The sequence below is a fragment of the Streptomyces sp. NPDC048142 genome (assembly GCF_043202835.1).
In the GTDB taxonomy this organism is placed as follows: Bacteria; Actinomycetota; Actinomycetes; order Streptomycetales; family Streptomycetaceae; genus Streptomyces.
This window is the reverse complement of record NZ_JBIDBC010000002.1, coordinates 1-113,087: the sequence shown is the minus strand read 5'-3', so window position 1 is coordinate 113,087 and position 113,087 is coordinate 1. Positions and strand designations below refer to the sequence as shown.

General features: G+C 69.6%; 101 protein-coding genes, 1 tRNA gene and 5 pseudogenes. 58 read left to right on the top strand and 49 right to left on the bottom strand.

Annotated features, from left to right (window positions below; genetic code table 11):
* Window positions 1-484: 484 nt before the first annotated feature.
* On the bottom strand, window positions 485-1,645 hold the full coding sequence (locus ACGF2Y_RS03060) for a GNAT family N-acetyltransferase (RefSeq protein ID WP_392942760.1): 1,161 nt from the start codon (window positions 1,643-1,645) through the stop codon (window positions 485-487).
* A 110-nt stretch (window positions 1,646-1,755) separates the two neighbouring features.
* On the opposite strand from ACGF2Y_RS03060, the gene ACGF2Y_RS03055 reads away from it, so the two are divergent.
* Complete coding sequence (locus ACGF2Y_RS03055; RefSeq protein WP_392942758.1) at window positions 1,756-1,920, top strand: hypothetical protein; 165 nt, start codon at window positions 1,756-1,758, stop codon at window positions 1,918-1,920.
* A gap of 1 nt (window position 1,921) precedes the next feature.
* Here the strand turns inward: ACGF2Y_RS03055 and ACGF2Y_RS03050 are convergent, their stop codons facing one another.
* From ACGF2Y_RS03050 to ACGF2Y_RS03035, 4 genes are all read right to left on the bottom strand, one after another.
* Complete coding sequence (locus tag ACGF2Y_RS03050) at window positions 1,922-3,130, bottom strand: acetyl-CoA carboxylase biotin carboxylase subunit family protein (protein ID WP_392942756.1); 1,209 nt, start codon at window positions 3,128-3,130, stop codon at window positions 1,922-1,924.
* A gap of 1 nt (window position 3,131) precedes the next feature.
* Window positions 3,132-4,442: an MFS transporter gene (locus tag ACGF2Y_RS03045; protein ID WP_392942754.1), complete on the bottom strand. Its 1,311-nt coding sequence runs from the start codon at window positions 4,440-4,442 to the stop codon at window positions 3,132-3,134.
* Window positions 4,443-4,884: 442 nt separating this feature from the next.
* The gene (locus ACGF2Y_RS03040; protein ID WP_392942752.1) at window positions 4,885-5,244 is read right to left on the bottom strand and encodes a transposase; all 360 of its coding nucleotides are present in this window, start codon (window positions 5,242-5,244) and stop codon (window positions 4,885-4,887) included.
* Window positions 5,245-5,316: 72 nt separating this feature from the next.
* Window positions 5,317-5,880, bottom strand: coding sequence for a GNAT family N-acetyltransferase (locus ACGF2Y_RS03035; protein WP_392942750.1), 564 nt, complete (start codon window positions 5,878-5,880; stop codon window positions 5,317-5,319).
* Window positions 5,881-6,801: 921 nt separating this feature from the next.
* On the opposite strand from ACGF2Y_RS03035, the gene eno reads away from it, so the two are divergent.
* The 14 genes and pseudogenes from eno to ACGF2Y_RS02965 form a co-directional block, all read left to right on the top strand.
* Entirely contained in the window at window positions 6,802-8,088 is a 1,287-nt protein-coding gene (gene eno / locus ACGF2Y_RS03030; RefSeq protein WP_392942748.1) for a phosphopyruvate hydratase, read from the top strand.
* Window positions 8,089-8,108: 20 nt separating this feature from the next.
* Window positions 8,109-9,383 (top strand): ATP-grasp domain-containing protein, encoded by a 1,275-nt coding sequence (locus ACGF2Y_RS03025; RefSeq protein ID WP_392942747.1) that lies wholly within the window; start codon window positions 8,109-8,111, stop codon window positions 9,381-9,383.
* Window positions 9,384-9,414: 31 nt separating this feature from the next.
* Window positions 9,415-10,410 carry an SGNH/GDSL hydrolase family protein gene (locus tag ACGF2Y_RS03020; RefSeq protein ID WP_392942746.1) on the top strand — a complete coding sequence of 332 codons (996 nt, stop codon included), beginning with the start codon at window positions 9,415-9,417 and terminating at the stop codon, window positions 10,408-10,410.
* A gap of 130 nt (window positions 10,411-10,540) precedes the next feature.
* Window positions 10,541-12,697 carry an iron-containing redox enzyme family protein gene (locus ACGF2Y_RS03015; protein WP_392942745.1) on the top strand — a complete coding sequence of 719 codons (2,157 nt, stop codon included), beginning with the start codon at window positions 10,541-10,543 and terminating at the stop codon, window positions 12,695-12,697.
* Window positions 12,697-14,535: a carbamoyltransferase gene (locus ACGF2Y_RS03010; RefSeq protein WP_392943291.1), complete on the top strand. Its 1,839-nt coding sequence runs from the start codon at window positions 12,697-12,699 to the stop codon at window positions 14,533-14,535. Before ACGF2Y_RS03015 ends, ACGF2Y_RS03010 begins: the two co-directional genes overlap by 1 nt.
* Window positions 14,536-14,550: 15 nt before the next feature.
* Window positions 14,551-14,697, top strand: coding sequence for a hypothetical protein (locus ACGF2Y_RS03005; RefSeq protein WP_384645183.1), 147 nt, complete (start codon window positions 14,551-14,553; stop codon window positions 14,695-14,697).
* 48 nt (window positions 14,698-14,745) lie between these two features.
* Window positions 14,746-15,156, top strand: coding sequence for a DUF6917 domain-containing protein (locus ACGF2Y_RS03000; RefSeq protein ID WP_392942743.1), 411 nt, complete (start codon window positions 14,746-14,748; stop codon window positions 15,154-15,156).
* Window positions 15,156-16,364, top strand: coding sequence for a pyridoxal-phosphate dependent enzyme (locus tag ACGF2Y_RS02995; RefSeq protein WP_392942741.1), 1,209 nt, complete (start codon window positions 15,156-15,158; stop codon window positions 16,362-16,364). Before ACGF2Y_RS03000 ends, ACGF2Y_RS02995 begins: the two co-directional genes overlap by 1 nt.
* Window positions 16,361-17,995, top strand: a complete 1,635-nt coding sequence (locus ACGF2Y_RS02990) for a thiamine pyrophosphate-binding protein (RefSeq protein ID WP_392942739.1) — start codon at window positions 16,361-16,363, stop codon at window positions 17,993-17,995. Before ACGF2Y_RS02995 ends, ACGF2Y_RS02990 begins: the two co-directional genes overlap by 4 nt.
* A 2-nt stretch (window positions 17,996-17,997) precedes the next feature.
* Complete coding sequence (locus tag ACGF2Y_RS02985; protein WP_392942737.1) at window positions 17,998-19,260, top strand: ATP-grasp domain-containing protein; 1,263 nt, start codon at window positions 17,998-18,000, stop codon at window positions 19,258-19,260.
* A gap of 64 nt (window positions 19,261-19,324) precedes the next feature.
* Complete coding sequence (locus tag ACGF2Y_RS02980) at window positions 19,325-20,317, top strand: asparaginase (protein WP_392942735.1); 993 nt, start codon at window positions 19,325-19,327, stop codon at window positions 20,315-20,317.
* A gap of 183 nt (window positions 20,318-20,500) precedes the next feature.
* Window positions 20,501-21,760 carry an ATP-grasp domain-containing protein gene (locus ACGF2Y_RS02975; RefSeq protein ID WP_392942733.1) on the top strand — a complete coding sequence of 420 codons (1,260 nt, stop codon included), beginning with the start codon at window positions 20,501-20,503 and terminating at the stop codon, window positions 21,758-21,760.
* Window positions 21,757-22,773 (top strand): HAD family hydrolase, encoded by a 1,017-nt coding sequence (locus ACGF2Y_RS02970; RefSeq protein ID WP_392942732.1) that lies wholly within the window; start codon window positions 21,757-21,759, stop codon window positions 22,771-22,773. The genes ACGF2Y_RS02975 and ACGF2Y_RS02970 overlap by 4 nt, the downstream gene beginning before the upstream one ends.
* Before the next feature lie 35 nt (window positions 22,774-22,808).
* Window positions 22,809-22,957, top strand: a pseudogene (locus ACGF2Y_RS02965) (ATP-binding protein); the annotation flags it as partial.
* 153 nt (window positions 22,958-23,110) lie between these two features.
* On the opposite strand, the gene ACGF2Y_RS02960 reads toward ACGF2Y_RS02965, so the two are convergent.
* Window positions 23,111-23,398 carry a hypothetical protein gene (locus tag ACGF2Y_RS02960; RefSeq protein ID WP_392942730.1) on the bottom strand — a complete coding sequence of 96 codons (288 nt, stop codon included), beginning with the start codon at window positions 23,396-23,398 and terminating at the stop codon, window positions 23,111-23,113.
* Window positions 23,395-24,072, bottom strand: a complete 678-nt coding sequence (locus ACGF2Y_RS02955) for an HNH endonuclease family protein (protein ID WP_392943290.1) — start codon at window positions 24,070-24,072, stop codon at window positions 23,395-23,397. Before ACGF2Y_RS02955 ends, ACGF2Y_RS02960 begins: the two co-directional genes overlap by 4 nt.
* A gap of 445 nt (window positions 24,073-24,517) precedes the next feature.
* Here ACGF2Y_RS02955 and ACGF2Y_RS02950 point away from each other — a divergent pair, with 445 nt between their 5' ends.
* Together ACGF2Y_RS02950 and ACGF2Y_RS02945 are read left to right on the top strand one after the other, a co-directional pair.
* Window positions 24,518-25,204 (top strand): polysaccharide deacetylase family protein, encoded by a 687-nt coding sequence (locus ACGF2Y_RS02950; protein ID WP_392942728.1) that lies wholly within the window; start codon window positions 24,518-24,520, stop codon window positions 25,202-25,204.
* Window positions 25,205-25,425: 221 nt separating this feature from the next.
* Entirely contained in the window at window positions 25,426-26,145 is a 720-nt protein-coding gene (locus ACGF2Y_RS02945; RefSeq protein WP_392942726.1) for a hypothetical protein, read from the top strand.
* Between the two features lie 43 nt (window positions 26,146-26,188).
* Here ACGF2Y_RS02945 and ACGF2Y_RS02940 read toward each other — a convergent pair whose 3' ends face one another.
* The 3 genes and pseudogenes from ACGF2Y_RS02940 to ACGF2Y_RS02930 all read right to left on the bottom strand — a co-directional run bounded on the left by ACGF2Y_RS02940 (window position 26,189) and on the right by ACGF2Y_RS02930 (window position 27,918).
* Window positions 26,189-27,277 carry a TauD/TfdA family dioxygenase gene (locus ACGF2Y_RS02940; RefSeq protein WP_392942725.1) on the bottom strand — a complete coding sequence of 363 codons (1,089 nt, stop codon included), beginning with the start codon at window positions 27,275-27,277 and terminating at the stop codon, window positions 26,189-26,191.
* A gap of 104 nt (window positions 27,278-27,381) precedes the next feature.
* Window positions 27,382-27,525: pseudogene (locus tag ACGF2Y_RS02935) on the bottom strand (TauD/TfdA family dioxygenase); the annotation flags it as partial.
* Window positions 27,526-27,654: 129 nt separating this feature from the next.
* Window positions 27,655-27,918 carry an aminotransferase class I/II-fold pyridoxal phosphate-dependent enzyme gene (locus ACGF2Y_RS02930; protein WP_392942723.1) on the bottom strand — a complete coding sequence of 88 codons (264 nt, stop codon included), beginning with the start codon at window positions 27,916-27,918 and terminating at the stop codon, window positions 27,655-27,657.
* Between the two features lie 577 nt (window positions 27,919-28,495).
* Between ACGF2Y_RS02930 and ACGF2Y_RS02925 the strand changes: the two genes are divergently transcribed.
* Window positions 28,496-29,080, top strand: coding sequence for a TerD family protein (locus ACGF2Y_RS02925; protein ID WP_392942721.1), 585 nt, complete (start codon window positions 28,496-28,498; stop codon window positions 29,078-29,080).
* 350 nt (window positions 29,081-29,430) lie between these two features.
* Here ACGF2Y_RS02925 and ACGF2Y_RS02920 read toward each other — a convergent pair whose 3' ends face one another.
* Window positions 29,431-30,156, bottom strand: coding sequence for a DUF5324 family protein (locus tag ACGF2Y_RS02920; RefSeq protein WP_392943289.1), 726 nt, complete (start codon window positions 30,154-30,156; stop codon window positions 29,431-29,433).
* Between the two features lie 281 nt (window positions 30,157-30,437).
* Between ACGF2Y_RS02920 and ACGF2Y_RS02915 the strand changes: the two genes are divergently transcribed.
* Both ACGF2Y_RS02915 and ACGF2Y_RS02910 read left to right on the top strand, forming a co-directional pair.
* Entirely contained in the window at window positions 30,438-30,965 is a 528-nt protein-coding gene (locus tag ACGF2Y_RS02915; protein WP_392942719.1) for a peptidylprolyl isomerase, read from the top strand.
* Between the two features lie 190 nt (window positions 30,966-31,155).
* On the top strand, window positions 31,156-32,055 hold the full coding sequence (locus ACGF2Y_RS02910; protein ID WP_392942717.1) for a rhomboid family intramembrane serine protease: 900 nt from the start codon (window positions 31,156-31,158) through the stop codon (window positions 32,053-32,055).
* Between the two features lie 306 nt (window positions 32,056-32,361).
* Here the strand turns inward: ACGF2Y_RS02910 and crgA are convergent, their stop codons facing one another.
* The gene (crgA, locus tag ACGF2Y_RS02905; protein WP_392942715.1) at window positions 32,362-32,616 is read right to left on the bottom strand and encodes a cell division protein CrgA; all 255 of its coding nucleotides are present in this window, start codon (window positions 32,614-32,616) and stop codon (window positions 32,362-32,364) included.
* Between the two features lie 141 nt (window positions 32,617-32,757).
* Here crgA and ACGF2Y_RS02900 point away from each other — a divergent pair, with 141 nt between their 5' ends.
* From ACGF2Y_RS02900 to ACGF2Y_RS02875, 6 genes are all read left to right on the top strand, one after another.
* A complete protein-coding gene (locus ACGF2Y_RS02900; RefSeq protein WP_392942713.1) occupies window positions 32,758-33,525 on the top strand; it encodes a DUF881 domain-containing protein in 768 nt (255 codons plus the stop codon).
* A gap of 30 nt (window positions 33,526-33,555) precedes the next feature.
* Window positions 33,556-34,254 carry a class E sortase gene (locus tag ACGF2Y_RS02895; RefSeq protein ID WP_392942711.1) on the top strand — a complete coding sequence of 233 codons (699 nt, stop codon included), beginning with the start codon at window positions 33,556-33,558 and terminating at the stop codon, window positions 34,252-34,254.
* Between the two features lie 88 nt (window positions 34,255-34,342).
* The gene (locus tag ACGF2Y_RS02890) at window positions 34,343-34,531 is read left to right on the top strand and encodes a hypothetical protein (protein ID WP_392942709.1); all 189 of its coding nucleotides are present in this window, start codon (window positions 34,343-34,345) and stop codon (window positions 34,529-34,531) included.
* Window positions 34,528-35,166, top strand: coding sequence for an aminodeoxychorismate/anthranilate synthase component II (locus tag ACGF2Y_RS02885; RefSeq protein WP_392942707.1), 639 nt, complete (start codon window positions 34,528-34,530; stop codon window positions 35,164-35,166). The genes ACGF2Y_RS02890 and ACGF2Y_RS02885 overlap by 4 nt, the downstream gene beginning before the upstream one ends.
* Window positions 35,163-36,611 carry a class E sortase gene (locus ACGF2Y_RS02880; protein ID WP_392942706.1) on the top strand — a complete coding sequence of 483 codons (1,449 nt, stop codon included), beginning with the start codon at window positions 35,163-35,165 and terminating at the stop codon, window positions 36,609-36,611. Before ACGF2Y_RS02885 ends, ACGF2Y_RS02880 begins: the two co-directional genes overlap by 4 nt.
* A gap of 25 nt (window positions 36,612-36,636) precedes the next feature.
* On the top strand, window positions 36,637-37,371 hold the full coding sequence (locus tag ACGF2Y_RS02875) for a class E sortase (RefSeq protein WP_392942704.1): 735 nt from the start codon (window positions 36,637-36,639) through the stop codon (window positions 37,369-37,371).
* A 191-nt stretch (window positions 37,372-37,562) separates the two neighbouring features.
* On the opposite strand, the gene ACGF2Y_RS02870 is transcribed toward ACGF2Y_RS02875, so the two are convergent.
* From ACGF2Y_RS02870 to ACGF2Y_RS02840, 7 genes are all read right to left on the bottom strand, one after another.
* Window positions 37,563-38,003, bottom strand: coding sequence for a VOC family protein (locus ACGF2Y_RS02870; protein ID WP_392942703.1), 441 nt, complete (start codon window positions 38,001-38,003; stop codon window positions 37,563-37,565).
* A 401-nt stretch (window positions 38,004-38,404) separates the two neighbouring features.
* Complete coding sequence (gene pknB / locus ACGF2Y_RS02865) at window positions 38,405-40,390, bottom strand: Stk1 family PASTA domain-containing Ser/Thr kinase (protein WP_392942701.1); 1,986 nt, start codon at window positions 40,388-40,390, stop codon at window positions 38,405-38,407.
* A 172-nt stretch (window positions 40,391-40,562) separates the two neighbouring features.
* A complete protein-coding gene (locus ACGF2Y_RS02860) occupies window positions 40,563-42,020 on the bottom strand; it encodes a peptidoglycan D,D-transpeptidase FtsI family protein (protein WP_392942699.1) in 1,458 nt (485 codons plus the stop codon).
* Complete coding sequence (locus ACGF2Y_RS02855; protein WP_392942697.1) at window positions 42,017-43,417, bottom strand: FtsW/RodA/SpoVE family cell cycle protein; 1,401 nt, start codon at window positions 43,415-43,417, stop codon at window positions 42,017-42,019. Before ACGF2Y_RS02855 ends, ACGF2Y_RS02860 begins: the two co-directional genes overlap by 4 nt.
* A 22-nt stretch (window positions 43,418-43,439) precedes the next feature.
* Complete coding sequence (locus tag ACGF2Y_RS02850) at window positions 43,440-44,939, bottom strand: PP2C family protein-serine/threonine phosphatase (RefSeq protein WP_392943288.1); 1,500 nt, start codon at window positions 44,937-44,939, stop codon at window positions 43,440-43,442.
* Window positions 44,940-45,068: 129 nt separating this feature from the next.
* Window positions 45,069-45,584, bottom strand: coding sequence for an FHA domain-containing protein (locus tag ACGF2Y_RS02845; protein ID WP_392942695.1), 516 nt, complete (start codon window positions 45,582-45,584; stop codon window positions 45,069-45,071).
* Window positions 45,585-45,594: 10 nt separating this feature from the next.
* Complete coding sequence (locus tag ACGF2Y_RS02840) at window positions 45,595-46,449, bottom strand: FhaA domain-containing protein (protein WP_392942693.1); 855 nt, start codon at window positions 46,447-46,449, stop codon at window positions 45,595-45,597.
* Window positions 46,450-46,761: 312 nt separating this feature from the next.
* Between ACGF2Y_RS02840 and ACGF2Y_RS02835 the strand changes: the two genes are divergently transcribed.
* Window positions 46,762-46,844: transfer RNA gene (locus ACGF2Y_RS02835), tRNA-Leu, on the top strand.
* A gap of 300 nt (window positions 46,845-47,144) precedes the next feature.
* Window positions 47,145-47,966: a ScbR family autoregulator-binding transcription factor gene (locus ACGF2Y_RS02830; RefSeq protein WP_392942691.1), complete on the top strand. Its 822-nt coding sequence runs from the start codon at window positions 47,145-47,147 to the stop codon at window positions 47,964-47,966.
* A gap of 139 nt (window positions 47,967-48,105) precedes the next feature.
* Here ACGF2Y_RS02830 and ACGF2Y_RS02825 read toward each other — a convergent pair.
* Window positions 48,106-48,240: pseudogene (locus ACGF2Y_RS02825) on the bottom strand (FMN-dependent NADH-azoreductase); the annotation flags it as partial.
* 97 nt (window positions 48,241-48,337) lie between these two features.
* Between ACGF2Y_RS02825 and ACGF2Y_RS02820 the strand changes: the two are divergent.
* The 4 genes from ACGF2Y_RS02820 (at window position 48,338) to ACGF2Y_RS02805 (ending at window position 51,833) form a co-directional block, all read left to right on the top strand.
* Window positions 48,338-48,691, top strand: a complete 354-nt coding sequence (locus ACGF2Y_RS02820) for a winged helix-turn-helix transcriptional regulator (RefSeq protein WP_392942689.1) — start codon at window positions 48,338-48,340, stop codon at window positions 48,689-48,691.
* A 225-nt stretch (window positions 48,692-48,916) separates the two neighbouring features.
* Window positions 48,917-50,377, top strand: coding sequence for a DUF2252 domain-containing protein (locus ACGF2Y_RS02815; RefSeq protein ID WP_392942687.1), 1,461 nt, complete (start codon window positions 48,917-48,919; stop codon window positions 50,375-50,377).
* Window positions 50,378-50,458: 81 nt separating this feature from the next.
* On the top strand, window positions 50,459-51,442 hold the full coding sequence (locus tag ACGF2Y_RS02810) for a J domain-containing protein (RefSeq protein ID WP_392942685.1): 984 nt from the start codon (window positions 50,459-50,461) through the stop codon (window positions 51,440-51,442).
* A 46-nt stretch (window positions 51,443-51,488) separates the two neighbouring features.
* Complete coding sequence (locus tag ACGF2Y_RS02805; RefSeq protein WP_392942683.1) at window positions 51,489-51,833, top strand: rhodanese-like domain-containing protein; 345 nt, start codon at window positions 51,489-51,491, stop codon at window positions 51,831-51,833.
* 83 nt (window positions 51,834-51,916) lie between these two features.
* Here ACGF2Y_RS02805 and ACGF2Y_RS02800 read toward each other — a convergent pair whose 3' ends face one another.
* The 6 genes from ACGF2Y_RS02800 to paaA all read right to left on the bottom strand — a co-directional run bounded on the left by ACGF2Y_RS02800 (window position 51,917) and on the right by paaA (window position 56,819).
* Entirely contained in the window at window positions 51,917-53,086 is a 1,170-nt protein-coding gene (locus ACGF2Y_RS02800) for an acyl-CoA dehydrogenase family protein (RefSeq protein ID WP_392942681.1), read from the bottom strand.
* A 94-nt stretch (window positions 53,087-53,180) separates the two neighbouring features.
* On the bottom strand, window positions 53,181-54,239 hold the full coding sequence (locus ACGF2Y_RS02795; protein WP_392942680.1) for a 2Fe-2S iron-sulfur cluster-binding protein: 1,059 nt from the start codon (window positions 54,237-54,239) through the stop codon (window positions 53,181-53,183).
* On the bottom strand, window positions 54,240-54,737 hold the full coding sequence (gene paaD / locus ACGF2Y_RS02790; protein WP_392942678.1) for a 1,2-phenylacetyl-CoA epoxidase subunit PaaD: 498 nt from the start codon (window positions 54,735-54,737) through the stop codon (window positions 54,240-54,242).
* Window positions 54,731-55,447: a 1,2-phenylacetyl-CoA epoxidase subunit PaaC gene (paaC, locus tag ACGF2Y_RS02785; RefSeq protein ID WP_392942676.1), complete on the bottom strand. Its 717-nt coding sequence runs from the start codon at window positions 55,445-55,447 to the stop codon at window positions 54,731-54,733. The genes paaD and paaC overlap by 7 nt, the downstream gene beginning before the upstream one ends.
* Window positions 55,444-55,734, bottom strand: coding sequence for a 1,2-phenylacetyl-CoA epoxidase subunit PaaB (gene paaB, locus ACGF2Y_RS02780; protein ID WP_007447213.1), 291 nt, complete (start codon window positions 55,732-55,734; stop codon window positions 55,444-55,446). The genes paaC and paaB overlap by 4 nt, the downstream gene beginning before the upstream one ends.
* Window positions 55,731-56,819, bottom strand: a complete 1,089-nt coding sequence (paaA, locus tag ACGF2Y_RS02775; protein WP_392942674.1) for a 1,2-phenylacetyl-CoA epoxidase subunit PaaA — start codon at window positions 56,817-56,819, stop codon at window positions 55,731-55,733. The genes paaB and paaA overlap by 4 nt, the downstream gene beginning before the upstream one ends.
* 115 nt (window positions 56,820-56,934) lie before the next feature.
* On the opposite strand from paaA, the gene ACGF2Y_RS02770 reads away from it, so the two are divergent.
* From ACGF2Y_RS02770 to ACGF2Y_RS02760, 3 genes are read left to right on the top strand one after another with little or no spacing between them, the layout of a single operon-like run.
* Complete coding sequence (locus ACGF2Y_RS02770; protein WP_392942672.1) at window positions 56,935-57,768, top strand: DUF5819 family protein; 834 nt, start codon at window positions 56,935-56,937, stop codon at window positions 57,766-57,768.
* Window positions 57,765-59,198, top strand: a complete 1,434-nt coding sequence (locus tag ACGF2Y_RS02765; protein WP_392942670.1) for an HTTM domain-containing protein — start codon at window positions 57,765-57,767, stop codon at window positions 59,196-59,198. The genes ACGF2Y_RS02770 and ACGF2Y_RS02765 overlap by 4 nt, the downstream gene beginning before the upstream one ends.
* Window positions 59,195-59,956, top strand: a complete 762-nt coding sequence (locus ACGF2Y_RS02760) for a TrmH family RNA methyltransferase (protein ID WP_392942668.1) — start codon at window positions 59,195-59,197, stop codon at window positions 59,954-59,956. The genes ACGF2Y_RS02765 and ACGF2Y_RS02760 overlap by 4 nt, the downstream gene beginning before the upstream one ends.
* Here ACGF2Y_RS02760 and paaN read toward each other — a convergent pair.
* Window positions 59,953-61,653 (bottom strand): phenylacetic acid degradation protein PaaN, encoded by a 1,701-nt coding sequence (gene paaN / locus ACGF2Y_RS02755; protein ID WP_392942666.1) that lies wholly within the window; start codon window positions 61,651-61,653, stop codon window positions 59,953-59,955. The genes ACGF2Y_RS02760 and paaN overlap by 4 nt on opposite strands.
* Before the next feature lie 123 nt (window positions 61,654-61,776).
* Here paaN and ACGF2Y_RS02750 point away from each other — a divergent pair, with 123 nt between their 5' ends.
* The gene (locus ACGF2Y_RS02750; protein WP_032790269.1) at window positions 61,777-62,373 is read left to right on the top strand and encodes a TetR/AcrR family transcriptional regulator; all 597 of its coding nucleotides are present in this window, start codon (window positions 61,777-61,779) and stop codon (window positions 62,371-62,373) included.
* A 131-nt stretch (window positions 62,374-62,504) separates the two neighbouring features.
* Window positions 62,505-63,347 carry an IS5 family transposase gene (locus tag ACGF2Y_RS02745; protein ID WP_392942664.1) on the top strand — a complete coding sequence of 281 codons (843 nt, stop codon included), beginning with the start codon at window positions 62,505-62,507 and terminating at the stop codon, window positions 63,345-63,347.
* 19 nt (window positions 63,348-63,366) lie between these two features.
* On the opposite strand, the gene ACGF2Y_RS02740 is transcribed toward ACGF2Y_RS02745, so the two are convergent.
* The gene (locus tag ACGF2Y_RS02740; RefSeq protein WP_392942662.1) at window positions 63,367-63,957 is read right to left on the bottom strand and encodes an Lrp/AsnC family transcriptional regulator; all 591 of its coding nucleotides are present in this window, start codon (window positions 63,955-63,957) and stop codon (window positions 63,367-63,369) included.
* Window positions 63,958-64,182: 225 nt separating this feature from the next.
* Here ACGF2Y_RS02740 and pdhA (ACGF2Y_RS02735) point away from each other — a divergent pair, with 225 nt between their 5' ends.
* The 7 genes from pdhA (ACGF2Y_RS02735) to ACGF2Y_RS02705 all read left to right on the top strand — a co-directional run bounded on the left by pdhA (ACGF2Y_RS02735) (window position 64,183) and on the right by ACGF2Y_RS02705 (window position 72,934).
* Window positions 64,183-65,343, top strand: a complete 1,161-nt coding sequence (gene pdhA / locus ACGF2Y_RS02735) for a pyruvate dehydrogenase (acetyl-transferring) E1 component subunit alpha (RefSeq protein ID WP_392942661.1) — start codon at window positions 64,183-64,185, stop codon at window positions 65,341-65,343.
* On the top strand, window positions 65,340-66,371 hold the full coding sequence (locus tag ACGF2Y_RS02730) for an alpha-ketoacid dehydrogenase subunit beta (RefSeq protein ID WP_392942659.1): 1,032 nt from the start codon (window positions 65,340-65,342) through the stop codon (window positions 66,369-66,371). The genes pdhA (ACGF2Y_RS02735) and ACGF2Y_RS02730 overlap by 4 nt, the downstream gene beginning before the upstream one ends.
* Complete coding sequence (locus tag ACGF2Y_RS02725) at window positions 66,371-67,897, top strand: dihydrolipoamide acetyltransferase family protein (RefSeq protein ID WP_392942658.1); 1,527 nt, start codon at window positions 66,371-66,373, stop codon at window positions 67,895-67,897. Before ACGF2Y_RS02730 ends, ACGF2Y_RS02725 begins: the two co-directional genes overlap by 1 nt.
* Window positions 67,898-67,997: 100 nt before the next feature.
* Window positions 67,998-68,936, top strand: coding sequence for a DUF6457 domain-containing protein (locus tag ACGF2Y_RS02720; RefSeq protein ID WP_392942656.1), 939 nt, complete (start codon window positions 67,998-68,000; stop codon window positions 68,934-68,936).
* Window positions 68,933-70,816, top strand: a complete 1,884-nt coding sequence (locus tag ACGF2Y_RS02715) for a molybdopterin-binding protein (RefSeq protein WP_392942654.1) — start codon at window positions 68,933-68,935, stop codon at window positions 70,814-70,816. Before ACGF2Y_RS02720 ends, ACGF2Y_RS02715 begins: the two co-directional genes overlap by 4 nt.
* On the top strand, window positions 70,774-71,910 hold the full coding sequence (locus tag ACGF2Y_RS02710) for a potassium channel family protein (protein WP_392942652.1): 1,137 nt from the start codon (window positions 70,774-70,776) through the stop codon (window positions 71,908-71,910). Before ACGF2Y_RS02715 ends, ACGF2Y_RS02710 begins: the two co-directional genes overlap by 43 nt.
* A 31-nt stretch (window positions 71,911-71,941) precedes the next feature.
* Complete coding sequence (locus ACGF2Y_RS02705; RefSeq protein ID WP_392942650.1) at window positions 71,942-72,934, top strand: NAD(P)H-quinone oxidoreductase; 993 nt, start codon at window positions 71,942-71,944, stop codon at window positions 72,932-72,934.
* 148 nt (window positions 72,935-73,082) lie between these two features.
* On the opposite strand, the gene ACGF2Y_RS02700 is transcribed toward ACGF2Y_RS02705, so the two are convergent.
* The 6 genes from ACGF2Y_RS02700 to ACGF2Y_RS02675 all read right to left on the bottom strand — a co-directional run bounded on the left by ACGF2Y_RS02700 (window position 73,083) and on the right by ACGF2Y_RS02675 (window position 80,921).
* A complete protein-coding gene (locus ACGF2Y_RS02700) occupies window positions 73,083-73,631 on the bottom strand; it encodes a bacterial proteasome activator family protein (RefSeq protein WP_392942648.1) in 549 nt (182 codons plus the stop codon).
* 110 nt (window positions 73,632-73,741) lie between these two features.
* Window positions 73,742-76,597, bottom strand: a complete 2,856-nt coding sequence (locus ACGF2Y_RS02695; protein ID WP_392942646.1) for an FtsX-like permease family protein — start codon at window positions 76,595-76,597, stop codon at window positions 73,742-73,744.
* A complete protein-coding gene (locus tag ACGF2Y_RS02690) occupies window positions 76,594-77,376 on the bottom strand; it encodes an ABC transporter ATP-binding protein (RefSeq protein ID WP_392942644.1) in 783 nt (260 codons plus the stop codon). The genes ACGF2Y_RS02695 and ACGF2Y_RS02690 overlap by 4 nt, the downstream gene beginning before the upstream one ends.
* Before the next feature lie 261 nt (window positions 77,377-77,637).
* Window positions 77,638-78,261, bottom strand: coding sequence for a PadR family transcriptional regulator (locus ACGF2Y_RS02685; RefSeq protein WP_392942642.1), 624 nt, complete (start codon window positions 78,259-78,261; stop codon window positions 77,638-77,640).
* A 106-nt stretch (window positions 78,262-78,367) separates the two neighbouring features.
* Window positions 78,368-79,114: a hypothetical protein gene (locus tag ACGF2Y_RS02680; protein WP_392942640.1), complete on the bottom strand. Its 747-nt coding sequence runs from the start codon at window positions 79,112-79,114 to the stop codon at window positions 78,368-78,370.
* A gap of 163 nt (window positions 79,115-79,277) precedes the next feature.
* Window positions 79,278-80,921: a protein kinase gene (locus tag ACGF2Y_RS02675; RefSeq protein ID WP_392942638.1), complete on the bottom strand. Its 1,644-nt coding sequence runs from the start codon at window positions 80,919-80,921 to the stop codon at window positions 79,278-79,280.
* A gap of 351 nt (window positions 80,922-81,272) precedes the next feature.
* On the opposite strand from ACGF2Y_RS02675, the gene ACGF2Y_RS02670 reads away from it, so the two are divergent.
* Window positions 81,273-82,853 carry a protein kinase gene (locus ACGF2Y_RS02670; RefSeq protein ID WP_392942636.1) on the top strand — a complete coding sequence of 527 codons (1,581 nt, stop codon included), beginning with the start codon at window positions 81,273-81,275 and terminating at the stop codon, window positions 82,851-82,853.
* 111 nt (window positions 82,854-82,964) lie between these two features.
* Here ACGF2Y_RS02670 and ACGF2Y_RS02665 read toward each other — a convergent pair whose 3' ends face one another.
* From ACGF2Y_RS02665 to ACGF2Y_RS02655, 3 genes are all read right to left on the bottom strand, one after another.
* Window positions 82,965-83,996 carry a phosphotransferase gene (locus tag ACGF2Y_RS02665; RefSeq protein ID WP_392943287.1) on the bottom strand — a complete coding sequence of 344 codons (1,032 nt, stop codon included), beginning with the start codon at window positions 83,994-83,996 and terminating at the stop codon, window positions 82,965-82,967.
* Window positions 83,997-84,179: 183 nt separating this feature from the next.
* Window positions 84,180-84,629, bottom strand: a complete 450-nt coding sequence (locus tag ACGF2Y_RS02660) for a pyridoxamine 5'-phosphate oxidase family protein (protein WP_392942634.1) — start codon at window positions 84,627-84,629, stop codon at window positions 84,180-84,182.
* 95 nt (window positions 84,630-84,724) lie between these two features.
* Window positions 84,725-85,378 carry a response regulator gene (locus tag ACGF2Y_RS02655; protein WP_392942632.1) on the bottom strand — a complete coding sequence of 218 codons (654 nt, stop codon included), beginning with the start codon at window positions 85,376-85,378 and terminating at the stop codon, window positions 84,725-84,727.
* A 348-nt stretch (window positions 85,379-85,726) separates the two neighbouring features.
* Here ACGF2Y_RS02655 and pdhA (ACGF2Y_RS02650) point away from each other — a divergent pair, with 348 nt between their 5' ends.
* The 3 genes from pdhA (ACGF2Y_RS02650) to ACGF2Y_RS02640 are packed head-to-tail and all read left to right on the top strand — an operon-like array spanning window position 85,727 to window position 89,351.
* The gene (pdhA, locus tag ACGF2Y_RS02650; protein WP_392942630.1) at window positions 85,727-86,887 is read left to right on the top strand and encodes a pyruvate dehydrogenase (acetyl-transferring) E1 component subunit alpha; all 1,161 of its coding nucleotides are present in this window, start codon (window positions 85,727-85,729) and stop codon (window positions 86,885-86,887) included.
* Between the two features lie 2 nt (window positions 86,888-86,889).
* Window positions 86,890-87,870 (top strand): alpha-ketoacid dehydrogenase subunit beta, encoded by a 981-nt coding sequence (locus ACGF2Y_RS02645; RefSeq protein WP_392942628.1) that lies wholly within the window; start codon window positions 86,890-86,892, stop codon window positions 87,868-87,870.
* A gap of 11 nt (window positions 87,871-87,881) precedes the next feature.
* A complete protein-coding gene (locus tag ACGF2Y_RS02640; protein WP_392942626.1) occupies window positions 87,882-89,351 on the top strand; it encodes a dihydrolipoamide acetyltransferase family protein in 1,470 nt (489 codons plus the stop codon).
* Between the two features lie 56 nt (window positions 89,352-89,407).
* Here the strand turns inward: ACGF2Y_RS02640 and ACGF2Y_RS02635 are convergent, their stop codons facing one another.
* Complete coding sequence (locus ACGF2Y_RS02635; RefSeq protein ID WP_392942624.1) at window positions 89,408-89,836, bottom strand: ATP-binding protein; 429 nt, start codon at window positions 89,834-89,836, stop codon at window positions 89,408-89,410.
* A gap of 196 nt (window positions 89,837-90,032) precedes the next feature.
* Between ACGF2Y_RS02635 and ACGF2Y_RS02630 the strand changes: the two genes are divergently transcribed.
* Together ACGF2Y_RS02630 and ACGF2Y_RS02625 are read left to right on the top strand one after the other, a co-directional pair.
* Complete coding sequence (locus ACGF2Y_RS02630; RefSeq protein ID WP_392942622.1) at window positions 90,033-90,920, top strand: helix-turn-helix domain-containing protein; 888 nt, start codon at window positions 90,033-90,035, stop codon at window positions 90,918-90,920.
* The gene (locus tag ACGF2Y_RS02625) at window positions 90,917-91,102 is read left to right on the top strand and encodes a DUF397 domain-containing protein (RefSeq protein WP_392942620.1); all 186 of its coding nucleotides are present in this window, start codon (window positions 90,917-90,919) and stop codon (window positions 91,100-91,102) included. The genes ACGF2Y_RS02630 and ACGF2Y_RS02625 overlap by 4 nt, the downstream gene beginning before the upstream one ends.
* A gap of 78 nt (window positions 91,103-91,180) precedes the next feature.
* Here the strand turns inward: ACGF2Y_RS02625 and ACGF2Y_RS02620 are convergent, their stop codons facing one another.
* From ACGF2Y_RS02620 to ACGF2Y_RS02605, 4 genes and pseudogenes are all read right to left on the bottom strand, one after another.
* Window positions 91,181-92,080 (bottom strand): D-alanyl-D-alanine carboxypeptidase family protein, encoded by a 900-nt coding sequence (locus ACGF2Y_RS02620; protein WP_392942618.1) that lies wholly within the window; start codon window positions 92,078-92,080, stop codon window positions 91,181-91,183.
* A gap of 510 nt (window positions 92,081-92,590) precedes the next feature.
* Window positions 92,591-93,832 (bottom strand): VanZ family protein, encoded by a 1,242-nt coding sequence (locus ACGF2Y_RS02615; RefSeq protein ID WP_392942616.1) that lies wholly within the window; start codon window positions 93,830-93,832, stop codon window positions 92,591-92,593.
* Between the two features lie 196 nt (window positions 93,833-94,028).
* Complete coding sequence (locus ACGF2Y_RS02610) at window positions 94,029-94,430, bottom strand: hypothetical protein (protein WP_392942614.1); 402 nt, start codon at window positions 94,428-94,430, stop codon at window positions 94,029-94,031.
* 547 nt (window positions 94,431-94,977) lie between these two features.
* Window positions 94,978-95,365 (bottom strand): annotated as a pseudogene (locus ACGF2Y_RS02605) (transposase); the annotation flags it as partial.
* Window positions 95,366-95,781: 416 nt separating this feature from the next.
* On the opposite strand from ACGF2Y_RS02605, the gene ACGF2Y_RS02600 reads away from it, so the two are divergent.
* Together ACGF2Y_RS02600 and ACGF2Y_RS02595 are read left to right on the top strand one after the other, a co-directional pair.
* Window positions 95,782-96,465 carry a GntR family transcriptional regulator gene (locus ACGF2Y_RS02600; protein ID WP_392942612.1) on the top strand — a complete coding sequence of 228 codons (684 nt, stop codon included), beginning with the start codon at window positions 95,782-95,784 and terminating at the stop codon, window positions 96,463-96,465.
* Entirely contained in the window at window positions 96,462-97,769 is a 1,308-nt protein-coding gene (locus tag ACGF2Y_RS02595; RefSeq protein WP_392942610.1) for a nitrate/nitrite transporter, read from the top strand. Before ACGF2Y_RS02600 ends, ACGF2Y_RS02595 begins: the two co-directional genes overlap by 4 nt.
* A gap of 36 nt (window positions 97,770-97,805) precedes the next feature.
* On the opposite strand, the gene ACGF2Y_RS02590 is transcribed toward ACGF2Y_RS02595, so the two are convergent.
* Window positions 97,806-98,630, bottom strand: coding sequence for a maleylpyruvate isomerase family mycothiol-dependent enzyme (locus ACGF2Y_RS02590; RefSeq protein WP_392942608.1), 825 nt, complete (start codon window positions 98,628-98,630; stop codon window positions 97,806-97,808).
* A gap of 220 nt (window positions 98,631-98,850) precedes the next feature.
* Between ACGF2Y_RS02590 and ACGF2Y_RS02585 the strand changes: the two genes are divergently transcribed.
* The gene (locus tag ACGF2Y_RS02585; RefSeq protein WP_392942606.1) at window positions 98,851-99,651 is read left to right on the top strand and encodes a carbon-nitrogen family hydrolase; all 801 of its coding nucleotides are present in this window, start codon (window positions 98,851-98,853) and stop codon (window positions 99,649-99,651) included.
* Window positions 99,652-99,765: 114 nt separating this feature from the next.
* On the opposite strand, the gene ACGF2Y_RS02580 is transcribed toward ACGF2Y_RS02585, so the two are convergent.
* Window positions 99,766-100,257 (bottom strand): LURP-one-related/scramblase family protein, encoded by a 492-nt coding sequence (locus tag ACGF2Y_RS02580; RefSeq protein WP_392942604.1) that lies wholly within the window; start codon window positions 100,255-100,257, stop codon window positions 99,766-99,768.
* On the opposite strand from ACGF2Y_RS02580, the pseudogene ACGF2Y_RS02575 reads away from it, so the two are divergent.
* Together ACGF2Y_RS02575 and ACGF2Y_RS02570 are read left to right on the top strand one after the other, a co-directional pair.
* A pseudogene (locus ACGF2Y_RS02575) lies at window positions 100,256-100,444 on the top strand (alkyl hydroperoxide reductase); the annotation flags it as partial. The gene ACGF2Y_RS02580 and the pseudogene ACGF2Y_RS02575 sit on opposite strands and share 2 nt — an antisense overlap.
* Before the next feature lie 72 nt (window positions 100,445-100,516).
* Window positions 100,517-102,052, top strand: a complete 1,536-nt coding sequence (locus tag ACGF2Y_RS02570) for a recombinase family protein (protein ID WP_392942602.1) — start codon at window positions 100,517-100,519, stop codon at window positions 102,050-102,052.
* Window positions 102,053-102,254: 202 nt separating this feature from the next.
* Here the strand turns inward: ACGF2Y_RS02570 and ACGF2Y_RS02565 are convergent, their stop codons facing one another.
* Complete coding sequence (locus tag ACGF2Y_RS02565; RefSeq protein WP_392942600.1) at window positions 102,255-103,034, bottom strand: helix-turn-helix domain-containing protein; 780 nt, start codon at window positions 103,032-103,034, stop codon at window positions 102,255-102,257.
* Window positions 103,035-103,371: 337 nt separating this feature from the next.
* On the opposite strand from ACGF2Y_RS02565, the gene ACGF2Y_RS02560 reads away from it, so the two are divergent.
* The 3 genes from ACGF2Y_RS02560 to ACGF2Y_RS02550 all read left to right on the top strand — a co-directional run bounded on the left by ACGF2Y_RS02560 (window position 103,372) and on the right by ACGF2Y_RS02550 (window position 106,566).
* Window positions 103,372-103,830 carry a glycine-rich domain-containing protein gene (locus tag ACGF2Y_RS02560; RefSeq protein WP_392275625.1) on the top strand — a complete coding sequence of 153 codons (459 nt, stop codon included), beginning with the start codon at window positions 103,372-103,374 and terminating at the stop codon, window positions 103,828-103,830.
* Window positions 103,831-103,922: 92 nt separating this feature from the next.
* On the top strand, window positions 103,923-104,600 hold the full coding sequence (locus ACGF2Y_RS02555) for a class I SAM-dependent methyltransferase (protein WP_392942597.1): 678 nt from the start codon (window positions 103,923-103,925) through the stop codon (window positions 104,598-104,600).
* 109 nt (window positions 104,601-104,709) lie between these two features.
* Complete coding sequence (locus tag ACGF2Y_RS02550; RefSeq protein ID WP_392942595.1) at window positions 104,710-106,566, top strand: NHL domain-containing thioredoxin family protein; 1,857 nt, start codon at window positions 104,710-104,712, stop codon at window positions 106,564-106,566.
* Window positions 106,567-106,619: 53 nt separating this feature from the next.
* Here ACGF2Y_RS02550 and ACGF2Y_RS02545 read toward each other — a convergent pair whose 3' ends face one another.
* From ACGF2Y_RS02545 to ACGF2Y_RS02530, 4 genes are all read right to left on the bottom strand, one after another.
* Entirely contained in the window at window positions 106,620-107,348 is a 729-nt protein-coding gene (locus ACGF2Y_RS02545) for a DUF4232 domain-containing protein (RefSeq protein WP_392942593.1), read from the bottom strand.
* Between the two features lie 299 nt (window positions 107,349-107,647).
* Entirely contained in the window at window positions 107,648-110,533 is a 2,886-nt protein-coding gene (locus tag ACGF2Y_RS02540; protein WP_392942591.1) for a BTAD domain-containing putative transcriptional regulator, read from the bottom strand.
* A gap of 352 nt (window positions 110,534-110,885) precedes the next feature.
* Window positions 110,886-112,184, bottom strand: coding sequence for a M18 family aminopeptidase (locus tag ACGF2Y_RS02535; protein ID WP_392942589.1), 1,299 nt, complete (start codon window positions 112,182-112,184; stop codon window positions 110,886-110,888).
* A 73-nt stretch (window positions 112,185-112,257) separates the two neighbouring features.
* Complete coding sequence (locus tag ACGF2Y_RS02530; RefSeq protein ID WP_392942587.1) at window positions 112,258-112,881, bottom strand: Uma2 family endonuclease; 624 nt, start codon at window positions 112,879-112,881, stop codon at window positions 112,258-112,260.
* Window positions 112,882-113,087: the final 206 nt, after the last annotated feature.

Sequence of the window (113,087 nt, the reverse complement as noted above, 5' to 3'; positions counted from 1 at the left end):
TCGCTTCTGCGCAGCAGGACCGAGCAGGACGTAGCGGGATGGAAACGGGGTAGAAAGTCCGTTTCCATGATAACGGTCAGGTAAAATCGCAGGTCAGAGACCTGCCCGCCTCGGGTTCGAATCTCCTAGGCTCCACATCAATAGAGGTCCCCTGACCTGCGGAAACGCAGGTCAGGGGACCTCTCTGTGTTGATCACGTCAGCACCGTGTCAGCACCGGTCTGATCGTCCGGACGATGGTCCAGGACGGGGTCAACGACCTCGGCGCCGGACGCCTCGCTCCGCGCTCGGCCCGCTCCTCGACCGAGGAGCGGGCCGCTGTGCTCGGTGGACGGGCCCGTCACCAGAGGCTCAGTGGACGACCCTCGATGACGGCCGTCCGGCGGCGGGTGCGGGGACGGCTCGGGCAGCGGGAAGAGCCTTCGGTCTCGCAGATCGGCCGGAGGAGAGGGGGCACTGTCCGCAATGGGCCACTATGATCCCCCTCAGCAGAACCCGAGCCACGTCTCACGATCACTCACACGTGACGCAGTCCGCCGGTCGGCCGTCAGGCGGTCCAGAGCTGCGGCGTTGTGTGCCCGGATCTCCGCAGCGTGGCCGTGCAGCACACTCTGCGGGGAGAGATCCACGAACCACAGGGGCCGCAGTGCTGCTCCGCGCAACGCCTTGGCCTCGGGCGCCTTGATCCCAGCGTGCAGATTCCGTACTCCGAGCTCAGGCGCACGCATGATCTGGCCGTAGATCACCAGGTTGAAGTATTCGGCTGCCCCGACAAGACGCTCGTAGTCGAATCCGGCAGCGCGCAGATAGAGCGTGTCTCCCCACACGTAGTAGAGGCAGAAGCCGACGGCCTCGCCGGTGGGCAAGCGGCACACGGCAACTGTTGCGTTGTCCCCCATCACGGCCGCGTGGCGCTGGAAGGCGGCCAGTTCCTTTTCCTCGGAGCCGCTGTGTCCGTACTTGCTCTGCGTCACGGCGGCAAGCCTGGCGATGGTTTCGCAGCATTCGGCCAGCGGCAGGTGTTCCACGGTGTAGCCGGCCTCGGCAAAGCGGCGTACCTCGGCGCGTATGGCGACCCGCCGCTTGTAGCTGTGGTTCTCCAAGTACTCCTCCCACCCCCCCTCCGGAATCTCCCACCAGCCTTCCGTCTCCAGGAATACCGGGGGCGGGCAGTCGATGCTGTCGGAAATCGCCCGCGCCGTGTCCGTGGACAGGTACATCCCGACAAGAGCCTGCTGGTCCGCGCCGGGCAGCGCCTGGTGACGGACGGCCAGCTCGGCGGTCAGTGCCTCGGCAGCCTTGGCGCGATCCACCCCCGGCCCGTACAGGAAGTCACTCCGGTACCCCTGGTCAGAGCCGATCATCAGGCCGGTGGCCGGTGGTTGCGGCAGCCCATGCCCGGCCATCAACTCATTCCACCGGTAGAAGGCCGAGGGCAGTCCCTCGACGACGGTTACTGGTGCGGCGGCCAGCACGCGGGCGCCGTCCTCCTTGGCCACGACGACACCGGTGGATGTCGCGCCCGGAGTCGTCGCGCACAGGCGCAGCCAAGAGCTGGAAGAGTAGAACCGGTCGGCGGCCAGAGCGTCCCACGTGTTCGGCGACAGCTCTCCGAGGTCCAGAGGGGATGCGTCAGCGACTCTCATACTGTTGACTTTCTGGTCAGGCGTGGTGGAAGCGGTATGTGTCAAGCCCGATGAGACGTTTACTTGCCTGTGAGGCTTGTGACTGGAGTTCCTTGTGCCTGGCGGGATCGGTGGTCCATGGTCTGTTCGGTGATCTCGGGCGGTCGGAGCTCGCGGCTGAAGCGTTCGGGGCAGGCGGCGTAGGCGTTGTCGAAGGTGACGGCGCGGTGGCCGAGGACGAGATCGCCGGTAACGACAACTCGGGCGCAATGTCGACCGGTTGCCACGATGAATGATTCAGGCTTGGTTCTCGTCGGCACCGCCACCAGGGGGAGTGCCGGGTTCGACACCTATGGAAGAGAAGGCCTCACGGAGGAAACGATCGAGTTCGGCTGAGCCTGCGGGGCCGACGATGCCGGCCAGAGGGACGTCGGTGTCCACATAGCTGAGCGTTGTCTTGACCGGATCGCTCTCGGATCGCTGGATCCACCGGTGAACGAGTGGGCTCTCGCGGAATGCTCTTTCCCCCTCGATCCGGCAGAACTCGCTGCCGAGTCGATGGCCGGGCCAGATGAACCACCCGTAGTGGGGCTCGTCGCCGTCGGGCCAGGTGTAGCTGCCGGCTTCCAGGCCGTCGGTGATCAACTGCAGATAGCGGGACGGCAGATGTACGCCGGTGGCGAGCTCGAAAGTGTCCACCACGTCCGCGCCGCCGAAGCGGGCGCCGACCTCAAGGAACACCGGCCCGTCCGCCGTTTCGATGCCTTCGAGGTGGAAGAGACTCGTGGTGATGCCGACGGCGGCGAGGCACTCGGTGGTCCACTGGTGCAGTTCCGGGGTCAGATCGATCTGCACCGAGCCGAGCGGCGTTCCGTCCGCGTACCCCAGGCAAGTACCGATGTAGCGACTGGCCTTGACGACCGCCGGCTTGCCGTCGGCCACCAGACCGTCCACATGGATGATGGGGCCGGTGATGAACTCCTCGACCTCGAAACCGCTCTGCTCGGTGCCTTCGGGGAGCCCAGCCTCCCGCACCACGGCCAGCGCTTCGGCCAGCGTCGGGTAGACGTGGACGTTGAGGCTCGCCGCACCATCGAGTGGCTTCAGCACCGTCTCATGTGCCCAGGGCAGTTCGTCGTGCTCCGCATCGAGTGCCTCGGACAGGGACATAAACCGGGGGACTCGCAGACCTGCCGCAGCGACTGCGGACTTCATGACCACCTTGTCGCGCCAGGGCAGGATGTCTGCCTCCTGGTCACCGGGCACACCGAGGGCGGTCCGCACCTGGGCAGCGGCGATCAGGTCGAACTCGGCGAGGGAGATCACCGAATCGAAGGGAGGCAGCCCGGCGACAGCCGCCAGTACCTCCGTTGCGGTATCGCCGGTGCCGGGGCGCTCGATGCGCGTGCAGCGGAGGTCGGCCGGAAGGGTCGTCAGCCGGTCCGCAGGCCCGACGTAGGTGACATCGTGTGCTTCGTGGTCAATTCCGCTTGCGTAGCGGATCATTTTATCCGTGACTCGATGGAGGATGAGAAGGCGCATGGGGATTCCTCAGATGGGCGATAAGTGGACTGAAGAGAATGGCGGCGCAGACGGAACCGATCACGGAGCCCAGAACGACATTTTGAGGGCTGTAAGAAACGGCGAACAGGGCCACCACGAATCCGGCCGCCGGCAAGGACAGCTGGTTGAGCAGTGCGATGATGCCAATCGTTTTCGCGAAGTGCTCGCTCGGTATTCTTCTGACTCGTTCCGTACGCATGATGACGTTAAAGAATCCGACGGTTCCAAGCAGAATCGCATAGCTCACCGCATACTCCGTGAACGTGTTCGCCAATCCGACCCCGACGCCGCCCAGGCAGATGAGCGAATAAGACGCCATCAGGGCGGCGAAAGGTTTCAGCCGCTTCGCCACCTTCGGGACGATGAAGAACGCCAGGATGCCGACCACTCCGACTCCGGAACTCAGGATCCCGTAGTACTTGTCCGGCTTGTGAAAAATGCCACTGGTGGTAGCTGCGCTTGTAGCCATGCCGACACCGACCATGAGATTGACCGTCATGGCGAGGCCGACCAGACCCAGGATCGCGGGCAGTTTACGCAGGATTGATATACCTTCACCTATACCGGTGATCACCAGGCGGACGGTGAGCAGCTCTTCCGCCCCCTCAGTAGGCTTCTCGGTCCGCAGCCATCGGCGCAGGGACAGGGTGTTGAGCGTGGTCAGCGCATATACCGCCCCGATCACCACAAGCAGACTGGTGGTCGGCAGTGCCGAAGCGAGCAACGCTGCCAGCGCGGGGCCGGCCACCCAACTGCTCTGCTCTGTTCCCTGGATGATCGACTGTGCCCGGATCATCTGGTTCATCGGGACGAACCGGGGAAGTGTGGCCTCCAGGGCGATGTGGGACTGCGCGCCCCCCAGTGACATGCCGGCAGCCAGCACGCACAGCGTGATCAGATTCCCGGCGGGCATCAGATACATCAGAGCGAACGAGGCGATGGCCAGCCCGGAGCGGATGAAATCCGAGTAGACATACAGGGTGTATCCACGGATGCGGCTTGCGAGTACCCCGGCCACGGGTAGGAAAATCACTCGGGGAAGCCATTCGACAAGAAAGATCAGGCCGGTCTGCGACGCACTGCCCGTCAACTTGTAGGCAAGCAGGGGGATGGCAAACAGGAGGAACTGGTCGCCGAGCGCAGCGATCCCGCGGCCCGTGACGAAACGCGCCATCTGGGCAGCCGGCATGTATGCCTGTCGCGGTGCTGCCGCATCGTCACCACCGAGTTCCCCACTGTTCTCGGTCGTCTTCATCGAGTTCTCACTCGGGTTGCGGTTCATAGTCCCCTGGAGTTCATTTCACCAAGCCACTTGAGCATGTCGTCGATGCTCATTGCTCGTCGCAGGCCCCAACACTGCGACCAATGCTGCTCGATTAGCGGTGGTACGCAGCACGCCATAGGCGGAGTGTCCACAGCTCAGCAGCCCGCATCCTGGAGTCAGCAGAGCGACGTTGCTCTTGCGGCTGTGTCCACATTCCGATATAGCGGCGCTGCGAAACCGCAGGGCAGCGCCAGAGAGACATGCTGAAGAGGCAGAGGCTTCGGAGTGGCGAGCGAATTATAAGCACTTGAAGAGGAGAATTGCACGGTAATCCTGGCAGGGTGGACTCTTGCAGGCCGTCTCACGTGGTGATGCTTGCGAGTCCCTTGTAGCAGGTCAGGGCAGCTGCCCCGGTCGGCTGCGTTCGGGCCGGTCAGCGAGCTCCTTTCTTCGCGCGCACGCCCGCCGCGTCCACGATGGCCGAGGTCCAGTCGAGTTCCCCTCGCGCGCCGAGCTCGTCCAGCACCGCGCGGTGCAGCCGCCGCCACACCCCCGCCTCGGTCCAGGCGGTGAACCGGCGGTGCGCGGTGGCCGGTGAGGCCCCGAAGTCCCCCGGCAGCACCTGCCAGGCGCACCCGCTGGTCAGCACGTACACCACGGCGGTGAACACCGCGCGCTCGTCCACCGGAGCCGTACCACCGCCCTGCGGCCGGGACGTGAACTCCGGCAGCAACGGAGCGACCAGCTCCCACAACACGTCCGGCACCAGCCGGCTCGAAAGATCAGCACCCACAAGCCGACATCATGCCGCACCGCTCTCACGCCACGTGAGATAGCCACTTGATGTGGGATGAGGGGATTGTGACTATTTTTCATGCACCCCTGCACAGGAGTGGCTCAGCCCCCACGTCTCAAAAGCGAACGATCTCCCCTTCTCTTCCCCTTCGATCAGCTCCACATCGAGCCGTCGGAACCCCGCCCGGACGGCCACGGCCACACTCGGGGCATTCTCGGCCTCCAGTTTCAGAATCACCTGCTCCGCTCCCAGCTTCTCGAACGCGTAGCGGGCCATCACCCGTACCGCACGGGAGGCCAGCCCTTGTCCCCGGTGCGCCGGCCCGACCGCGTAGCCGATCTCCGTTCCCTCCGGCGCCCGCCGCAACGTCGCCTCTCCGAGCGCAGTCCCCCCGTCCACGGTGATCGCGAGCAGGGCGGCCGTTCCCTCGGCCCGTAACTGCCGGGCCCGGTCGAGGCGTATCTGCGCAGCCGCCGCGTCGAAGGGCGAGACGAGCGGTGTCCAGTACGCGACATCCGAGTGATCGAAGAGTCCCGGCATCGTGGCCAGGTCCCGCTCCGCCCAGTCGCGCAGGACGAGTCCCTCCCCCACGAGTTCGAGCCGTCCAGGAAGGAACGGCGTGGTGCTGGTCATGGCGAAGAACCTCCGTGGCGTGTTCCAGGGTCTCGGTACGTCCATGGGGCGGGACAGGCAACGTGACGGTATGTGATGGCGGGGCGGGGTGCGCAAGAGGGCGCAGCCCCGCGGTGCAGGACCATTTGCGCCCCGAAGCCCGGCATGCGCGCGAAAGACCCAAGTAGCTCCGCTACGAGGGTGTTTCTGCCGCACTGCGCCCGCACGCAGCACCGACCGCCGCTCTTTTCCTCCTTGGATGCGCGCCCAGGTCGTGAGACAGTCGGCGCGGCATGGGTGGCTCTGCGCACACCTCGGAATCGCTGGGCGGGCTCGCACCGTGAGCGTTGGACGGAGGGCCGGCGTCTCGAATGCTGAGCACGCACCCCGCTCGTGCTCCGGTGTGCGCCTTGACGTTCCGCGTGCCAGTTGTACTTTTGCCTGGCTGTGGCTGCCGTAGCTATTGACGGGGGTATGCCGCACGGATACTTTTTTGTCTAGCTCCGGGATCAGTGGCACGCGGACGAAACTTAGCGTTCTTCATGCCTGAAAATGGACATGGCGGCGCATTAGTGGCGAGGCGTACGAAGCGGGTCGTAGGGGTTCGCCTTGAAGTATCGGAGATGGGAAGTCTCCGCCTCCCCACTCGGGGAGATCTAGTTGTATTGCAGCTGCGCGGCCGGTCAGAACCGTCACATGGGGAAGGCTGGGGCGATTCCCTTCAGTGTGGAAGGTGAAATTTTTCTCCCGTTCGGCTACCTTCCTTTTGCTGTGGCATGCGCAGAGGTGCCGGAAGACATTCACATTCAATGTTGACTGTGGATGCCTGAGTTCCTTCGCTAATCGACCAAGGCGACGGCACCCAGGGCCTCTCCTTGTGTGTTGCGGTAGCAATGCTGTGGGCGGCTCATCCGGCATCAGAGTTCGATATTTAGGGGAGAAATGTCTGACATTGCCGGCGTGTTCGCACGTGAAATTGTTGATAGTCGTGGCAATCCCACGGTAGAGGTGGACGTTCGCCTCGCCGACGGCTCTCTGGGTAGGGCTGCGGTGCCCTCCGGAGCTTCGACCGGTACTCGGGAAGCGGTCGAACTCCGCGATTCCGACCCCGCCCGTTTCCGGGGAAAGGGGGTCACTCGCGCAGTCGCTGCAGTGAACGGGGAAATCGCGCAGGCGGTACGGGGACTTCCCGCTGAAGCACAGTCCACCGTCGACCGGCTGATGATTGAGCTCGACGGGACTGAGAACAAGGCACGGCTCGGGGCCAACGCGACGCTGGGTGTGTCGCTCGCGGTAGCCAAGGCCGCGGCTGCATCGCGAGAAATGCCCCTGTACCGCTATGTCGGCGGCACTTTCGCCCACGTTCTCCCGACCCCGATGATCAACATCATCAACGGTGGTGCCCACGCCGACAATGCACTCGATTTCCAGGAGTTCATGGTCGCGCCGGTGGGTGCGGCCTCGATGGCCGAGGCCGTCCGTATCGGCTCGGAAGTCTTCCATACACTGCGGGACCTTCTCCGAGCCGCGGGGCACAACACCAACGTCGGCGATGAGGGTGGATTCGCGCCCGACCTGGCCACGGCGGACGAGGCGCTCGAGTTCATTGTCAAGGCTATCGAGAAGAGCGGTTTCCAGCCGGGCCGCGACGTGGCGCTGCTGTTGGACCCCGCCTCCTCGGAGTTCTATCGCGATGGGGCCTACCACTACGCGGGCGAGAACCGAGTCCGATCGGTGACAGAGCATGCCGACTACCTTGCCGACCTGACGTCCCGATTCCCGATCGTGTCGATCGAGGACGGCATGGCTCAGGACGACTTCGAAGGCTGGAAGTACCTCACCGACGCCATCGGCTCCACCTGCCAGCTGGTCGGTGACGACGTCTTCTGCACCAACGTTCGTTTGCTGCAGGACGGCATAGATCAAGGAATTGCGAACTCGATTCTGGTCAAGGTCAATCAGATCGGCACCCTGACCGAAATGCTGGACACCACGAATACGGCTTTCCGTGCCGGCTACTCCGCGGTGATGTCGCACCGCTCGGGTGAGACCGAGGACACGACCATTGCCGATCTCGCAGTGGCCCTCAACTGTGGCCAGATCAAGACGGGTTCGCTGTCGCGGGCCGACCGGACGGCCAAGTACAACCAGCTGATCCGGATCGAGGAAGAGCTGGGAGCCGAGTCGGTCTACGGCGGAGTGAAGTTCTTCAACGGCATCAGTAGCTGAACCCGGGGAGACACGACCCGATGAGCATCATCGTGCTCCACAAGGGCAACGCCAGCCGGCGCAGTCACCTGGAAAAAGCCGCAGAGTACGCGAAGAAGAACGGGGACCGGCTTCTTCTCGTCATGAAGGATCCGACCTGGGAGAAGGAGTTCGCCGACGCCCTGGCGTCGGTGGACACCTCGGACGTCGAGGCCACAGTCGCTGCGGTGCGCGCACTGGCAGCGGCCGAGACGGAACCCGTCCGGGCCGTCGCGGCGTTCGTCGGGCACACGGTGCCCGCCGCTGCCGCGGTCGCTGCCGACTTGGGCCTTCGATTCGTCAGCGAGCAGGTGGCGCGCAAGGTACGTGACAAGTACGCCATGCGCGAGGCGTTCACCTCGGGGAACGTGCCGCAGCCGGTCTACGGGCTGGCCCGGACGCTTGAGGAGGCCGCGACGCAGTCCGCCCGCATCGGTTTCCCTCTGGTGCTCAAGCCGCTCATCGACAACGACACCGGGTACTTCCGGCGCGTGGACAGCATGGCTGAACTCACCGAGCACTTTCCGGTGGTTCAGCGCGGCGCCTGGTCCGGGATCGCGCACAACCCGCTGTACGCCTGGATGGCAGAAACGTATGACTCGGCCATCCTGCTGGAAGAGTACCTACCGGGCGCGGAAGTCAGCGTCGAGTCGATTGTCGTTGATGGCCGGGCCCACGTGGTCGCTATCCATGACAAGCCGGTCCCCATGGAGGGCCCCTATTTCGTCGATGTCCACTATGCGACCCCCAGCCGGCTGTCGGCAGAGGTGCAGGAGCGGATCGTCGACCTCACGGCAGCCTCGCATCGGGCCGTTGGCATTGACACCGGCGCTGTGCACACGGAATTCCGGATCCAGAGCGATGGCACTCCGAAGATCCTTGAGACGGCGGCGCGACTTGGCGGTGGTCCGGTCTATCAGTCGGTTCTGTTGAGCACAGGCGTTGACATGGTTGCGGCAGTGCTCGATGTGGCGTCCGGCCGGACACCGGATCTCCTTCCCAAACCTACACCCACGCCTGCCGGTTTCTATTTGTTCTTCGCAGAGAAGGCCGGGCGGATCAGCGAGATCAGAGGGGTGGAAGAAGCCGGCCGCAACCCCTGTGTACATGAGCTTTCGCTCTACCGAAAGGTGGGCGAATCTGTCGATGTCCCGCCGCACGTCTGGCAGTCGCACGGCCATGTGATCTTTACCGCTGACAGCGACAACGGATTTGTTGAGACATTCGACAAGCTTGTGAATTCCATCAGGATCGAGATCGAACAATGTCCTCGATGAGGATTCGGGTGTACCGTCTGAGGAGTTATCAGTGAAGATCAGGAACGAGCTGGCACCGTATCTTGCGGGGTACGAAGAGAAGTTCACGAGCAAGGGCGATATTCGCTGGCTTCCGCATCTGCTCTTCTTCCACCCGCAGTCGCATCGTTCGGAAGTAGTGAACACGGACTCGATCGGTTTCCGATACGCCACGGACAACGGCCGCAGCTGTTCGGTGGCCGATCTCGGAGATACCGATTCGGTACGGCTCCTGGCCGGCAGTTCCACGGTCTTCGGTATCGGTGCAAGCTCCGACGCCTGGACGCTTCCCTCGCGACTGAACGCCCGCGATGCCAGGCCCGGCACCTGGCTAAATTTCGGCGGTCGCAGCTTCAATTCGACTCAGGAACTTCTTCTGCTCACGCTCTACCGCCACATGCTGCCGAAGGTGGATGAGATTGTTCTGTTCTCCGGGTTCAACAACCTGAGCTTGGCCCGCATGCCGCAGATGCGGGAGGAGGACCACGGCACCTTCTTCCAGTACACGACGTACCAGGACATCTTCGCGCAACACGGGAAGGCGAAGTCGTCGATGCGCGGCCTGCTGCGCAGGGAAAAGGAAGTACCCGTGCCGGCCGCGCCGAGTATCGACGAGCAGATCGCCTACGCCGCCGACCTCACGCTGCGTCACCTGAGCGGTTGGAAGGCTCTGGCCTCCACCTGGGACGCGAAGATCACGTACATGCTTCAGCCGCTGTCGGGCTGGGTGCGTGACAAGGGAAGTCGGGAAGAAGAGATGATCTTCGACGAGCTTGAGCAGCACGGAGGTTTCGCCGCGATGTACGGCGACATCCTGAGCCGCGAGGTGAATATCGAATACGCGGCGATGCTGGAGCGGGGTGCGAAGGAAATGGGCATTGATTTCGTCAATTTCAGCCCCGTCCTGGCCGAGTCCGCCCAGCCGGATCAGTGGCTATTCATCGACCGGATCCACCTGACGGACCATGGTCATGATTTTGTTGCCGGCAAGATCCTGGAAAATATCTAACCTGGAGTCCTGTATGTCGTTCATCAAATCCTTGGTCGCTCGCATTTTCCGTAGGAAGAAGCCAAAGAAGCCGGATGCGTCCATTTACCCAATGTTCTGACGCTGTTCGAGCACAGCAAGAAAGCATCCAATGTGGCGTGAGACGTATCGCCGGTGTGTCGATCCAGAGATATTCCTGGATACCACCGCAATCCAGACGTTCATGGCCGAGGTCGCGTCCGTCGATCCCGAGGCCGATCCTCCGAACCTGTCCGTCACCCTCGACGAAGCCTCTTCGTGGCAGTACGAACAGCGCGGTGTCTACCGAGAGTTGACGGACGCTGCCGAACGGAGCGAGTCATCGGAGACCCTGGCGCACGCGCTGCTCCGCCAGTCCGGGCCCCTTGCCTCGACGCTTGGGACTTGGCTGCAGGGCATGAGTGCACCTGGCGTCTTCGAGGACGAGGCCCACCTGAGGATCCTGGCCCTGTTCGCCGACGACATCGGCGTCGGCGGGCCGCGCTCGTCGCGCTATGACGCGTTCAAGATCCTTGCGGCGCAGTACGGCCGTCCTGAACTGGCTGTGGACGCCGACGAACTGGCTGCTGAGCGGAGAGTTCGGGACCACATGTTCGCGCTGCCCGCGACGCTGTTCGCGATCAGCCGGCGCAGCGACGAGTTCGCTCCTCTGATCGTCGGCATCGATGTGGTGTTGCGCTCCATCGGCGTGCTTCCTTGCTGGGCGGCGCTCCGCGCGGGTGACGGCGCCCCGGCTGAGTGGACGCGTCTGGACTTGGCGCGGTCCACCGGGGCCACCGACATCGTGTCCCCCCTGGACACCTCGCGTGAGCTGGCCGAGAAGTTCTGCGCGACGGGCGCGGCCGCGCGCCGCCAGGTCGCGTTCGGCGCGGCCTGGATGCTCAACGCCCTGCGGTCGTGGGATGAGCTGTTGCTGGAGGAGGTCCGAGCCGCGCTGCACCCGCAGCGCGCGATGGAACAGCTCATCCGCGAGCGGGCCCGGGAGGGGGCCGTCTACCACCAGAACTTTCGGATGGGCGGTGGAGAGACTCTCTCCGAGCTGATGGAGCGGGCGAGGACCGACCCTGGTCCGCTGCTGAAGGAGCTGGCCGCGACCCGCATGGTCAAGCCGGGCAACGCCGGGCGCAGCTCGTTGGTCAACGGCTTGATCGGCCCGAAGGGCCCGATGTTCCGTATCTTCTCGGCTGACGATGTCGAGGTGATCTCGAAGTGGATCGATTCGCTGGCCGACCTCGACCACGAGCTTGAGCCCCCACCGTCGGCCGCACGGGTCCCCGTCGCGCCGAGTCCCGGCCTCCTCGACCGGACGGCTGAGGAAGGTGTGGTACCGGCCGACATCCGGGAGGCGTATTTCGTGCTGCAGGGGCGCGTATTGGCCCCTGGCACCCGTGATTTCGCCCTCCGGTTCGTGAACCGCTGGTTGGCCAGGGCGAAACGGTCGCTGGGCCGCACGGACCGTTCACTGCCCGCGCAGTGGACTTCCGCCGGATTGCGTCCCTGGCTGCTCGACATGCACGACAAACATGGTGTCGAGTTCGAGACCGGCAGGTCCGGCAGCATGCCCACCCGCGAGCAGGTCGTCGACGAGACCTTGCAGCTGGCACCGCTGACGCTGATCGACGGTTCGTGGCTGCAGGGTTTCACCGACGCGAGGCTCGCCACCACCCGGTACGGATTCCCGCTGTTCGAGACGTACTGGGACGAGCTGGGCAACGGTGACATCGAGCTCAACCATCCTAAGATCTACCGTGACGTGCTGCGGGAGATGGGCATCGTGCTCGCACCCACCGGCAGTCGGGAGTTCGCCTACGACCCCCGGTTCCGCGAGGAGTCACTGGAGCGACCGGTCTACTGGCTGTGCCTGGGCAAGCTGCCGCAGACCTTCATGCCCGAGATCCTCGGAATGAACCTGGCGATGGAGCTCTCCGGCGTCGGCGGCAGTTATCGCACCGCTCGGCGCTTCCTGAAGCATTACGGCTTCTCCACGCACTTCGTTGATCTGCACAACACGATCGACAACGTGTCCACCGGCCACTCGGCCTGGGCTGCCGATGCCATCGACACCCACATGCGCACGGTGTCGAATCTGTCGACCCCGGCGGAGTTCGCCGCCGAATGGGAGCGGGTCCGCATCGGCTACGAGTCGCTGGCCCCGCTGCCGTCGTCCACCATCGCTGACCGGATCGGCGATCGATTCCGAAAAACTCCGTGGAAATCTCGATCGCAAGGCGGATCGCTGTTCCACCACGCACCGGTGGAGGTGTCCTGATGTCCCATTATACGCTGGGAATTTCGGCCTACTATCACGACAGCGCGGCCGCGTTGGTCCGCGACGGCGTCGTGGTTGCCGCTGCGCAGCAGGAGAGGTTCAGCAGGGTCCGGCACGATTCGGCGTTCCCGACGGACGCGGTCAGGTACTGCCTGGACCACGCGGGGATATCTCTGGCGGAACTCGACGCCGTCGTCTACTACGAGGATCCGGGCCTGAAGTACGGGCGAGTGCTGTCGTCGTTCGCCAGTGCGGGTCCGCGGGGCCTTCAGCCGTTCTCGTCCGTCCTGCCGGAATGGCTGCGCTGGAAGCGTGACGTCCTGAAGCGTGTGGACGCCGAGCTCGCGGCGATGGGGCGCGGGAAGGCCACGCGAGCGGTCGCCTCGCAGCACCACCGCTCGCACGCCGCATCGGCGTTCTTCCCCTCGCCGTTCGAGAACGCGGCGGTGCTGACGATTGACGGCGTCGGCGAATGGCAGACGACCACGATCTGGCACGGCCGAGGAAACTCCCTGGAACTGGTCAACTCTGTCTCGTATCCGCACTCGGTGGGAATGCTCTACTCGGCGTTCACCTACTACTGCGGATTCAAGGTCGACTCCGGCGAGTACAAGCTGATGGGTCTGGCGCCCTATGGCGAGCCGCGGTACGCGGACGTCATCCGCCGGGAGTTGGTGAACGTCCGGCCCGATGGCTCGTTCACGCTGAACATGAAGTACTTCGAGTTCCAGCAGGGCCGTCGCATGGTCGGGCGTGCGTTCGAGGAGTTGTTCGGCGCGCCGATCCGGGACGGGGAGAGCGAACTGGAGCAGCGCCACTGTGACCTGGCGGCCTCTGTGCAAGTGGTCACCGAGGAGATCGTGCTCGGTCTGGCGCGGGCGGCGGTCGAGCAGACCGGCGAACGTGCATTGGTCATGGCTGGTGGCGTCGCGCTGAACTGTGTCGCCAATGGCGTACTCAGTCGCTCCGGCATCGTCGACGACCTGTGGATCCAGCCGGCGGCCGGCGACGCGGGCTGTGCGTTGGGCGCCGCGCTCGACCACTCGGTTCCGGCACATGGCCGGCCGCACCTGGCCGACGGTGGCGACGGCATGTCCGGCGCGCTGCTCGGGCCGAGCTTCTCCGACGGCGAGGTCGAGAGGTTCTTGCAGGAGAACGGTTACGTCTTCACCACGCTCTCCCAGGACAAGCTGTACGACGAGGTCGCCGGCCGGTTGGCCGACGGGGCCGTGGTGGGCTGGTTCCAGGGACGTATGGAGTTCGGCCCCCGCGCCCTGGGCGCCCGCTCGATCATCGGCGACCCGCGTGACCAGTCCATGCAGAAGCGGATGAACCTCAAGATCAAGTTCCGTGAGTCGTTCCGGCCGTTCGCGCCGGCGGTTCTCGCCGAGGACGCCAAGGACTACTTCGGGCTGGTCGGCGACAGCCCGTACATGCTCGTGGTCGCCGAGGTCGCGGACCGGATCAAGACCGAAGCCTCGCGGATGCCCGGGGGGCCGAGCCGCGGCTTGGGCAGTATCAACGAAGCTCGTTCGGAGCTGCCCGCCATCACACATGTGGACCTCTCCGCACGGGTGCAGACCGTCGCCGAGCGCGACAACGCCCCTTACGCCCGGCTCCTGAGCGCCTTCAAGGCGGCGACCGGCTGCCCGGTCCTGGTGAACACGTCGTTCAACGTGCGTGGCGAGCCCATCGTGCATACGCCCGAGGACGCCTACCGCTGTTTCATGCGCACAGGGATGGACGTGCTCGTCCTCGGCGGTCACGTACTGCTCAAGGACGATCAGCCGCCGTTCGCCGAATCTGTCGACTGGCGCGACGAGATCCCGCTCGACTGACAAGGAATGATCTCCATGCGTTTTGCAGCATCCGTGGTGTTCGTCGTGGTGTTCGTGCCGATCTCGCTGTACCGGCGGCTGAGCGGGGCGAGCCGTTTCGGTCCGCGATTCCACCAGGGTTCCTCGGCCTGGGACCTGCCGTACGCGACGAATCCGCGCTGATGACACTCACTCACGGAATTTTCCGCAGAACTTCTCGATAAACAGGGAATGATGTTTACCAGTAGAGAACCGTTGCGGCTGCGCTGGGCCGCAGTCATGGACCACACGCGGCGCGACCGCGCCATCGAGCCGTCGGCCTGGCAGACCCGGTGCATTCGCGCGGGTGAGGTCCACGAGTTCATCAACGTGGGCCCCAGCCCTCGATACCCCGTCGACCACGTCGAATACTACGGATTCGCCACTTTCGAGACATCGGGGGTCCTGGCGGTAGGAGACATCCTGGTCGGTGAGGGCGGCTCGCTCGGCACAGTCAGCGGCTTCGACGAAACTCATATGCCGAACCACTACAACATTCTCGTCGAGAGCGCGGACCTCCGAAACGGCCACGGACTCGGACTGAAGGCTGGAACGGCCGTCACCACGTGCCCGCGCGAAGACAAGGATCCCGGGGGGGCCTGATGTTTGACTACGAGAAGCTCTATACGAACCGGATGCCGGCCGACCAGCCCGTCCGCATCTGTCTCGCCTGCGAGACCACGACGGACGACAAGACGCACCGGTGCCCCTCCTGCAAGGGCGCGATCGATGTCCTGTACCCGCTGGACCGGGTGGAGCTCGGTGCGTTCGACTCGAACCCCAACCCACTCCGGCGTTACCAGGGCGTCCTGCCCATCGCCGAAGAGGAGCACATCACCTGGCTGGGCGAGGGAAACACCCCCTGTACCGACGTGCCCGCGCTGGCCCGTCTTCTCGGCGTCCGCTCGGTCTACATCAAGGACGAGACGCGCAACCCCACGCGCTCGACCAAGGACCGCATCGCGTCGGCGACCCTGAGCCGCTTCAAGGGCCTCGGCGTCCGCGAGTTCGTCGTGGCCTCGACGGGAAACAGCTCCATGGCCTACGCGAACTCGATGAGCCTCGTCCGCGGCTTCAAGCTTCACGTCTTCGTGGGCGAGCAGTTCGCGTACCGCCTCAACTACGCGGACCACCCCCAGATCAGCACGCACGCTGTGGCCGGCACCTTCGTCGGAGCGGGCGCGATCGCCCAGAAGTTCGCCGAGGACAACGGGTACTTCTGGGAGGGCGGCTTCTTCAACTACGCCCGCCGCGAAGGCCTCAAGATGTCCTACATCGAGGCCTATCAGCAGATGCCGTCGGCCCCGACCCATGTCTTCCAGGCCATCAGCAGCGGCATGGGCCTGCTCGGCGGTTACAAGGGCGCGGTGGAGATGAACCGTCTCGGTCTCCTGGAAAGCGTGCCGGCCTTCGTCGGCGTGCAGGAGGACAGTTGCGCCCCCATGGTCAGCGCGTGGAACGCGGGCCGCGCCGAGATCTCGGAGGAGGACATCGTCGAGAACCCCGAGGGACTGGCCCATGCCATCCAGCGGGGAGACCCGACGAACACGTACCCCTACCTGCGCGCGATGGCCCAGAACACGGGCGGTTCCCTGGTGGCCGCCAGGACGCACGACATGCACCTGGCCAAGGGGATGCTGAAGTCGCTGGGCTTCGACGCCTGCTACGCGGCCGCCGCGTGCCTCGCGGGCGCGATGGGGATGGCGCAGGAGGGCTCTCTCGAAAAGGACAGCGACCTGCTCATCATTCTCACCGGTGCGGAGAGGCCCATGCTGCCCACGGCGACGAACATTCTGGCCGTGGCCTCATGATCACGGTCGCGGACGAGATCGCCCGCAGGCTGGCCGAGCGCGGTGTCTCCCAGGTCTTCGGGTATCCCGGCGAGACTTCACTCTCGCTGTACGCCGCCCTCCAGCGGTCCACCGAGCTCACTCACGTCGTCGGCCGGTGCCCGCGGGGAGCGGCATACGCGGCCGAGGCGTACGCCCGGGTGACCGGGGGCGTCGCGGTGTGCGACGCCCCGGGAGGAATCGGTTCTCCCTACGCCACCCCGGCTCTCCTGGAGGCATACAACAGCAGCACGCCGCTGGTGCTGATCACCTCTGGGCCCAGCAAGAGCACTCCGCGGCCGTGGGCGACAGGACAGGTCGAGCACGAGCGGCTCTTCGCGAGTGTCGCGAAGCACGTCTACGTGGTCCGTGAGCAGCGGGGCGTGCTGAGTGTCATCGACGCCGCGCTCGCCCTCGCGGAGCGGCCACGCCGCGGCCCGGTTGTCGTCGAGATCGCCCCCGATGTGCTGGAGGCGGAGGCGGAGCCGGCGCTGCTGGACGCGCCGTCCGCCTCGGGTGGTGCGACCGTCCCCTCGGGTGCGCCCTCCACGGCGGACGGCGTGGTCGCGCGTGCCGTCGAAGAGGTCAGGAGGGGATCGAGTGTCGCCCTGATCGCCGGTGGTGGCTGCCACACGGCAGGCGCCGCCGAGGCCCTCCAGGAATTCGTTGACCGGTTCGGCATCCCGGTGTTCACCACACTCAATGGCAAAGGCGCCCTTTCCGAGGTCGGCAGCGACCTTCCTCGAGTGGTCGGGGCGAAGGGGGACACGCCGGCCAACGCGTACATCAGCGGCTGCGACGTCGTCTTCTACGCGGGCTCCAAGATGGGCGACAAGTCGACCAACCAGTATGCGTGGCCGTCGCCCGACCAGTTCCTCGTCCGGATAGACGACGACCCGGCGATCGAGGATGCCGACCCCGCGCGCGGTTGCCTGCTGCGTGAGGGTATCGCCGAGGGCCTCAAGCTACTCACCGATGAGCTGGGGGAGTGGTCCTACAGCGGCCCCCGCCCATCGACCGCCGAGGTCGGCACCTGGTCGAAGGCCGGGACCGCCTCCCTGGTGGCGACGGTCAACGCGGAGCTGTCCGACCGGGACGTCTGCGTCGGCGAGGCCAGCGTTGCCAGCGGCTGGTTCGGCGCGCTCCTGCGGCTCAAGCCGCCGCAGCGGCTCATCACCCCGCGCGGGACCGGAAGCCTTGGCTACGCGATCCCCGCGTCCATCGGTGCGGCCGTCGCACGTCCCGACGCGACGGTGTGGACCCTGGTCGGCGACGGCGGGCTCACCATGTCCATCGGTGAGTTGGAGACCATCGCGCGCCTCGGTCTCAACGTGAAGATCACCGTCCTTGACAACGGACGGCTCAATCTGATCGACCAGCACGCCATCCACCGTCACGATGCCGCCGCCGTCAGCGGTGCATTCCAGCGGATCGACTGGCCCACCATCTGTGCGGCGATCGGACTGCCGGTGATGGCTTGCGACGCCCCGGACCGCGACGCGGCGGAGATCGAATCCTTCTTCTCCCGACAGGGACCGGCTGTCCTCGTGCTTGACACCTCGGTGGATGAAGTCTCACCGGACATGGCAATCGCAATTCGAAAGGTGCACTGAAAATGACTCTGATGATCCTGCACACCCGCAACGCAAGCCGCCGCAAGCACCTTGCCAAAGCTGCGGAGACCGCTCATGCGCTGGGCCATCGGGCGATCGTCGTGGTGGAGCAGCCCAGCTGGGAACACGAGTACGTCGACGCGGTCTACGCCGCGCCCACCGGCGACCTCGAGGCCACCGTCGCCCGGTGTGTCGAGATCGCGAAGGAAGAGCCCGAGCCCATAGCGGGCGTGATCGCGTTCGTGGAGCACAGCGTGCCGGCCGCGGCCGCGGTCGCCGCGGAACTCGGCCTTCCGTACATCTCTCCTGAGACGGCCGCGACGAGCCGTGACAAGCTGAGCATGCGCAACGCCTTTGCGACCGTGGGTATCTCGCAGCCACGCTTCGCGCTCGCGACCTCGGTCGAGGAGGCGCAGGAGGCCGCCAAGTCCATCAAGTACCCCCTGGTCATGAAGCCGATCATCGGGGGCGGCAGCATGTTCGTCCGCCGGGTCGACAGCCCGGAGGAGCTGGCCGAGCATTTCGAGGAGATCCGGCAGGGCGCTTGGGCCGGGTTCGACTACGACCCACTGTTTTTCCTGAAGTCTCAGTACTCGGAAGGGATTCTGCTCGAAGAGTTCCTCGTCGGTGATGAGATCAGCGTCGAAAGTTATGTGCAGAACGGCGAGACGACCGTTGTCACCGTTCACGACAAGCCGACGCCGATGGACGGTCCTTTCTTCGAGGAGACGTTCTACGCGACTCCGACCGTGCTGACGGGCGAGACGCTGGAGAAGGTGAAGAAGTTCACGACGCTGGCCCATGAGGGGCTCGGCATCACCCAAGGCGCCACGCACACCGAGTTCCGGGTCTCGCCGGAAGGCGAGCCCTACATCCTGGAGACCGGCGCACGTCTGGGTGGCGGCCCGATCTACCAGAGTGTGCTGCTGTCGACCGGCGTCGACATGGTCGAGGTTCTGACCAAGGTGTCGCTGGGCTCGGATGCGGATGTGGTCGTGAACAGCGAGAACTTCCAGCACGTCGGCTTCTCGCTGCATTTCGCGGAGGAGCCGGGCGAACTCGTCGCTGTTGACGGAGTCGAGGCGCTGGAAGCCGACGACAGCGTCTCGGAGGTCATGATCTACCGCCGGCTCGGCGAGCAGGTCGATGTGCCGCCGCGGGTCTGGCAGGCGCACGGACACGTGATCTTCACGGGCGACTCCCGTGAAGACATTCTTGAGAAGCAGCAGAACATCAATCAGACCCTCCGTTTCCGTGTCCGGTAACTGATATGCAAGATTCATTTGTTTACCGTAAAGCCATCACGCTGATTGACAAGGAGTTCCGCGGATGAGCGGAAGAACCTCCGTAGCCGAATACCGCGGCGGTGACAACGTCGCCGAGCTCGTCCGCTCCGGTTTTGTCGAGAGTTTCCACCGCGGCTCTGTCGCGGTGGTCGACTCCTCGGGCGTACTGGTCAAGTCGGTCGGTGATGTGGCCGCTCCGGTTTTCCCGCGGTCGGCCGTCAAGCCGGTTCTCGCTGTCGCGATGCTGCGCGCGGGATGGCTGCCCCGCAGCGCCGCCGAACTCGCGGTCGCCGCGGCGAGCCACCGAGGCGAGCCGATGCATGTGGCGAGGGTCAAGGAGATCCTGTCGGGCGCCGGGCTCGGCGAAGACGCGCTCCAGTGCCCGGCGGACTTCCCCGCCGACCCAGCCGCTCACCGGGCGCTGATCGCCGCCGGAGCCGAGGCGCGGCAGGTGTACATGGCCTGTTCGGGCAAGCACGCGGCGATGCTCGCGGCATGTGAGGCCAACGGCTGGGACACCGAGACCTATCGGGAGCTCGATCACCCGCTGCAGAAGCTGGCCGCGTCCGTGGTCGAGGAACTGTCAGGCGACCCGGTCACCGCGACCGGCGTCGACGGATGCGGAGTACCGATCTTCGCCGCGAGTCTGACCGGTCTGGCGCGCGCGATGACCCGGCTGGTCGAGGCGCCCGAGGGCACCCATGAGCGGGAGGTCGCCGACGCGATGCGTGCCCACCCGCAGTTGGTCGAGGGCACCGGCCAGATGGACACCCGGGCGATGACGGCTGTCCCGGGCCTGCTGGTGAAACTGGGGGCCGAGGGCTTGCACTTGCTGGCCGCGCCGGGATCCGGGGCGGTGGCGGTGAAGATCGATGACGGCGCGAGCCGCGCCTCGATGCCCGTGGCGCTGCGCGCGTTCACCGAGTTCGGTGGACTGGTGGTGCCCGAAGCGGCCAGGGCCACCGTCGAGGAGCTTCTCTCACCGCAGCTGTGGGGTGGCGGCCGGCCGGTCGCCCACCTGCGCACGCTGCTGTAAGGGATCACCGTCGCCGGATAGTCGTCGCCGGATGGCGGACGCCGCTGTCCGGCAGGATGTCCCGGGTGCGATGCGCGGGCCCGCGGCGTGCTGATGTCCTGCTGTGTCCGTCCCGCACGCCGAGTCGCCCACTGAGCCGCCCCTGCTTTCCCGCTCACTCTCTGAAGAAGGAACCGAAGCGCCATGAGTGTCCTGATCCTGCACACCAGCACTCCCAACCGTAAGCCGCACTTCGCCCGCGCCCGGCAGCACGGTGAGCGGCTGTTGCTGATCGTCAACGGCCCCACGTGGGAGCCGGAGTTCGTGGACCGCGTGGTGGACGCGGACACCAGCAGCATCGCGGAGACGGTGGCCGCGGCCCGGGAGCTGGCAGCATCGGAGAGCGAGCCCGTCGAGGCAGTCGTCTCCTTCGTCGAGCACAGCGTGCCTGCCGCCGCGGCGGTCGCCGCCGCGCTCGATCTGCCGTTCATCTCCGAACAGACCGCGCATATCGCCCGTAACAAGTTCGAGATGCGTACCGAGTTCGCCCGGCACGGCTCCGTCCCCGGACCGGGGTTCGGCCTTGCGCACACCCTCGACGAGGCCCGTGAACTGGGGGAGGACATCGGCTATCCGCTCGTGATGAAGCCACTCATCGGCGGCGGCAGTATGTTCGTGCGCCGCGTTGACAGCAGGGCCGAACTCGACGAGCACTTCGACATGATCCGCGGCGGGGCCTGGGACGGCTTCGACTATGACCCGCTGCACCAGGCGGACCGTGCCAAGTACGGCGCGGCGCTGCTGTTGGAAGGCTACGTGGAGGGCAGTGAGGTCAGTGTCGAGTCTGTCGTACGCGACGGAGAGACTCAGGTCGTGGCGATCCATGACAAGCCGCTGCCGATGGAGGGCCCCTACTTCCAGGAGGTCTTCTTCCGTACGCCCTCCCAGCTCTCCCCTGAGGTCCAGGCCCGCATCGTGGAGCTGACAGCCCATGCGCACGAAGCACTGGGCATCCGCACCGGTGTCACGCACACCGAGTTCCGTATCCCTGCGAACGGCGAGCCGGTCATACTCGAGACCGCTGCCCGGCTCGGCGGGCTCCAGGTCTACACCTCGGTGCTCACCAGCACCGGCGTCGACATGGTGGACGTCATCCTGGACGTCGCGCTGAACCGTGAGCCCGACCTGAAGGGGACCGGTGCCGCGCGTCCGACCGGCTTCTTCGGCTTCTCCGCCGAGCAGGCCGGCGTGATCACTGCCATCCACGGTGTCGAGGAGGCCCGCGTGATGGAGGGCGTCGTGGAGGTGAAGGTGTACAAGGCCGTGGGCGACACCATCCAGGAGTCCTCGCATGTCGGGCAGGCGCACGGGCACGTGGTCTTCACCGCTGACGACCCCGCGAGCCTCGACGCCCGCTTCAACGAACTGCGCGCCATGCTGCGGATGGAGGCGGCGGCTCAGTGAACGCGTGGGCCGCCACCGGGCTGTCGCGACCGCTCCGGGCGCTGCGGTACACGCCGGCTCGTGGTTGCCCCGCCGACCCGTTCTCTCCGTCCGGCGGCATGACCGACGCCGAGCGGACCGCGGGGATCGGCGCACGCCCGTACGCTGTCCTCCGCCCGGTGCGCACCGATCTCCTCACATCGGATGAGGCCGAGGACTCGTTGCCCGAGGGGTTGCCCGACGGGAACCTGGAGCAGGACCGTGCTCCGTCGCCGTATGCCATGGAGCGGCGCACCGCCGATGGCATACATACGGCGGCCAGGTCAGTCACCCGTTCCAGCACCGCCCGGCTGCCTGATCGAACCGCCGGACCTGCCGGGGTTCTGCTGGACATGGACGACACTCTCGTCGACTTCAGCAGGGCGAGTCCGGCGGCTCTGGCTGAAGTGTTGGGCCCCGAGGGTCATTTCGCGACATGGATGGCACTGACCGACCATTGGTATCCGCAATTCACCTCCGGAAAACTGAGCTATCAGGAGCTGGAGCGGAACCGTCTCGCCGACATGCTCACCGTGCTGGGCCGCCCTGTTCCCGGCACCGCCGATCTCGACGCGCTCGATGCGCGACGCAAACGGGCCGTGGAATCTCGTCTTCGGCTCTATCCCGACGTCCTTCCTTTCCTTCGGCGGGTGCGCGCCGCTGGATACCGGATCGGAATCCTGTCCAACTCGGACGGGATCCAGCAGCGGCGCCGAATCGCCCAGTTGGGCCTGGAGCCGTGGCTTGACGCGATCACCGTCTCATCCGAGTCAGGCCTGGCGAAACCCTCACCGGAATCCTTCGCCCTGGCCTGTGGCCGGCTTGGCACGCCACCGGAGCGTACGGTGCACATCGGCGACAGCCTGGAAAACGACGCTCTCGGCGCGCAACAGGCCGGCTTGGCGGCGGTCTGGCTGTGCAGGAACGCCCTCGACGGAGTACCTGCCCTCGAGGGCATTACGGCGGTCGAGAGCTTGGACGCTGTCTTTCGGTAGATCTCGACCGAACGTGATCGTTCGGTGTGCGCCCGCCAGGGATTACGGGACTGCTCCAGCAGCTCTACGACGAGCGCCGGCGCGGCCCGGGGCCGGGCCGGGTCCGCGGTTGGTTCTGTGCGGTTCCACGACGAGTGTCATGTACGAGCTGCTGTCGGGGACGAAGCCGCTGCGGGGCCGGGCGGGGACGGTGGTTGGCGACGACGAGGCGGCGAAGGCCGGTTCCGCGTGGGCCGGGCGGTCACCGCGCCCTCGCCGTCCGGATCGTCGCGCCATTCCATCTCAACCAGCCAACGCCGCCACGGCGGTGTGGTGGCGGTGACGGACGCGGTGGGAATCAGGGCGCCTTGGCTTCCTGCCCTTGGCGGATCCGGTCGAGGACGTCGGCGTGGAGTGCGGCCGGCCCGCCGGGTGGGAGCGCGACCGGGCCGCCGGTCAGGGTGTACCACTCCTCCGCGCCGGTGTACTGGACCAGGATGCTCGCCCGTCCGTCCGGGAGGGCCCTCGTGGCGACGGTCAGATCTCCGGTGATCACGCCGACCTCGTCGGTCATGGCGCCGCCGGGTCCTGCCGTCACCGTGTCCTCGTACCGCTGTGGCGCGGGCGGGGTGTTGTCGTCGGTCATGACATGCAAGTGTCCAGCATCTGTTCCAGCATGCTCTTCTCCGACTCGGTCACCGACAGCTCGTACGTGGACTTCACCGAGGTCCACGCCCGCCCATAGGCGCACCAGTACGTCTTGGTCGGCGGCTGCCACTCATCGGGGCCCTGGTCGCCCTTGGAGCGGTTGGAGGAGGCCGACACGGCCAGCAGCTGGGGGCGCGTCAGGTCGTTGGCGAACTCCTTCCGCTTCTCCTGGGGCCAGGTGTCGGCGCCGGAGCGCCAGGCGTTGGCCAGCGGCACGGTGTGGTCGATGTCGAGCTCCGAGGCGTCCGTGAACTTCTCGTCGTCGTAGAGGCTGACCCAGGTACCGGACGTCGCTCGGCATGCGTCGTTCTGTCGTACGTCCGTGCCGTCGCGTTCCAGTACCGTCTCGCGAGTGTCGCAGCCTTCGCCCTGCTGAGCCCAGTGCGGGAACTTGGAGCGGCTGTAGCCGCTCATCGATCCGTGCGGTGCGACCTTCAGTTCGGCCAGCAGCGCACGGGCCTGCTCGGTGGCCGGCATGCCCGGCAAGGGTCCGTCGCCGTCGTTCTCCGCGCCGCCGGCCCCGTCGGCGGAGGCGGAGGCGGACGGCTTGCCGTCGGTGGGATCGGGTGCGGCACGGTCGTCGGTGGCCGTACAGCCGACCGCCGCCAGCATGACGACCATCGTCAAAATGCTTCCGGACCACCACTGCTGACGCCTCATGAACTGATGCATTCCCCTCGCCCCATGTCGATAGGCGCGCAGCTTATCTGTTCGATTGAGAGGGCCTCGTACGAGCATCGCTGCTGGGGAGGTGAGGTGAATGTGCGGCTCACGACCCTGCGTCTGCCGGGCCTGCGCGGAGGATCTGCTGTGGGTGAACGAGGGGCCAACTACCCCAGCACCGTGCTCCCTCCGTGCTCCCGCCTCGCTTCCCCCGTGCTCCCGCCTCGCTCCCGCCCGGCTCTCTTCGCGGTGGTCTCCGGGCTCTCTTCGTGCTCTCGTCACCGTCCCGGCGGGCCGGGGTGAGGTCCGCTGCGGCGGTCCATCGGCCGGGCCGCGCGCTCTTCTTCCGTCACGAGTCTTGACTCCCTCAATGGTCTGAACCAATGCTGCGCACATGTCAAAGATCTACAAGGCGGCCCTCGCCGCCTTCGCAGCGATGTCGACATTCCTGGCTCTCGCCGAGCCCGCGCAGGCCGCCCGGACGTCCTCGTGGCCGGAGCCGGTCCCGGTTCTCACGCATATCGACACCCAGGACCCCGTCGTCTTCATCACGCTCGACGACGGCTGGAACCACGACCCGGCGGCCCAGCGCCTTCTGCTGGAGCGCCGGATACCGGCATCGCTCTTCATCAACCCGGTGAACTACTCCTGGGACAAGAGGTACTACCAGGACCTGCTCAGCCACGGGCCGTCCCGGATGGAGAACCACGCCGTCAACCACGTCGACCTGCCGGGGCTCAGCCCGGCGGAACAGCGGGCGGAGATCTGCGGCGCACGCGACCGGCAGCTTGCCGTGTTCGGTGACAGCCCCCGGCTGTTCCGGCCCCCCTCGGGCCTGTACGACGAGGAGACCCGCCGCGCCGCTCGGGCCTGCGGTGCGAAAGCGCTGGTCACCTGGACGTACGACGCCACGGACGCGCCCTGGAACCCGGACCCGGAACTGCCGGAGCTCAAGCGCGGCGACATCATCCTGCTGCACCTGGGTGACACGGCGGAAGCGGATCTGCGACGCGTCCTGGACGCGGTCGACGCGTCGGGACTACGGCCCGCGCAACTCCGCGACTACGCCCCTGACTCCTGAGCAGTGATCCGGGCCTCTGCGGGGTCACCGCTCCCGGCGGCCTCCGGCTCCGCCGGGAGGCCGCCGGGGCAGCCACGTCTCGACCCCCCCGGCGCGCGCGGCTGTGACCAGCCGCGGTCCGTCCGCAAAGCGTTACTCCCCCTCGGCCTCCCCGTGTCTTCCCGTCGCTACCTTTACCCCCGCAACCGCACAACCGCACCACCATCAACAGGGGGACCAACATGCGCCGTACCCGTGCGCTCATCGTCGGCACGGTGGGTGCCGCGCTGCTGGCGGCCGGTACTGGCTGCGGCCCCGAAGCCGATCCGCAGGACAAGGCGGCGGCCTCCCGGACCTCGGCCCCGGCTGCCACCCCCACGCCCTCGGCGAGCCCTTCACCGACGCCCACACCCACGCCGACGCCCACACGCACACTCGCGCCCACTCCCACTCCCAAGGCGAGCGTGACCACCCGCCCCGCATCGCGCACCCCGGCGCCGCCGCCGAAGAGCGCGACCAGGCCGCCGGTGCCGACGTACCTCGCGATGCACGTGGGCGCGCCGGGCGGCCGGCTCACCCTGGAGCCCGGCAGCGCCGCACGGGAATTCACCGTCACCCTCCGCAACGGCAACACCCGCGCCTACCGGCACCTGCTGCTCGCCTTCCAGATGGAGTCCATGCCGGGCGGTTCGGTCTACCCCGGTTACACCCTGGAGCGCCGGGACCGTGCGTCCGGGGCCTGGCGCCCGGCCACGCTGCGCATCGCCAACGACGCCTATCCGTACACGCTCTACACCGGCGGCAGCTCGCTGGCCAAGAACGCGGTCGCCACCCACCGGTACCGCCTCCGCGCTCTCGACGGCGCCCCGCCCGGACCCAACCCGATCATGATCAGCCTGATCGACACGGACGCGGACACCCGGGCGGGCTACAGCTCACTGCCCCAGACCACGCTCGGATAGGTGACCGTCGGGCGTACTGCTCGGTGACGTACGGCCGCCGCCGCTACGGAAGCGCGGCAGCCGGATCCCGGAGCCGCGCAGGGCCCGCTTCATCAGGATCTTGTCCCGCACCAGCCGGACCTGTTCGGCGGAGGGGCCGGGGAGCCCCCAGGTGCCGCCGTACCCGGGTGGCTTCGAGGATCCCGAACTCGGACAGGGCCAGCACCTTGTCGTAGCCGTCGGCCGGGCCGGTGCGCGCGGTGATCCCGGCGACCAGGTCCTCCTCGTCGCCCAGCACGAGGCGCTCGCACCGCAGGGTGCCGGGGAGGTTCTCCATCGCCGTGGCCGCGTCACCGAAGTTGAACAGGCTCTTGGACGCCGGATCGGCGTAGTCCACCATCGTGCTGAGGCGGTCCCCGACCAGCACCAGCGCGTACTCCTCGGGCCCCAGCGCCGGGTTCTGGGCGGCCAGCCACACGGCCGCCGCCCCCGCGTCGCAGAAGTTCGCCACCTCGAAGTAGTGCGCCTCGCCGATGCCCAAGTGGTCGGCCACCTTGGCGGCCGGCGACCAGAAGGGCCGGTCCCACACCCCGGCCCCCGCGTAGATGACCTGACGGACGCGGTGCGGCGGGGTGCCCGTACGGGCGGCCCGTGCCGCCAGCTCCCAGGCCGGCTCGCCGTGGCCCAGCACCGGGAAGCGGTCGTCGGTGGTCCAGCGGTGGGTGTAGACCCGGTCGGGGTCCTGGATGAGCCCGTCCAGCAGCGCGAAGAACTCCGCGTTCTCGTTGACGTCGAACCCGACGACGGAGTCCATGTACTCCGGGGCGCCGTAGAGGTACTGGCGTCCGCTGGCCGGGTCGCGCTTCACGAGCGGGTGCTCGACCTTCGGGTACTCCTGGTCGACCAGGGCCCGGAACTCGGCGATGGACAGCCCGACATGCTCGCTGCCGATGCGCTGCCGCTTGGTCACCGTGTGCAGGGCCGTGCGGTCGGCGATCCGCTGCTTCCACGCCTCGGGCAGCCGGTCGTACACGTCGCAGGCGTTGGCGTACAGCGTGTGTCCGCTGGTGCTGGGCACCTGCACCCCGTGCAGCATCGTGTACGGTGCCGGGTCCTGCTGGTACGTGGAGTCCTGGTGCCAGAAGTTGCCCACGCGGGCCACGCCGATCGGCTGTCGGCACGGGTCGCGTTGGAGAAGATCATGATCTCCGGGAATTCGGGATGGTGGTACCTCGCCATCAGGAAGGGCTTCGGCCTGCCCAGCCGGCCCGCGAGGGCGACCTGCTGTTCGGGGGTGATGCGCAGGCCCCGCACCACCACCAGCTCACGCTGGTGGAGGATGTCGACCAGGGTCTGCCACACGTCGTCCCGACCCAGGTCGTCGTAGGTGACGCCGAGCATCATCGAGCCCATGAACGGGGTGAGCTGCTCGACCTGTACAGGGGTCGTCGTAACCATGGTGAAGGTGTTCCTCTCCTCGGTTCCTCGGTTCTCGGAACGGTGTCGCCGCCACCGCGTGCCGTTCTCCGGTCACGCGGAGGCGAGGCAGGTGTGCAGCGCTTCGGCGAAGCCCTCGATCTGCTCGGGGGTCCGGAAGGGCTGCACCGTGATCCGGAAGCGTTCGCTTGCCTTCGCCACGGAGGGGTAGTTGACGGGCTGGACGTAGATGCCGAACTCGTCCAGGAGGCGCTGGGAGGCCTGCTTGACCCGCTCGCCGCCCGGCACGGTGACGGGCACGAGATGGGACGGGGCCGCGATGAAGTCGATGCCCGCCCGCGCCAGTTCGCCACGCATGCGTTCCGCGTTCTCCCGCAGCGTCCCCGCAGCGTCCCCGCAGCAGCCGGCCGGTGTCGCCGCGGATGAGCTCCAGGCTGCGTACGGTGGCGTCGAGGCTGGACCGCGGGATGGTGGTGGTGAAGATGCTGCGGCGGCCTTCGTGCATGGCGTGCCCGCGGTCCTGGGCGATGCAGGAGCAGGGGGTGAACTCCCGGTAGAGGCCGGAGCTCTTGAGGTTCTCGAGCTCGGTGCCGAGTCCGTCGAAGGCGGCCGGGGAGCGTGCGACGAGCGATGACGCGGTCATGGTTTCCCTTCGCTGTTCCTCCCGGGGCTGTCGCCCGGGGCGTGAAAGCAGCGTGCAGGGGCCTGTTCCCGCCTCGGTCCCGTCCGCGTCCCCCGCCTTTCCTCCGCCGGTACCGCGGCCGCGAGGCCGTCACGTCATCCTTGAACCGTGAGCTGCTGTCCGCACTCCGGCGCACGCCTATGGGCACGGCCCGGCGGCGCGGCCCGAAGAATGTCGTATCCGGCGGGCCCGGAGCCGAGGACACCAGGCACACTTCATGGATAAACAGCCGCACCACAGAAGGACTCAGGCATGATCACGCTGAAGAAGGAAGACGGCCCGGCGGATCTCGGCGGGGTGACCCACCTGTCGATCGGGGCGTCCTGGGACCCCACCGTCGGGAGCAGCGGCGGGCTGATGGGCAAGATGCGGCAGAAGGCCGGTACGGACCTCGACCTGATCGCCATCGCGATGCAGGGCGACGACCCGGTACGGCTGGCCGGTCTGGACTCCCTGGACCCGCTGGGCAACGGCTCGCTGGTGCACAGCGGCGACAACCAGACCGGGCACGGTGACGGCGACGACGAGACGGTGACCGTCGAGTTCGCCCGGGTGCCGTCGAACATCACGGCCATCGTGTTCGTCGCCGCCGCGTACAAGAAGCGCAGCGCCTTCAAGAACGCGCGCAACATCAGCTTCAAGGTGTACGACGCGACGGGCGGCAGCACGCAGCAGGTCGCCGACATCTGGCCGAGCCTGCTCACCCAGGACAACGGGTGCGCCGTGGCGAAGGCGATGCGGGTCGGCACGGACTGGAAGCTCCAGGTGATCAACGAGACCGGGAAGATCAAGCAGGGCGACGAGCAGTCCCTGATGCGCTTCGCCGTGAGCAAGTAGCGGACGCGCTGACCCCGCTGCCCTGTGCGGCGCGGGTCGACGGACGCGGCTGTGGACACCGTTGAGGTGGACGCGGCCGCGTTCGTCGTATCCGGGGCGGCTGGGACGGCGTCCGTCGTGTCCGGGGCGCCGGCGGGGTGCTTGGGGCGGCAGCGGGGCGGCTGAGGCGGCAAAGGTCGGCTGCCGCGTTTCCGCTCGCGGGGGGCAGGGGGCGACGGCATGGCTCCGGGGCGCCGCGGGACCTCTCGGTCCGCGGCGCCCCGGGTGGTCGTGCGGGTGCCTTTGTACGGGAAACGGGCCGGGCGGCCGCGGTCATCGGGGCCGGTCGCCCCGGTCGGGGCCGGCCCGGGTCAGGGCCGGTCGTCGGGGCGGGGGGTGTCCCCGTCGCCCGGCTCGGCCTCGGCCTCGGACTGCTTGGCCCGGACCTCCGGGTCGAGGCCGGCCCGGTCGCTGCCGTCGACCGAGCCCGTCGGCGAACGCTCGTCGCCGACCTCGGTGGCGACGGGCGGCTCGACCAGCCAGTCCGGATTGGCCTGCTTGTCCCACCAGCGCCAGGCGGCGTAGGCGCCGCCCGCCAGGGCGCCCAGCACCAGGAAGCCCTTCGCGGCCCGGCCCGCCCTGGCCCGCCGCTGATGCTTCCTGGCCAGCTTCTGGATCTCCTTGGCGGTCACCTGGGTGCGCAGCGCCGCCAGGGCGGCCGCGCTGCGGGCGGACGCCTGCTCGGCGACGGGCAGGGCCACCGCCCGCGCGTGCTCGACGCGGGGCGCGGTGTAGTCGGCGGCGGTCCGGGCGGCCTTCCGGGTGGACGCCGCCGCGCGCTGTGCGGCCTCGTCGACCCTGGGCGGCACATGCGTACGGGCCTGTTCGAGACGCGGTGCGAGATGGGAGCCGTACTGGACACGTGCCTGCTCGGCCGCCTTCGTCACCTTGGGCGCGAGCCGTACGCGGGTCTCGTGCGCGTACTGGACCGCCTGCTCCTTGGCTGTGCCGGCGTAGGGCGCCACCACTTCCGCGGCGTGCCGCGCGCTGCACTTCGCCGAGTCGGTTGCGGCGCGCACGCTGTCGATGCGGGTCACGGGATCCTCCTCCTTGGTGGCGGGTAGGTACTCCGCCTGTCCGCCCAGTTCGAAATCATGGCTGCTGCGGCCATGCCCGGCATGCGGGGCGGGCATCCGGGTCATGATCGCCATTCGCGGTCAAAACGGTTCATGTGAAGTGTGCCGACGACAATGCCATGGTTCGGTGGCGAACGCGCCGTTTCGCCCGGCATCCGGCCGTACGTTTCCCGGTCCGTGGGAGGATCTGCGGACGTCAGCGAAGGATTTGACGGCAGGCGAAGGATGAAGGAAGGCAGATCGTGGCCGAGCAGCTTTACGCCACCTTGAAGACCAATCGGGGCGACATCGAGATCCGGCTTCTGCCGAACCACGCCCCCAAGACGGTCAGGAACTTCGTCGAGCTGGCCACCGGGCAGCGCGAGTGGGTCAACCCGGAGACCGGCGAGAAGTCCACGGACCGGCTGTACGACGGCACTGTCTTCCACCGGGTCATCAGCGGCTTCATGATCCAGGGCGGCGATCCGCTGGGCAACGGCACCGGCGGCCCCGGCTATCAGTTCGCCGACGAGTTCCACCCGGAGCTGGGCTTCACCCAGCCGTATCTGCTGGCCATGGCGAACGCGGGCCCGGGGACGAACGGCTCGCAGTTCTTCCTGACCGTGTCCCCCACCGCCTGGCTGACCGGCAAGCACACCATCTTCGGCGAGGTGGCCGACGAGGCGGGCCGCAAGGTCGTCGACGCCATCGCGGCCACCCCGACCAATCCGCGCACCGACCGTCCGCTGCAGGACGTGGTGATCGAGTCCGTGGTCGTCGAGACCCGCTGACGGGCCGGTCCCCGGGGGCCTGGCCGGAGACCTCGCGGAGACCGCGCCGGTACCCCTCGCGGGAACCAACCGCCCTGCCCGTCCGTATGTGTTAACGAGACTTGTTGCCGAGATGTGTTACGAGCGGACCAGCGGGGCGGCCCTGTCCGCGCCGCCCGTGCGACGAGGACCGAGAGGCAGGCCGGGACCGATGGAACAGCAGCCGCCGGGGGACCGCGCCGCGGGAAGCGGTGCGCCGACGCCGAGGTGCTACCGCCATCCCGACCGCGAGACCGGCATCAGCTGCACGCGCTGCGCGCGGCCGATCTGCCCGGAGTGCATGGTCAGCGCCTCGGTCGGCTTCCAGTGCCCCGACTGCGTACGCCAGGGCTCGGGCACGGGGCACCACCCGGCCGCCGCCCGGCCGCGGACGCTGGCGGGCGGCACGGTGGCCGCCGATCCGCGCCTGGTCACCAAGATCCTGCTCGGCATCAATCTCACCGTCTTCCTCCTGGTCAGCATCCGTCCCGAGCTGGTGAACGACCTGACGCTGCTCGGGCGGGCCTGGGACCCGAGCCCACCGCCGGGATCCATCGAAGGCGTCGCCGAGGGCCAGTGGTACCGCCTGGTGACCTCGATGTTCCTGCACCAGGAAGTGGTGCACATCGGGTTCAACATGCTGGGGCTGTGGTGGCTCGGCGGACAGCTGGAGGCCGCGCTCGGCCGGTCCCGCTATCTCGCGCTTTATCTGCTGTCCGGCCTCGCGGGCAGCGCCCTGACGTATCTGATCGCCGAGCCCCACCAGGGCTCGCTCGGCGCGTCCGGCGCCGTCTACGGCCTGTTCGGCGCCACCGCCGTCCTGATGCGCCGGATGAACTACGACATGCGTCCGGTGCTCGTGCTGCTGGCGATCAACCTGTATTTCACCTTCACCTGGGACGGCATCGCCTGGGAGGCGCACGTCGGCGGTCTGATCGCGGGCGTCGCCATCGCCGTCGCCATGGTCCACGCCCCGCGCGAACGGCGTACGGCGGTGCAGGCCGGCACCTGTGCGCTGGTCCTGCTGGCGACCGCCGGGATCGTCATCGCCCGGACGATGGTGCTCACCTGAGCCGGATCACGAGCCGGGTCCTGAGCCGGATCCCGAGCGGAATGAAACCCTCCACCCCCAGGCGGACCGAAGTTGTCCACAGTGTGCGCAGATTCTTGTGCATGGCAAGAGGAACAGGTGTTCCTCTTGTCGCTGAGCTGGGTATTTCCGTCCGGACAACGGGGTGCAGCCCCCCTCGACGAGGGAGGCTGCGGTCACACCGGCGTCAACTTGAGTGGAGGTTATCCACAGACCGTCTGACCTTTTCCCCCAGCTGTGGATAACTCTGTGGGTAACTCAGGGCAGGGCTTGTGCGGAGGTGGTCCGTCACTTCCACTGCGTCGACACGGCGAAACCGCCGGCGATGAAGCCGAAGCCGACCACGATGTTCCAGTTGCCCAGGGCGTCGACCGGCAGATCACCCTCGGTCACGTAGAACACCACGATCCAGGCCAGCCCGATGAGGAACAGGGCCAGCATCACCGGAGCGACCCAATTGCGGTTGGTCAGCTTGATGGACGTTGCCTGCTTCGCCGAGGGCGGCGTGAAGTCGGCCTTCTTGCGGATACGTGACTTCGGCACGAGGGACTCTCCTGTCGATGCGCTGCGTGACCGCGCAGGGATCTGTGGCGGGCGCCGGGGTGGGATGCCAGGGGGAATGCTGCTTTCCCCGAGCGTCCGTTAGCGTAGTGCTTCTCTGGCGCCTGATGAGATAAGGGTACGTTGAGCAATCCCGCCGACTCCCCCGAAGGCCCGGCCCGGCGCACCTCCGCGTGGGTGGTCCGGGGGCTCACCGCTGCGGTGTTCGCCCTGGCCGGACTCATCTTCGTCACCAGCGCCAACACCGCCAAGGGCACCAATCTGCGCAGTGACTCCTCCCTGCTCAAGCTCTCCGACCTGATCAGGGAGCGCAGCGAGAAGAACGGCGAGCTGAACGATTCGGTCGCCGGCGCCCGCGCGGACGTCGACGCGCTCGCCCAGCGCGACGACGGCTCGACCAAGGCCGAGGACGCCCGGCTGAAGGCCCTGGAGAAGGCGGCCGGCACCACGGAGATCACCGGCGACTCCGTCAGCGTGACCCTCGACGACGCGCCCCCCGACGCCACCGCCAACCCCGGCTACCCCGAGCCGCAGCCCAACGACCTGGTCATCCACCAGCAGGATCTCCAGGCCGTGGTGAACGCGCTGTGGCAGGGCGGGGCGCGCGGAATCCAGGTGATGGACCAGCGGCTGATCTCCACCAGCGCGGTCCGCTGCGTGGGCAACACGCTGATCCTCCAGGGCCGCGTCTACTCCCCGCCGTACAAGGTCACCGCGGTCGGCGACCCGGGCAAGCTCAAGAAGGCGATCGACGGCTCCACCGCGATCCAGAACTACCTGCTGTACGTGAAGGCGTACGGGCTGGGCTGGAAAGTCGACGAGAACGAGGCGGTGACTCTTCCCGGGTACTCGGGCACAGTGGATCTCCACTACGCACAGCCTGCGGAGTGAGCCCGAGCCGATCCCCGGGGAGGCCGTGCGGTGTCGGTGCGACTCGTCGTCAGGACCTTCAGCGAGCTGTGCATCACCGTGGGCGCGCTGATCATCCTGTTCGTCGTCTATTTCCTGTTCTGGACGGGCGTGAAAGCGGCCGACGCGGCCGAGGGCGAGATCGACACGCTCCACGGTCAGTGGGCCCGGCAGCCCGTGGCGCCGGCCCCGCCGCCTGCCTCCGCCGAGCCCTCCGCCCCGGCGGCCCCGGTCCCGTACCGCGACGGAAAACCCTTCGCGGTGCTGCACATCCCCCGTTTCGGGGCCGGCTGGGAGTGGCCCGTCCTGGAGAACACCGAGGTCGGAACCTTGCAGAAGGGGCTCGGGCACTACAGCGGAACCGCCCGTCCCGGTGACACGGGAAATTTCGCGGTGGCCGGGCACCGGCGGACGTACGGAGACCCCTTCAAGGACTTTCCGAAGCTGCGCCCCGGGGACGCGGTGGTCGTCAACGACGGCACGACCTGGTTCACGTACCGCATCGCGAAGAAGCCGTACCGGACCGTGCCCACCGACACCGCCGTCGTCGACCCGGTGCCCCGCGGCTCCGGCTTCGAGGGCGCCGGACGCTATCTGACGCTGACCACGTGCGAGCCGGAATGGGGCAGCAGCCACCGGCTGATCGCCTGGGCGCATCTGGACGCGACGCGGCCGGTGAGCGAGGGGAAGCCGCCGGAGCTTACCGGCTGACCCGGGTCCGGCCGAGGTTTTCCACAGGCTGACCCACTCCCCGGCCGCGGCCCTCTAGTCTGGTGCGGTACCGAATGGAGGGGTCAGCATGTACGGCTGGATCTGGCGGCATCTGCCGGGCAACGCATGGGTGCGGAGCGTCATCTCGCTCGTGCTGGTTCTGGCGGTCGTCTACGCGCTGTTCCAGTACGTGTTCCCGTGGGCGGAACCGCTGCTTCCGTTCGGTGATGTGACCGTCGACGGCGCCAGCGCCGGTGAAGCAGGAGCCGGCCAGTGAGCGCACGCATCCTCGTCGTGGACAACTACGACAGCTTCGTCTTCAATCTCGTCCAGTACCTCTACCAGCTCGGCGCCGAGTGCGAGGTGCTGCGCAACGACGAGGTGACCACCGCCCACGCCCAGGACGGCTTCGACGGCGTCCTGCTCTCGCCGGGCCCCGGCACGCCCGAGCAGGCCGGGGTCTGCGTCGAGATGGTGCGCCACTGCGCGGACACCGGCGTTCCGGTCTTCGGTGTCTGCCTGGGGATGCAGTCGATGGCGGTCGCGTACGGCGGCGTCGTCGACCGGGCGCCCGAGCTGCTGCACGGCAAGACCTCCCCCGTGACCCACGAGGGCAAGGGCGTCTTCGCCGGACTGCCGTCGCCCTTCACCGCGACCCGCTACCACTCGCTCGCCGCCGAACCCGGCGCGCTGCCCCCGGAGCTGGAGGTCACCGCCCGCACGGCGGACGGCATCATCATGGGGGTGCGCCACCGCGACCGGGCGGTGGAGGGCGTGCAGTTCCACCCCGAGTCGGTGCTCACCGAGCACGGCCACCTGATGCTCGCCAACTGGCTGGAGCAGTGCGGGGACCAGGGGGCCGTCGCGCGGTCGGCGGGGCTCGCGCCGGTGGTGGGCAAGGCCGCCGCGTGACCGCAGGCCGCCCAGGGCCCGCCGCCGCACCGGAGGGCCCTGACACTCAAGGTGCGTACGGGGCCGACGGCGCGTTCGTGGCGGCGGTGGACGGCCTCGCGGATCCGCTCAACGATCCACTGCCCGGCGGGCATGCCTCGCCGTGGTTCCGGGTGGAGAACATCCCGCCGGGCGGGCCGGGGACGGACGGCCCGGGTCCCGGCCCGGGCCTCGATCCCGGGTACGCGCCCCAGCAGGGGCCTCAGCAGCCCCGGGGGGCCCCGAACGAGTGGTACGACCCGGCCGGGTACCAACGCGACTGGTACGGCCCGCAGGAGCCGTCTGCGCGAATAGCTCCGGCGGCCTCAGCAGCGCCGGTATCTCCGGTAGCCCCTGCGGATCCGGCGACCTCAGCAGCCTCACTGGCCCCGGCTGGGGAGCGCTTCCCGGCTCCGGGCCTTCCCGCCGAGCCCCGTACCGAGGTCATGGGCGCTGTCGCCGGGGGGCTTGCGGAACCCCGTACCGAGGTCATGGGCGCTGTCGCCGGGGGGCCCGCGGAACCCCGCACCGAAGTCATCGCCCGCATCCCGGCCGAGTCCGCCCCCGAGCCCGCCCACGGGCCCGAGCGCCCCTTCGAGCCCGCCCCCGTGCCCCCCTCCGGCGGGCGGGCCGAACGACGGCGGGCGGCCAAGGGGCGCGGCCGACGGCGTCCGGCGCCGGCCGTGGCGCAGGCTGCCCCGGCGGCCGCCCCGATGTCCCGGGTGGAGGCCCGGCGCGCGGCGAAGGCGGCGAAGGACAGCCCGGCGGTCGTCGCCAGCCGGGTGGCCGGCGAGGTGTTCATCTCGCTGGGCGTCCTGATGCTGCTGTTCGTCACCTACCAGCTCTGGTGGACCAACATCCGCGCCGAGCAGATCGCCGGCAAGGAGACGGACCGGATCCAGGACGAATGGGCCAGCGGAGACCGCAAGCCCGGGGTGTTCGCGCCCGGCCAGGGTTTCGCGATCATGCACATCCCCAAGCTGGACGTCGTCGCCCCGATCGCCGAGGGCATCGACAAGGAGAAGGTCCTCGACCGGGGGATGATCGGCCACTACGGCGAGGGCAGGCTCAAGACGGCGATGCCCTCCGACAAGCAGGGCAACTTCTCCGTGGCCGGTCACCGCAACACCCACGGCGAACCGTTCCGCTACATCAACAAGCTCAGCCCCGGCGACCCGATCGTGGTCGAGACGCAGGACGCGTACTACACGTACGAGATGGCCAGCATCCTGCCGCAGACCTCGCCGTCCAACATCTCGGTGATCGAGCCGGTGCCGGCCGGTTCCGGGTTCGAGGGGCCGGGCAGGTACCTCACGCTGACGACCTGTACGCCGGAATTCACGAGTACCTACCGGCTGATCGTCTGGGGCAAGATGGTCGACGAACGGCCGCGCAGCGAGGGAAAGCCCGACGCGCTCGTCGGCTGAACATCCTCAGGACAGGGACGGTGCGGTGGCAGCGAGGACCGAGCACGACGAGCGGACCGACACGTCCGCGTCCCCGCCCCCGGCACGCCGGCGCGGCCGTCACCCCGTCGCGACGGCCGTCAGCGTCTTCGGCGAACTGCTGATCACCGCGGGCCTGGTGCTCGCGCTGTTCGTCGCGTACTCCCTGTGGTGGACCAACGTGCTCGCCGACCGCGAGGCCGACCGGCAGGGTGACACGGTCCGCAGCAAGTGGGCGGACGGGCCGGGCGCCCTGGACACCAAGGACGGCATCGGCTTCCTGCACGTACCCGCCATGAAGAACGGCGAGGTGCTGGTCAAGAAGGGCACCGACCCCAAGACCCTCAACAACGGCATCGCGGGCTACTACACGGACCCCGTCGAGTCGGGCCTCCCCTGGGACGACGAGGGCAACTTCACCCTGGCCGCGCACCGCGACGGGCACGGCGCGAAGTTCCACAACATCCACAAGCTGAAGAACGGTGATCCGGTCGTCTTCGAGACCAAGGACACCTGGTACGTCTACAAGGTCTACAAGACGCTCCCCGAGACGTCGAAGTTCAACGTCGACGTGATCCAGCCGGTCCCGGAGGAGTCGGGCGTCGAGGAGCCGGGCCGCTACATCACGCTGACGACCTGCACCCCGGTCTACACCTCGAAGTACCGGTACATCGTGTGGGGCGAGCTGGAGCGTACGGAGAAGGTCGACAAGGACCGCACGATCCCGGCCGAGCTGCGCTGAGCCACCGCGCCGAGCGCACGCGGATGTCCTGTGCCACTGAACCTTGAGCGTGTGTCATCGAAGTTTGAGTGGCATGGGTACCTGGTCGTCAGGGGTGCCGTGGGGAGCTCACGGGTGTGTCCGCGACCGTTGGCGTAGCTCCCAGGACGGGCGCCCGGATGATTCTGTGTGCGCGTTCCCTCCTGGGGCTTTCAGCCGAGCTGCTCGGCCAGTCCGACGATGATGCCCTCCGGGCCGCGGAGGTAGCAGAGTAGATAGCTGTCCTCGAACCGGGCGATTTTGCCGACGACTTCGGCGCCGTGAGAGCGCAGGCGAGCAACGGTGTCCTCGATGTCGTCGACGGCGAACATGACGCGGTGCGTGCCCAGAATGTTGTGCGGCCGGTTGCGCGGTTCGGCGCTGATCGCCGCGGGGCTGAGGTACTTCGCCAGCTCGAGCCGGCTGTGACCGTCCGGGGTCCGGACCATCGCGATGTCACAGCGGACGCCGTCGAGTCCGGTGCACTGGTCGGCGACGAGGCCCTCGACCTTCGCCCTGCCCTCCAGCTCCATACCGAGTTCCACGAAGAACGCGATGGCGGCATCCATGTCCTCGACGACGATGCCGACGTTGTCCATCCGCTGAATCGCCATGCTGGTTTCTCCTTCTTCTTCGTGCGGCCGGTGGTGACCGCTGACGCCCCTGGGACGGAACCGCCAGGCCGTTCTCGACACCCCTGCCACGTCTTCTTTGAAAATCTCTTGACGCAACAGTGCCCGTCACACGCCAGTCGTACCGCTTCAGAGAAACGCCGCAGGTCAGAGGCCACCTCGCTATTCTGCGGACCAACACTGACTCTCAGCCAGGCCGACTGAACACTCAGCGAGCGACCTGAACCGCTCAAGCTTCGATGGCACACGCTCAACCTTCAGTGGCACAGGACAGCGGAAGCGGACGCTGCCGAGCACAGGCAGACGCCACGCCCACGGGAAGGGCCCCGGTCACCATCGCGGTGACCGGGGCCCATCGTCGTACGGGGCGGGTGTGCGGGGGCTCAGTCGCCCCGGCCTCCGAGGAAGCCGCCTCCGTCGTTGCCGCGGCCCTCGATGGTCACGAGGAGGACGGTGCTGCCCTTCTCCGCCTGAGTGGTCGGCGCCGGGCTGCTGGTGATCACCTGGGCGTTCGGCTTGTCGACCGAGTTCGGGGCGAGCTGGACCACGAAGCCGAGCGCTTCCAGCCGGCCCTTCACCTCCTGGTACGGCTTGCCGCCGATGTCACCGGGGATCTGGACCTGCTCCGGCTGCTCCGGCCCCTTGGAGACCTTCAGGACGATCTGCACGTCCTTGGCCTGCTTGCTCGGGCCCGCGGGGGTCTGCTCGACCACCTCGCCGGCCGGCTTCTCCGAGTCCACGTCGGCCCGTGAGACGTTGGTGAAGCCGAGCTGACTGAGCTGGGCGACGGCGGCGTCGTACTGCCGGGTGCGCACGTCGGGCATCGGGTCGGTCGTCTTCTTGGCCACGGTGATGGTGACCTCGGCCCCGTCCTCGGCCTTCGCGCCGCCCTTGGGGTCCTGCTTGATCACGGTTCCCTCGGTCTCCTCGGACTCCTCCGTGGTGACGTTGACCGTGAAACCCTTGTCCTCCAGGACCTGGCGGGCGCCGTCCTCGGACTTCTCCAGGATGTTGGGGACCTCGGTCTTCGGCGCTCCGGTGGAGACGACGACCGTGACGGTGCCTTCCTTGTCCATCATCGCGTCGGCCGACGGCTCCTGCGAGCAGATCTCGCCCTTCTCCTGCTCCTCGCACGGCTCCTCGGCGCCGACCTTCAGGGTGACGCCGGCGTTCTCCGCGAGTCTCTCCGCGCCCTCGACCGTGGAGCCCACCAGGTTCGGGGCCTTGATCCGGCCGTCGTCGCTGGTCGGGGTGAAGACCACCCGGCCGATCAGGATCGCGCCGATGAGCACCAGAATGCCCGCGACGACCAGCAGGACCGTCGAGGTGCTGCTCTTCTTCTGCTGGCGGCGGCGACCCTGGCGGTCGTCGTAGCCGTAGCCGCCGTCATCCGGGTTGACCGGCGGCAGCATCGAGGTCTGCGCGTTGTTCTGGTCGGCCGGGCGCAGGGCGGTGGTGGGCTGGTCGTTGTTGTAGCCGTCGTAGCCCCCGTACCCCGCGGCGCCCATCGCCGCCGTGGCCGCGACCGGCCGGCCGTCGAGGCAGGCCTCGATGTCGGCCCGCATCTCGTCGGCGGACTGGTAGCGGTAGTCCGGGTCCTTGGTCAGCGCCTTGAGGACGATCGCGTCCATCTCGGGCGTGATCTCCGGGTCGAAGTTGCTCGGCGGCTGCGGCTCCTCCCGGACGTGCTGGTAGGCCACCGCGACGGGCGAGTCCCCGACGAACGGGGGCCGCACGGCGAGCAGCTCGTACAGCAGGCAGCCGGTGGAGTACAGGTCGGAGCGCGCGTCGACCTGCTCGCCCTTGGCCTGCTCCGGGGAGAGGTACTGGGCGGTGCCGATGACCGCGGCGGTCTGCGTCATCGTCATCCCGGAGTCGCCCATGGCACGGGCGATGCCGAAGTCCATGACCTTGACCTGGCCGGTGCGCGTCAGCATGACGTTCGCCGGCTTGATGTCACGGTGGACGATCTGGGCGCGGTGCGAGTACTCCAGGGCCTGGAGGATGCCGACCGTCATCTCCAGCGTGCGCTCGGGGAGCAGCCGGCGACCGGAGTGCAGCAGTTCCCTCAGCGTCGACCCGTCGACGTACTCCATCACGATGTACGGGATGGAGACCCCGTCGACGTAGTCCTCGCCGGTGTCGTACACGGCGACGATCGCGGGGTGGTTGAGCGAGGCGGCCGACTGGGCCTCACGGCGGAACCGGGCCTGGAAGGACGGGTCGCGGGCCAGATCGGCCCGGAGCGTCTTCACAGCTACGGTGCGGCCGAGCCGGGTGTCGTGCGCGAGGTAGACCTCGGCCATGCCACCACGGCCGAGCACCGAGCCCAGCTCGTACCGGCCGCCGAGGCGACGCGGCTCTTCCATAACTGTTCCAGCCCTCTCCGTCAGTCCCGACCGCACCCGTGTGTGGTCCGCGGCGGTGCGCTGTTCGCGCATACGCTACCGGGCACGGGTGACGTGATCAGCCCGCATCCGTCAGCCGATATCCGACCGGTATCCGATGTCCGGTATGGACGGGCGGCCGCCGTGACAGGTCTCACTTCCCGCTGTCGATGACTGCCTTCATCACGTCGCGCGCGATGGGGGCGGCCAGACCGCCACCGGAGATGTCGTCCCGGTTGGCGTTGCCGTCCTCGACCACGACGGCGACGGCGACCGGGGAGCCGTTGTCGGTCTTCGCGTACGAGATGAACCAGGCGTACGGCTTCTCGCTGTTGTTCAGACCGTGCTGTGCGGTACCGGTCTTGCCGCCCACTGTGACGCCGGGGATCTGCGCGTTGGTTCCCGTGCCGTCCTTGACGACGGTCTCCATCATCTGCTGGATCTTCTGGGCGTTCTCACCGGAGAGCGCGCGGCCGATCTCTTCGGGCTCGTGGGTGAAGACCGGGTCCAGGTTGGGCGCCTGGCGCTCGGCGACCATGTACGGCTGCATCAGCTTGCCGTCGTTGGCGATCGCGGAGGCCACCATGGCCATCTGGAGCGGGGTGGTCCGGTTGGACGCCTGGCCGATGCCGGCCATCGCGTTCTGCGGCCGGTTGTCCTCGGGGTAGATGCTCGCGTCGGCGCGGACGGGCGTGAAGACTTCCTCGTTGAAGCCGAACTTTTCCGTCTGCTCGATCATCTTCTTGTTGCCGAGGTCGTCGCTCATCTTCCCGAAGACGGTGTTGCACGACACCCGCAGGGCCTCGCGCAGCGTGGCGTTCTCGCAGGGGATGTTGCCCTCGTTCTTGAGCTGCGTGGTGGACTGCGGCAGCGTCCAGGGCAGCGGCGAGTCCGTCTTGGCGTCGATGTCGTCGTAGAGCCCGTTCTCCAGGGCGGCGGCGGCGGTGACGACCTTGAAGGTGGAGCCCGGGGGGTAGGTCTCGCGCAATGCCCGGTTGAGCATCGGCTTGTCCTCGTCGTTCAGGAGCTTCTGCCGGTTGTCCGAGTCCTTGAGCGAGTTCCCGGCGAAGACCGAGGGGTCGTAGGACGGAGTGCTGGCGAGGGCGAGGATGGCGCCGCTCTTCGGGTCGAGGGCGACCACCGCGCCCTTCTTCTCGCCGAGCCCCTTGAAGGCGGCCTTCTGGGCGTCACCGTTCAGCGTGGTGACGACGTTGCCGCCGCGCTTCTCGTCGCCGGTGAACATCGACAGCGTCCGGTCGAAGAACAGCTGGTCGCTGTTGCCGGTGAGGATGCCGTCCTCCAGGTTCTCCAGCTGCGAGGAGCCGAAGGCCTGCGAGGAATAGCCGGTCACGGGGGCCCACAGGGGCCCGTTCTTCCAGATCCGCTTGTACGTGAAGTCGCTGTCCTCGGTCTCGGCGGAGCCGGTGATCGCCTTGCCGTCGACGATGATGTCGCCGCGCTCGTGGGCGTACCGCTCGATCTCGACGCGGCGGTTGTACTTGTGGCTGTTCAGCTCGTCGGCACGGACGTACTGGAGCCAGTTGTCCCGGATGAGGAGCGAGAGGACGAGGATCCCGCAGAAGATCGCGATCCGGCGCAGGGGCTTGTTCACGGCCGTACCACCTGGGTCATCTCGGCGTCGGTGGACGGGGAGGGAGCAGGTGCCGGGCGGCGGGCGGTGTCGCTGATTCTGATGAGAATGGCGATCAGGGCCCAGTTGGCGAGCACGGAGGAACCACCTGCCGCCAGGAACGGCATCGTCATACCGGTGAGCGGGATGAGGCCCATCACACCGCCGGCGACGACGAACACCTGGATGGCGAACGAGCCGGAGAGGCCGATCGCGAGCAGCTTGCCGAACGGGTCGCGGGCCGCCAGGGCGGTGCGCACTCCGCGCTCGACGATCAGGCCGTAGACGAGGAGCACGGCCATCATCCCGGCGAGCCCGAGCTCCTCGCCGACCGTGGCGAGGATGAAGTCGGAGTTGGCGGCGAAGCCGATCAGGTCGGAGTTGCCCTGGCCGAGCCCGGTCCCGAGGGTGCCTCCGGAGCCGAAGGCCATCAGGGATTTCGCCATCTGCTCGCTGGCGTTCACCTTGCCCCAGCCCGCGAACGGGTCGAGCCAGGCGGTGATGCGCTGCTGGACGTGCGGTTCGAACGAGGCGACGCCGACCGCTCCGACCGCGGACATCAGCAGGCCGAAGACGATCCAGCTGGTGCGCTCGGTGGCGACGTACAGCATCACGACGAACATGCCGAAGAAGAGCAGCGAGGAACCGAGGTCGGTCTCGAAGACCAGGATCAGGATCGAGAACGCCCAGACCATCAGGATCGGGCCCAGGTCACGGCCGCGGGGGAGATACAGGCCCATGAACCGGCGGCTGGCCAGGGCCAGCGCGTCCCGCTTGACCATCAGATAGCCCGCGAAGAACACGGTGATGATGATCTTGGCGAACTCGCCGGGCTGGAGCGTTCCGACTCCCGGGATCTTGATCCAGATCTTGGCGCCGTTCACGGCGGGGAAGAACATCGGCAGGATCAGCAGGAACAGCGCCACGACCATGGAGATGTACGTGTAGCGCTGCAGGATGCGGTGATCCTTCAGGACCGCCAGGACCACGACCAGCGTCCCCACGCCGATGGCGGAGAACAGCAGCTGCTTCGAGGCGGCGGGGGCGAAGGTGTCCAGGGCCTGGAAGCGCTCGGACTGGTCCAGCCGCCAGATGAGCGCCAGCCCGAGCCCGTTGAGCAGGGTCGCCAGGGGCAGCAGCAGCGGGTCGGCGTACGGCGCGAATCTGCGCACCGCGAGGTGGGCGACCCCGCCGAGCAGCGCGAGTCCCGCCCCGTAGCCGAGCATCCCCGAGGGGAGTTCGCCGTTGAGGGCGAGGCCCACGTTGGCGTAGGCGAACACCGAGATGGCGACGGCGAAGACGACGAGCACCAGCTCGGTGTTGCGGCGGCTCGGTGCGTCGATCGCGCCGATGGTGGTCGTATTGGTGACAACGCTCATGGTGTTGAAGGCCCCCTACGGCTTACTGCTTACCGCACTGCGGGACCAGCTTCTTCTCTTCCTCCGAGAGGCTGGGGCCGGGAGTGGGAGCGGTGGTCGGCTTGGTCGCCTTGGCAACGGACGTGGCGGAAGTCCTGGTGGCGGGGGCCCCGGCGGTGCCGCCGGCCTCGCCCTCGCCCGTACGGGCCCGGTTCTCGGCGTCGGCCGCGCGGCGCTGCGCGTCCTTCTTGCAGGCGGAGGCCTGCGCGGCGAGCTCGGCGACCTTCTCGCGGGCGTCGGTGATGCTGCCCTCGGCGATGGTCGACTCGACCTGCTTGCGCTGGTACGGCGGCAGGTACTTGAGCTCGATCTCGGGGTGGTTCTTCTCGATCTTCGAGAGCGAGACCCATGCGAGGTCCTGGCTGATGCCCTGGAACAGCGCGACGTTCCCGTCCTTCGCGCCGACGTAGTACTGCGTCTGCGTCCAGCGGTAGCCGCCGTACAGACCGCCGCCGATCACGGCCAGCGCGAGCACGATGTAGACGGATCGCTTCAGCCACTTACGGCCGCCACGCGGCTGGTCGAAGTCGTCGTCGGTGTAGGCGTCGTAGGAGCCGTCCGGCATGCCGTCGTAGCCGACGTCGCCACTGCCGGGCGGGCCGAAGCCGCCGGCGGGCGGGGGCACGGGGCGGCCGAGGCCGGCGGCGCGTCCGGCGGGCGTCTGCATGGCCCCGCCGTCGCCCAGCTGGGCCTGGTTCTCCGCGACCGCGCCGACGACGACCGGCGTGTCGTTGAGCTGCCCGGCCAGGGTGTCGTTGCTGTCGACGTCCAGGACGTCGGCCACGATGCAGGTGATGTTGTCCGGGCCGCCGCCGCGCAGGGCGAGCTGGATCAGCTCCTGGATGGTCTCCTGCGGGCCCTGATAGCTGGCGAGGGTCTCTTCCATCGTCTGGTGCGAGACCACGCCGGAGAGGCCGTCCGAGCAGATCAGATAGCGGTCGCCGGCGCGGACTTCGCGGATGGAGAGGTCCGGCTCGACATGGTCGCCGCTGCCCAGCGCCCGCATCAGCAGGGAGCGCTGCGGGTGGGTGGTGGCCTCTTCCTCGGTGATCCGGCCCTCGTCGACGAGGCGCTGCACCCAGGTGTGGTCCTGGGTGATCTGCGTCAGGACGCCGTCGCGCAGCAGGTACGCACGGGAGTCGCCGACGTGCACCAGGCCCAGGCGCTGACCGGTCCAGAGCAGGGCGGTGAGCGTGGTGCCCATGCCCTCCAGCTGGGGGTCCTCCTCGACCATGACGCGCAACTGGTCGTTCGCCTGCTGCACGGCCGTGCCGAGCGAGGTCAGGAGATCGGATCCCGGTACGTCGTCGTCGAGCGGGACGAGCGTGGAGATCACCTCGGAGCTGGCGACCTCACCGGCCGCCTGACCGCCCATGCCGTCGGCGATGGCGAGGAGCCGGGGACCGGCATAGCCGGAGTCCTCGTTGCCCTCCCGGATCATGCCCTTGTGCGACCCGGCGGCGAAGCGCAGCGACAGACTCATGCGCACCTCGCCCGTCGGCTCGGGGTACAGCCTGTCTCGAGCCACACTGCCCACCCTCCGGTCGGGAACCGGGCAGCGTCCGCCGTCGGGACCGCCGCGGCTCGCTCGCTCCGCTCGCTCATTGTCGTACTACTTCCGCAGCTCGATGACGGTCTTGCCGATACGGATCGGCGCGCCCAGCGGAACTGGTGTCGGGGTGGTGAGCCGGGTCCGTTCCAGATACGTGCCGTTGGTGGACCCGAGATCCTCGACGATCCACTGGCCGTCACGGTCCGGGTAGATCCTGGCATGCCTGCTGGACGCGTAGTCGTCGTCCAGCACGATCGTTGAGTCGTGGGCCCGGCCCAGGGTGATGGTCTGGCCCTGGAGCGCGACCGTGGTGCCCGTGAGCGTGCCCTCGGACACCACCAGCTTTGTGGGTGCCCCGCGGCGCTGCCGGCCGGGCTGCTGGCGCTGCTGGGGCGGCGCCGCTTGTTGTTGGCGACCCTGTTGCGGGCGCGGGTCGGCGGCAGTGCGGCGTGAGCCGCGCTGCGTGACGCGCGTTCCGAACAGGTCGCTGCGGATGACCTGTACGGCCACGATGACGAACAGCCACAGAACAGCCAGGAAACCTAGCCGCATGACCGTCAGGGTCAGCTCTGACATTGCCCCCGCTTCACCCTTCGGCTTGCCGGTAAACGATGGTGGTGCTGCCCACGACGATCCGCGAGCCGTCGCGGAGCGTAGCGCGGGTGGTGTGCTGCCCGTCCACCACGATGCCGTTGGTAGACCCGAGATCCTGGATCGTCGAGGGCGTTCCGGTCCGGATCTCACAGTGCCGGCGGGATACGCCGGGGTCGTCGATCCGCACGTCGGCGTCGGTGGATCGTCCCATCACCAACGTCGGGCGGGAAATCTGATGGCGAGTGCCGTTGATCTCGATCCAGCGCCGCGTCCGGGCGTCCGGCAGGGAGCCGGGCGCGGCCGGCGGGCGCCGGTCGTTCGTGGGGGCCGAGGGCCGCCCGGCGCCGGGCGGCGGGGCCGCGGGCATCGGCGGAGCGGCGCTCGGGGGGTAGCCGTAGCCGCCGGGGGCCTGCGGGGCGGCGGGCCGCCCGGCCGCGGGCTGGGGCGGGGCCGACGGGTCCTGCTGTGACGTACTCGACGCGAGCGTGCGGCTGCGGACCCGGTAGAGCCCGGTGTCGAGGTCGTCGGCCTTCTCCAGGTGGACCTTGATCGGCCCCATGAAGGTGTAGCGCTGCTGCTTGGCGTAGTCGCGCACCAGGCCCGAGAGTTCGTCACCCAGCTGACCGGAGTACGGGCTGAGCCGCTCGTAGTCGGGTGTGCTGAGTTCGACGATGAAGTCGTTGGGGACGACGGTCCGCTCGCGGTTCCAGATCGTCGCGTTGTTGTCGCACTCGCGCTGGAGGGCGCCGGCGATCTCGACGGGCTGCACCTCGGACTTGAAGACCTTGGCGAAGGTGCCGTTGACCAGCCCCTCGAGGCGCTGCTCGAAACGCTTCATGACCCCCATGGGGCACCTCCTCCGTTGTCATCGTCCCTGTACTGCTTACTGATCGTATCCACGCGGCGGGAAATCGGCTGGTTCCCCTTGTCCGGCCTGTGGATGAGTGTCACCCCTCACACGGATCGTAGAGGTGGCTTCCTCACAGTGTCCCGCACTCGGGACGCACTCTGGAGGAGTGGGGGCGACGGTTCGGGGTTCCCGCTTTCCCTCCCGGAGCCGGCGGAACAACGGATGTGAATCCACCCTGTCCACCGTGCTAATCTTCCGTTTGTCGCCAGGCGCTCACCCCACACGGTGAGAGTATGGAACACCACTTATGCGCGAGTGGCGGAACGGCAGACGCGCTGGCTTCAGGTGCCAGTGTCCTTCGGGACGTGGGGGTTCAAATCCCCCCTCGCGCACAACGGCAGTTGCTTGCAGCAGTTGAAGTTGATTCGGGAGAACCCCCGCTTCGGAGAGATCCGGAGCGGGGGTTCTTCGTGTTGTTCCGTGTTTTTGACGGACGGGCGGGGTACGGACAGGCGGGTAAGGGGGAGGCGGCAGCGGTGTCCGCAGCCGGTGATCCACCGGGTACGGGCGCGGTTTCCGGACAGACCGATGGCCAGTGCAACGGCGCACTTGCATACGCTGGCCGCAGAGGTTGGATCGACGGCGGCTCGGCGGTGAAGGGCTGAGCGCACAGAACGTCCCGGAGGCAGGAAATGGCGAAGCAGGCTCGCGCGGTCCAGACGTGGCGGTCGATCGTGGACGCTGCGGCGAGTGTCTTCGACGACTACGGCTACGAGCGTGCCGCCATCTCGGAGATCCTCCGCCGCGCCAAGGTCACCAAGGGGGCCTTGTACTTCCACTTCGCCTCCAAGGAGGCCATCGCGCAGGCGATCATGGACGAGCAGACCTCCACGATCGAGTTCGAGCAGGAGGGGTCACCGCTCCAGTCCCTGGTGGACGGTGGCCAGCAGTTCGCTTTCGCCCTGCGCCACAACGCGATGGCCCGTGCCGGTACGAGGCTCTCCATCGAGGGCGTCTTCCTCGGAGGACCGCATCCGTGGGGTGACTGGATCGACGCGACGGCCCGGATGCTGGAGCTGGGCCAGGAGCGCGGTGAGGTGTTCCCGCAGATCGACCCGATGGTGTCGGCCAAAATCATCGTCGCTTCGTTCACCGGTATTCAGCTGGTCTCGGAGGCCGACTCCGGTCGCGCCGACCTGCGCGAGCAGGTGGCGGAGATGTGGCGCCACATCCTGCCGTCGATCGCTCATCCCGGTGTCATCGCCCACATCAAGCCGGAGGGCCGGGTGGATCTGGCGGCTCAGGCGCGCGAGAAGGCGGAGCGGGAGGAGCGGGAGGGGCGGGAGGCCAGGAATGCCGCAGAGGCCGCAGAGGCCAAGGACGCGGCCTCCCGGCCGGGCGAGTCAGGCCCGCGGGACGGTGGATCCGGCCGCGGTACGAGGTTCGGGCAGGCCGCCGACGAGGCCGACGAGGAGCCGGCGGGTGCGGTGGTGGCGGCCGGAGGGGCTGCCTGAACCGGGCCTGGGGCCTGCCTGCTTCACTAGCGTGTCTACGGCGCGTGTTTGAGGGGCGTCTTTACCGGGCGTGTTTGCGGGGCGTGCCATGTTTCACGTGAAACACCCGATTCGTCAGCGACATCATGATCATCGTGCGCAGCTTCTCCAAGTAGTTCTGGACAAATTCGAAGCTCTCGCGAGGGGTGCCCGGAGCGCACGAACAGCCCCGGCCGGCGACGACGGTCATCGGGGTCCCTGCGGCTGGGGAGTCCGGTCCCGTGTTGTGTCCGACGCGGACGGCCATGACGGATCCATTCCGTCCCTGACTGCTCATGGCATAGCTACTTATCTTTAGTAAGCCGCTTGTGGTGGCGCAGTACTCTAGGGGTATGGCGGATCACAGTGAACAGGCCTGTCGACGGGTCGACGGGGGGATCAGCCGCGTCTTCGAGTTGTTCGGCAAGCGCTGGACCGGCCCTATCGTCTCGGTGCTGCTGCAGCGCCCGGTGCACTTCGCCGAACTGCGCCGGGCGATTCCCGGAATCAGTGAGCGCATGCTCTCGGACCGGCTGACCGAACTCGGCGCGGCCGGTCTGGTGATCCGCGAGGTCGACGAGGGGCCGCCGCTGCGCGTCGCGTACCGGCTCACCGAGGCCGGCGCCGCGATGGAACCCGCGCTCAAGGAGCTCGGGCGGTGGGCGGACACCTATCTGGCGCGGGACGAAGGAGCAACTGGCTGCTGACGGCGTCCCGCCGGACCGGCGGGATGGCGGAACCGGCCGTTGACGCGTCCCACCGCACCGGGGCGCTCCGCGGTTGTCCACAGGGGCTGGCGGGTGTCTGTCCACAGGCCCCGGCGAGGACCGGGAATCGGCGGTACCGTCGTGCTCGGCCGCTGCTGGACACGGCCGCTGGCCGGTCGGACAGCCGGGCAGCCGGAGCGGTACGAAGGTGGGGGGCGACGCTCCATGGGCGGAACCGAGGCGACGATGCCTGAGCAGCGGACTGAGGGTGCGACCGGAGCTGCGGGAACCGAGGGATCGGGCCTGCGCATTCCGGTTGTGCCCGGGTTCGCCCGGCGTGGGGCCGCACATTCACCGAAGACGGCGGGCAAGGCGCTCCGCGACCGGGTCCCGCGGTCCTCGCACGCTTCGCTGGTGCTGCCGCCGGGACGGCCGGACGCGGTGCGGGCGGTCGAGGAGTCGAACCGGGGCCGGGTGCCGGGCCTGACGCCGATACGGGTGGGCCGGATGGCCGCCACGCCGTTCGCCTTCCTGCGGGGTGCGGCCGGTCTGATGGCCCACGACCTGACGGGCAGCCCGGTCACCGGTGTGGGCGCCCAGCTCTGCGGCGACGCGCACGCGGCCAACTTCGGCCTCTACGGCGATGCCCGGGGCAGCCTGGTCATCGATCTGAACGACTTCGACGAGACCGTCTTCGGGCCGTGGGAGTGGGACCTCAAACGGCTCGCCGCCTCGCTGGTGCTCGCGGGCCGGGCCGCCGGAGCCGACGAGGACACCTGCCGCCGGGGCGCGTACGACGCCGTCGGCGCCTACCGGCGCACGATGCGGCTGCTGGCCCGGCTGCCCGCCCTCGACGCCTGGAACGCGATCGCGGACGAGGAGCTCGTCTCGCACACGGACGCGCGTGACCTGGTCGGCACCCTGGAGCGGGTCTCGGAGAAGGCCCGTAACAACACCAGCGCCCGCTTCGCCGCCCGGTCCACGGAGGAGTGCCCCGACGGCGGCCGGCGCTTCGTCGACGCCCGGCCCGTGCTGCGCCGGGTGCCGGACGCGGAGGCCGCGGTCGTGGCCGCCGGGCTCGGCGGCTATCTCTCCACCGTCTCCGAGGACCGGGTGCCGCTGCTGGCCCGGTACGCGATCCACGACGTGGCGTTCCGGGTGGTCGGCACCGGCAGCGTGGGGACCCGGTCGTATGTGGTGCTGCTGCTCGACCACCGGGGTGAGCCGTTGGTCCTCCAGGTGAAGGAGGCGCGTCCTTCGGTGCTTGCCCCCTATCTGCCCGCGGTCGGTTTCGACGTGCCGGAGGTGGCGCACGAGGGCCGCAGGGTGGTGCTCGGACAGAAGCGGATGCAGGTCGTCAGTGACATTCTGCTCGGCTGGGCGGACGTCGACGGCAGGCAGTTCCAGGTCCGGCAGTTCCGGAACCGCAAGGGCAGCGTGGACCCCGCCGCGCTCGCCGCCGACCAGGTGGACGACTACGGGCGGATGACCGGCGCGCTGCTCGCGCGGGCGCACGCGCACAGCGCCGATCCCCGCCTGCTGGCGGGCTACTGCGGCAAGAACGACGAACTCGACGGGGCGGTGGCCGCCTTCGCGGTGACGTACGCCGACCGTACGGAAGCGGACCACGCCGAGCTGGTGCGGGCGATCAAGGCGGGCAGGCTGGCCGCCGAGTTCGGTGTATGACGGGTCCGTGAGGCGGTGGGCCCCGGGGCCGGGGCCCACCGTGTGTGCTGTGCCGCCGGGCCGTGGCCATACGCTGGACGGGTGACCCACGAAGCCGCCGGGGTGCCGACCACCCGGAACGATGAAGACCGGCAGGACAACGACCGGCCGGACGAGCCCCGGCCCGCCCCGGCAGCGCGGGATGCCTCCGGTGCACCGGACGCCCCGGAGGCACCGGGCGCCCCGGATGCTTCCGGGGCCACGGACGCGGACGCCGCTGCCGGGGAGTCCGTCGGTCCCGAGGACGCCGCGCCGCGCCCCGAGGCGCGGCTGGCCAGGGCGGTGCAGGTCGCCGAGCAGGCGTTGATCGAGTTCGAGATCGCGGTGGAGACCTTCCGGGTGGAGGTGGAGAACTTCTCTCGGCTGCACCACCAGAAGCTCGGCCCGATGTACACCCGCCTCGACGAACTGGACGCGCTGATCGCGGAGGCGCGGGCCGCCCGGACCGGGGACCCGGAGGACGAGCGCAAGGCGCGGGAGGCGCGGGCGGTCGTCATGCCGATGCCCGGGGTCGACGAGCTGTTCCACGACTGGATGGACACCGACGGGCTGTCGCCCGAGGCCGCGGCCATGCTCACCGAGCAGCCGGTCCGGCCGCCGAAGCGGGTCAGGCCGAGCGAGGAGGCCCGCAAGCTCTACCGGGAGCTGGCCCGCAAGGCGCACCCGGACCTCGCCCAGGACGAGCCGGAGCGGCAGCGCCGGGACGAGTTCATCGCCCGGGTGAACGCCGCCTACGGGCGCGGTGACGTCGAGCTGCTCAAGGAACTCGTGGCGGAGTGGGCGGCCGGTCCGGCGCAGCAGCCGGCCCCGCTGAGCGAGAGCGAGGGGCTCTACGCCCGGCTGGAGTGGCTCAGCCGGCGCAAGGAGCTGCTGACGGTGCTCGCCAAGGAGCTGGAGGAGGGTGCGATCGGCTCGATGCTGCGGATGGCCCCGGACGACCCGGACCAGCTGCTGGAGGACATCGCGGAGCAACTGCTGGGCGAGGTGTCCCGGCGCGAGGCCGAGCTGGCGGAGCTGGTGCAGTAGCGTTCCGGTTGACTCTGCCGTGTATGTACGAGAGAAGGCATGACCCATGAATTTCGCCCCGCTGCCCTCGGTGGCCGCCGCGGCGGTGCCGTCGGACGGCTTCGTCCTGGATGTCCGTGAGAACGACGAGTGGGCAGCCGGTCACGTCGAGGGTGCGCTGCATATCCCGATGAGCGACTTCGTGGGCCGGTTCGGCGAGCTGACGGAAGCCGCCGAGGACGGCCGGCGCGTGCATGTGATGTGCCGGGTCGGCGGCCGGTCGGCCCAGGTCACCCAGTACCTGGTCCAGCAGGGCGTCGACGCGGTGAACATCGACGGCGGTATGCAGGCCTGGGACGGCGCCGGACGCCCGATGGTCACGGACAACGGGACGCCCGCCTTCGTCCTCTGAGCCCGGTGGGCGTCGACTGAGCCCGGTGGGCGTCGACGCCCTCGTCCTCCGCGTCCCGCCGGGCCGGGTTCGGGGGGCGGTCGTCAGCCGAGCGGGTGGGCGGCCAGCAGGTCGCCCAGGGCCTCCTCATGGGCAGCGGCCGGGCCGAGGGAGAGCTCGATCTGCTTCGCCCAGGCGTGGAAGCGGTGCAGTGGGTAGTCGGTGTCCGCGCCGAATCCGCCGTGCAGGTGCTGGGCTGTCTGCACGACGCGGCGGACGCCGTCGGAGGCCCAGATCTTCGCCACGGCGACATCGCCCGCCACGGGCAGCGGGCCCCCGGCGTCGGTGGAGATCCGCCAGGCGGCCTGCCAGAGGGTGGCCTCCATCGCCCGCAGGTCGATGTAGCGGTCGGCCGCCTGCACCGCCACCGCCTGGAACGTGGCGACCGGGAACCCGAACTGTTCGCGCTTGCCGGTGTATTCGGCGGTCATCGCGAGTACCCGCTCGCCCAGCCCGAGCGCGAGCGCGCAGGTTCCCGTGGTGAGCAGGGACCGCAGCCATTCCCAGCAGCGGGCCGCGTCGATCAGCTCGTGGGCCGCCACGCGCACGGCGTCGAGCCGGACCTCTGCCAGGCGTTCTCCGCTGGTGGAGACCTGGTCGGCCAGGGTGACGCCGTCGCGGGTACGAGGCACCAGGGCCAGGACCGGCCGACCCTCGGCGGTGTGCGCGGGGACGGCGATCCAGTCGGCCACCTGCGCCCAGGGAACCGCGGACTGGACCCCGTCGAGCACCCAGCCGGAGCCCCCGGCCCGGCCGTCGGCCTCCCGGTCGCCCTCCCCGTACGGCCGTGCTGTGACGGCGAGTTCGGCGGGATCGTGGCCGCTGCGTCCGTTGGCCCCGACCGTCAGGATCAGTTCGCCCCGGCCGGCCCGGGGCAGCAGCTCCGCCGCGAGGGAACGTTCGCCGTAGCGCTGGACCGCCATGGCGACCGCGCAGCTCTCCAGCAACGGGACCCTGGCCAGCACCCTGGCCGACTCCCGCAGGACCAGGCAGAGCGCGATCGGGTCGAGGCCCGCGCCCCCGTGGTCCGGCGACAGCGTGAGCCCGAGCAGGTCCGTGCGCGCCAGCTCGTTCCACAGCTGCCGGTCGATGTCCTCCGCCACGGCGCCCGGGGTCAGGGCGGGGCTGGGCGCGCGGTCGGGTGCGACATCCGAGAAGACGGCCCTGGCCGCCTCGACGGCCGCCTGCTGTTCCTCGGTGAAGGTGAAGTCCACTGTCCCGGCCTCCCGCTGCCGTTGACTACCTGACGGGTCGTCAAGATAGAACAGGTTCTATGGGAAGGGAACAGTGCGGCGGCGTACGCGCGCCTCAGCGGTCGAAGTCCAGCTCCACCTCCGGGGTGAGCGGATGCGACTGGCAGGCCAGCACGAAGCCCGCCCCGGTCTCCTCCGGTTCCAGCGCGAAGTTACGGTCCATCCGGACCTCGCCCGATACGAGGAAGGCCCGGCACGTCCCGCACACCCCGCCCTTGCAGGCGTACGGAGCGTCCGAACGGCTCCGCAGCACCGTCTCCAGCAGGGATTCGGTGTCCTGCACGGGCCAACTGCCCGAGCGGCCGTGGAGGGTGGCCGTCAGCACGGCGTCGGACGGGGCGGCGACCTTGACCCCCGTCACGTCGGCGGGGCCTTCGTCGACGTGGAAGATCTCCTGGTGGACCCGGGAGCGGTCGACGCCGAGCGCCCGCAGGGCCTTCTCCGCGCTCCGGACGAGGCCGAGTGGTCCGCACAGGAACCAGCCGTCCACCTCCGGCACCGGAAGCACGGCGGGCAGCAGGCCGGTGAGCCGCTCGGCGTCCAGCCGTCCGGAGGGGAGCCCGGCCGACTGCTCCTCCCGGGAGAGCGCGGTGACCAGCTGGAAGCGGTCCGGATACCGGTCCTTGAGGTCGGCCACCTCGTCGAGGAACATCGTCGAGGCCGCCGTGCGGTCACTGCGGAGCAGGCAGAACCGGGCCGTGGGCTCCCGGTCGAGCAGGGTGGCCGCCATCGACAGCACCGGGGTGATGCCGCTGCCGCCGACCACCGCCGCGAACAGACCCGGGCGCGGCTTCAGGACGAAGCGGCCCATCGGAGGCATGGCCTCCACCTGGTCCCCGACGGCCAGTTCCTTCAGGGCGTACGTGGAGAAGGCCCCGCCCTCGACCATGCGAATGCCCACCCGCAGCACCGGTTCGCCGGGCTGTTCGGTGGCGGGTGCGCAGATCGAGTACGAGCGGCGGATCTCCTGGCCGTCCACGGTGTAGCGCACGTTCAGATGCTGGCCGGGGGTGTGGCGGAAGGTCTCGCGCAGCTCGGCCGGCACGGCGAAGGTCACGGCCACCGCGTCGTCCGTGATCCGTTCGATCGCGCTGACCCGGAGCGGATGGAACATCTACAACTCCTTGAAGTGGTCGAACGGTTCACGGCAGGCGACGCAGCGGCGCAGGGCCTTGCACGCCGTGGAGGAGAACCGGCTGAGCAGCTCCGTGTCCGTGGAGCCGCAGTGCGGGCAGCGCACCGAGAGCGTCAGCGGCACGGGGCCCCCGTCGGCGCTGTGGGCGCGCGGCGGGGCGATGCCGAACTCGGCGAGCTTGCGGCGCCCCTCGGCGCTGATGTCGTCCGTCGACCAGGCCGGCGCCAGGACCGTGACCACGGAGACGTCCCCGACGCCGTGGTCGTGCAGCACCCGCTCGATGTCGGCGGACATCGCCTCGATCGCCGGGCAGCCGGTGTAGGTCGGGGTGAGCTGCACGGTCACCCGGCCCGGACCGTCCACCCGCACGTCCCGCAGGACGCCGAGCTCCGCCAGGGTCAGCACCGGAAGCTCGGGGTCGGGCACGGAGCCGGCGAGGTCGCGCAGCTCCGCCTCCAGCCTTGTGTCGGTCACCATGACGCCCCCGGATGACTGCGGTGCAGGTGCTGCATCTCGGCGATCATGCGGCCGAACGGCTCGGTGTGCAGGCCCTGCCGGCCCGCGCCCGCCGCCCAGCCCCCGGACTGCGGGCCCGCCGGGAGGGTCAGACCGGCCCGCTCGACGACATCGGTGACGGCGGCGAGCCAACTGCTGTGCAGCGCCTGCCAGTCGACACCGGAGTCCGGGGAGTCGAGTCCTTCGACCGGCTGGAACATCTCGCCGGTGAACCGCCACAGCGCGTCCAGGCCGCTCTGCATCCGGCGGTGGCTCTCCTCGGTGCCGTCGCCGAGTCTCAGGGCCCATTGCTCGGCGTGGTCGCGGTGGTAGGCCACTTCCTTGACGGCCTTGGCCGCCAGACCGGCGAACTCGCCGTCGCCGGTCGCCAGCCGCTCGTACAGCAGGTGCTGGTACACCGAGAAGTAGAGCTGCCTGGCGATGGTGTGGGCGAAGTCGCCGTTCGGCTGCTCCACCAGCTGGAGGTTGCGGAAGGCGCGCTCCTCGCGGAGGTAGGCGAGCTCGTCCTCGTCGCCGACGAGCGAGAGCAGCACCCGCGCCTGTCCCAGCAGGTCCAGGGCGATGTTGGCGAGAGCCAGCTCCTCCTCCAGGACGGGGGCGTGGCCGGCCCACTCCCCCAGCCGGTGCGAGAGCACCAGCGCGTCGTCGCCGAGGGCGAGTGCGGCGCTCACAGGTGCTTCACTCCGTCCGGGATCTCGTAGAACGTCGGGTGGCGGTAGGGCTTGTCGCCGGCCGGCTCGAAGAAGGAGTCCTTCTCGTCGGGGGAGGAGGCCGTGATCCCGGTGGACGGGACCACCCAGATCGAGACGCCCTCCGAGCGGCGGGTGTAGAGGTCGCGGGCGTTGCGCAGGGCCATCTCGGCGTCCGGCGCGTGCAGGCTGCCCGCATGGGTGTGGGACAGTCCGCGCCGCGAGCGCACGAACACCTCCCACAGGGGCCAGTCGGTCGAGCTGCTCATGCTGTCTCCTCCACCTGCCGCGCGGGCGCGCTGTTCTGTGCTGATGTCGTGGTCGCCACCTGTGCCGATGGCTGGGGCGATGACGGTGCCGGGGCGTGCTTGGCGGCGTACGCGGCTGCCGCGTCCCGGACCCAGGCGCCCTCCTCGTGGGCCGTGCGCCGCTGGGTGATCCGCTGGTCGTTGCAGGGGCCGTTGCCCTTGAGGACCGCCTGGAACTCGGCCCAGTCGATCGCGCCGAAGTCGTGCCGGCCGAGCTCCTCGTTCCACCGGATGTCGGGATCCGGGAGCTCCAGGCCCAGCGCTTCGGCCTGGGGCACGCAGATGTCCACGAAGCGTCGGCGCAGCTCGTCGTTGGAGTGCCGCTTGATCTTCCACGCCATGGACTGCTCGGAGTGCGACGAGGCGTCGTCGGGCGGGCCGAACATCATCAGGGAGGGCCACCACCAGCGGTTCACCGCGTCCTGGGCCATGGCGTGCTGGGCCTCGGTGCCGCGGCTGAGGGCGAGCAGCAGCTCGTACCCCTGGCGCTGGTGGAAGGACTCCTCCTTGCAGATGCGGACCATCGCGCGGGCGTAGGGGCCGTAGGAGCAGCGGCAGAGCGGCACCTGGTTGGTGATCGCCGCTCCGTCCACCAGCCAGCCGATCGCGCCGACGTCGGCCCAGGTCAGCGTGGGGTAGTTGAAGATCGATGAATAGCGCTGGCGGCCCGCGTGGAGCTTGTCGAGCAGCTCCTCGCGGCTGGTGCCCAGGGTCTCGGCGGCGCTGTAGAGATACAGGCCGTGGCCTGCCTCGTCCTGCACCTTGGCCATGAGGATCGCCTTGCGGCGCAGCGAAGGCGCCCGGGTGATCCAGTTGGCCTCGGGCTGCATGCCGATGATCTCCGAGTGGGCGTGCTGGGCCATCTGGCGGACCAGCGTCGCCCGGTAGGCGTCGGGCATCCAGTCGCGCGGCTCGATCCGCTCGTCCGCCGCGACGGCCGCGTCGAAGGCCGCGATGCGGTCCGCGCCCGCCGCGTCCACCACATCCGCCGCATCCGTCGTGCCGAGCGTCTTCTGCGTCGTCTGGTCCGCAGTCACTGCCGCCATCCCGGGCTCCCTACCGACCGATCGTTCGGTTCCTTGACTTCAATGGTGAGTCGGAGGCCCGTAGGGTGTCAACCCTGTGGATAACTGAGTGGTGATCGACGGTGAGCGGGGCGGGATGGATTCGGACCACGACAGGAGCTCTGCGGGCGGGGGGAAGGACGCCTGGCCGCAGGCCTTGAACCGGCCGGCACAGTCGCAGGACATCCCCGAAGCCATACCGCCGACGCCCTCGGCACCGGCGGCGGATCCCTCGGCCACCGGCCGGGGCATAGCCGGGCTCTCCTTTCCCTACCAGGTGGTCGCGGCCCTGGCGCTGTCCCTGATCGGGCTGCTCGCCTGCACGCAGGTGGCCATGGTGTTCCTGCACGTCGCCCCGTCCAACACGCTGACCAAACAGCACGGGAAGACGATCGACCGCTGGATCTATCCGGAGTTCGAGCAGAACTGGAAGCTCTTCGCGCCCAACCCGCTCCAGCAGAACGTCGCCGTCCACGTGCGGGCCGATGTGGTGGGGGCTGACGGCCGCCGCACCACGAGGTGGATGAACCTGACCCACGAGGACGGCAAAGGGATACGCGGCAACTTCTTCCCCAGCCATGTGGACCAGAACGAACTCCGCCGGGGCTGGGACTTCTACGTCAACTCCCACGACAGCGAGAACCGCCCCAACGGCCTGCGCGGGGACCTCTCCGAGCGCTACGTGCGGCGCATCGCGATGCTGAGGCTGAGCGAGCGTGACTACGGCGGCACGATCGAGCGCATCCAGCTCCGCTCCGCCACCAGCTCCATCGCCCCGCCCTCGTGGAGCGACGAGAAGATCAGTACCCGGCCCGTCTACCGCGTACTCCCCTGGTGGACCGTGACCCCGGACGATCTTCCCGCGCGTGACGCGGAGCAGCGGGACGAGGAACAGCGGGACAAGGCGCACGGCGTGGAGGAGAATCAGTGACCATCCCCTCGCCCGCCGGCCCGCGGAACACCGACCCGCAGCCCGGCGGCCCGCAGTCCGGCGGCCCCGGAGACCCGCAGTCCGGCGGCCCCCGCCCGGACGAGAGCCGCCCCGGAGGCCCCGGCGGCGGCCCAGCAGGTCCCGGCGACGGCCTGGGCCGCGCCCTTCACCGCGTCACGGCTTCGGCCCTCGGCCCGTACCAGAGTGCCGTCGTCCGGATCGGCTTCGCCGCCACCTACCTCTTCTTCCTGCTGCGCGAGCTGCCGCACCGCCACGAGCTGTACGGACCCGACAGCCCATGGCACTGGGACCTGGCCCGCCGGCTCACGGACGGCAACGAGGCCTTCTCCGTCCTGATGTGGACCGACAGCACGGTCTGGTTCGAGGCCGTGTACGTCCTCACGCTGCTGTCCGCCGCGGCGATGCTGCTCGGGTGGCGGACCCGGACCATGTCCGTCCTCTTCATGGTCGGCGTGCTCTCGGTGCAGAACCGCAGCATCTTCATGGGCGACGGCGGCGACAACGTCGTCCACCTCATGGCGATCTACCTGGTGCTGACGCGTTGCGCCCAGGTCTGGTCGCTGGACGCCCGGCGTGCGGCGCGCGACGCGCAGCGTGCCGCGGCGGGCCTGCCGCCGCTGCGGGACATCGTGGGTCCGGTGCTCTGGATGCTCCTCGGCTCCGTCCTCGTGGCGGCCACGCTGATGGGCGGGCTCGGCGGCACCTGGTGGCTCCCGACCCTGTTGTGGACGATCTGGCTCTCCGCCGCCGCCTGGTGGGCCGTGAACCGGTACCTGCCGCACGGCGAACCCCGCACCCTGCTCGACGTGCTGGCCAACCTCGCGCACAACGCCACCCTCGCCGTGATCATGGCCGAGGTCTGCCTGATCTACGCGACCGCCGGCTGGTACAAGATCCAGGGGTCGCGCTGGCAGGACGGCACCGCGCTCCACTACCCGCTGAACCTCGACTACTTCACCCCGTGGCCCGCCCTGTCGGACATCCTGGGCGCCAGCGGGCTGATGGTGATGGTGCTGACGTACGGCACGGTCATCGTCCAGGTCGCCTTTCCGTTCACGCTGTTCAACCGGCGGGTCAAGAACGTCCTGCTGGTCGCGATGATCTGCGAGCACGCGGGGATCGCCCTGCTGCTCGGGCTGCCGTTCTTCTCCATGGCGATGATCGCGGCCGACGCGGTGTTCCTTCCGACGGCCTTCCTCGTGTGGCTGGGCGCCCGGGTCACGACCGGCGGGCGGCGGCTGGTCTCCGGGCTGCCCGGCAGGTCACGTACGCCGGGGAAGCCCGGGACGCCAGGCATCACGCACGGGCCCGCGGACCCCCCGGAGGCCGGACCGGCGAAGGACGGCCACAGCGGTAGGGAGGAGCCCCGGCTCCAGGGCGGCGGTGGGGGCCATACGCTCGTCGGGTGAGCAGTGAGACCGGCAGTACCCAACAGCCCCCGGCCGCGGCCGAACCCTCCCGGGCCGCAACCGTCCAGGAGGGACCGCTCCCGCAGGAGGAACCCCTTCCGCAGGAGGAACCCCTCCAGTACGACGACGGCTACGGCCAGACGATCGGCGTCGGGCCGCACCCGCTGCCCTGGCCCGAGGGCGAGCGCTACGACCCCGAGCTGCTGGCCGACGGCGACCGGCGCAACGTCGGTGACGCGTACCGCTACTGGACGCGGGAGGCGATCGTCGCCGATCTCGACCTGCGGCGGCACGACTTCCACGTGGCCGTCGAGAACTGGGGCCACGACTTCAACATCGGCTCGGTGGTGCGGACCGCCAACGCCTTCCTGGCCAAGGAGATCCACATCGTGGGCCGACGGCGCTGGAACCGGCGCGGCGCCATGGTCACCGACCGCTACCAGCATGTGCGCCACCACCCCGACACGGCGGACCTGACCGCGTGGGCGGCGGCCGAGGGGCTGCCGATCATCGGGATCGACAACCTCCCCGGCGCGGTGCCGCTGGAGCGCACCGAGCTGCCGCGCCGGTGCGTCCTGCTGTTCGGGCAGGAGGGGCCCGGCCTGACGGAGGAAGCGCGTGAGCACGCCACGATGGTGTGCTCGATCGCGCAGTTCGGCTCGACCCGGTCCATCAACGCCGGCGCCGCCGCGGCCATCGCGATGCACGCGTGGGTGCAGCGCTACGCCGACGTCCCGGACCCGCGAGACGCTCTTTAGGCCTGGCGGCGCACCTCCACCACGCGGAAGCGGTTGGCGACGAAGGCTCCGTCGCACAGCGCCGCGTTCGCGGCGGGGTTGCCACCGGAGCCGTGGAAGTCGGAGAAGGCCGCGGTCTGGTTGACGTAGACCCCTCCGGTGAGGTTCAGCGAGAGCTGGGCCGACTCCTCCAGGCAGACGTCCTCGATGGCGCGCTCCACCTCGGGGGACGTGGTGTAGGCGCCGACCGTCATCGCCCCCTTGTCGCGGATCGTGCGGCGGAGCAGCTCCAGGGCGGCGGACGTCGACTCGACGGCGACGGCGAACGACACCGGCCCGAAGCACTCCGAGAGGTAGGCCGCGCCGTCGTCGGTCTTGGTGCCGTCGAGCTTCACGACGACCGGCGTACGGACGACCGCGTCGGGGAATTCGGCGTTCGCGACCGTCCGCGAGTCCAGCGCCACCTCGCCGAGCTCTCCGGCTGCCTCCACCCGGGCCCTGACGTCCGGGTTGACCAGTGCGCCGAGCAGGGAGGTCGCGCGGGCGTCGTCCCCGAGCAGCCCGGTGACGGCGGCCGCGAGGTCGGCCACCACGTCGTCGTAGGACTTGGCGCCGTCGTCGGTGGCGATGCCGTCCCGGGGAATCAGCAGGTTCTGCGGGGTGGTGCACATCTGGCCGCTGTACAGCGAGAGCGAGAACGCCAGGTTGGCGAGCATGCCCCGGTAGTCGTCGGTGGAGTCGACGACGATCGTGTTGACGCCGGCCTTCTCCGTGTAGACCTGGGCCTGGCGGGCGTTCTCCTCCAGCCAGTCGCCGAAGGCGGTGGAGCCGGTGTAGTCGATGATCCGGATCTCGGGACGGACCGCGAGGGTCTTGGCGATGCCCTCGCCGGGCCGCTCGGCGGCCAGCGCGACCAGATTCGGGTCGAAGCCCGCCTCGCTCAGCACCTCGCGGGCGATGGACACCGTGAGGGCCAGCGGGAGCACGGCGCGCGGGTGCGGCTTGACCAGCACCGGGTTGCCCGTGGCGAGGGAGGCGAAGAGGCCGGGGTAGCCGTTCCACGTGGGGAAGGTGTTGCAGCCGATGAGCAGCGCGACGCCGCGGCCCGACGTGATGAACGACTTGTGCAGCTTCAGCGGATCGCGCTTGCCCTGCGGCTTGGACCAGTCGGCGGTCTCCGGGGTACGGACCTGCTCGCGGTAGGCGTACGCCACGGCCTCCAGGCCGCGGTCCTGGGCGTGCGGGCCGCCCGCCTGGAACGCCATCATGAAGGCCTGGCCGCTCGTGTGCATCACCGCGTGGGCCAGCTCGTGGGTGCGGCCGCTGACCCGCGACAGGATCTCCAGACAGACCAGGGCCCGGATCTCCGGACCGGCCGCCCGCCAGGCGCCCGTGCCGGCCTTCATCGCCGGAAGCAGGACGTCCAGGTCGGCGTGCGGATACTCGACGCCGAGCTCCGGCCCGTACGGCGAGACCTCGCCGCCGGTCCAGCCGTCGGTGCCCGGCTGCCCGAGGTCGAGACGGGTGTTCAGGACGGCGTCGAACGCGGCCTTGCCCTCGGCGGCTCCCAGACTGCCCGGGGCGCCGCCCTCTCCGTAGGCCTTCGGGTGCTCGGGGTGCGGCGACCAGTACGCGCGGGTACTGATCACGTCGAGGGCCTGGTCGAGCGTGGGCCGGTGGGTCTCGGACAGCTGCTGGGGGGTGAGCGCGGCGGCCATGGCGGACCAACTCCTCATCGAGCCGGGCGGGGACGTACGGACGGAGTTAGAGTAACCGAACGATCGGTCGGGACAAGGGGCCCCAGGGAACCTGTGGATAACTCATGGGGGAGGATCGCGGACATGACCACGGCCAAGCGGGACACGTACACACCGGAGACCCTGCTCACCGTCGCCGTGCGTGTCTTCAACGAGCGCGGCTACGACGGCACGTCCATGGAGCATCTCTCCCGGGCGGCGGGCATCTCGAAATCCTCCATCTACCACCATGTGGCGGGCAAGGAGGAGCTGCTGCGCCGGGCCGTGAGCCGGGCGCTCGACGGTCTCTTCGCCATCCTCGACGAGCCGGGGGCGCTGCGCGGGCGCGCGGTCGAGCGGGTCGAGTACGTCACGCGCCGGACCGTTGACGTGCTGATGGCCGAGGTCCCCTACGTCACCCTGCTGCTGCGCGTGCGCGGCAACACGAAGACGGAGCGCTGGGCGCTGGAGCGGCGCCGCGAGTTCGACCAGCGGGTGTCGGAGCTGCTCCAGGCCGCGGTCGCCGAGGGCGACCTCCGGGCGGACGTGGACATACGGCTGGCGACCCGGCTGCTGTTCGGCATGGTGAACTCGCTGGTCGAGTGGTACCGGCCGCAGCCGGGCGGGTTCCCGGGGGAGGAGCAGCTCGCGGACACGGTCGTCCAGCTGGCCTTCGAGGGGATGCGGGCGAACGGCCGCTGAGCCCGCCCGGCGCGGTTTAGAGGGCCCGGCAGTAGGCGTGCTGAGTGGTCCATCGGACGCCCCGGAGGCAGTGCAGGCACGAGCCCGAGTGATCATGGAGTTCTCTACGCTCAGTGATCACCGGAGGGCCCGTGCCTGTCCTGCCATCATGCCTGCTCGAACCCCTGTGGGACCAGTTCGCGGCGCTGCTGCCCGAGCATGTCGACACGCACCCGCTCGGCTGCCATAACCCGCGCATCCCGGACCGGACCGTCTTCGAGCACGTGATTGCCGCGCTGGTCCACGGCTCCGGCTACGAGCGCGTCGCCGGCCCCGGTTGTTCCGACCGCACGATCCGACGTCGCGTCAAGTACTGGTCCCAGCTCGGTATATCCGAACAGGTACACGCCCTGGCGCTGCAGGCGTACGACCGCGTACTCGGCCTGGAACTCGACGAGCTGTCCGTGGACGGCTGCATCACCAAGGCCCCATGCGGCGGGGAGGCCGCCGGACGCTCGCCCGTGGACCGGGGCAAGCAGGGACTGAAGCGCTCAATGGCCACCGAAGCCACCGGCGTCCCGCTCGGTATCGTCTCGGCCGGGGCCAACCGCTACGACTCCCCGCTCCTCGTGCCCACCCTGGAGGCCGTCAAGGACCAGGTCGGCGCGCTGCCCGCGCAGGTCAACGTGAACCTGGACCGCGGCTACGACAGCGACAAGACCCGTTCCGCGCTGGCGGAGTTGGCCTTCACCGGCGAGATCGCCCGGAAGGGAGTGCCCGCCCCGATCCAGGCCGGCAAGAGGTGGGTGGTGGAGCGGAGCCACGCGTGGATGAACGGCTTCGGCAAGCTGCGGCGCTGCACGGAGAAGCGCAGCCGTGTCGTGGACTTCTACCTCTACCTGTCCGCAGCGATCGTCACGCTGCGTATGCTCATCCGCCGCGCGACCCCGCGCTACCGCTGGGACGGCCGCCCCACCACCAAGCGCCTGAAGTGACGCCTACTGCCGGGCGCTCTTAGGCGAGTTCGGCCGGACGGTCCGGGCGCGGGCCGAGGTCCGTCTCCTCGAACACCAGCAGGGTGCGTGTCGAGAGCACCTCGGGGATGGACTGGATCCGGGTGAGGACCAGCTCGCGCAGCGCCCGGTTGTCCGGCGTGTGCACCAGGAGCAGTACGTCGAAGTCACCGCTGACCAGGGCGATGTGCGTGGCCCCGGGCAGCGCCTGAAGCTGCTCGCGCACGGTGCGCCAGGAGTTCTGCACGATCTTGAGCGTGATGTACGCGGACGCTCCCTGGCCCGCCCGCTCGTGATCGACCCGGGCGCCGAAGCCGCGGATCACGCCGTCCTCGACGAGCCGGTTGATACGGGCGTAGGCGTTGGCGCGTGAGACGTGGACCCGTTCGGCCACGGACCGTATCGAGGCGCGGCCGTCGGTCTGGAGGATGCGCAGGATGTCGCGGTCGATGGCGTCCAGCGGCCGCGCGGGCGGAACCGGGGGCTCCGCCGCCGGGCCCGTGGGGACGGCCGGCGGTACGGCTCCGGGTGTGGCCGTGGGAGTCACCTGGCCCGGCTCCTTGCCCCTGTCGGCCATTTGTTCAGCTGCCATCTGTCCGCGCCTCCCTGCTGTGGACGACCTGCCCCTATCCCAGGCTGTGGAGAACCGTTTGTCCACAGGCTGGCGGTGCCTGTAGCCAAAATGCGCTCGCGACCGAACAATCGGTAGGTGAGGCACACCACATCCGTGCCTCACCCATCCCCTCGACATCTCGCTTCATATCGACACCCCCGATCGACACCCCTCGATCTCCCTCGATGCCAGGAGGTGCTTCTCATGACGGTCCAAGAGCTGCCCGGCGCGGCCGCCTACCGGCCCACGCCGCCCCCGGCCTGGAAGCCGATCACCGACCCCGCCCCGCTGCTCCCGGACCCGGAGCCCTACCGGGTGCTCGGTACGGACGCGGTCGCCGATGTCGATCCCGAGCTGTTGCTGCGGCTCCATGCCGAGCTGGTCCGCGGGCGCCGCTACAACGCCCAGGCCACCGCGCTGACGAAGCAGGGCCGGCTGGCGGTCTACCCGTCGAGCACCGGCCAGGAGGCGTGCGAGATCGCCGCCGCCCTGGTCCTGGAGGAGCGCGACTGGCTCTTTCCCAGCTACCGCGACACGCTGGCGGCCGTCGCGCGCGGCCTGGACCCGGTCGAGGCGCTGACCCTGCTGCGTGGCGACCGGCACACCGGCTACGACCCGCGCGAGCACCGCATCGCCCCGCTGTGCACGCCCCTGGCCACCCAGCTCCCGCACGCCGTGGGCCTGGCGCACGCCGCCCGGCTCAAGGGCGACGACGTGGTGGCGCTCGCCATGGTCGGCGACGGCGGCACCAGCGAGGGCGACTTCCACGAGGCGCTGAACTTCGCGGCCGTCTGGAAGGCCCCGGTCGTCTTCTTCGTCCAGAACAACGGCTTCGCGATCTCCGTGCCGCTGGCCAAGCAGACCGCCGCCCCCTCCTTCGCCCACAAGGCCGTCGGATACGGGATGCCGGGCCGCCTCGTCGACGGCAACGACGCCGCCGCCGTGCACCAGGTGCTGAGCGAGGCCGTGGCACGGGCCCGGCGCGGCGAGGGCCCGACCCTGGTCGAGGCGGTCACCTATCGCATGGAAGCCCACACCAACGCCGACGACGCCACCCGCTACCGGGTCGACAGCGAGGTCGAGGCCTGGCGGGCGCACGACCCGGTGCGGCTGCTGGAGCGTGAGCTGACGGGACGCGGGCTGCTGGACGACGAGGGCATCGAGCGGGCGAAGGAGGCCGCCGAACGCATGGCCGCCGCCCTGCGCGACCGGATGAACGCGGATCCGGAGCTGGCCCCGATGGACCTGTTCACCCATGTCTACGCCGAGCAGACCGGCCAGCTGCGGGAGCAGGCCGCCGCTCTGCGCGCCGAGCTGGACGCCGAGCAGGAGCACGACGAGCACGGCGCGGAGGCAGGACGATGACCACCGCGGCAGCGACGGCCGGCGGACGTACGGCGAAGGCGAAACCGGCCACGATGGCGCAGGCCCTGGGAAGGGCGCTGCGTGACTCGATGGCCGAGGACCCCACCGTCCATGTGCTTGGTGAGGACGTGGGCACGCTCGGTGGGGTCTTCCGGATCACCGACGGGCTGGCGAAGGAGTTCGGCGACGACCGCTGCACCGACACCCCGCTGGCCGAGGCGGGCATCCTCGGCGCGGCCGTCGGCATGGCGATGTACGGGCTGCGGCCCGTGGTGGAGATGCAGTTCGACGCGTTCGCCTACCCGGCGTTCGAGCAGCTGATGAGCCACGTCGCCAAGATGCGCAACCGCACCGGCGGGGCCATGCCGCTGCCCATCACCGTGCGGGTGCCGTACGGCGGTGGGATCGGCGGGGTCGAGCACCACAGCGACTCCTCCGAGGCGTACTACATGGCCACCCCCGGTCTGCACGTCGTCACGCCGGCCACGGTCGACGACGCGTACGGGCTGCTGCGGGAGTCGATCGCCTCGGACGACCCGGTGATCTTCCTGGAGCCGAAGCGGCTCTACTGGTCGAAGGCCGACTGGTCGCCCGCGGCCCCCGCCGAGGTCGAGCCGATCGGCAAGGCCGTGGTGCGCCGTTCCGGGCGCAGCGCCACGCTGATCACGTACGGGCCCTCCCTGCCGGTCTGCATGGAGGCCGCCGAAGCGGCGGTCGCCGAGGGCTGGGATCTCGAAGTGGTGGACCTGCGTTCGCTGGTGCCGTTCGACGACGAGACGGTGGCCGCGTCGGTGCGGCGCACCGGGCGCGCGGTCGTCGTCCATGAATCCCCAGGATTCGGCGGGCCCGGCGGTGAGATCGCGGCCCGGGTCACCGAGCGGTGCTTCCACCATCTGGAGGCTCCGGTGCTGCGGGTGGCCGGGTTCGACATCCCCTACCCGCCGCCCATGCTGGAGCGGCACCATCTGCCGGGAGTGGACCGGGTGCTCGACGCGGTGGCCCGGTTGCAGTGGGAGGCGGACAGCTGATGGCCCAGGTGCTCGAATTCAAACTGCCGGACCTCGGTGAGGGGCTGACCGAGGCGGAGATCGTCCGCTGGCTGGTGGAGGTCGGCGATGTCGTCGCCATCGACCAGCCCGTCGTCGAGGTCGAGACGGCCAAGGCCATGGTGGAGGTGCCCTGCCCCTACGGGGGTGTGGTGACCGCACGGTTCGGCGAGGAGGGCACGGAACTTCCCGTCGGCGCACCGCTGCTGACGGTCGCCGTCGGAGCACCGGAGGGGCCGGCTCTCTCCGGCGCGTCCCCGCCGCCCTCCGGTTCCGCTGCCTCGTCCGGCTCCGGCACGGAGTCCTCGGGCGGGTCGGGGAACGTGCTCGTGGGGTACGGGACCGGCGCACCGGCCGCACGGCGTCGGCGCATCCGGCCGGGCCGGCTCGACCGGGTGGTGGCCGATGGCGCCGCGACCGCCCCGGATACGGCGTTGGTTGCGGCTCACGTGACTGCGACTGTGACTGCGGGTGCGACTGCTCCGGTGCCTGTGGTGAACGGGCAGGGGCCCGTGCCGGTGGTCTCTCCGCTGGTACGCCGGCTGGCCCGGCAGCACGGCATCGATCTGCGACGGCTGGCGGGTTCGGGCCCCGACGGGCTGATCCTGCGCGCCGACGTCGACCGTGCGATCCGGACAGCGGAGGAGACTGCGACGGCGGAGGAGACCGAGACGACCGCGACGGCGGAGGGGACAGCTACGGCGACGGCACGTGCGGCGCAGGCGCCCGCGCCTGCGGCAACCGCAGCCCGGACCGGCGGTCCCGCTGCGCCTGCTCTCGCGGGGGCGAGCGCCTCCGCCGCTCCGGCCGCCGAACGGATTCCGCTGCGTGGGGTGCGCGGTGCGGTCGCCGACAAGCTGTCGCGCAGCCGGACCGAGATCCCGGACGCCACCTGCTGGGTCGACGCCGACGCCACCGAACTGATGGCGGTCAGGGCCGCGATGAACGCCGCCACGGGCCCGTCCGCCGGGCCGAAGGTGTCGGTCCTGGCCCTGCTGGCGAGGATCTGCACGGCGGCGCTGGCCCGGTTCCCCGAGCTCAACTCCACCGTGGACACACAGGCCCGGGAGATCGTCCGGCTGCCCGGCGTGCACCTCGGGTTCGCGGCTCAGACCGAGCGGGGCCTCGTCGTTCCGGTCGTCAGGGACGCGCACACCCGTAACGCCGAGTCGATCGGGGCCGAGGTCGGCCGGCTGACCGAGCTGGCCAGGACCGGGAAGCTCAGCCCGGCCCAGCTGACCGGGGGCACGTTCACGCTGAACAACTACGGGGTGTTCGGGGTCGATGGTTCGACGCCGATCATCAACCATCCGGAAGCGGCGATGCTCGGCGTCGGCCGGATCATGCCCAAGCCCTGGGTGCACCAAGGCGAACTGGCCGTACGTCAGGTCGTCCAGCTGTCCCTCACCTTCGACCACCGGGTGTGCGACGGCGGAACGGCGGGTGGCTTCCTCCGGTATGTGGCGGACTGCGTGGAGCAGCCGGCGGTGCTGCTGCGCACCCTGTAGCCGAGCATCCGGCGTCTTACCGGACGCGCCCCCTCCGGGCCGGGGTTTTCCTCCCACCCCGGCGGGGGCGTCGCTCCGGGGCGCCGCCCATACTCGACGTATGACCGCCTATGACGTGATCATCCTTGCCGGTGGGGCCGCGAAGCGGCTCGGCGGCGCCGACAAGCCGGGAGTCCGGGTGGGCGGCCGGGCGTTGCTCGACCGGGTCCTCGCGGCGTGTGCCGACGCGGCCCTCACCGTGGTGGTCGGCGGTCGTCGTGCCACCGCCAGACCGGTGGTCTGGGCCCAGGAAGTGCCCCGGGGCGGCGGCCCGTTGGCGGCGCTGGGCGCGGGGCTGCGGCTGACGACGGCGGAGCGCGTTCTCGTCCTCTCCGCAGACCTTCCGTTCCTCGGCCCGGGGACGGTCGAGGCGCTGCTCGCCGCCGCCGGACAGCTCGGCCGGGAAGGGGCCCTGTGCACCGACCCCGAGGGGCGTGACCAGCCGCTCGTGGCCGCCTACCGCGCCGAGCCGCTCCGCCGGGAGCTGGCCCTGATCGCCACCGAGTACGGGGGGCTCGCCGGGCTGCCGCTCCGGCTCCTGACGGCGGAGCTGGACCTCGCCCGGGTCGAAGCGGGCCCTGACGCAGCGTTCGACTGCGACACTTGGGACGACATCGCCACCGCCAGAGCCCGGATCAGGGAGCATGGGGCCGTGCTGGACGAATGGATCACCTCGGTCAAGAACGAACTGGGAATCGAACTCGACGTCGATACCGGTGTCCTGCTCGACCTCGCCCGTGACGCCGCGCACGGAGTCGCCCGGCCCGCTGCTCCGCTCACGACCTTCCTGGTCGGGTACGCGGCAGCCAGGGCGAGCGCCGGTGCGGGGCCCGACGAGGCCGTCGCAGCGGTCGCGGAGGCCGCTCGCAGGGCCACCGACCTCGCGCTGCGCTGGGAGGCGGAGGCGAGTGCGGGGGGCGATGCGGCGAGCGGTCCCGCGAGTGGGCCAGCGGGCGGGGCGAAGCCCGACGCGGGCCGCGAGGGGACCGGGACGCCATGACCGGCTCCGACGGGCCGCGCCCCAGCCCGGTCGGCTCCGACGGGCCCAGACCCGGCCCGGCCGACTTCGACGGGCCGCGACAGGCCGGCTCCGACGGGCCCCGACCCGGCTCGGCGGGCTCCGATGGGCCACGACCCGGCCTGGCCAACTCCGACTTCCGCCCCGCCGGATCCGGGAGCGACCTCGCACGCGCGGAGGAGGAGCGGGCCATCGAGCAGGCGCTCGCCCTGGTCGACGGGGCGGGTCGACGGCCGAGCCGCAACCGGAACGCCCCCGGCGGCGACCTGAGCAGCGGCCCGAGCGGTGCCCCCAGCAGCGCCCCGGGCAGCAATCGCCCGAGTGCGGGGGGACGTACGGCGGGTCGCCCCGCCACCGTCCGGGCGTCCGAAAGTGATCAGCGGCCCCGGTCCGATCGGGTCTCCCCCGGGGATTCCACGGGTGACCCCATGGAGTTCCCGCCGGAGACCCCCGCGCCGGAGGCCCATCCCGCGCCGGAAACCTCCTTGCCGGAAGCACCCTCGCCGGAGGCCCGGCCCGAAAGCCCTGTCCGGTTCCCCGCCCCGTCCTCGTCCCGGTCCCCATCCCCGCCCCCGCCCCCGTCTTCGTCTTCGTCCTCGTCCCGGGCCCCGGCCCTGTCCTGGGACCGGGCGCGGGCGGTCGCGGCGAGGGCCGGGCGGGCCGGTCCGCTCGCGATGATCCGGCTGCCGCTCGACCGTGCGCTCGGGCATGTGCTGGGCGAGGCGCTCGGCGCGCTCACCGATCTGCCGTCCTTCGACACCTCGGCCATGGACGGCTGGGCGGTCGCCGGGCCGGGCCCCTGGGCGTTCGCGGCCGGGGCGGGGCTCCTCGCCGGACGTGGCCCGGCCACCCCGCTGCCCGACGGCACCGCCGTACGGATCGCCACCGGTGCCCGCGTCCCGCCCGACACCACGGCGGTCATCCGCAGTGAGCACGCGCACGCCGACGAGGACAAGGGGCTGCTGCACGCCCGGCGGCCCGTGGTCACCGGGCAGGACATCAGGCCCCGGGGCCAGGAGTGCCGTTCGGGCGAGCAGCTCGTCCCGGCCGGAACGGTCGTGACCCCGGCGGTGCTCGGCCTCGCCGCCGCCGCCGGGTACGACGCGCTGCCCGTCGTGCCCCGGCCACGCGTCGACATCCTCGTCCTCGGCGACGAACTGCTCGCCGCCGGCCTGCCGCACGACGGGCTGATCCGTGACGCCCTCGGTCCCATGCTCGGCCCCTGGCTGCGGGCCCTGGGCGCCGAGGTCTCCGGGCCCCGCCGCCTCGGGGACGACGCCGGGGCGCTGCGCGATGCGCTCGCCTCCTCCGACGCCGATCTGATCGTCACCACCGGCGGTACCGCCTCCGGCCCGGTCGACCATGTGCACCCGGTCCTCGACGACCTCGGGGCCGCACTGCTGGTGGACGGGGTCGCGGTCCGCCCCGGCCACCCCATGCTGCTGGCACGGCTGCCGGCTTCCGGACAGCCGGAGGGGCCGCCGGACGGGCCTTGTCTGGTCGGGCTGCCCGGCAATCCGCTCGCGGCCGTATCGGGCCTGCTGACGCTCGCGGAGCCCCTGCTCGCGGGACTTGCGGGCCGCCCCGCCCAGGACCCGTACCGGGCCCTCGTCCCTACCGAGGTGCCCGGACACCCGCACGACACCCGCCTCGTCCCCGTGGTCCACCGCGCGGGCCGGGCGGGCGGCCGGGACCATGTCGAGCCGCTGCGCTACAACGGGCCCGCGATGCTTCGGGGGATCGCCGCGGCGGACGGACTGGCCGTCGTGGAGCCGGGCGGGGTACGGTCCGGCACCGAGGTGGAGATTCTGGATCTGCCATGGGCCTCGGCGATGCCGTGGACGGAAGGGTGTTTCACGTGAAACTTCCCGGCCACGATGCGATGGCCAGGCGAGCCGACGAACTGGTCGTGCCGACCCGGGTGATGCTCCCCCGGAGGGTCGTCGACGGACCGGCCCGCCAGGTCGGCAAGCGGCTGCTGATGGCGCTGCTGGTGCTGACCGCGACCGTGCTGATCGTCTGGCTCGACCGCGGCGGCTACAACGACACCGCCGACGGCGAGGTCGATCTGCTCGACGCCATCTACTACGCGACGGTCACCCTCTCCACCACCGGGTACGGCGACATCACGCCGTTCAGCGACGGGGCCAGGCTGATCAACGTGGTGCTCGTGACACCACTGCGCGTGCTCTTCCTCATCATCCTGGTCGGCACCACTCTCGAAGTCCTCACGGAACGGACCCGGGAGGACTTCCGGCTGAAGCGTTGGAGATCCAACTTGCGTGACCACACCGTCGTCGTCGGCTTCGGCACGAAGGGCCGTTCGGCGATCCTGACCCTCTGCTCCACCGGCCTGCGGAAGGACCAGATCGTCGTCGTCGATCCGGCCTCCAAGGTGATCGAGTCGGCCAACGCCGAGGGGTTCACCGGCGTGCTCGGTGACGCCACCCGCAGCGATGTCCTGCTGCGCGCCGAGCTCCAGAAGGCGCGTCAGATCATCATCGCCACCCAGCGCGACGACACCGCCGTCCTGGTGGCCCTGACCGCACGTCAGCTGAACCGCGGGGCGAAGATCGTGGCGGCGGTGCGCGAGGAGGAGAACGCGCCCCTCCTGCGGCAGTCCGGCGCCGACGCCGTCATCACCAGCGCCAGTGCCGCCGGGCGGCTGCTCGGCCTCTCCGTCCTCAGCCCCAGCGCGGGCACGGTGATGGAGGACCTGATCCAGCAGGGCAGCGGCCTCGACCTGGTGGAACGGCCGGTCATAAAGGCCGAGGTGGGCAAGAACGTACGGGAGACGGACGACCTCGTCGTCAGTGTTCTGCGCGGGCACCGGCTGCTCGGCTACGACGACCCGGCGGCCAGCCCCCTGCAGCTGACGGACCGGGTCATCACCATCGTGCGGAAGAGTCCCAGCTCCACCTCCGCGCCCAACAACTCGATGCCGCCGCGCCCCTGAACGTACGCCGACGCGGAGTAGCCTCGCGGCCATGCATGCGATCACGATTCCCGAACCCGGCGGCCCCGAGGCGCTCGTGTGGGCCGAGGTGCCCGATCCCGTACCCGGCGACGGCGAGGTCCTCGTCGAGGTCGTCTCCAGCGCCGTGAACCGCGCCGACGTGCTTCAGCGGCAGGGCTTCTACGACCCGCCGCCCGGCGCGTCCCCCTATCCCGGCCTGGAGTGTGCGGGCCGCGTCCTCGCGCTCGGTCCCGGGGTGACCGGCTGGGCGGTCGGCGACGCCGTCTGCGCGCTGCTGGCGGGCGGCGGTTACGCGGAGAAGGCCGTCGTGCCCGCGGGCCAGCTCCTGCCCGTACCGGAGGGCGTCGACCTGGTGGAGGCCGCGGCGCTCCCCGAGGTCACCGCCACGGTGCGGTCGAACGTCTTCATGGTGTCCCACCTCCGCCCCGGCGAGACCTTCCTGGTGCACGGCGGCTCCAGCGGCATCGGCACGATGGCGATCCAGCTGGCGAAGGCGGTCGGGGCCCGGGTCGCGGTCACGGCGGGCAGCCCGGAGAAGCTCGCCCGGTGCGCCGAGCTGGGGGCGGACATCCTCATCAACTACCGCGAGCAGGACTTCGTCGAGGAGCTGCGGGAGAACACCGCCGGAGCGGGGGCCGACGTCATCCTGGACCTCATGGGCGCCAAGTACCTGGACCGGAACGTGCAGGCGCTCGCCGTCAACGGCCGACTCGCGGTCATCGGGCTCCAGGGCGGCGCCAAGGGCGAGCTGAATCTCGGCGCCCTGCTGACCAAGCGGGCCGCCGTCACCGCGACCTCCCTGCGGGGCCGCCCGCTCCACGAGAAGGCCGCCATCGTCGCCGCCGTACGCGAGCACGTGTGGCCGTTGATCGGCGGCGGGGTGGTCCGGCCGGTGGTGGACCGGACGCTGCCGATGGCGGACGCCGCCGAGGCGCACCGGGTGCTGGAATCCAGCGCGCACATCGGCAAGGTCCTGCTGGTCACCCCGTCGGCCGGCGCCTGACCCGTAAGCAGACAGGCGTAACTCTTACGCGTAAGAGTTACGCGCAAGAGTCATGCGTAACCAGACAGGTGGACGACGAGGGGCCCGGCGCACACCGTGATGTGCGACGGGCTCCACGTGCTCCTCGGTCTCCAGCGGTGGATGCGGGTTACAGATACGGGCCCGAACGGATCGGGCCGTGCGGGTCCGCGGTGCCTTCCTCGTCCTCGTGCCCCGTGCCGGGCGGCAGGGCGCGGCGCATCTGCTCCAACTGGGCGCGGGCAGCCATCTGCTGGGCGAACAGCGCCGTCTGGATGCCGTGGAAGAGGCCCTCCAGCCAGCCCACGAGCTGTGCCTGGGCGATCCGGAGCTCGGCCTCGGAGGGCACCGACTCCTCGGTGAACGGCAGGGAGAGCCGCTCCAGCTCCTCGACCAGCTCGGGCGCCAGGCCGTCCTCCAGCTCCTTCACGGAGCTGGCGTGGATCTCCTTGAGCCTGACCCGGCTCGCCTCGTCGAGAGGAGCCGCCCTGACCTCCTCCAGAAGCTGCTTGATCATGCTGCCGATGCGCATGACCTTCGCGGGCTGTTCCACCATTTCCGTCACCGGGACCTCGCGCGACTCGTCGTCACTGGCACCGCCGCCGATAGCCATTCCGTCCTGGCCCACGACAAGGACCTGCGGGTGCTCCTGCGACCGGTCATTCCTCGGCATTTCCATGCCGCCATTGTCTCGCACACGTGCCGTACCCCATGGTGGTGCCCCCGAAAACGGATGATCCACCGTCTTCGGGGGCACCGGAAGCCTTCCGGGGGCGCCGGAAGGGACGTTCACCCCGTGCGTCGGGCCAGTGTCAGCCGGGAGCTGGTGAGGCCGGCGGCGAGCAGCCCGGCGAGCACCGGTACGACCAGGGCCAGCAGTCCGATGGTCTCCCACGGCATCACGATCGGCGTGTAGGCCGACTGCATCGGATCCGCCCGCATGTCCGCCAGCGCCGCGCGCAGGTCGGTCAGCCGCAGGGCGACCGCGGGCACGAGCCCCGCCGCCGTTCCCAGCAGGACGCCGGTCAGGGCGACGACCAGGCACTGGAAGCCGGACAGCGAACGCCGTACGCCCGGGGGCGCGCCCACCGCGCTGAGTGTGGTGAGGTCGGCCTCCGCGTCGGCCTTGGACAGCCCGGTCGTGATGGCCGCCGCGCCCAGGGTCACCACTCCGGCGAAGAGGGCGAGGATCAGCAGGATCGTGTCGTCGTCCGTCCGGAACCGCTCGTTCGAGGTCATGAGGTACCCGTGGTGCCCGGCCTGTCGGAGCGCCGCGTAGGCCGCCTGCCTCTCGGCATCCGTGGGTTCACGGCTGAGCGTGTAGAAACTGCCGTAATCATCGACGTGCAGGCCGAGCCGCTCGGCGGTCTTCTTCGGCATGATCATCTGGATGCCCGGCGTCGCCGCGTAGCGGTCCGGCGCGACGTAGACCTTCAGCCGGTCCGTGGTGGTGCGGGCCTTGCCCGGGTGCAGCGCCCGGTTCTTCTTGTCGCGGTCGTTGTAGATGTGCGCGGCCTTGAGGGTGACCTCGCCGTTCTTCGCGTACGCCGAGTTCAGCAGGACGGGGGTGCCGGCGGCCAGGGCCTTCGCCGCCGCCGGGTCGTCGAGCTTCACGTACGAGTCGAGCACGTCCCGGCCCCCGACGAGGATCTTGTCGTCGTTGGTGCCGAACGCGGTCATGGTGTAGTTCTCGTCCATGCAGGCCGGGGAGTTCATCAGCCGCTTGTGCTCGTCGGCCGAGATCCGCAGGGCGAGTTCCTTGGCGCCCTTGCCCTGGAGCGGGCAGGAGTGGCCCTTGCCGCTGGGCTTGACGAGTTCGAGCGTGCCGCAGCCGTACTCCTCCTCGTAATAGACCGAGCAGTCGCTGCCGGCCCAGACCCGTCCGATGTCGGCGCGTGCGCCGCTGACCGGGAAGCTCTGCTCGACGGCGGCCCGGGAGCGCGCCAGATCGGCGTCGTCGCCGGCGTCGGCGTCCATCAGCGCGATGGTGCCCGGGGTCATGTTGGGGACGTAGTCGTACTCCTGCTCGGCGGCGCTGCTGCTGGTGTACGTGGCGATGGCGACGCTGCCCGCGACGGCCGCCATCACGGCGGCGACGGCGGGTGCGGTACGGCCCCGGTTGCGGGCCGCGTCGCGCAGGGCCATCCGGGGCGCCAGCGGGAGCCGCCGGCCGAGCCGGCCGAGGAAGCCGACGATCACCGGGATGCAGCCGAGGACGCCCAGTTCGGCGAGGACGGATCCGCCGGCGACGAAGGCGGTGTCGCCGGCCACCCCGCCGTACACCGCGACAGCGACGCCGGCCGCGAGCGCGATGACACCGATGGCGGGCAGCATGCGGGAGCTGCGGCGGGTGCCGCGCCGGCCGGTGAGCGACTCCAGGACCGACTGGCGGCCCGCGACGATCGCCGGGGCGAGCGCGGCGAGGACGCCGGTGACCAGGCCGAGCGCGCCGATGCCGAGGATCTCCCAGGGCCGTACGGTCAGTTCGCCGAAGCGGCTGCCGGTGTAGTCCTCGATCATCGGGCGGAACAGGGCGGTCAGGCCGAATCCGGCCCCGACCCCGGCCACCGCCCCGACCCCGCCGAGCACCGCGCCGCCCGCGAGCACCACGGCCCGGACCTGGGCCCGGCTGCCGCCGCACGAACCGACCAGGCCCAGCTGCCGGCGCGAACGGCGGGCGCCCACGGCGAACGCCGGACCGGCCAGCAGCACGATCTCCAGGACGGCCATGGCGGCGACGGTGAGGGCTGCCGCGGTCAGCTCCGTGTCCGTGTCGTACGCGTTGCTCATCCCGGCCATCGGGACCTCGGAGTCCGGCGGCGGGTCCAGGACGACCTGACGGGACTTGACCACCACGCCCTTCTCGTTGGCGGCAAGGATGTCCTGCCAGGTCACACCCTCTCCGGGCGGGCCCTGGACCAGCCACTTCGGGTCGCTCGCCTGGGGCGGCAGGATGTTCTTGTCGCCGTCGGCGGTCTTCTGCCAGGGGGCGATGACCGAGCCGGGGAGCGCGTACAGGGCGTTGGCCCGCAGGTCGGCGGGCAGTTCGACCGCGCCGGTGAGGGTGTAGGACTGGTCGGGGCCGCGCACGGTGACGCGGTCGCCGATCGACAGCCCGGACGCCTCGACGAAGTCTTCGGTCGCCGCGATCTCGTTCTTGGTCCGGGGGTACGCGCCGGCGGTCAGCTCGATCCGGCCGCGCAGCATCGGGTCGGCGATGCGCAGTTCGGCGATCTCGGTGTCGGTGATGCCGTGGCGGGTGGTCACCGACGCGGGCACGCTCCGCTCGGTGAGGTGACGCGAGCCCTCGGGGATGGCCGCGGTCACGTCGACCGGCCTCTCCTGCTCCTCGGGGGTCGGGTCGGGGGCGCCCTCGGGCAGGTTCCAGCCGAGGCCGTCGGGCAGCTGCTGGAGCTTCATCGGGCCCAGGCTCGTGGCCGTGAACCGGGCGTCGGCCGAGCCCAGTTCGGCGGTCAGCTCCTCGGCCTTGGTGGGCAGGGCGCTGCGGTAGGTGAGGTCGACGGCGGTCACACCGAGGACCGGCAGGGCGATCATCGCGACGACCAGGGCGCTGCGGCCCTTGGCCCGTGCGGCGTCGCGCCGGGCTATGCGGAAGGCGGCGCGCCAACCGGAGAAGGGGCTCACGTGGCGGCCTCGGCGGTTCCGGCGGAGAGGAGGGAGTCGGCTCCGGTGGTCAGCGTCTGGTCGACGATCGAGCCGTCCCGGAGGAAGACGACCCGGTCGGCCCAGGCCGCGTACCGGGGCTCATGGGTGACCATGACACCGGCCGCGCCCTGGTCGCAGCGGGTGCGCAGCAGGGCGAGGACGGCCTCGCCGGTCTCGGAGTCGAGCGCTCCGGTCGGCTCGTCGGCGAGTACGAGGCGCCGGTCGCCGACGAGGGCGCGGGCGATGGCGACGCGCTGCTGCTGGCCGCCTGACATCTCGTCGGGGAAGCGGTCGGCGATCTCCTCCAGCTTCATCTCGGCCAGCGCGGCGAGGGCCTCCTTGCGGGCCTTGCGCACGGAGACGCCGTCGAGTTCGCGGGGCAGCGCGATGTTCTCGGCGGCGGTCAGGGCGGGGATGAGGTTGTAGTCCTGGAAGACGTAGCCGACGCTGCGGCGGCGCAGGGCGGCCATCCCCTTGGGGCCGAGGGCGGCGATGTCCTGGCCCTCGATGACCACCTGGCCGCTCGTGGCGGTGTCGAGCCCGCCGGCCAGGGTCAGCAGGGTGGACTTGCCGGATCCCGAGGGGCCCATCACGGCGACCAGTTCGCCCGGGTACACGGAGAGGTGGATTCCGCGCAGGGCGTGCACCTCGGCGATGCCGGAGCCGTGGGTACGGGTCAGCGCCCGCAGTTCGAGTACGGGGCTGCCGCCGGGCGCCCCGGAGGGCGGCGGGGGCGGGGGTGTGGCGGACGTGGGCATGGTGGGTGGTTCCCCCTAGGAACAATGCGGGTCAGGTACGGGGTAGGAACAACGAGGGTCAGGTACGGGCGTCGGCGGCGTCGTCGGGACGGGCACCGCCGGAGCTGCGGGCGTCGGCGTCGGGGCCGGCCCTGCCCGGGAGGTGGCGTCTTGGACGGGCACCGCCTGTACTGCGGGCGGCGGCGTCGTCGGGACGGGGTACCGCCCGTGCTGCGGGCGGCGGCACGGGGACCGGCACCGTCCGAGCCGCGCGGGGCGGCGTCAGCGCTTGGACCGGGTGCGGCCGACCGGCGTGCGGGCCGGACCGCGGGTGGCCGCGGGGCCGGGCCCGGCGGCGGGCTCGGTGGCGGCGGCCTCGGCGAGGCGGACGAGCCGGGACTCGCAGTGGTCGAGCCAGCGGGCCTCGGCCTCCGCCTGGAAGATCAGCTGCTCCACGACGAGCAGCCAGGCGACCTCGTCCCGGTTGGCCGGGACGTCGGCCAGGGCGCGGGCTTTGAGCCGGGTGTAGTCCTGCATCGCCTTGAGCGTGTGATGGCGCTGGGACTGGATGACGTCCCGGATGTCGACGCCCGGTGCGCCCACGGCCATGGCGAGCTTGATGGCCAGTTCGTCGCGGGGCGGACTGGTGCGGTCCACGGGCGTCTCGAACCAGGTGCGCAGTTCGGCGCGGCCGTCGTCGGTGATCGTGTAGAGGTCGTGCCCGGCGTCGTCCGAGACGTCCTGGACGATCATGCCGTCGCGCTCCAGGCGGCTGAGCGTCGTGTAGACCTGCCCGACGTTCAGGGGCCAGGTGGAGCCGGTGCGCGACTCGAACTCGGTGCGGAGCCGGGACCCGTAACGGGGGCCCCGCTCCAGCAGGGCCAGCAGGCCGTGGCGAATGGACATACCGAGTATGTATACCGAGTATGTTCCTCCTGGCAAGTCCCGTCGTACGGCTCGTCGGCACGTCGTGGCGGTGCTTCGCCGGAGCGGGACCGGTGGGCCGCGACGCTCAGTTCGTCCGGCGTATACGGAACGCGAGGAAGCCGAGCCCGAGACCGACCAGGGCGATGCCGCTGCCGAGCGAGACCTGTTGCACCCGCTGTACGGACGCGGCGTCCAGCGCCTGTCCGGCCCGTTGCCCCGGATCGGTGAAGGCGCTGGGCGGCGGGGTGGAAACGGGCAGGTCGATGGTGTCCACGACGGACTTCCCGGACTCCCCGGCCTCCTCGGGCGCGTGGTCCTCGACGGGATCCTCGGCCCGCGCCGGCTCCAGCGGCGACAGCGAACGCCCGGGACGCGTCTTGCCCGCCCCGGCCTCGCGCCCGGCCAGGGGGGCGGTCGACCCGGTGACGTCGGGGGAAGCGGAAGCGGAGGAGGGGGATTCCGACGCGTCCCCGCCGGGCCCGGCGGGGGCCTGCGCGCCGGTCCCGGTCGCTGTCGGGGAGGACGGGACCGGAGTGGTCCCGGAGGCTCCGGGGACGGGCACGCCGGATGTCGGGGGAAGGGCGGAAGGGAGCGCCGAAGGGGACGTGGAGCCCGGCGGGGCGGGCGAGGGGGCGACCGGAGGGGACGCGGTGGCGGCGGATGCGTTGGCGGCGGGGCCCGTGATCCCGGGGGGCATGGCGGTGAGGGACGCACCGTCGGGCGCCGATGACCCGTGGGCGGAGCCGCCCAGCGGCCCCAGCGCCGCTCCGGCCGCCGCCAGCAGAGAGACCGCACACCTCGACGGCCATGCGGCCGGAAGTCCTGGAGCCATGAGATCAGCGTCACACGCGTCCCTCCATCCGGCATCCCGGACGCGGTGTCCGGAAATCCGGGGCCCCATACCGGTCGACGACGAAGATCCGGCGAGATCCGTGGACCCGTAACGATCACCTTCGGACACCGCCCGGCCGGGCGGTGGGCTCAGGAGCGGCGGATCACGAGGGCTTGCCGGTGGAGACCTTCAGCTCGAAGTGGGCGCCGCGCTCGTCGACCGCCGTGCCGGGGGACGGGAACTGGCCGACGATCTGATCCTCGGCGTAGGTGTTGCCCGGCTCCTCGATCACCTTGATCGTCCAGCCCGCGGCGAGGGCGCACGACTTCGCCGACAGGATGTCCTTGTAGACGAACCGTGGCGCGCGGACCTTCTTCGGGTCGTTGGAGTCCTCGGAGGCGTTCGAGCACTCCGTTTCCTTCATCGTCCGGTTGCGCTCCGGCGGGCGGTACCCCTCCACCGACTCGCTGGAGCCCTGGTCGTCGTCCTTGCCCGCCTCGTCGTCCTTGCCGCCCTGGAGGGCGATCGCGGTGATCAGGCCGCCGACCGCCAGCAGCGCGACGACGATCGCGCCGACGACGACCGGCATGTTCCGCTTGGAGCCGCCGCGGTCGGTGGTGCCGACGGCCGTCGAGTGCTGCGGGCTGATCGCGTACGGCGGCGGGGTCTGGTGGGCCGGCGGGCCCGGGGTCGGGTAGCCCTGCGCCTGGGGCGCCTGTGGGTAGCCGTAGCCCGGCGTGGGCACCGGGGTCGGCTGGCTGTACGGGCCCGGCTGCTGGGGCTGCGGGTGCGGCTGGTACGGCGTCTGGACGCTCTGCGGCGCCGGGGTGCTCTGGTCGACCGGCGGGAACACCGCCGAACCGACACCGGCACCGCTGTTGGCGGGCCCGCCGCCGGTCACGATCACCGGGGCGCCGGTCTGGCCGCCGGAGGCGTTCAGCACGCGGGCGATCTCGTCGCGCATCGAGGCGGCGCTGGGGAAGCGCTCGTTCGGGTTCTTCTTGAGCGCGCGGGCGACGAGGGCGTCCATCGCCGGGGTGACCGCCCGGTTGATGCTGGAGGGCGCGACCGGCTCCTCCTGCACATGCGCGTACGCGATGGCCAGCGGCGAGTCCGCGTCGAACGGGATCCGGCCGGTGAGCAGCTGGAAGAGCATGATGCCGACCGAGTACAGGTCGGACCGGGCGTCGACGCCGCGGCCGAGCGCCTGCTCGGGGGAGAGGTACTGCGGGGTGCCGACGACCATGCCGGTCTGCGTCATCGAGGTGACACCGGACTGCATGGCACGGGCGATGCCGAAGTCCATGACCTTGACGATGCCGCGCTTGGTCATCATCACGTTGCCGGGCTTGATGTCCCGGTGGACCAGGCCCATCTCGTGGCTGGTCTCCAGGGCGGCGAGCACGTCCGCCGTCACCTTGAGGGCCTTGTCGGCCGGCATCGCGCCGTGACGGTGGATGTCGGCGGCCAGCACCGAGCCGAGCGGCTGCCCCTCGACGTACTCCATGACGATGTACGGCATCAGCGCACCGCCGAGCTCGTCCTCGCCGGTGTCGAAGACCGAGACGATGTTGGTGTGCTGGAGCTTGGCGACGGCCTGCGCCTCACGCCGGAAGCGCTCGCGGAAGGACTGCTCGCGGCCGAGCTCGGTGTGCAGGGTCTTGATCGCGACCTGGCGGTCCAGTGCGGAGTCGTAGGCCAGGTATACGGACGCCATCCCGCCCTCGCCGAGCAGGTCGCGCAGCTGGTAGCGGCCGCCCGCGACCGCCCCGCCCGCGTAGCGGCCCTGTGCGCCGTCCTGGCTCATGACTTGCATCCCCCTCGGCGGCGCGCGGTCGAACGCGGTGTGTTCCGTCTGACGGCTTCTGTCCGACGTGATTACGTGCGACGCGGTTCCGTACAACGCGATTACGCGCCAAGTCTGCCGTAGGGGTCCGACACGTCAAGCCGGGTGCCCGTTCCGTGACCCTACGCACAAGAAGCGTCTCGGAAGCGTTACAGGAAACGCGTCAAACTCAGGTGCGGGACCCGCCGGGCGGTCCGATCATCCTCCTGCGGGGGAACCGTGGTGTCCGGCGGAGGCTGTAGCGTGACGTGGCAACGCAGCAAGCACCGTGAGAACCCGCGGACGCGCGGACAGATACGACGGCGAGGACTGATGGCACCCGATTCCGAAGCAAACGGCGGCGGAGTTTCGGATGGCTCCGACGCCTGGGGTGTCGGCGGCGTCGTCGGTGACGGACGCTACCGGATGACCTACCGGCTCGGCCGGGGCGGCATGGCAGAGGTCTACGCGGCGGAGGACGTCCGGCTCGGACGGACGGTCGCGGTGAAGCTGCTCCGCTCCGACCTGGCCGAGGACCCGGTCTCCAAGGCCCGCTTCACCCGCGAGGCACAGTCCGTCGCGGGCCTCAACCACCACGCGATCGTCGCCGTGTACGACTCCGGCGAGGACGTCGTGGGCGGCCAGACCGTCCCGTACATCGTGATGGAGCTGGTCGAGGGCCGCACCATCCGCGATCTGCTCCTGACCACCGAGGCCCCGCCGCCCGAGCAGGCGCTGATCATCGTCTCGGGCGTGCTGGAAGCCCTCGCGTACTCGCACCAGCACGGCATCGTGCACCGCGACATCAAGCCCGCCAACGTGATCATCACGGACTCCGGCGCGGTCAAGGTGATGGACTTCGGCATCGCCCGCGCGCTGCACGGCGCGCAGTCGACGATGACCCAGACCGGCATGGTCATGGGCACCCCGCAGTACCTCTCCCCCGAGCAGGCGCTCGGCAAGGCCGTCGACCACCGGTCCGACCTGTACGCCACCGGCTGCCTGCTCTACGAACTGCTCGCGCTGCGGCCCCCGTTCACCGGTGAGACCCCGCTCTCGGTGGTCTACCAGCACGTCCAGGACATCCCGGTGCCGCCGTCCGAGGTCTCGGACGTGGTGCCGCCGGAGCTGGACGGGATGGCGATGCGGGCGCTGGCGAAGGACCCGGACGACCGGTTCCAGAGCGCCGAGGAGATGCGCGGGCTCGTCCAGTACAGCCTGCAGATGCTCCAGGTGCAGGGCGGTCACACGGGCACGTGGAACACCGGTCCGGTCGCGCAGCACGATGGCCGGACCCCGCCGCACGGGATGTCCGGCTCCACCCGCGTGATGGGCCACCCGGTGCACGGGGACACCTCGCAGGGCCCGATCCTGCCGCCGTACAACCCGGACGACGGGGGCTACGACGGCGGCGGCGGGCAGCGGCCGTCCGGCGGCGGGCGCGGCAAGATGTGGCTCTTCGTCCTGCTCGCGCTGGTCGCGATCGGTGCGGGGGTCGCCTTCGCCGTCAACGCCGCGCAGGACAGCGGCGGGGAGAAGGACCCGGTCACGCCGTCCACCTCGGTCAGCCAGTCCGAGAAGGAGCCCTCGGAGGAGCCGTCCGAGGAGGAGAGCGACGAGCCGGACGAGCCGGACACGTCCACCGGCGGTCAGACGCAGCCGAACCCGCCGCCGTGGACCCCGGACCCGACCCCGAGCGAGCCCTCGTTCACCCCGTCCCCGACCCCGTCCGAGCCGGACCCCGGTACGTCGGACGGCAACACCAACGAGGGCGGCAGCGGCGAGCCCACGAGCGACCCCTCCGAACCGACCGCCGACCCCGGCACCCCGGCCGGCGCGGGCGCCGACGGCGGGGCCGGTGACGACGCCGGAGCGGGCGGGGGCGACGACGCGGCCGGGGACGGCGCGATGTAGTAACGCACCACCGCACCACTCCGTGAGCCCGGCGTGCGCCCTAGTGGCGCGCGCCGGGCTCGTGCGTGTCGCACCCCTTCGCACCCCTTCTCTCCGCGAAGGCCGCGCCCATCACTCCGTGAAGGCCGCGCACACCGCCTCGTACTCCCGCGTCCACCACACCGCCAGGGCCGACACCGCGGGGAACTGCGGGTCGGCCCTGCGGTCGTCGAGGCGGTAGCGCCAGCGGAGTATCCAGAAGTCGTTGAGCCGCTCCCACCACACCCGGTGTACCGCGGCCGCCAGCTCCGCGGCCCCCGCGCCGGCGGCCCGCCGGTACGCGCGGGCGTACGCCCGTACCTTCGCGAGGTCCAGCTCCCCGGCCGGCCGGACGAAGAAGATCGCCGCCGCCCGTACCGCCTCCTCGGCGCGCGGCTGTACGTCCAGCCGGTCCCAGTCCACGATCGCGACCGGGTCGGCGCCCCGGTAGAGCAGATTCAGCGGGTGGAAGTCCCCGTGCACCCAGCCGGTGGCGGGCCCGTCCGGGGTGGGCGGACGGCGGTGGGCGTGCTGTTCGAGCAGGGCGCGGCGCTCCACGAGCCGGTGCACGGCGAGTTCGTCGAAGGCGTCGCGGGGGGTGTCCCGGCCGCCCTGCCCGCGCGCGGCGGCCAGCAGGTCGTCGATCAGCGCGAAGGTGTCGGCGGCGTCCGGGCTGCGGTGCCCCGGCCGGGCGGGCGGGCTCGCCGGATGCGGGCCGTCGCGTGGCGCCATCACCTGCTCCAGGCCGGTGTGCACGGCGCCCAGGAGCGTTCCGAGCCGGCGGGACTGGGCGGGGGTCAGCTGGGCGCCGACCCGGTGGAGGCCGTCGACCCAGGGGTGCAGGGCGTAGCACCGTTCGCCGATCACGGTGACGGTGTCGCCCCGGGTGTCCGTCAGGGGCGGGACGACGGGCACGCCGAGCGACTGCAGGCGCTGGGTGGCGCGGTGCTGGCGCACGATCGCGGCGCGTTCGCCGCTGGTGTCGTCCAGGTGCTTCTTGTCGAGATGGTGCTTGAGGAAGTAGGAGCCGCTCGTGGTGGAGACGCGGTACCCGTGGTTCAGCAGGCCTTTGGCGATCGGCTCGCAGGCGAGCGGCTCGCCCACACCCGGGTAACGGCGCAGCACCTCGCCGACCGGGGGAACAGGTGGACGAGTGACATATGAGCGCAGCACTTACCAGATGTTAGATCACTCTGTGTGGTCACTCTGCGGACTTGCGGTCACGGCCACGGGTGCGCTAAAGGCCGTCCCGTCATCCCTGCCGCCCGCCGGCCCTGACGGGACAGCCCTGGCGGGCCTCCCGACGCCTCAGAAGTCCAGCGTGTGTTCGGTGACGAAGTGCGGGTCGATCCGGAGATAGGCCGGCGCGTAGGGCTCCCCGTTGACGGAGACGGGCGCGGCCCCGAACAGTTCCTCCTGCCCGGGGCAGGGGTGCACGATCTCGGCGGGGCCGGTGAACTGCACCGACCACAGGCTGGCGCCGTCCCCGGTCGCCGCGTCGCTGTAGTTGTCCGCCCCGTACGCGACGACGCTGCCGTCGCACGCCTCGTGGTGGCCGAAGCCGCTGTGCATCCGCAGCAGGATGCGGCCGTCGCTCACGATGTGCCGGGCCACCGCCAGGAACGGCAGGGCCCGCAGGCTGGTCGCGAGGCGGCCGTACGGGACCCGGCCGAGCAGCTCGATGGGCTCGGTCCGCTCGACTGTCGCGGTCGCGGCGCGCCGGATCGTCCCGGTCGCGAGGAGTTCGTCGAAGGACATGGATCCACTGTCCACCGGCCGTAGGGACCGCGTAAGAGTCGCCTGCCCCGGCCGGTGCGGGACCAAAGTCCCGCCGCCCGGCGGCGGCAGCGGCCTCAGCGGCGCTCGGCCTGGAGCCGCGCGACGTACGCGGCGGCCTGCGAGCGACGCTCCATGCCCAGCTTGGACAGCAGGCTGGAGACGTAGTTCTTGATGGTCTTCTCGGCGAGGTGCAGGCGCTCCCCGATGACCCGGTTGGTCAGGCCCTCACCGATCAGGTCCAGGATCCTGCGCTCCTGTTCGGTGAGGCCCGCCAGCTTGTCGTCGCTCTTGCCGCCGTCGCGCAGCCGCTCCAGCACCCGGGCGGTGGCCACCGGGTCCAGCAGGGATTTTCCGGCTGCCACCTCCCGTACGGCATTCAGCAGTTCATTGCCGCGGATCGCCTTCAGCACATATCCCGAAGCGCCCGCCATGATCGCGTCGAAAAGCGCCTCGTCGTCGGCGTACGAGGTGAGCATCAGGCATTTGATGTTCTCGTCCTGGGAACGGACTTCCCGGCACACCTCCACACCGCTGCCGTCCGGCAGCCGCACGTCGAGCACCGCCACGTCGGGGCGTGTCGCCGGGATCCGCGCCAGGGCGTCCGCGGCCGTACCGGCCTCGCCGACCACCTCGATGTCCGCCTCGACGGAGAGCAGCTCATGGACGCCACGCCGGACGACCTCGTGATCATCGAGCAGAAATACGGTGATTTTTCCATCTTCGCGCACGATCGCAGTCTCACATACTCGCTTCCCCTCCGCTCTTCCCTGGCGCTGATCCGCGGGATAACGTGCCGTTGTTCCGGCGGCCTGCAAGGCTGTTTCCAGTGCCCTGACCAGCAGAGCTTCGCGATTTTTTCGATTTACTTGGAAATCCAAGCAAAATCGCAGGTCAGATAGGGTTTCGCAGTTGTGCGACGCACTGGGTAACGTGCCTGTGACAGGGCACTCGCCGGGGCACCTGTCACGCCTGATCCCGGCCGGCCGGCACCCACCCCGTGCGCGGTTGTCGGATTCAGGCGAGCCGCACTGGTTCCCGGCAGACCCCGGGGGCCGGACCGACGGAGGAGCACGCACGTGACCGTGGAGAGCACTGCCGCCGCGCGTAAACCGCGACGCGCCAGTAAGCGGACCAGCGCCGCGAAGAAGCCGCAGAGTTCCGAGCCCCAGCTCGTACAGCTGCTGACGCCCGAGGGTGAGCGCGTCGAGCACCCGGACTACAGCATCGACCTGAGCGCCGACGAGCTGCGCGGCCTGTTGCGCGACATGGTGCTCACCCGCCGCTTCGACGCCGAGGCGACCGCCCTCCAGCGTCAGGGCGAGCTGGGCCTGTGGGCCTCGCTGCTCGGCCAGGAGGCCGCCCAGATCGGCAGCGGGCGGGCCCTGCGCGACGACGACTACGTCTTCCCGACCTACCGGGAGCACGGGGTCGCCTGGTGCCGCGGCGTGGACCCGGCCAACCTGCTCGGCATGTTCCGCGGCGTGAACCACGGCGGCTGGGACCCGAACACCAACAACTTCCACCTGTACACGATCGTCATCGGCTCGCAGACGCTGCACGCCACCGGCTACGCCATGGGCGTCGCCAAGGACGGCGCGGACTCCGCCGTGATCGCGTATTTCGGTGACGGAGCCTCCAGCCAGGGCGACGTCGCGGAGGCGTTCACCTTCTCCGCGGTCTACAACGCCCCGGTCGTGTTCTTCTGCCAGAACAACCAGTGGGCCATCTCCGAGCCCACCGAGCGCCAGACCCGCGTGCCGCTCTACCAGCGCGCCCAGGGCTACGGCTTCCCCGGCGTCCGCGTCGACGGCAACGACGTCCTGGCGTGCCTGGCCGTCACCCGCTCCGCGCTGGAGCGGGCCCGCCGCGGCGAGGGCCCGACGCTCGTCGAGGCGTTCACGTACCGGATGGGCGCGCACACCACCTCCGACGACCCGACGAAGTACCGGGCCGACGAGGAGCGGGCCGCCTGGGAGGCCAAGGACCCGATCCTGCGGCTGCGCGCGTACCTGGAGAAGGAGAAGCTCGCGGACGAGGCCTTCTTCACCGCGCTGGACGAGGAGAGCGAGACCCTCGGCAAGCGGGTACGGGAGGCGGTACGCGCGATGCCCGACCCGGACCCGATGGCCCTGTTCGAGCACGGCTACGCCGACGGCAGCTCCCTCATCGACGAGGAGCGGGCCCAGTTCGCCGCCTACCAGGCATCGTTCGCCGACTCTGCCGAGGAGGGCAAGTAGCCATGGCCGTGGAAAAGATGTCCATCGCGAAAGCGCTCAACGAGTCGCTCCGCCTCGCCCTCGACAACGACCCGAAGGTCCTCATCATGGGTGAGGACGTCGGCAAGCTCGGCGGCGTCTTCCGGATCACCGACGGACTCCAGAAGGACTTCGGCGAGGACCGGGTGATCGACACCCCGCTCGCCGAGTCCGGCATCGTCGGCACGGCGATCGGCCTGGCCCTGCGCGGCTACCGCCCGATCGTCGAGATCCAGTTCGACGGCTTCGTCTTCCCCGCGTACGACCAGATCGTCACGCAGCTCGCCAAGATGCACGCCCGCGCGCTCGGCAAGGTCAAGATGCCGGTCGTCGTGCGCATTCCGTACGGCGGTGGCATCGGCGCGGTCGAGCACCACAGCGAGTCCCCCGAGGCGCTCTTCGCGCACGTCGCGGGCCTGAAGGTGGTCTCGCCCTCGAACGCGAGCGACGCCTACTGGATGATGCAGCAGGCCGTCCAGAGCGACGACCCGATCATCTTCTTCGAGCCCAAGCGGCGTTACTGGGACAAGGGCGAGGTCGACACCGAGTCCATCCCCGGCCCGCTGCACAAGGCCGTGACCGTCCGCGCGGGCAGCGACCTCACGCTCGTCGCGTACGGGCCGATGGTGAAGGTCTGCCTGGAAGCGGCCGCCGCCGCCCAGGAGGAGGGCAAGTCGATCGAGGTCCTGGACCTGCGCTCGATGTCCCCCATCGACTTCGACGCCATCCAGGCGTCGGCGGAGAAGACCGGCCGGGTCGTGGTCGTCCACGAGGCGCCCGTCTTCTACGGTTCCGGCGCGGAGATCGCCGCCCGGATCACCGAGCGCTGCTTCTACCACCTCGAAGCCCCCGTGCTGCGGGTCGGCGGCTATCACGTCCCCTACCCGCCGGCCCGGCTGGAGGACGAGTATCTGCCCGGCCTGGACCGGGTGCTCGACGCCGTCGACCGCTCGCTGGCGTTCTGAGGAGAGGGTTCGTGACGACGATGACCGAAACGTCTGCTCGTTTCCGTGAGTTCAAGATGCCCGACGTGGGCGAAGGACTGACCGAGGCCGAGATCCTCAAGTGGTTCGTCCAGCCCGGCGACACCGTCACCGACGGACAGGTCGTGTGCGAGGTCGAGACCGCGAAGGCGGCCGTCGAGCTGCCGATCCCGTTCGACGGGGTGGTGCACGAGCTGCGCTTCCCCGAGGGCACGACCGTCGACGTCGGCCAGGTGATCATCACGGTCGACGTGGCCCCGGGCAGCGGCGATGCGCCCGCTCCGGCCGCCGAACCGGCCCAGGCCGCCGCTCCGGTCCAGGAGCCGGTGGAGGCCGCCGATTCCGGTGAGGCGCCGAAGACCCGCACGCCGGTCCTGGTGGGCTACGGGGTCGCCGAGTCCTCCACCAAGCGCCGCCCGCGCAAGGGGGCGGCGGCCGTCCCGGAGGCCGCCGCCGTCGCGGCGGCGGTGCAGGCCGAGCTGAACGGACACACGACGCCCGCGCCGGCCCCCGCCGCTCCCGCGCCCGTGGCCGATGTTCCGGTCGGCGGCCGCCCGCTGGCCAAGCCGCCGGTGCGCAAGCTCGCCAAGGACCTGGGCATCGACCTGGCGACGGTGGTGCCGACCGGCAAGGACGGCATCATCACCCGCGAGGACGTCCACGCGGCGGCGGCTCCGGCCGCGGCCGAGGCTCCCGCGGCGGCCCCGGCCGCCGAGCCGGTGGCAGTGGCTGCCGCCGAACCGCAGGCCGCGGTGGGCTCCGCCCGGGAGACCCGTATCCCGGTCAAGGGCGTCCGCAAGGCCATCGCGCAGGCGATGGTGGGCAGCGCGTTCACCGCGCCGCACGTCACCGAGTTCGTCACGGTCGACGTGACGCGCACGATGAAGCTCGTGGCCGAGCTCAAGGAGGACAAGGACATGGCGGGGGTGCGGGTCAACCCGCTCCTCATCATCGCCAAGGCCCTCCTGGTCGCGATCAAGCGGAACCCCGAGGTCAACGCCGCCTGGGACGAGGCCAACCAGGAGATCGTGCGGAAGCACTACGTCAACCTGGGCATCGCGGCGGCCACCCCGCGCGGTCTGATCGTGCCGAACATCAAGGACGCGCACGACAAGACGCTGCCGCAGCTCGCGGCGGCCCTGGGCGAGCTGGTCACCACGGCCCGGGACGGCAAGACCTCCCCGGCCGCGATGGCGGGCGGCACGGTGACCATCACCAACGTCGGCGTCTTCGGTGTCGACACCGGTACGCCGATCCTCAACCCGGGCGAGTCCGCGATCCTGGCGATCGGCGCGATCAAGCTCCAGCCGTGGGTCCACAAGGGCAAGGTGAAGCCGCGCCAGGTCACCACGCTGGCCCTGTCGTTCGACCACCGCCTGGTCGACGGCGAGCTGGGCTCCAAGGTGCTGGCCGATGTGGCGGCGATCCTGGAGCAGCCGAAGCGCCTGATCACCTGGGCGTAACGCGTTTTCCCGGTGGGCCCGTACGCTGCGTACGGGCCCACCGGCATGTCCGGGCGTCACCGTACGGCGAGTTCGGCGAACACGGTCTTCCCCACCGTGCGCGGCTCGACACCCCAGTCGTCGGCGAGCTGCGCGACGATCAGGAGACCGCGCCCGTAGCAGTCGTCGGCCTCGGGCTCGCGCGGACCGGGCAGGTGCTCCCCGCGCGGATCGCTGACGGCGATACGCAGTGCGCTCGCGGTGAGGGTGAGGTGGACCCGGAAGAGCCGGCCCCGGATCGCCCCGTGCAGCAACGCGTTGGTCGCCAACTCGCTGACCAGCAGCGCCGCGTCACCGGCCAGGGCGGGATGTCCCCACTGGAGGACGAGCCGGGCGGCGCGGTGCCGGCTGAGGACGACGCTGTGCGCGGTGGGCGTGTAGTCGACGCGGTCCTCGCGGAGGACGGGGTCGGGGGCGGGTGCGGGGAGCTCCTGGGCTGCGGTCATGGGCGCGTGCCTCCGGGGTGGGGTGGGCGGTGGGCTTTGCCTGGTTGGCTCCGCTGTGGAAGCGGATGAGCGCCGAACGTAGCGGCAGAAAGCTCCCGCACTCAAGTGATTGGGGAATATATTCCCCGTATGAGCGAATGAGGGGTTCCGTCAGCATGTTTCCTGGCACACTGGGCGCGATCAGCGGGAGGGCGAGATGCGGAATTCCGGAGCTGCGGCACGTGGCAGTCGGACATCCACTGTGCTTGGGCGACGCCTCGGTGGCGAGCTGCAGCGTCTGCGGCTCGGAGCGGGTTTGACGCAGCAGGAGGCTGCCGAATACCTGAGCGCGACGGCGACCAAGGTGGTGAAGATGGAGAGCGGTTGGGTTCCGGTCCGCGATCCGGACATCCGGGCGCTGTGCCAGTTGTACGGGGTGACGGATGACCAGGTGATCATCGGGCTGCTGGAGCTCGCGAAGACGGACCGAGAACGCCGGAAGGTAAGAGGCTGGTGGGACAACGGCCTCGTGCCGGGTGGCGTGGACTACATCGCCATGGAGGATGGCGCGCTGCGCAATAGGCAGTGGCAGGTTGCCTTGATCCCGGGGCTGTTTCAGACGGCCGACTACGTCCGGGCGATGGCCGTTGCGGATATGCCGTGGGACGACATCGAACAGCTCGAAGCGGTGGTGGAGACACGGGCGAGGCGGCAGCGAAGGCTGCACGGCGACAATCCGCTGTTGATGCACGCGGTGATCTGGGAAGCTGCCTTGCGACAGCTCATCGGAGGGCCCGACGTCATGCGACGGCAGCTCAACCACCTGTGTGAGCTGTCGGAGCTGCCCAACATCCACATTCAGGTGCTGCCGTTCCGCGCAGGTGGGCACAGTGGTGTCGGCGGTCCGTTCAACATCTTGTCGTTCGGCGAGGAGAAGGCTGTGGACGTGGTCCACATGGACGCGTCGCGCTCCGAGATCTGGATCGAGGATGCTGAGCGGAGCACGGTATTCATCGGGATGTTCAACAGTCTGGTGAAGTCGAGCCTGTCGCCGCACGACTCGCACCAGTTCATGCAGAGCATCGCCAAAGGAATGAGTGAATGAGAGCGTTCCAGTTCTCCAAGTCCAGTTACAGCACCAAGGAACACGACTGCGTCGAGGTCGCCCGCAACATCCCCCGCACCGTCGCCGTCCGCGACTCCAAGCGCCCCCGCGGACCCGTCCTCACCCTCGCGCCCGCCACCTGGGACGCCTTCACGGCCGACCTGCGCCGCCGGCAGCCGTAAGGGCCTCGGCAATGGCGAAGGGGCCCGGCCCGCACACACCGTGCGGGCCGGGCCCCTTCGCCGTACAAGGTCTGCGGGCTACCTCTTGAACCCGTAGTCCATCAACTTCTTCGCGTCGGCTGTGCGGTTCGCCTCGGAGGACGACGTCAGCACCGTGCCGATGACCGTCTTGCCCTTACGGGTCGCGGCGAAGACCAGGCAGTACTTGGCGGTCGGGCCGGAGCCGGTCTTGACGCCGATGTCGCCGCTGTAGCTGCTCAGCATCTTGTTGGTGTTGCTCCACGCCATGTACCGGTAGCCACCGCTCTTCGTGGTCACCTTCTGCTTCGTCGACTTGGTCTTGACGATCGAGCGGAACGTGGAGTTCTTCATCGCCTTGCTGGCGATCTTCGTCAGGTCACGGGGGGTGGAGTAGTTGTTGCCGCCCCCTATGCCGTCGAACGAGTCGAAGCGGGTGTTCTTGAGCTTGAGGCTCTTCGCCGTGGAGTTCATCTTGCCGATGAACGACTTCACGCGGGCCGCGCGGGTCTTGCCGGAGCCGAACTTGTCGGCCAGGGCGTACGCGGCGTCGCAGCCGGAGGGGAGCATCAGGCCGTAGAGGAGCTGGCCCACGGTGACCTTGTCGCCGACGATCAGCCGGGCGGACGAGGCGTTCTTCTTGACGATGTAGTCGCTGTACGCCTTATGGATCGTGACCTTGGACTTCAGGTTCACGTTCTTCTGCGACAGGACCACCAGGGCCGTCATGATCTTGGTGGTGGAGCCCGTGGCGCGGCGAGTGTCGGCGGACTTGGTGAAGAGGGTCTTCCCGGTGCCGTTGTTCATCACGAAGCCGCCCTTGGCGACGATCTTCGGAGTCGGCGGAGTGGCGGCGTGTGCCGTGGAGGCGAAGGCGCTGCCGGCGAGCACGGCGCCGGCGGTGAGCGTCACGGTGGCCGTGACGGTGACGCGATTGATGCGCTTGATGCCGATTTTCAACTGAACGCTCCAAATGCCCCTGATGTGCGGCCACATAAGGGTGCCGCTCGGTGGTGAGACTCCCGGGGCGGGGCAATGGATGTGTTACCGAACGGGTGAATCCGCGCAGGCTTGACCGTGGCCGTCATAGCGGCATCGAACGTGCCTCAGTCAGGCGCAGGAGGAGAGGAGTTCATCGAGCGTCCAAATGGTGGCCCGTACTCCGGACGTGCGGGCGAGAGAGCGGTAGCGCTCGATTGAGCTGTTGCAACCAGGCCGTGGCAGTACGCGGCCGACGCTCGGCCAGCCACCCCGCAGCGCAAGCAACCGGGTCAGGCCGAACAGGCGGCCCCCGGCACCCCCAACTCACCCTCCTGCCAATGGGCTTTCCCGCTCGAAGGCCCCCCAGGTCATCAAAACGGTCGTTGGTGTTCGATTATCGCGTCGTCAACCTGATGGCCCACTCACCCACGGAAATCTTCCCGAGCGCTTCGCAGACCTTCAGTCGAAGCCGTTCCGCATCGCACTCCTTCAGTTGGGAGTTTCCCCATAGTTGACGTCTATGACTTTCCCTGTATCTGCGTGAATCATTACCGACGTCACTTGCTGGCCAACAGGAACTTCTTCTGCAGTGGACTCTATGGGGGGGAGTGTGAAATTGACTGCCCAGCGTGTCTCCCAGTCTCCCTCCTCGTTCTTCTGTACCAGTATTTCTGAACTGTCGAATTTTCCTGTCGGCGCTTTTCCCGTGGCAATTTTTCTGGCCTGTTCAGCTGTTACGGAATGAGCAGGAGGGGTGGCTGGTCCAGGTTCATTTCGGCCTGTGAAAGCAGAAATTCGTCCGTCCGGTTCAACTACGACGTCCATCCGCATAGGCATGAGGACACCTTCTACTCGCTTTCGCCACCCAACAGTTTTTTGTCCAGTTCCCGGCACCGTCGGGTCGACCATCGGCCGACTCCCTGTAAGAGCCCAGGGGAACCTGCCGCGAACGAATGATTCGGCCTGTTTAACCGCATCATCGTCGGATTTCAGCTGCTGATTCTCTACGCCCGGCAGCGACTTCGCGAGAGTGGATCCTGTGACAAAATTCCCGGATTCCGTGAAGTTCAGGAATCCATCTTCCAGAGTGACAAGGGTTTGATCCGCCTGGCCCCCTTCTCCCTTCATATGCTGAATGCTGGAGATCTTGGCTCTTTCTCCATAGATTTCATGAACCATCTTTCTGGCTTTTTCATGCTGTGCAGAGTTGGCTTGCGTCAATTCCGATACCTCGGTGAGGACCGTAGTGACTGCCAGGGACCCGATACTGAGCACTACTACGGCGCCCCCCAGGAGGGTGCCGGCCGCCCGAGAGAAATCCTGATTGTTCAAGATCCTGAAGCGTGCGTCATCAGGTTCTCTCCTCTTGTGTATCAGGACGGCTACTGCTGCACCGATTACGGCTCCCAGGCTGTTGGCCACGAGGTCCTCGGACGTGCAGGAGCGACCGATGTGCGGCGTGACTGCTTGAGTAAGTTCAGTGGTCGCCGAGAGCACCATGCAACTTGCGGCAATGAGGGCAGGTCGGCGGAACAGGGCGACGGCGAAGAAGGCGAGCGGAACGTACATCGCAATGTTCATCAAGCCCTGCTGAGTCATCAGCGGGGTGAACGGGTCGCGGTTGACCCAGCAAGTTCCCGACGCGCCTGCGGAAGCATGAATCGGATACAGGGTGGCAACAAGTTCCCCTGCAACAGCCAACCCGAGAAGCACTGCCAGAGGCTGCGACAAGCCCCGCCTCCGGGCAACATAAAGCATCAAGCAGCTCAGAAGAATGCCGAAGACAAGAAATGAGGGAACCAGCCACGGGTTCCCTCGGAAAATCGCGCTAATCACAGAAGCCTCGGTGAAGCATAGAAGAAAAGGGAGAAAGGACAGACCTGCGGGCCGCACCTGCAAAGGAGCGGCCCGCAGAGATGGTGATACGTCAGCAGCCGGTAACCGGCGGAGTCTGGAAAGTCTGCTGGCCGGCCACCTGCATCATGCCGACCGCGGACTTGCAGGAGCTGTGCACGTACGCGTTAGTCCAAGTGGAGCGCTTCGTGGTGCCACGATTCTGGTTGAAGTAGCCTGCCCAACGGTTGGATCCGGAGTAGGAGTAGCCGAACCTGGCCTTAATCGAGGAACCTGAATTCTTCTTGTACGAGACGACCACGTTCAGTCGATTGTCAACGGTGGCAGCTGACGAAAGAAATATTCTCAGCTGTCCGCTGCTAAGCGATGTGCACGATGCGGTGTAGCCGCAGTTCCCTGCGGCCACTGCCGGCGATGCCCCCACTCCGAGTGCGAGAACACTGCCCATTGCCACAACGGCCGCCATCTTCTTCACGTTTTCCCTTTGTCTTCATAAGATTATCACTTGCTTTGCATGGTGAAACTACACCGTCATGACGTGTTCCGGCTGTGGGCGCCAGCAGTACCTCGATCAACCCGGAGTGTGTTCAATATGGCTTCATTATCCTCAATCGGACAAACCTCATAATAGTGGGCAATGTGACTGTAAGGAATCTACGCAATTCTCCTCTTTAGTGCGTCAAGAAAGTCGCGAATCTGACCGCCATCGACCTATGGCCGCAGGAAGGTTTCTGCCAAAGTTGTCTCCTTCTCGCCCTCTCTGCATGCGCTGTTCCCATTCGCTTCGCTGCCCGCCGCGTCCGGAGCCTCGACCTTTCGTGACGGTCCGCCGTTTCTTCGGTGGGCTGTTTCGGTGTTCGGGCTGGTGGTGGTCAGGCTGATGGTCCGGCTGTCGCGTCGGGTGTGCGCCGGTTTCCACGGCACCGGTGAAATGTTGCCGCTCGCAGGGGCGGGAACGTGTTGGCCAGCCGGAGTTCGGGAGAGCTTCGAGTCGTGCCAGGGCGTCGGTGGTCCGTAGGTCAGTGGCGTGCGAATCTCAGGTGCCGTCGGCGGGCCGTCGTGACGATCTGGGCGGCTGCGGAGAACAGGCGGAGCCTGACACTGCGGGGATCCCACCTGCGAGTTCTGCTCGTCAGCGTCAGCATGTGCATCCAGGCCAGCAGGTCAAGGACGAGCTGAACGCCTTCCAGCTGGATCCGGTTCTGCGCGGTGTCGTGCAGGGGCAGGCTGCGCGGGCCGGTGGCCCGGGGGCCTGAACGGGTCTTCGGCTCGGGCCTGCTGGCGGTGCCGCAGCTCCAGTGCCGCTGTCACCATGTCGGTGGTGCTGATGGCAAAGCAAGTCAGCCGCAGTCCATCAACGTCGGTGGGGCGCAACTGGGAGCTGGGGCGGGCCCGCTCCTTGGGGACGATCGAGCAGGTCTACGACCTGCTAGTGCGACAGGACCAGCAGGCGCACTGCTGTGGCGCCGGCCAGTCACGGCCGTGGTGGTAGCACGGAGCGTCAAGACCTCGGCAAACGTCACCGAGCCCGTCAGGGCATCGAGCCGGTGAGAGATCGGGGGTGCACTCCTGCGTCAGAACGCCTCACTCGCCTGCTCAGGCTCTTCGCCGTGTGCCACTGGCTTTGCTTGGCAACCCTGGAGACCACTGCGCCGTAGAAGCTCTTGAATGCGGTTGGACACACTTCTTCGATGGCGTCACCTGTCACCTGGTACCTGCTGAACTGGCGCACGCTGCGAGGCGCGTCTTCGGTGCGGGAAACCAGTCGCGGTCCAGAATCCGGACCCCCGCCCCACATGCGTGCATGTTGTATCTATGATGTGCGCATGCCTGCCGCACCCTCCGCCCCCGTACGGTCCACGTCCTCTTCCCTCAAGCGCCCGCCCGCCGCCGAGCGCGTCTACACGCACATCAAGGAAGCCGTCCTGGACCGCCGTTACGAGGGCGGGACGCTGCTCACCGAAGGGGACCTGGCGGACGCGGTCGGCGTCTCCCGGACGCCAGTGCGTGAGGCGCTGCTGCGGCTGGAGGTCGAGGGGCTGATCAAGCTCTACCCGAAGAAGGGCGCGCTCGTCCTGGCCGTCTCCGCGCAGGAGATCAAGGACGTGGTGGAGACCCGGCTGCTGGTCGAGGAGTTCGCCGCGCGCAAGGCGGTGCCCGCCTCCGCGCAGTTGATCGCCCGGCTGGAACAGCTCCTTCAGGAACAGCGGCAGTTGGCGGAGGACGGCGACCTGGCGGCGGTGGCCGTCAAGGACCGCTGCTTCCACGCCGAGATCGTGAGACACGCGGGCAACGAGATTCTCTCGCGCCTCTACGACCAGCTGCGCGACCGTCAGCTGCGGATGGGCGTCGCGGTGATGGAGGCCCACCCCGGCAGGATCGCGGCCAACATCACCGAGCACGGTGAGCTGCTGGAGGCGATCCGGGCCGGGGACGCCGAGGGGGCGGCTCTGGTCGTGCGCCGCCATGTCGGCCGGGTGCGGGTGCTGGTGCGGGGTGAGGACCGGTGAGTTCGGCCGCGCCCACGCTCTCCCTGCCCGGCGATCCACCCGGCGGTCGGCGGGCCGCCTGGGTCTGGGGCATCGGGGTCGCCGTCTACTTCGTCGCGATCATCTTCCGTACGAGCCTGGGCGTCGCCGGACTCGACGCCGCCGACCGGTTCCACGTCAACGCCTCCGCGCTGTCCATGTTCTCGATCCTCCAGCTCCTCGTCTACGCGGGCATGCAGATACCCGTCGGGCTGATGGTCGACCGGCTCGGCACCAAGAAGGTCCTCACCATCGGGGTCGTCCTGTTCACCGTGGGGCAGCTCGGCTTCGCGCTCTCCCCCTCGTACGGGATGGCGCTGGCGGCCCGCGCGCTGCTCGGCTGCGGCGACGCGATGACGTTCATCAGCGTGCTGCGGCTCGGCAGCCGCTGGTTCCCGGCCCGGCGCGGGCCGCTGATCGGCCAGGTCGCGGCGCTGTTCGGGATGGCGGGCAACCTCGTCTCGACGCTGTTCATCGCGCGGGCGCTGCACAGCTACGGCTGGACCACGACCTTCGTCGGCAGCTCGCTGGCAGGTGTCGTGGTGCTGGTGCTGCTCCTGTTGTTCCTCAAGGACCACCCCGCGGGCCACGAGCCACCGCCCGCCGAGCACGCCGGGGCCGCGTACGTCCGCCGGCAGATCGCCGCCGCCTGGCGGGAGCCCGGCACCCGGCTCGGGATGTGGGTGCACTTCACGACCCAGTTCCCGGCGATGGTGTTCCTGCTGCTGTGGGGGATGCCGTTCCTGGTCGAGGCGCAGGGGCTGAGCCGGGGCACGGCGGGCACGCTGCTCACCCTGGTGGTGCTGTCCAACATGGTGGTGGGGCTCGTCTACGGGCAGATCATCGCCCGCCACCACGAGGCGCGGGTCCCGATCGCGCTGGGCACGGTGGCGACGACGGCCCTGCTCTGGGCGTCCGCGATCTTCTACCCGGCCGACCACACGCCGATGTGGCTGCTGGTCGTCCTGTGCGTGGTGCTCGGCGCCTGCGGGCCGGCCTCGATGGTCGGCTTCGACTTCGCCCGTCCGGCCAATCCGCCCGAGCGTCAGGGCACCGCCTCGGGAATCGTCAACATGGGCGGGTTCGTCGCCTCGATGACCACGCTGTTCGCCGTCGGGGTCCTGCTGGACGCCACGGGCGACAACTACCGTGTCGCGTTCGCCTCGGTCTTCGTCCTGGAGGCGCTCGGTGTCACCCAGATCCTGCGGCTGCGCCGCCGGGCGGCGCTCAGGGAGCGTGAGCACCACGTGGTCAGCCGCGTCGAGGCCGTGCACGTGCCCGCGTAACCCTTCCGAGGCGCGGGCACGTACCGGGCGAAGCGGCTACGGCGTGACGGCGAAGTTGTCCAGGATCGCGGTGGCCAGCTCCTGGTCGCCCTCGACCTTGATCCGGTCGGTGACGGCCGCGTGCCGGACCCGGCCGCAGGCGAGCCGGACGTACGTCTCCCAGTCCAGCGACAGCGTCACGGCGGGGCCCAGCGAGGGCGCGCCGTCGACCGAACCGCGGCCCTCCGCGTCGACCCGGACCGTCCGCAGGAACTCCACCGGGCCGTGCACATCGAAGACGACCGCCGAACCGGCGGGCGCACCCGCGCTCTTGGCGACGACCTTCGGCAGCCCGGCGAGCAGCATGTCCCGGGTGATCAGGGCACCGGGAGAGTCCAGGTTGCCCGGCTGGCCGAGCGTGGTGCGCAGATCCTGTTCGTGCACCCAGACGTCGAAGGCCCGAAGGTTCAGCGCCACTTGGAGGGTCTGCTCGGTGCCCAGCGGGGCGCGGACCTTGGCCTCGGGGCCGCGCGACTCGTTGCGGAGCTGGCGGGCCCGGCGGATGAGGACGTACTCCAGCTCGGAGGTGATCTCCGGGGCCGTGTGGTGCCGCCGGACGTCTACCTGCATCTCCATGTAACGGGCGAAGTCGCTCTGTACGTGGTAGAGGTCGCGCGGCAGGGTGTGGATCGGCCGGGGATCGCCGAGCATCTCGCACTCCATGCCGATGACGTGCGACACGATGTCGCGCACCGACCATCCCGGGCAGGGCGTACGGCGGTTCCACTCGCTCTCGGCGAGGGGCTTCACCAGCTCGGCTATCGCCTCGATGGAGTGGGTCGCGGCGTCGGTGTAGGGCTGGAGGCTGGGATGGACGGTCACGGGACCCCTCGTGCGGTTCTGCGGTGCATGGGCTGGAGAGCAGGGAGTGACGGCGGGTGGGCCGGCACTGACGGCGCTGTCGGCGAGCTGCGTGGGAGGTTCGACCGCCGGACCCACCGGCGGTGGGTCCAAGTTACGCTGCGAGCAGGCACCCCGGCAGTGCTTTCGTGTGACGATCGTAGGCCCGTGTTGACGGCTTGAATGCCAGGACGGTGGTAGTGTGCGCGCCTCCCTCATCCAGATCGCAGTGGACCCGGACGAATCCGTCGATGCCCGCAGGGCGCGAGCGGCTTCCCTCGTGGTCGCCCAACAGGGCGTTGACCTGGTGGTTCTTCCCGAGCTCTGGACGGTCGGGGCGTTCGCCTACCCGGCGTTCGCCGAGGAGGCCGAACCGCTCGCGGGCCCCACCCACGAGGTGATGGCGAAGGCCGCTGCCGAGGCCGGAGTCTGGCTGCACGCCGGCTCCTTCGTCGAACGCGCGGACGATGGCACGCTCTACAACACCAGCCTGGTCTTCTCGCCCGAGGGCGAGCGCTCGGCCCGCTACCGCAAGATCCACCGCTTCGGCTTCGACCGGGGTGAGGCGGTGATGATGGGCGCGGGCGAGGAGCTGGTGACCGTCGCCCTGCCGGACACCACGCTGGGCCTCGCCACCTGTTACGACCTGCGCTTCCCCGAGCAGTTCCGGGGGCTCGTCGACGCGGGCGCCGAGACGCTGGTCGTCGCGGCGGGCTGGCCCGAGCGCCGGCGCGCCCACTGGACGCTCCTGGCGCAGGCCCGTGCCGTGGAGAACCAGGCGTACGTCCTGGCTGTCGGGACGGCGGGGACCCACGCCGATGTCCAGCAGGCCGGGCACAGCATCGTCGTGGATCCCTGGGGCGAGGTGCTGGCCCAGGCGGGTGCGGACGAGGAGGTCCTGACCGTCGAGCTGGACCCGGCGAAGGTGCGCGCGACCCGGGAGCAATTCCCGGCCCTGAAGGACCGCCGCCTGGGGCTCGCGCCGCCGCGCCTCAGCTCCTGAAGCGTGTCCCGGAGTTCGCTGTTTCACGTGAAACAACGCAGGTGCGTGAAACAGCCCAGGTGCGTGCGCAGCGCAGGTGCGTGAAACAACGAACTCCTGGGTGTGGGAGCCCGCTCAGCCCTCCTTCTCCTTGTCCGCCAGCACGATCACGCACATCGCCACGGCGACGAGCAGCGCGGTGTCGGCGTCGTCCCGGACGACGTCGATGCCGTACGTGTCCCGGATGGTCAGCCAGCGGCGCGAGATCTGGGCCAGCAGTTCGCCGTCGTACTCGATGGCGAACTCGCGGTCCAGGATCTTGCCGCTGACGTCCAGCTCCGTGCCGTCCACCAGCGTGACCCGGTAGTGGTTGCGGAGCAGCGACAGCCGCTTGCGCTTGACCGTGGCCAGCTCTTCGCCGCCCCTCTCGATGAGCATCGTGTCGCGCAGGCTGATCAGCTTCTGCCGCAGCTCGATCAGGACCCGGCCGTCGGCGTCCTTCAGCTCGAAGGTGTCGCGCAGCCGCATCGCCTTGCCGTCGACCAGGAAGACCTTGCGGCCCCCGTCGTCCTCGATCCAGTAGTCGTCGCCGATGGCGAACAGCCGCTCACGTACGAGAAGTCTCATGCGTCACAGGTTCCCCCGGGGCCCGGCGGAATGCGGGCAGGCGGTCACGGTGTTGACTGGTGGCATGGCAACACGTGCGCGCGTCCGCGCCCCCGAACTCATCGGCAAGGGCGGCTGGCTCAATACAGGCGACCAGCAGTACACCCTCGCTGACCTGCGAGGACGCATCGTCATCCTCGACTTTTGGATTTCCTGAACCAATGTGCGCACTCCTCGCCAGCGTGAGGATGTGCACCAACACACCACAGCGGATCTGTACTTGCGCCTGTCCCTTGACCGGGAGGGCACGACCGCGATCGGCCGCCAGGAAGCCGACTGCCGCGCGTGGGCGGAGCGCAACGGACTGACCGTCCGCAAGGTCCACATCGACCGTGGACGTTCCGGTTACAAGAACGTCAGCCGCAAGGGGTTCGATGCGGCGATCACAGCAGCCACGGCCGGCGTCGTGGGCGTTCTGATCGTCTGGAAGCTCGACCGCCTGTCCCGCAAGGGCATCGGCGAGGTCGGCAAGGCGCTGGACGACATAGGCCGGGTCGGCGGACGGCTGGTCTCCGTCATGGACGGTCTCGACACGAGGAACGACAGCGCCCGGGTCACCATCGCGATGCTGGCGGAACTGGCGCGCAACGAGTCGCGCAACCTTGGGATGCGCGTCGGCAACGCGAAGCGGTACCTACGCCAGCGGGGTCAGTGGATCGGCGGACAGCCGCCCTACGGGCTGCTGGTGGACCCGGAGGCGAAGAAGCTCGTCCACGACCCCGAGACCGCCGTCTACGCCCGCCTGATCGCCGACGAGGCGCTGTCCGGGAAGGCCCTCGTCCACATCGCCCGGTTGCTGAACGAGCACGGGGTGGAGTCCGCCCGTGGAGGCGAGTGGAACTCGTCCAGCGTCATGCAACTCCTTCGCTCACCGGCCTTCGCCGGTCTCATGCCGCAGACCGAGTACGAGGAGCAGCCGGACGGGACACGCAAGTACATGAACCGGGTCTCTCCTTACCGAGACCCGGAGACGCTCGAAACAGTGAGTATCGGCGAGGGGATCATCACGGTCGGGGAGCGCGAACTCATCCTCCGCCAGCTCGAAGCACGGACGTTTCCTCTGGCGGGAAAGCGGCACGGCCACAAGCAGGGCAAGTCACTGCTCACCGGCATAGCGCGCTGTGGGCTCTGCGGCGCCCGGATGAGCAAGGCCGGCACGTCGTACCAGTGCTCCAGCCACCGGATGGGGCGAGGATGCTCCGGCGTATCGGCTCGGGTGGAGAGTATCGACGACTACGTGACCCGGGCGTTTCTCTCCCGCCTGCCATCCCTGGAGCCCCAGGACCCGCTGCTCGCCGTGATCGCCGACCGCTGGGTGCAGAGGGAGGACCCGGAGGTCTTCGCGAAGAGGGACGCGATCGAGGCGGAGATCGCGGACGAGGGGGCCCGCCTGGCAGACCTGGAGGAGGCCAGATACGTCTGCGGCGAGTTCACCGGGGCAGACGCGGTCGACCGGTACAACCGGCTCGCCGGACGACTTCGTAACCGGATCGAGGGGCTGCGCGCGGACCTACTGCGGATGCCGACCCCTTCCGTTGACATCTCTCCGCTCCTGGATGCGAGCCTGCTGCGTGAAGCTTGGGAAGCCGATGATGCGGCCGGAAGGCGTGAACGCCTTGGCCTCGCAATCGATCGCGTGGAAGTCCAGCGAGGCCGGGCGGGCGTGAGGTTCGACGGTGACGAGCGCTGCCGGATCGTCTGGGCGACGAGAGACGGTGCTGGGGCGGAGTCGGCGGGTGACGAAGTGACGGAATGACGGTCGAAGTCCACTACCTCCTCCCCGGCCACAGCTCGGAACGCGCACGCTGGGTGTGCCCCCGATTTTCGGGCCCATCGTGGGCTCTGACCAGCGCATATCGACCGCCGAAGGCGCGAGAGCGGCACAGTTAACACCCTGCAAAGCCCGCCGAAGGCCCCACCCCGTGGGGTCTTCGCCCCATCAGGTGCCCCGTCGGATGTCACTCCGGCGGCTGGCTGTACTTCTCCAGCGTCGCCTTGCTCGTGGACCGGTCCACCAGCCGCAGTTCCCAGGGGCCGGTATTCACGTCGAAGTCCTTGCCGAAGCCGACCCACTTTCCGGCCATGCGCCGTCCGGTCGGCTCGACCAGGAGTTGGATGGCCCCGTGGTAGCGGGCCCCGTTGTAGTAGCCGTCTGCGGCAGTCTGCTCGACCCACGTACCCGTGACCACGTTGCGATCGACAGTGAGATCCAGCGTGAGCGGGCTGTCCGGGTTGCTGCTCGCCCCGGGCAGACTCTGAACGGTCAGCCGGTTCCCGTGCTGGACGATCACTGCGTAGTGCTTGCCCTCGTACGAGTCGCCCCGGCTGGAAGAGAAGAACTCGTAGCGGCTGAGCCACACTCCCGAAAACGTCTCCTCACCCGTCTGCGCGGTGGGCTGCGCGCCTACAGAGGCAGACGCGACACCGGTTGTGCCGGTCTCCATGTCATGCCCTCCCTTCCCGTCTGCGTGGACTCGTGCCGTCGGCACCGGCAGGGCGAACCCCAGTGCCTCGACCGGACGCCCAGTGACCCGTTCTAAGGCCCTGGCGTACACGCCCCGAGGCGTCTTGCTCGTGCCGGACTCCCAGCGCTGCACCAGCCGCTTGGAAGCCTCGTTCGGCTCCCCCAGTTCCGCACCTGCCCGGCGGAGCGCCTTGGCGAAGTCGTCTTGGCTTAAGCGCAGGCCGATACGCACGGCCCGCAGCACATCATTCGGCACTACGGCGGTCGTCGTCACGACGTCAAAGCTAGACCGAACAGCCATGCAATGACACCGGTTTGACGCCCTGGAGGGCGTCATTGACACCCCACTGAGTGACGCCCAGGCGACGCCCGAAGCGTCGTCGTTCCGACCGACCGGCGGCGGGAACATCGCTTCACCAACCGGACCGGGCAAGCGGAAGGCTAACGATGACCATGACCGTGCGGGTGTCTCGCGACTCCGGCCAGACGTTCGGCTCTGAGGTGATCTACCCCAGCAGCAGCGCCGAGAAGCCGTTGACCCCCATGGCCTCCGCCGCCTGGCCCCCCTGCAGGTGCCCCCGATGTTCCTCACAGACGAGGAAGGCACAGACGTGACGATCACCGACACGACGAAGACCGTGTACGACCTCATCACCCCGGAGCTGAGGGCCGACCTCATCACCATGGTCCGCGAGGACTCCTGGCCGGAGATGACCGACGACCAGGGCCAGCGCGGCGTCAACCAGGTGGCGGCCTTCCTCGCCGTCGCCGCGAACACCACGGAGAGGGCCACGCCCAGCCTTCGCGTGGACCTCTTCTGGCACGCACTCGTGCTCCACACCAAGGACTACGCCAGGGTCTGCGACGCGCTCGGCGGCGGATTCATCCACCACGTCCCCGACCGCAACAACGGCCACGACCCCGCCGAGGGCCGGGCCGCGATGCGTCGGACGGCCGAGGTGATCCGATCGGCCGGCTTCGACGTGGACCCGGAGTTCTGGCCGATCAACGGCGCAGCCGACTGCACCCAGAGCTACGCGGGCTGCTCCGACAGCCCCGTTGCCAAATAGCTCCGACTCAAGCGGAGCGACTGACCCACGAGAGCTTCAGCCGCCCGGTATCGTGCCGGGCGGCTGTCGCCGTGAACGAGAACGGACAGGTAGTGACTGACGCTCGCAGCAACGCATGGGACACCTACTCGCAGAGCAAGCCCCAGCGGCGGAAGACCAACGCCAAGGGCGAGACCACATGGTTCAACTGGACCCAGTACCCGGACCACGGCCCCAGGGCCGACGTGCTCAAGCTCAACCCGGGAGACCGCGTGCTCGATCTCGGGTGCGGGTCTGGAGGGAACGCCGCTCATCTCGCAACGCTCGGCATGAAGTCCGTCGGGATCGACCTCTCCGCCAAGCAGCTCGACAAGGCACGCGAGCGGTGGCCGGGCGTGGACGGGTTGGAACTCCACCAGGCCGACGCGCTCACCTATCTCGGAGACACGTTCACGATCTTCGATGCGGTCTACAGCGTGTTCGGCGCTGCCTGGTTCACCGACCCCGGTCTTCTGCTGCCGATGGTTCACGCGAACCTCAAGCCGGGTGGCGTCTTCGCCTTCTCCCAGCGTCCCCCGGTTGAAGGGTGCTACGGCTGCCAGGCGTCATACATCCCGCGCGGGCCCGAAGAAGACCCCGCTGTCGTCAAGCGGTGGGACTACGAACCCGATGTGTGGGCGCTGATTCTCAAGGAACACGGCTTCGTGGACGTGTCAGCGTCCGTGCTTGCCCCAGCTGCCGGGAGTCGGCACACAGGCACCCTGTTCGTCCGGGGCGTCCAAGGGGGCTAGTTGTGTTGATCACGAGCGTTCCGTGGTGGAGCGGATCCCGTAGCTGCGCAGGACAACGGCGTCGTACGGTCGTGATCCGGTGTTCATGGGCCAATGGCAAGCTTGAAGGATGAACGATGCTGCCCCGGCGCCCACCCCCGCGCCCGCACCCCGCAAGCGTGCTCGTGTCCGCGCCCCTGAACTCATCGGCAAGGGCGGCTGGCTCAATACAGGCGACCAGCAGTACACCCTCGCTGACCTGCGAGGACGCATCGTCATCCTCGACTTCTGGACGTTCTGCTGTGTGAACTGTCTGCATGTCCTGGACGAACTGCGCGAGCTGGAGGAGAAGCACCGCGACACCGTGGTGATCGTCGGCGTCCACTCGCCGAAGTTCGTCCACGAGGCCGAGCACCAGGCCGTCGTCGACGCTGTCGAGCGCTACGAGGTCCATCACCCCGTCCTCGACGACCCCGAGCTGGCCACCTGGAAGCAGTACGCCGTACGTGCCTGGCCGACGCTCGTCGTGATCGACCCCGAGGGCTATGTCGTCGCCCAGCACGCGGGTGAGGGCCACGCGCATGCCATCGAGAAGCTCGTCGAGGAGCTGGAGGCCGAGCACGCAGCCAAGGGCACGCTCCGCCGCGGCGACGGCCCCTACGTCGCGCCCGAGCCCGTCGCCACGCATCTGCGCTTCCCCGGCAAGGCGCTGCTCCTGCCGGACGGGGGCTTCCTGGTCTCCGACACCACCCGGCACCGACTGGTCGAGCTGGACGCGGACGGCGAGACCGTACGACGTCACTTCGGCACGGGCGAACGCGGCCTGAACGACGGCGGCCCGGACGAGGTCCGGTTCAGCGAACCGCAGGGGCTCGCCGTGCTCCCGGACGGCCGCATCGCCGTCGCGGACACCGTCAACCACGCGATCCGCGCCCTGGACCTCACGACCGGGACGACCAGCACCCTCGCCGGGACCGGCCGCCAGTGGTGGCAGGGGACGCCGGCCAGCGGTCCGGCGCGCGAGGTGGACCTTTCCTCGCCGTGGGACATCGCCTGGTTCGGCGACCGGCTGTGGATCGCCATGGCGGGCGTGCACCAGCTGTGGACGTACGACCCGGAGAGCGTGACCGTACGCGTCGCCGCCGGGACCACCAATGAGGGCCTGGTCGACGGGCCGGCCGCCGAGGCGTGGTTCGCCCAGCCGTCCGGGCTCGCCGTCTCCGCCGACGGGGAGCGGCTCTGGGTCGCCGACTCCGAGACCTCCGCGCTGCGCTGGGTCGACCGCGACGAGCTGGTGCACACCGCCGTCGGCACCGGCCTCTTCGACTTCGGCCACCGCGACGGGGCCGCCGGCCAGGCGCTCCTGCAGCATCCGCTCGGCGTGACCGCGCTGCCCGACGGGTCCGTCGCGATCAGCGACACCTACAACCACGCCCTGCGCCGGTACGACCCGGCCTCCGGCGAAGTCACCACGCTGGCCACCGATGTCCGTGAGCCCAGCGACGCGGTGCTGGTCGACGGCGATCTCGTCGTCGTCGAGTCGGCCCGCCACCGGCTGACCCGGCTCCGGCTGCCCGAGGAGGCGGCCCGGGTGGCCGGCCAGGCGCACCGCACCCAGCGGGCGGCCACCGAGATCGCCCCGGGCACCCTCCGCCTCGACGTCGTCTTCCAGGCGCCCGCGGGCCAGAAGCTGGACACCCGCTACGGTCCGTCGACCCGGCTGCTGGTCTCCGCGACCCCGCCCGAGCTGCTGGCGGAGGGCTCCGGCGCGGGGACGGACCTCGGGCGCGACCTGGTCCTCGCGGACGGGGTCACCGAGGGCGTGCTGCATGTCTCCGCGATGGCGGCGTCCTGCGACGACGACCCGGCCACCGAGTACCCGGCCTGCCACATGCACCAACAGGACTGGGGCGTCCCCGTCCGCGTGACCGCGGAGGGAACGCCCCGGCTGCCGCTGGTGCTGGCAGGCATGGACGAGCAGGGCTGAGGCGGGCTGAGGGGGGTGGGCAGGCGGCCCGCACCCCGGCCCGCCCCGGCCGCCTAGAAGTCGTCGGCGCCGTTGCGGAGCTCGGTGGTCCAGTAGCCCGTGGCCCACTTCTGCGGGTTGACGGAGAGACCCTCGGGGGCGGGGGACTTCACGACCGCCATGCCGCCGCCGTTGGCCTTCAGCGTGACCGTGAACTCCTTCACCGTCTCGGTGTTCTCCTTCCGGCCGCCCTCGGACATGCGCACCGCGGCATAGGCGGACTGGCCGGGCTCCAGGATCATCGGGACCTCCGGCTTGCTCTTGGCGACGGGCGGGACGATGCCCCGCGCGTTGTCCAGGAAGTGGATGTGCGGGTACTCCTTCATCTCGCAGCCGGCGCCGGAGGTGTTCTTCGCACTCAGCGTGAGGTGGGTGTAGGGCGGGCCGTCCTGACGCTCGGCGGTGATCTTCAGACCCTTCGCCGTGCAGAGGGGGACCGAGGCCTTGGCGGAGGTCCTGGCGGACGTGCCGCCGGTGGTTCCGGAGCCGTCGGAGATCTTGGTCGTGCCGGTGGCCTGCGCGGTTCCGGTGCCGCTGCCGGTGGATCCCGTGGTGCCGGTCTCCGCCGCGTCGTCGGCCTTCGGGGACTCGGCGGGCGCCGTGCCGACGGTCGCGGAGTCGCTCGCCGCCGGGCCCGCCGACTTGGTGCCGGTGCCGTTGTCACCGCAGGCGGTGAGTGCGAGAGCGAGGGCGGCCGTGGTCGCGGCGGCCAGGATGGTGGTGCGGTTGCGGAACGTACGCATGGAGACTCCCCCGAAGTGGCGGTGAGGCGGACGCCCGGTCGAGACGCTCGCCCTGAGGTGCTGACAGGAACGACTCTGCCCGCCGCCGCTCACGTATCGCTGCTGTCCCGCTGACGTCCTGCTGACGTCGGATTCCGAGGACCGCGCCAGAGGTTTCCGACGTCCTGCTGATGTCGGATTCCGAGGACCCGCCAGAGGTTTCCGACGTCCTGCTGACGGCGGATTCCTCACGGCCGCGCCAGAGCACTCAGACTCCTGCTGACGTCGGATTCCTGAGGACCACCCAGAGGTTCGCCCGCTCAGCTCCCGTCGGCCATCCGCCGCAGCGCCTCGTCGTGCCGCCGCCGGAACTCCGTCCGTGCGGACACCCGCAGCAGCGCCTCCAGCGCCCGTACGGCCCCCTCGTCGTAGCCGGCCCGTTCCGCCTCCTGCGCGGCCCGGTCCAGCAGCCGGACGCCGTCCTCCTCCTCGCCCAGGGCCAGTTGTGCCTCGCCGCAGACCGCCAGCAGCAGGGAGCGGCGTGCCGCCTCCTCGTGCTCGGGTCCCAGATCGAGCGCGGCGCGGGCGCAGGCAAGCGCGTCCTCGGGGCGGTGCGCGGTGAGATGCATCCGGGCCAGGTGCTGGAGCGTGAGCATCTCCGTGTGCCGGTCCCCCTCCCGGCGGGCCAGTTCGACGGCGCGATCGCAGTTCTCCAGTGCGGTGGGGAGCGCGCCGAGTTCGGCCTGGACGACTGCCAGGTTGATCAGTGCGGTCGCCTCGCCCAGCGGGTCGTCGGCCTCCCGGGCGAGCACGGGCGAGCGCTCCAGCAGAGCGGCGGCCTCGGCGGTGCGGCCCTCCTCCGTCAGCACCCAGCCCAGCAGCGTGAGCACCCTCGACTCCGCGTACGGGTCCTTCTCGGCGCGAGCCGACTCCAGGGCCAGTTCCAGCAACGGGGACCAGCTGTCCCGTGCCCGCCACACGATCTGCGGCCACTGGAGCAGGATGATCCGCCAGGCCCGGTCGTCGAGCCCCGCCTTCCGGGCCGCGAGCGCGGTCAGCGCCAGGTCCTCGCGCTCGGTGGCCAGCCAGCGCATCGCCTCCGCGCGGTCGGCGAAGTCCTGTACGGCGCTGGGCCTGCGGTAGTCCTCCGGGAGCACGAAACAGGGCTCGCCGCCGGGCTCCGCCGTGTCGGCGGCGGCCAGGGCGGTCGCGATGCAGTGGTCGAGCACCCCGACCAGGGCCTCACGCGCGGACGCCGGGTCCAGGCTCCGGGCGTACAGGCGCACCAGGTCGTGCAGGACCCAGCGCCCGGGGGCGGTCTCGGTCACGAGGTGGGCGGCGGCCAGTTGTTCCAGCGCCGCCTTCGCGGTGACCGGATCCGTCCCCGCGAGGGCGGCCGCCGCGTACGGGTCGTAATGGCCGCCGGGATGGTGGCCGAGCCGCGCGAGCTGGTGGACGGCCCCGGACGGCAGATGCTGGACGGTGAGCCGCAGTGCGGCGGCGACCCCGGTGTCGTCCACGTCGAGATACGCCAGCCGGCCGCGTTCGTCGGCCAGTTCGCCGGCGAGCGTGGCCAGCGTCCAGCGGGGCCGCCCCGCCAGGCGGGCCGCGGTCACGCGCAGGGCGAGGGGCAGGCCGCCGCACAGCTCGGAGAGCCGGCGGGCCGCCACCGGTTCGGCGAGGACCCGCTCCTCCCCCAGCACTCCGGCGAGCAGCGCCGTGCCGTCGTCGGTCTCCAGGGTGTCGAGCGGGACCGGCCGGGCGGCGTCCGAGGCGATGAGCCCCTCCAGCCGGTGGCGGCTGGTGACCAGCGTGACGCAGTCGGCGCCGCCCGGCAGCAGCGTCCTGACGGTGGCGGAGTCGCGGGCGTTGTCCAGGACCACCAGCAGTCTGCGCCGGGCGGTCAGTGAGCGGAACAGCGCGGCGGCGGCCGGCACGGACTCCGGGACGCGGCGCGGGGAGACGCCGAGGGCGAGCAGGAACTCCCGCAGGACGTCGATGAGCGCGGGTTCCCCGGCCGTGCTGAACCCGCGCAGATCGGCGAAGAGCCGCCCGTCCGGGAAGAGCGGGGAGTTGCGGTGCGCCCACTGGAGGGCCAGCGCGGTCTTGCCGACCCCGGCCGGCCCGGTGACCAGACAGACGGGAGCCTCGCCCGCCGCCGACCGGCTGAGCGCGGCCAGTTCGTCGGCCCGCCCGTGGAAGCCGCGGGGCGCTCGGGGCAGCAGGTCGACGGGGTGCGGTTCGCCTGCGGACGCCGGGGGAACGGCTGGGAAAAGAGGATGCGGCGGGGCGGGGGAGTCTGTCTCCGTACCGCCCTCGGTGACACTCGTACCGCCCCCGGCGGCATTCGTACCGCCCCCGGCGACACGGGACGGACCCCCGGCGCTGGGCGGGGCGGTGGCGCTGGGCGGGACGGCGGCAGGGGAGGGTCCGGCGGCCGCCGGCGGGGCGGCGCTCGTGGGCCCCGGGTCGCCGCGCAGGATCAGCGCGTAGGCGTCGGCGAGCTCGTGCCCCGGGTCGATGCCCAGCTCGTCGGCGAGGAGCCGCCTCGTACGGTGGAAACGGTCCAGGGCCTCCGACTGGCGCCCCGCCCGGTACAGCGCCAGCATCAGTTCCGCGGCCAGCGACTCGCGCAGCGGATGCGCCGCCGTCTCCGCCGTCAGCAGGGCGGCGGCCCGGTGGTGCTCACCGAGCGCCCCGTACGCGCGGGCCAGTTGCTCGACCGTCGCCAGCCGTGATTCCTCCAGGGAGTGCGCGGCCACCCGGAGCGGCGGACCGGCGAACGCCCCGCTGAGCGCGGGCCCCTGCCACAGGGACAGGGCCTCCTTGAGCATCAGCACGGCGTCGGCGGGACCGCGCTGCTCCCGTGCCAGCATCAGCAGCTCCTCGAACCGCTGCGAGTCCAGCAGCGTCTCCGGGGCCCGCAGCACGTACGCGTCGCCGAGGGTGACCAGCTCCACTCCGTACGCCTCCGCGTCCGCGCCCGCCAGCAGGGAGCGCAGCCGGGAGATGTGTCCCTGGATGACGCCACGGGCCTGTGAGGGCGGCTCGTTGTCCCAGAGGCAGTCCGTCAGCCGGCCCACGGAGACGGGCGTGTTGGCGGACAGCAGCAGGGCGGCGAGCAGGCTGCGCCGCTTGGCGGGCCCCAGTGGCAGGGGCCCGGTAAGCGTTTCGACGGAGACCGTGCCGAGCAGCCGGAACTCCACGGGCGGCTCCCCTTCCGGGCGGGACGTACCCACGATGGGGGCGCGGGATCAGGCCCAGAATATCGGGGATTCCGCAGGTCCGACGCAGAGCCGATCGACCCGGCGACGGCTTTCGGCCGTTTACGCGGACCGGCTGTTCACGCGGACCGGTAGTCGCACGATGCTCACGCGGACCGGTAGTCGCGCGATGCTCACGCGGACGAAGCCCTCGACAGGGACGACAAGGCCGACAAGGCCGACGGGCATCACGATCCGGCCGACCAGGTCGATGCCGACAGGAATCCGGGCCGGTGTACGGGTCGCGTACCCGGCCCGGCAGCAACCATGTGCGAGGCGGTGGCTGGGTCGCGGCTCAGCCCGCGAGGAACGAGGCGAGCGCGTTCGCCAGCAGATACGGGTCGTCGGCGCCGCACAGCTCACGCGCGCTGTGCATCGAGAGGATCGCCACGCCGATGTCCACGGTCTGGATGCCGTGCCGGGCCGCGGTGATCGGCCCGATCGTGGTGCCGCAGGGCATCGCGTTGTTGGACACGAAGCTCTGCCACGGCACGCCCGCCTTCTCGCAGGCCGCGGCGAACACGGCACGGCCGCTGCCGTCGGTGGCGTACCGCATGTTGACGTTGACCTTGAGGATCGGCCCGCCGTTGGCGACCGGGTGGTGCGTCGGGTCGTGCCGCTCCGCGTAGTTGGGGTGCACGGCGTGGCCGGTGTCGGAGGAGAGGCAGACCGTGCCGGCGAAGGCGCGGGCGCGGTCCTCGTACGTGCCGCCGCGCGCGAACACCGAGCGCTCCAGCACCGATCCGAGCAGCGGCCCGTCGGCCCCGGTGTCGGACTGCGAGCCGTTCTCCTCGTGGTCGAAGGCCGCGAGCACCGGGATGTACGGGATGTCGGCGTCGGGCTGCCCGGACACGGCGGCCAGGGCGGCGGTCGCGGCGTGCACCGAGAGGAGGTTGTCCATCCGGGGCCCGGCCACCAGCTCCTGGTCCCGGCCCAGGTAGGAGGGCGGCTCGATGGCGTGCGGCATCAGGTCCCAGCCGGTGACGTCCTCCGCGTCGACGCCCGCCTCCTCGGCGACGAAGCGGATCAGGTCGCCCTCCTCGACGTCGCCGAGTCCCCAGATCGGCTGCATGTGCTTCTGCCGGTCGAGCTTGAGCCCCTCGGTGTTGGCGGACCGGTCCAGGTGCACGGCCAGCTGCGGCACCCGCAGCAGCGCCCGGTCGATGTTGACCAGCCGGTGGGTGCCGTCCCGCAGCGAGATCCGCCCGGCCAGGCCCAGGTCCCGGTCGAGCCAGGTGTTCAGCAGGGTGCCGCCGTAGACCTCGACGGCGATCTGGCGCCAGCCGTGCGCCCCGGTGTCGGGCAGCGGCTTCACCCGCAGGTTCGGGGAGTCGGTGTGCGCCCCGGCGATCCGGAACGGGGTGTGCGCAGCTGCGCCCTCCGGTACGTACCAGGCGACGATCGCCCCGCCGCGCAGCACGTACTTCCCGCCGGCCGACGCGTCCCAGGCGGCGGTCTCCTCGACCTGCCGGAAGCCGGCCTCCGCCAGCAGCGCGGCGGCGTTCGCCACGGCGTGGTACGGGGACGGGCTGGCCGCCAGGAAGGACATCAGGTCATCGGTGTGCGCGCGGTCGAACCGGAGAGGGGAACTCATGTTCTTCACTGTAACGAGGACCCGGGGTCCGGTATCCGGTGACCGGGAGATCCGTGGGCCCCGGTTCCGGGGCCTACAGCTCGTCGATCGCGGTCAGGTCGATGTCGATGTCGTACGGGGCGGAGAGCTTGAGCCGGTCGTGGTGGACGCCGGTGGAGACGTACGTCTTGTTGACCGGGTCGAGTTCGTAGGTGATGACCATGGGGCGGTCGTTCTCGCCGGTCATCTCGACGAGCCAGAAGTGCTGGATGCCCGCCGCCGCGTACTTGTGCGGCTTGGTGTCGCGGTCGCGGTCCTCGGAGTCGGGCGAGACGACCTCGACGGCGAGCAGGACGTCGGCGGCCTGGTAGCGGGTCTGGCGGCGGCCCTCGATCGCTTCTGCCTTGACCACGACGACGTCGGGTTCCGGGGCGTTTCTCTTGCTCAGCACGATCGCCATCTCGCGACGCACGCGCAGGCCGTTCGGAACGTGCTGCCGCAGCCCTTGCTCCAGCAGATACATCGCCAGCGTGTGGAAGTCTCGCTGCGGACTCACGAAAACCAGGCTCCCGTCGATCAGCTCTGTGTGCGGCGGGAGGTCAAGCGTGAAGAATTCGTCCACGGTGTAGCCGTCCGTCGGCGGGACCGGCCACTTCGGGCCGTCCGGCTGGCGGTGCAGCGATTCGGGCAGTGCCTCGGCGGTCATGGTTCCTCCCATGGACGGGATTATGGGCCGTGCACTCAGCGTACCCAGCTGATACGACAGCGCCGCCACCCGAACGAATTCCGGATGGCGGCGCTGGTTGACGTACTGATGAGGTGCGAGGTCTAGGGCCTGTATCCAGTTGTGATCAATGGATGGTCCGCGCGAGGTCCTTGATCCAGATCATGGAGGCGCGGAGATGGAGTCCGGCGAGGTAGCTC

Coding starts and splice junctions, on each gene's coding strand:
- ACGF2Y_RS03060 (WP_392942760.1), bottom strand. CDS start 1,645: ATGAGAGTCGCTGACGCATCCCCTCTGGACCTCGGAGAGCTGTCGCCG.
- ACGF2Y_RS03050 (WP_392942756.1), bottom strand. CDS start 3,130: ATGATCCGCTACGCAAGCGGAATTGACCACGAAGCACACGATGTCACC.
- ACGF2Y_RS03045 (WP_392942754.1), bottom strand. CDS start 4,442: ATGAAGACGACCGAGAACAGTGGGGAACTCGGTGGTGACGATGCGGCA.
- ACGF2Y_RS03035 (WP_392942750.1), bottom strand. CDS start 5,880: ATGACCAGCACCACGCCGTTCCTTCCTGGACGGCTCGAACTCGTGGGG.
- eno (WP_392942748.1), top strand. CDS start 6,802: ATGTCTGACATTGCCGGCGTGTTCGCACGTGAAATTGTTGATAGTCGT.
- ACGF2Y_RS03025 (WP_392942747.1), top strand. CDS start 8,109: ATGAGCATCATCGTGCTCCACAAGGGCAACGCCAGCCGGCGCAGTCAC.
- ACGF2Y_RS03015 (WP_392942745.1), top strand. CDS start 10,541: ATGTGGCGTGAGACGTATCGCCGGTGTGTCGATCCAGAGATATTCCTG.
- ACGF2Y_RS03010 (WP_392943291.1), top strand. CDS start 12,697: ATGTCCCATTATACGCTGGGAATTTCGGCCTACTATCACGACAGCGCG.
- ACGF2Y_RS03005 (WP_384645183.1), top strand. CDS start 14,551: ATGCGTTTTGCAGCATCCGTGGTGTTCGTCGTGGTGTTCGTGCCGATC.
- ACGF2Y_RS03000 (WP_392942743.1), top strand. CDS start 14,746: ATGATGTTTACCAGTAGAGAACCGTTGCGGCTGCGCTGGGCCGCAGTC.
- ACGF2Y_RS02995 (WP_392942741.1), top strand. CDS start 15,156: ATGTTTGACTACGAGAAGCTCTATACGAACCGGATGCCGGCCGACCAG.
- ACGF2Y_RS02990 (WP_392942739.1), top strand. CDS start 16,361: ATGATCACGGTCGCGGACGAGATCGCCCGCAGGCTGGCCGAGCGCGGT.
- ACGF2Y_RS02985 (WP_392942737.1), top strand. CDS start 17,998: ATGACTCTGATGATCCTGCACACCCGCAACGCAAGCCGCCGCAAGCAC.
- ACGF2Y_RS02980 (WP_392942735.1), top strand. CDS start 19,325: ATGAGCGGAAGAACCTCCGTAGCCGAATACCGCGGCGGTGACAACGTC.
- ACGF2Y_RS02975 (WP_392942733.1), top strand. CDS start 20,501: ATGAGTGTCCTGATCCTGCACACCAGCACTCCCAACCGTAAGCCGCAC.
- ACGF2Y_RS02960 (WP_392942730.1), bottom strand. CDS start 23,398: ATGACCGACGACAACACCCCGCCCGCGCCACAGCGGTACGAGGACACG.
- ACGF2Y_RS02955 (WP_392943290.1), bottom strand. CDS start 24,072: ATGCTGGCGGCGGTCGGCTGTACGGCCACCGACGACCGTGCCGCACCC.
- ACGF2Y_RS02950 (WP_392942728.1), top strand. CDS start 24,518: ATGTCAAAGATCTACAAGGCGGCCCTCGCCGCCTTCGCAGCGATGTCG.
- ACGF2Y_RS02945 (WP_392942726.1), top strand. CDS start 25,426: ATGCGCCGTACCCGTGCGCTCATCGTCGGCACGGTGGGTGCCGCGCTG.
- ACGF2Y_RS02930 (WP_392942723.1), bottom strand. CDS start 27,918: ATGCGTGGCGAACTGGCGCGGGCGGGCATCGACTTCATCGCGGCCCCG.
- ACGF2Y_RS02925 (WP_392942721.1), top strand. CDS start 28,496: ATGATCACGCTGAAGAAGGAAGACGGCCCGGCGGATCTCGGCGGGGTG.
- ACGF2Y_RS02910 (WP_392942717.1), top strand. CDS start 31,156: ATGGAACAGCAGCCGCCGGGGGACCGCGCCGCGGGAAGCGGTGCGCCG.
- ACGF2Y_RS02890 (WP_392942709.1), top strand. CDS start 34,343: ATGTACGGCTGGATCTGGCGGCATCTGCCGGGCAACGCATGGGTGCGG.
- ACGF2Y_RS02870 (WP_392942703.1), bottom strand. CDS start 38,003: ATGGCGATTCAGCGGATGGACAACGTCGGCATCGTCGTCGAGGACATG.
- pknB (WP_392942701.1), bottom strand. CDS start 40,390: ATGGAAGAGCCGCGTCGCCTCGGCGGCCGGTACGAGCTGGGCTCGGTG.
- ACGF2Y_RS02855 (WP_392942697.1), bottom strand. CDS start 43,417: ATGAGCGTTGTCACCAATACGACCACCATCGGCGCGATCGACGCACCG.
- ACGF2Y_RS02850 (WP_392943288.1), bottom strand. CDS start 44,939: ATGAGTCTGTCGCTGCGCTTCGCCGCCGGGTCGCACAAGGGCATGATC.
- ACGF2Y_RS02845 (WP_392942695.1), bottom strand. CDS start 45,584: ATGTCAGAGCTGACCCTGACGGTCATGCGGCTAGGTTTCCTGGCTGTT.
- ACGF2Y_RS02840 (WP_392942693.1), bottom strand. CDS start 46,449: ATGGGGGTCATGAAGCGTTTCGAGCAGCGCCTCGAGGGGCTGGTCAAC.
- ACGF2Y_RS02830 (WP_392942691.1), top strand. CDS start 47,145: ATGGCGAAGCAGGCTCGCGCGGTCCAGACGTGGCGGTCGATCGTGGAC.
- ACGF2Y_RS02820 (WP_392942689.1), top strand. CDS start 48,338: ATGGCGGATCACAGTGAACAGGCCTGTCGACGGGTCGACGGGGGGATC.
- ACGF2Y_RS02815 (WP_392942687.1), top strand. CDS start 48,917: ATGGGCGGAACCGAGGCGACGATGCCTGAGCAGCGGACTGAGGGTGCG.
- ACGF2Y_RS02805 (WP_392942683.1), top strand. CDS start 51,489: ATGAATTTCGCCCCGCTGCCCTCGGTGGCCGCCGCGGCGGTGCCGTCG.
- ACGF2Y_RS02795 (WP_392942680.1), bottom strand. CDS start 54,239: ATGTTCCATCCGCTCCGGGTCAGCGCGATCGAACGGATCACGGACGAC.
- paaD (WP_392942678.1), bottom strand. CDS start 54,737: ATGGTGACCGACACAAGGCTGGAGGCGGAGCTGCGCGACCTCGCCGGC.
- paaB (WP_007447213.1), bottom strand. CDS start 55,734: ATGAGCAGCTCGACCGACTGGCCCCTGTGGGAGGTGTTCGTGCGCTCG.
- paaA (WP_392942674.1), bottom strand. CDS start 56,819: ATGGCGGCAGTGACTGCGGACCAGACGACGCAGAAGACGCTCGGCACG.
- ACGF2Y_RS02770 (WP_392942672.1), top strand. CDS start 56,935: ATGGATTCGGACCACGACAGGAGCTCTGCGGGCGGGGGGAAGGACGCC.
- paaN (WP_392942666.1), bottom strand. CDS start 61,653: ATGGCCGCCGCGCTCACCCCCCAGCAGCTGTCCGAGACCCACCGGCCC.
- ACGF2Y_RS02750 (WP_032790269.1), top strand. CDS start 61,777: ATGACCACGGCCAAGCGGGACACGTACACACCGGAGACCCTGCTCACC.
- ACGF2Y_RS02740 (WP_392942662.1), bottom strand. CDS start 63,957: ATGGCAGCTGAACAAATGGCCGACAGGGGCAAGGAGCCGGGCCAGGTG.
- pdhA (WP_392942661.1), top strand. CDS start 64,183: ATGACGGTCCAAGAGCTGCCCGGCGCGGCCGCCTACCGGCCCACGCCG.
- ACGF2Y_RS02730 (WP_392942659.1), top strand. CDS start 65,340: ATGACCACCGCGGCAGCGACGGCCGGCGGACGTACGGCGAAGGCGAAA.
- ACGF2Y_RS02725 (WP_392942658.1), top strand. CDS start 66,371: ATGGCCCAGGTGCTCGAATTCAAACTGCCGGACCTCGGTGAGGGGCTG.
- ACGF2Y_RS02720 (WP_392942656.1), top strand. CDS start 67,998: ATGACCGCCTATGACGTGATCATCCTTGCCGGTGGGGCCGCGAAGCGG.
- ACGF2Y_RS02715 (WP_392942654.1), top strand. CDS start 68,933: ATGACCGGCTCCGACGGGCCGCGCCCCAGCCCGGTCGGCTCCGACGGG.
- ACGF2Y_RS02710 (WP_392942652.1), top strand. CDS start 70,774: ATGGGCCTCGGCGATGCCGTGGACGGAAGGGTGTTTCACGTGAAACTT.
- ACGF2Y_RS02705 (WP_392942650.1), top strand. CDS start 71,942: ATGCATGCGATCACGATTCCCGAACCCGGCGGCCCCGAGGCGCTCGTG.
- ACGF2Y_RS02700 (WP_392942648.1), bottom strand. CDS start 73,631: ATGGAAATGCCGAGGAATGACCGGTCGCAGGAGCACCCGCAGGTCCTT.
- ACGF2Y_RS02690 (WP_392942644.1), bottom strand. CDS start 77,376: ATGCCCACGTCCGCCACACCCCCGCCCCCGCCGCCCTCCGGGGCGCCC.
- ACGF2Y_RS02685 (WP_392942642.1), bottom strand. CDS start 78,261: ATGTCCATTCGCCACGGCCTGCTGGCCCTGCTGGAGCGGGGCCCCCGT.
- ACGF2Y_RS02680 (WP_392942640.1), bottom strand. CDS start 79,114: ATGGCTCCAGGACTTCCGGCCGCATGGCCGTCGAGGTGTGCGGTCTCT.
- ACGF2Y_RS02675 (WP_392942638.1), bottom strand. CDS start 80,921: ATGAGCCAGGACGGCGCACAGGGCCGCTACGCGGGCGGGGCGGTCGCG.
- ACGF2Y_RS02670 (WP_392942636.1), top strand. CDS start 81,273: ATGGCACCCGATTCCGAAGCAAACGGCGGCGGAGTTTCGGATGGCTCC.
- ACGF2Y_RS02660 (WP_392942634.1), bottom strand. CDS start 84,629: ATGTCCTTCGACGAACTCCTCGCGACCGGGACGATCCGGCGCGCCGCG.
- ACGF2Y_RS02645 (WP_392942628.1), top strand. CDS start 86,890: ATGGCCGTGGAAAAGATGTCCATCGCGAAAGCGCTCAACGAGTCGCTC.
- ACGF2Y_RS02635 (WP_392942624.1), bottom strand. CDS start 89,836: ATGACCGCAGCCCAGGAGCTCCCCGCACCCGCCCCCGACCCCGTCCTC.
- ACGF2Y_RS02630 (WP_392942622.1), top strand. CDS start 90,033: ATGCGGAATTCCGGAGCTGCGGCACGTGGCAGTCGGACATCCACTGTG.
- ACGF2Y_RS02625 (WP_392942620.1), top strand. CDS start 90,917: ATGAGAGCGTTCCAGTTCTCCAAGTCCAGTTACAGCACCAAGGAACAC.
- ACGF2Y_RS02600 (WP_392942612.1), top strand. CDS start 95,782: ATGCCTGCCGCACCCTCCGCCCCCGTACGGTCCACGTCCTCTTCCCTC.
- ACGF2Y_RS02580 (WP_392942604.1), bottom strand. CDS start 100,257: ATGAGACTTCTCGTACGTGAGCGGCTGTTCGCCATCGGCGACGACTAC.
- ACGF2Y_RS02550 (WP_392942595.1), top strand. CDS start 104,710: ATGAACGATGCTGCCCCGGCGCCCACCCCCGCGCCCGCACCCCGCAAG.
- ACGF2Y_RS02545 (WP_392942593.1), bottom strand. CDS start 107,348: ATGCGTACGTTCCGCAACCGCACCACCATCCTGGCCGCCGCGACCACG.
- ACGF2Y_RS02535 (WP_392942589.1), bottom strand. CDS start 112,184: ATGAGTTCCCCTCTCCGGTTCGACCGCGCGCACACCGATGACCTGATG.
- ACGF2Y_RS02530 (WP_392942587.1), bottom strand. CDS start 112,881: ATGGGAGGAACCATGACCGCCGAGGCACTGCCCGAATCGCTGCACCGC.